Source organism: Enterobacter sichuanensis, from assembly GCF_002939185.1.
Classification (GTDB): Bacteria; Pseudomonadota; Gammaproteobacteria; order Enterobacterales; family Enterobacteriaceae; genus Enterobacter; species Enterobacter sichuanensis.
The window spans coordinates 1-88,391 of sequence record NZ_POVL01000014.1; the positions used below are offsets into that span (position 1 = coordinate 1).

Below are 88,391 nucleotides of genomic sequence, written 5' to 3' on the forward strand. Positions count from 1 at the left end.
AGGGTGAGGGCATCAGCCCGCACTTCACCTTACGCCTTCACCCGCTTAATATAATCCCCGAACGCCGTCAGCTGGCCAGAGAGATGGTCACGCGTGCTCTGATCCACCACTTCACCCGTCTGCGGGTCGACCTTGTTCTGAATCACTCCGCCCATAAATTCCGGCTTGTTCATCACCATTGCATCCAGGAAAACCAGGATCTGGCGCAGGTGATACTGGCAACGTGCGCCGCCAATAGCCCCCATAGAGCTGGTCTGGATCAGTACCGGTTTGCCTGAAAGCGGCTGTTCCGGCAGACGGGATAACCAGTCAATGGCGTTTTTCAGACCACCCGGAACCGAGTAGTTATACTCCGGGGTGACGATGACCACACCGTCGGCCTGGCGGATCTGCTCTGCCAGCGCTTCCACGCTCTGCGGGAAACCCTCCTCCTGCTGTACGTCTGCATCATAAAGCGGGATATCGCCGATAGACGGCAGGGCGCTTATCTCCATACCTGCGGGTGCCAGCTGCGGCAGCGTGCGGGCAACCATCCCATTAAACGAACCTTTGCGCAGGCTTCCCAGTAACGTAACGACTTTCAACGTATCAGACATGATTACTCCTGTTTCATCATGATGACCCTGAATGGATCAGCTAAGAGTGTATGCTTTTTCTGCCGGTAAACTGGTTAATCGCATCAGGCGTGCGGCGGGCTCGTTGGCGCGCTCGGGCACATCAGGAAGGCTACGCCATCCCTGCTGACTGTCAAATTCCCAGATTTTCATGCGCTCGATGGCGGGGGTAACCGCAATGGACCAAATAAGCACATCCTCTGCGTCACAGAGCGCTTCTACCAGCGCGGCTTTAGTGGCACGCAGGCGTCCGGAGCCGGGCAGCAACTGCAGCAGGCTGGCGTCGTCTGAGGCGCATCCACAGAGCTTGCGAATGCTCTGGCGCAGGGTGATGAGCTGGGTTCTGGCCTCGCTGGGATCATTCTGGTTGCGCACCCAAAGCTGCTCATTACTTGAGAGCGGATAGTCATCGTGCGGGTTGGCACCGTGGAAGCCACGCGTCGCGCGCTGCAGTTCCATATCCAGCCCGCAGTCCCCTTCGGTGGTCAGTGCGACGCCAATGATATTGCCCGTGTAGGCAATGGAAAAACGAGGGAGTTCCGGGTCGGCAAAAACCGGGCGGCCTTCTGGTTGGGTGATGATCTCCGGCAGTTCGCTGGTGCCGTACAGCATGAACAGCAGCTCGGCGAGAAGCGCCCGGGAGGCTAAAAAGCGCGACCTGCGGTGTTCCGGAAGTTTGCCTGCTTCACTGAGGCAGGAAGAAGAGAGTCTGGCCGATACGAGACGTCCTTCAGTAAGTATCCCTCTTGCAAAGTGCGTTGCCATTTTTCGCTCCTTGATAATGGTCGTATTCGGTTAAACGGTTACATGATTATCGCTTAACTTGACTCCTGTTTTAATCAGTAAATGTGCGTATGAGAAGCTTCAGGACCGAACTTTACATTTTCTTAGGCAAAAATTGGATCGCTCGCACCGTACAGCGCCTTAATGGTCTCCCGTAACCAGAGAATTTTCGGATTGTGGCTGTTACGTTTATGCCAGATCAGCGTGAAGGGAACGGTAAGCTTTTCGGCCTGCGCTTCGTCAATGGGAATGGGAAGGGCGATCAGCTTCCGCTGGTGGAGTTGATTGTAGTGGTGGCAGTAGTGGGGAGCCGTAGCGATATAGTTATGACCGGGCTGCGCCGCCATAAACATTGACTGCTCAAAGCCCGGTACGCTCATGGCAATGTTTCTCTCCCGCCCCATCTCTTTTAGCACTTCGTCCAGCGCCCAGGTGTCGCTGCGTTCCCAGAAGATGCTGATATGCGGATAGCGCAGGAAGGTCTCGAGGTTCCACTCATCCTGCAGCGCAGGGTGATCCTCACGCAGATACACGCACGGACGGTCGCTGAACAGGATCTCATAGTCGATAAACCACGGCATCAGCTTCAGCAATTCACGTGAGCGCGGATGCGTTTCACGGCCGGTGAAGCCCAGATCCACTTCTCCACGCGTAATGGCGTCCAGCGAGTCGTAATCCCAGTGGCGCATCTTCACCGTAGCCTGCGGGTAGCGCTGGTTCACCTGCTCCAGCAGGGCGTTAAAGCGGATCAGCATCAACGGCGTTTCGGCGGACAGCACGAACGTCAGCCCGCCCGGGGCGTCATGGTGGAATTTATCGAGGATCTGGTTGCCGATTTGCATCCAGTCGGCCAGATCCTGCTCCAGGCTCACCGTCAGCGGCGTTGGCAGCAGCCCTAACGGCGTTTTGACAAACAGCGGGTCGTCAAACCAGTCACGCAGTTTGGCCAGTGATTTACTCACCGCCGACGGCGTCACGTTCATCCGCTTCGCCGCTTTGGTGACGCTGCGCTCCTGCAGCAAAAGCTGCAGGCAAAGCAACAGGTTAAGATCGAGACTGCTGATGGGCTTCTTCATAATGCGCCGCGGGCTGGATGACCATAAGTAAGATGATGCAGAGCATGCTACAGCCAATCAGAATCCCGATCAGCATATTGAGCGCGTTAAGTCCGATGACCGCCGCCAGCCATATCCACAGGGACGAGCCGCAGACCTGGGCGATACCAAGCACCGAGCTTGCCACGCCTGCCCGCAGCGAGAACGGGCCGAGCGCCTGACTCATCGCCACGCCAAAACCCACCGAGAACCCGGCGCAAATGAGGGTAATGCCCACCAGCATTACCGCATGTGTGCTGGCGGTCGCCAGGATGATGCCTGCGGTGAGGAATAAAACCTGTGAGGTCAGCATCAGCGTGCGCTGACGAAAGACGTTCAGCGCAAACGGCGTCGAAAATGAAACGGCCATACTCACCATCGCGGTTAACGCCATCACCGTTGAATACTCACCGCGATCGAAGCCCATGGTCTCCATCAGCAAAACCGGGGAAACGTTTACATAGGTCAGGATCACCGCCACGCTTAACGTGGTCACGGCCAGACGGCTGAGGAAGAAGCGGTTAAACAGTTTCTCGGCAGGGTGAATCGTCGCGGTATGACCGCTATTCTGCGAGCCCGGATGGGTCTCTTTTAGTACGGCGATCGACAGGATAAACACCAGCGCACCCATCGCCGCCATCGTCCAGAAGAGGCTCTGCCACGGGAATTTCAGCATGATCATATAGCCCACGACCGGGGCCAGCACCGGGATAATGCAGGTAATACCGTTCAGCATCGACAGCACCTTAGCGCGACGCTGGGCGCTTAACGTATCACGCAAAATCGCAAAGGCGACGACGTAGCAACCGCCGGCACCAATGCCCTGGATAAAGCGTCCTGACAGGAACAGCGTGCTGTTCTGTGCCTGCGAACAGAGTATGGAGGCCAGTGCAAAGATGATGGCACCGGTTATCGCGACAGGCTGACGTCCGGCTTTGTCCGCTATTTTCCCGGCAAACACCATCGACGACGCCATCCCCGCGAGATAGGCCGAAAACGCAATATGCAGCTGCGCTTCGCTGGCGCCCAGATCGCGGGCGATGTGCGGTAATCCCACCAGATACATATCAATGCCAGATGGATAAAGCAGAACCAGTGCAAAACTACAAAACAGAAAACGCGCCATAAACCCCCCAAAGGTGAAGGCAAGCAGGATAAGGGGTGAATGGGGTTGAAGCGAGTTGCCATTTGGACAATGGTGATTTCCCTGGAGGAAATCACCATCGATCAGGGTGGGTCATTTACCAATACAGAAGCTCGAGAAGATCCTTCCCAGCAGATCGTCCGACGTAAACTCCCCGGTGATCTCGCTCAGATTCTGCTGCGCCAGGCGCAGCTCTTCCGCCAGCAGTTCACCCGCCCAGGCGCCTATCAGCTGCGCTTTACCCTGAACAAGGTGGTTCGCCGCCTCTTCCAGCGCCTGCAGGTGGCGACGCCGCGCCAGGAAGCCGCCTTCCATGCTGGTGTCAAAGCCCATGCTCTGCTTGAGATGGTTACGCAGGTCGTCCACGCCCTCGCCGGTACGGGCCGACAGGCGAATAAGTGAGTGACCATTTACATCACTGATGCCCAGCGTTTCACCGGTGACGTCTGCTTTGTTACGCACCACGGTGATCGGTAGCTTCGCCGGCAGACGGGCGATAAAGTCCGGCCAGATCTCTGCCGGGTCAACGGCGTCGGTGGTGGTGCCGTCCACCATAAACAGCACGCGGTCGGCCTGCTCGATCTCCTGCCAGGCACGTTCGATACCGATGCGCTCAACTTCGTCGCTGGCATCGCGCAGACCGGCGGTGTCGATGATGTGCAGCGGCATGCCGTCGATGTGGATGTGTTCGCGCAGCACGTCGCGGGTGGTTCCGGCAATGTCGGTCACGATCGCCGCTTCACGGCCCGCCAGGGCGTTCAGCAGGCTCGATTTGCCGGCATTGGGACGCCCGGCGATGACCACCTTCATCCCTTCACGCAGCAGGCTCCCCTGGCGCGCTTCGGCACGCACGGCGTCGAGATCGGCCATCACCTGGTTGAGCTGGGCTTCGATTTTGCCGTCAGAGAGGAAGTCGATCTCCTCATCCGGGAAGTCGATCGCCGCTTCGACGTAGATTCGAAGGTGAGTAAGTGCTTCCACAAGGTGATTCACGCGCGCGGAGAATGCCCCCTGCAGCGAGTTCAGGGCGGAGCGGGCCGCCTGTTCAGAACTGGCGTCGATCAGGTCTGCAATCGCCTCTGCCTGCGCCAGGTCGAGCTTGTCGTTGAGGAAGGCACGTTCGGAGAACTCGCCCGGCTTCGCAATGCGCAGGCCCGGCAGGGTCAGAATACGTTTTAACAACAGGTCGAGGATGACCGGGCCGCCGTGGCCCTGCAGCTCCAGCACGTCTTCGCCGGTGAAGGAGTTTGGGCCGGGGAACCACAGCGCAATGCCCTGGTCCAGGGGCGTGCCGTCGGTGTCTTTAAACGGCAGATAATCAGCGTAGCGCGGCTTTGGCAGCTTACCCAGTACCGCTTCGGCGACCTCGCGCGCCTTCAGGCCGGAGATACGCAGAATGCCTACACCACCGCGTCCCGGTGGGGTTGCCTGGGCGACGATAGTGTCGTTATGGCTCATGGTTGCTCTCGTTCAATACAAATAAAAAAGGCGGTCAATCGACCGCCCTTATTTTAGCGTTAACTTAACGGATCAGGACTTTTTCTTTTCGCGGCTATGCAGGCCACGTTTTTCCAGACCACGGTAAATCAGCTGCTGCTGGATGATGGTCACCAGGTTGCTGACGATATAGTACAGCACCAGACCTGACGGGAACCACAGGAAGAACACGGTGAAGATGACCGGCATAAAGGTCATGATCTTCTGCTGCATCGGGTCGGTCACGGTGGTCGGCGACATCTTCTGAATGAAGAACATCGTCACGCCCATCAGGATCGGCAGGATGTAGTACGGGTCCTGTGCGGACAGGTCATGGATCCACAGCGCGAACGGCGCATGGCGCAGCTCAACGGAGCCCATCAGCATGTAGTACAGCGCAAGGAAGATTGGCATCTGAATCAGCAGCGGGAAGCAGCCACCCAGTGGGTTTACTTTCTCTGCTTTATACAGGGCCATCATTTCCTGGCTCTGACGCTGTTTGTCATCGCCCAGACGCTCACGCATTGCCTGAATCTTCGGCTGCAGCATACGCATCTTCGCCATGGAGGTGTACTGCGCTTTAGTCAGCGGGTACATGATGCCACGAACGATAAAGGTGATAACGATGATGGAGAAGCCCCAGTTACCCAGGAAGCTGTGGATGAACTTCAGCAGCTTAAACAGCGGCTGAGAGATGAACCACAACCAACCGTAGTCAACGGTCAGATCCAGGTGCGGCGCAACAGCGGCCATTTTGTCCTGAATTTCCGGGCCGACCCACAGGGTGCTGGCCATCTTTCCGGTTTGACCCGGCTGAACCAGAACCGGCTGAGATTTGTAGCCGATGGCTGCAAGACCGTTACCCAGGTTCGCGGTGTAGAAGTTGTTGGTACCGTCGTTATTTGGCACCCACGCCGTCGCGAAATACTGCTGCAGCATCGCCACCCAACCGCCTTTAGCGCTGACGTTCAGGTTTTCGTTATCGGCAATAGTGTCGAATTTGTATTTCTCATACTTCGCGTCAGGCGTGGAGTATGCTGCGCCACGGAAAGTATGCAGCGCAAAGTTGCTGCTTCCGGTGTCACGGTGAGACGGCAGATTGATGGACTGCTTCAGCTGGCCGAAGGTCGACAGTTCCAGCGGTTTCGCACTGGCGTTCTGTACGGTATAGCCCACGTTCACCGCATACTCACCGCGTTTCAGGGTGAAGGTTTTGGTGAAGGTGTTGCCCGCGGCGTCGGTGTAGGTCATCGGAATAGCAAGTTCGTTCTGACCATCAGCCAGCACAAAAGCGTCTTTCTCGACGTTATACAGTGGACGCGCACCGTTAGCCGGGTTATCCGGGCCATCACGACCGGTCAGGCCGCTCTGCGCCTGGTAGATAAACTCTGGCGTGGTTTCCAGTAACTGGAACGGTTCGTTAGACTTCAGCTCTTTCGGGTAGGTTAACAGCAGCGCCTGCTCAACATCACCACCACGGGTGTTGATTGTCAGCTCAAGCACATCGGTCTTAACCGTAATCTGTTTCCCCTGGCCACTGGCCGGTACGCCCTGGTCGGCGGCGCTACCCGCTGCGGTGGTCGTTGTCTGCGTGACCTGCTGTTGTGGTTGAGGATTTTTATCCTGCTCCCACGCCTGCCAGATCATGAAAGACACGAACAACAAAGCGATGATAAGAAGATTGCGTTGCGAATCCATCGTTAGTGTTCTCTGGTATCAAAAGGTCCTGGAGGGACGGGATCGTCTCCACCTGGGTGTAAAGGGTGGCATTTTAATACGCGTTTCACCGTCAACCAACTGCCTTTTATCACTCCAAACCTGCGCAATGCCTCAATTCCGTAGCTTGAGCATGTTGGTGTGAAACGGCAGTGCGGCCCGAGTAGCGGACTAATCAGGCGTTGATAGACCCGAATGAGGGCTATCAGGACCCGTGAGCCAGGCGACAGTGGCGGCGCCATAATTTTTCCAACGCTTCCGAGAGAGCACGGTTATCGAGGTCGGCAACCCCTTTTTTAGCCACCACCACGAAATCCATAGAAGGCAGTTCGTGCTGACGTAAACGGAAGCTTTCACGCGTCAGACGTTTAATCCGATTGCGTTCATGCGCACGCTTAACATTTTTTTTGGCGACTGTGAGACCGATGCGGGGATGCCCCAGCGAATTTTGGCGGCCGAGGATGGTGATTTGCGGCGTGCCAGCCCGTTGTGGCTGCTGGAAGACGAAAGTGAAATGAGCGGGAGTTAACAAACGTAACTCCCTGGGAAATGCTAGCTTAACCACTCAGGGGTTAGCTTTATTACTTGGAAACGGTCAGACGAGCGCGGCCTTTAGCACGACGACGTGCCAGAACCTGACGACCATTTTTAGTAGCCATACGAGCACGGAAGCCGTGAGAACGGTTGCGCTTCAGTACAGACGGTTGAAAAGTGCGTTTCATGGCGATTTCTACCTAAACTTGAATAAATTCATGGCTTTTTTCGGATGCCCGAACGAGATTCGAATGACGGACGCCGAAGCCGTGGGTGATTAAAGAGGCCGGATTGTAATAATTGTACACTCCGGAGTCAATTCTCTTTCCTTAAATCCCTGCGTATTTCCGCACGATTTCGCGTGGAAAATGAGCAACGGACGACGCAGGAGATGAGCATCACGCGCCGGGTCGAGGATTATACGGGCTCACCGATAAAGCGCAAGGATCGTCCCGGATCTTCGTTAGATCATTTAAGCAATAAATTGTCTGTGCTCATTAAATTTTCCAATATGCGGCCTAAATCGCGGGGCACTCGCGCCAGGATCGTTTACACTTACCCGGTTCCGGATCTTCCTGTGGATAAATCGGGAAGAATCTGTGAGAAACAGAAGATCTCTGGCTCAGTTTAGGCTATGATCCGCGGTCCCGATCGGGATCCCAGGATCCTGGTCAGGATAAATTGCAGATAGCAATTCGCACGTCCCCCTTTACACAGGGTCATGCCGATGTGCGCCAACAATCATGAATATTCAATAGTTTTCTTTTATTGTTCGAGTGGAGTCCGCCGTGTCACTTTCGCTTTGGCAGCAGTGTCTTGCCCGATTGCAGGATGAGTTACCAGCCACAGAATTCAGTATGTGGATCCGCCCGTTGCAGGCGGAACTGAGCGATAACACGCTGGCTTTGTATGCGCCAAACCGTTTTGTGCTCGATTGGGTAAGGGACAAGTACCTTAACAACATCAATGGACTGCTGAACGATTTCTGCGGGTCAGATGCCCCACAGCTGCGCTTTGAAGTAGGCACAAAGCCGGTTACCCAAACCGTTCGTGAAACCGTCAATGTGGCAGCGCCTGCCCAGGCCGCTCCCGCGCCTGCGCCTCGTGTCGCGCCTGCTCGTCAGGGTTGGGATAACGTCCCGGCACCGGCTGAGCCAACCTACCGCTCTAACGTTAACGTGAAACACACGTTCGATAACTTCGTTGAAGGTAAGTCGAACCAGCTGGCGCGCGCGGCGGCTCGCCAGGTTGCTGATAACCCGGGTGGGGCCTATAACCCGCTGTTTCTTTATGGCGGCACGGGTCTGGGTAAAACCCACCTGCTGCATGCGGTGGGTAATGGCATTATGGCGCGCAAGCCAAATGCCAAAGTGGTGTATATGCACTCCGAGCGCTTCGTTCAGGACATGGTTAAAGCCCTGCAAAACAATGCGATCGAAGAGTTTAAACGCTACTATCGTTCCGTTGACGCGCTGCTGATCGATGACATTCAGTTCTTTGCTAATAAAGAACGATCGCAGGAAGAGTTTTTCCACACCTTCAACGCCCTGCTGGAAGGCAATCAGCAGATCATTTTGACCTCGGATCGTTATCCAAAAGAGATCAACGGTGTTGAAGATCGTCTGAAATCCCGCTTCGGCTGGGGCCTGACCGTGGCGATCGAGCCACCGGAGCTGGAAACCCGCGTTGCGATCCTGATGAAGAAAGCCGATGAAAACGACATTCGCCTGCCGGGTGAAGTGGCGTTCTTCATTGCCAAGCGTCTGCGCTCCAACGTGCGCGAGCTGGAAGGGGCACTGAACCGCGTTATCGCCAATGCCAACTTCACCGGTCGTGCAATCACCATCGATTTTGTGCGTGAAGCGCTGCGCGATTTGCTGGCATTGCAGGAAAAACTGGTCACCATCGACAATATTCAAAAGACGGTGGCTGAGTACTACAAGATCAAAGTGGCTGATTTACTGTCTAAACGTCGTTCCCGCTCGGTGGCGCGTCCGCGTCAGATGGCGATGGCGCTGGCAAAGGAGTTAACCAACCACAGTCTGCCGGAAATCGGGGATGCGTTTGGTGGCCGCGACCATACGACCGTGCTGCATGCGTGTCGCAAGATTGAGCAGTTACGCGAAGAAAGCCACGACATAAAAGAAGATTTTTCCAATCTAATCAGAACATTATCATCGTGACGCTATGAAATTTACCGTTGAACGTGAACATTTATTAAAACCGCTGCAACAGGTGAGTGGCCCATTAGGTGGCCGCCCAACGCTGCCTATTCTCGGAAACCTGCTGCTTCAGGTCGCGGACGGTACGCTGTCGCTGACCGGTACAGATCTGGAAATGGAAATGATCGCACGCGTTACGTTGACGCAGCCGCACGACGCAGGCGCGACCACGGTTCCGGCACGTAAATTCTTTGATATCTGCCGTGGGCTGCCGGAAGGCGCTGAAATCGCTGTGCAGCTTGAAGGCGACCGTATGCTGGTGCGCTCTGGCCGCAGTCGTTTCTCGCTCTCCACGCTGCCCGCTGCGGACTTCCCGAACCTGGACGACTGGCAAAGTGAAGTCGAATTCACCCTGCCGCAGGCGACGATGAAGCGTCTGATTGAAGCCACGCAGTTCTCTATGGCGCATCAGGACGTTCGTTACTACTTAAACGGCATGCTGTTCGAAACCGAAGGTGAAGAGCTGCGTACCGTGGCCACTGACGGCCACCGTCTGGCGGTCTGTTCTATGCCGATTGGTGATGCGCTGCCCAACCATTCGGTGATCGTGCCGCGTAAAGGGGTAATAGAGTTGATGCGTATGCTCGACGGCGGCGATACGCCGCTGCGCGTGCAGATCGGCAGCAACAACATCCGCGCTCACGTGGGTGATTTTGTCTTCACATCGAAGCTGGTTGACGGTCGTTTCCCGGATTATCGCCGCGTATTGCCGAAGAACCCGGACAAAACGCTGGAAGCTGGTTGCGACAGCCTCAAGCAGGCCTTTGCTCGCGCCGCTATTCTTTCCAACGAGAAATTCCGCGGCGTGCGCCTGTACGTCAGTGAAAATCAGATCAAAATCACCGCTAACAACCCGGAGCAGGAAGAGGCAGAAGAGATTCTGGACGTCACCTACGCCGGCGCAGAGATGGAAATCGGCTTTAACGTCAGCTACGTGCTGGACGTGCTGAATGCGCTGAAATGCGAGAACGTGCGCATCCTGCTGACCGATTCCGTATCAAGCGTACAGATTGAAGATGCCGCATCACAGTCGGCTGCCTATGTTGTCATGCCAATGAGACTGTAATGTCGCTCACCCGTCTGTTGATCCGCGACTTTCGCAATATCGAAAGCGCGGATCTCGCTTTATCCCCTGGCTTTAACTTCCTGGTTGGCGCCAACGGCAGTGGCAAAACCAGCGTGCTTGAGGCCATCTATACGCTCGGCCACGGTCGGGCGTTTCGCAGTTTGCAGATTGGTCGCGTCATTCGCCACGAACAGGAGTCTTTTGTTCTGCACGGGCGTTTGCAGGGCGAGGAACGGGAGACCGCCATCGGCCTGACCAAAGACAAGCAGGGCGACAGCAAGGTGCGCATCGACGGTACCGACGGCCACAAGGTGGCGGAGCTGGCGCTGCTGATGCCGATGCAGCTGATTACGCCGGAGGGGTTTACTTTACTCAACGGCGGCCCCAAATACAGAAGAGCGTTCCTCGACTGGGGATGCTTTCACAACGAAGCCGGTTTCTTTAATGCCTGGAGCAACCTGAAGCGCCTGCTTAAGCAGCGTAACGCCGCATTGCGCCAGGTGACGCGCTACGCCCAGCTGCGCCCGTGGGACATGGAACTCATTCCTCTTGCGGAACAAATCAGCCGCTGGCGTGCCGAATACAGCGCAGGTATTGCCGAAGACATGGCCGACACCTGCAAACAGTTTTTACCCGAATTCTCTCTCACCTTCTCCTTCCAGCGCGGCTGGGAGAAAGAGACGGATTATGCCGAGGTGTTAGAGAGAAACTTCGAGCGCGACCGCATGTTGACCTACACCGCGCACGGCCCGCACAAGGCGGATTTCCGCATTCGTGCCGACGGTGCGCCGGTGGAAGACACGCTGTCGCGCGGGCAGCTCAAGCTCCTGATGTGCGCGCTGCGCCTGGCGCAGGGGGAGTTTCTCACCCGTGAGAGCGGGCGACGCTGCCTGTACCTGATAGATGATTTTGCCTCGGAACTTGACGACGCGCGTCGCGGGCTGCTTGCCAGCCGCTTAAAAGCCACGCAGTCGCAGGTTTTCGTCAGCGCCATTAGCGCTGAACACGTTATGGACATGTCGGACGAAAATTCGAAGATGTTTACCGTGGAAAAGGGTAAAATAACGGATTAACCCAAGTTGAAATGAGCGAGAAACGTTGATGTCGAATTCTTATGACTCCTCCAGTATCAAAGTCCTGAAAGGGCTGGATGCGGTGCGTAAGCGCCCGGGTATGTATATCGGCGACACGGATGACGGCACCGGTCTGCACCACATGGTATTCGAGGTGGTAGATAACGCTATCGACGAAGCGCTCGCGGGTCACTGTAAAGACATTATCGTCACTATCCATGCCGATAACTCCGTTTCCGTACAGGATGACGGCCGTGGCATCCCGACCGGTATTCACCCGGAAGAGGGCGTGTCCGCTGCAGAAGTGATCATGACCGTTCTGCACGCCGGCGGTAAGTTCGACGATAACTCCTATAAAGTTTCCGGCGGCCTGCACGGCGTAGGTGTTTCCGTGGTAAACGCCCTGTCGCAGAAACTGGAACTGGTTATCCAGCGCGAAGGCAAAATTCACCGTCAGATCTATCAGCACGGCGTGCCAGAAGCTCCGCTGGCCGTGACCGGCGAGACCGAAAAAACCGGTACGATGGTGCGTTTCTGGCCAAGCCTTGAAACCTTCACCAACGTGACCGAATTCGAGTACGACATTCTGGCGAAACGCCTGCGTGAACTGTCGTTCCTGAACTCCGGCGTCTCAATTCGCCTGCGCGACAAACGCGACAACAAAGAAGACCACTTCCACTACGAAGGCGGTATCAAAGCGTTCGTTGAGTATCTGAACAAGAACAAAACGCCTATTCACCCAAATATCTTCTACTTCTCCACCGAAAAAGACGGTATTGGCGTGGAAGTGGCGCTGCAGTGGAACGACGGTTTCCAGGAAAATATCTACTGCTTCACCAACAACATTCCGCAGCGTGACGGCGGTACCCACCTCGCAGGCTTCCGTGCGGCGATGACCCGTACCCTGAACGCCTACATGGACAAAGAAGGTTACAGCAAAAAAGCGAAAGTCAGCGCTACCGGTGACGATGCCCGTGAAGGCCTGATTGCTGTTGTCTCCGTGAAAGTGCCGGATCCGAAGTTCTCCTCTCAGACCAAAGACAAGCTGGTCTCCTCAGAAGTGAAATCAGCGGTTGAACAGCAGATGAACGAACTGCTGAGCGACTACCTGCAGGAGAACCCGAACGACGCGAAAATCGTTGTCGGTAAAATCATTGATGCAGCACGTGCTCGTGAAGCGGCGCGTAAAGCTCGCGAAATGACGCGTCGTAAAGGCGCGCTGGATCTCGCGGGTCTGCCGGGCAAACTGGCTGACTGTCAGGAACGTGACCCGGCGCTGTCCGAACTGTACCTTGTGGAAGGGGACTCCGCGGGCGGTTCTGCGAAGCAGGGCCGTAACCGTAAGAACCAGGCGATTCTGCCGCTGAAGGGTAAAATCCTTAACGTTGAGAAGGCGCGCTTCGACAAGATGCTCTCTTCTCAGGAAGTGGCGACGCTGATCACCGCGCTGGGCTGCGGCATTGGCCGTGACGAATACAACCCGGACAAGCTGCGCTATCACAGCATCATCATCATGACCGATGCGGACGTCGACGGCTCTCACATCCGTACGCTGCTGTTGACCTTCTTCTACCGCCAGATGCCGGAAATCGTTGAGCGTGGCCACGTCTACATTGCTCAGCCGCCGCTGTACAAGGTGAAAAAAGGCAAGCAGGAACAGTACATCAAAGATGACGATGCGATGGATCAGTACCAAATCGCTATCGCGCTTGATGGTGCGACCCTGCACGCGAACTCCAGCGCACCGGCACTGGCGGGTGAACCGCTGGAGCGTCTGGTGTCTGAGTTCAACGCCACGCAGAAAATGATTGGCCGTATGGAGCGTCGTTATCCGAAAGCGCTGCTGAAGGAGCTGGTCTACCAGCCAACCCTGACCGAAGCCGATCTGAGCAGTGAACAGGCCGTTACCCGCTGGGTGAACACCCTGGTGAGCGAGCTGAACGAGAAAGAGCAGCACGGTAGCCAGTGGAAATTTGATGTTCAGCAGAACGCCGCTCAGCAGTTCGAGCCGATTGTTCGCGTGCGTACCCACGGCGTCGACACAGACTACCCGCTGGAGCACGAGTTCGTGACCGGCCCGGAATACCGTCGCATCTGCACGCTCGGCGAGAAGCTGCGCGGGCTGATCGAAGACGATGCGTTCATTGAGCGTGGCGAGCGCCGTCAGCCGGTAGCCAGCTTCGAGCAGGCGCTGGACTGGCTGGTGAAAGAGTCCCGCCGTGGTCTCTCCATTCAGCGTTATAAAGGTCTGGGCGAAATGAACCCGGATCAGCTGTGGGAAACCACCATGGATCCGGAGAGCCGCCGCATGCTGCGTGTCACCGTGAAAGACGCGATTGCGGCTGATCAGCTGTTCACAACGCTGATGGGCGATGCGGTGGAACCACGTCGTGCCTTCATCGAAGAGAACGCGCTGAAAGCGGCAAATATCGATATTTAATCGTTGTCAGACTGCTTTACTCAGGCCGCGCGTTTAGCGCGGCTTTTTTATGGGCGCAGGCATTTCCTGCGACAGCACTGACGGTAAACGGCTGGCGAGCGTATCGACGGCAATTCTGACTCTCAGCGGCAGATGCGGCGTCTGTTGCCAGACAGCATGCACGTCGAAGCGCACATCCGGTGCCTGCTTTAACAGCGGGACGAGTTTTCCCTGATGAATTTCCCGGCTGGCCATCCAGCAGGGTAACCATGCAATGCCGTGTCCGGCCAGCGCCGCGTCGCAGATCGCCTGCAAATCATCCATATTGAGTGATGAGCGGGGGGTAAAGGTGTGCGAGGTCCCTGCGTTATCCATCAGTTGCCAGGGTAACACTCTGCCTGCCCGCTGATAGTTAATGGCCGCATGGTGGGGTAAATCAGCCACCGTTTCTGGCTGACCTCTTTTCTGCAGATACTCCGGCGCGGCGCACAGCACCATGCGGTGTTCTCCCAGTCTTCTGGCGACCAGAACGCTGCTGTCCTGCAGCGTGCCGTTGCGTACCGCCATGTCAAACCCTTCCTCGACAAGATCCACCACGCGGTCGCTGAATGACATTTCGAGCTCAAGTCCGGGGTGTTCCTGCGCCAGGTTTATCAGCAGCGGGGCGACGCACTGGCGACCAAACAGCACCGGCATAGCAACACGCAGGCGGCCGCTGACCTGCTGTTTTCCTGTTTCCAGCAGCGATTCTGCGCCGCGGATTTCTTCCAGCGCGCGCAGGCAGCGCTCGTAAAAAAGGGCGCCGTTATCAGTCAGGCTCTGGCTGCGGGTCGTGCGGTGAAACAGGCGTACCCCCAGCCGCTCTTCCAGGCGAGCGATGCTTTTTCCGACCGCTGAGCGTGACAAATGCAGACGGATAGCGGCCTGCGCAAAACTTCCCGCCTCAACGGCGGCCACAAAAACAGGAATATCCTTCAGCGTATCGGTCATAGATTGTATCTATTCATTCATCAATTAAGGGAAAATTTATCGCCACTGGCGACCTTTCGTCAACGGTAGACTGTAGTCTTGACACTTATTTGATGGCAGGAGAGAAAAATGACAGAGACAATGCAACGCTGGTCCATGAACGCCCTTGGGCGCGAAAGCCTCAAACTTATTCAGGAGCCTGTTCCCGAGCCAGGCCCGGGTGAAGTGCGCGTAAGGGTGAATGCTGTTGCGCTCAACTATCGCGATAAAATGGTGATTGAAGGCACTATGCCGATCCCGCTTTCCTTCCCGTTTACGCCGGCCTCGGACATGGCGGGGGTGGTGGACAGCACGGGGGAAGGCGTCACCCGTTTCCAGCCTGGCGCTCGCGTTATTTCCACCTTTTTCCCTGAGTGGTTCGATGGTAAGCCGCAGGCGGACGCACGCAATCTGCCCTATAAAACGTCCGGCGGCTACTTCCAGGGCATGCTGGCTGAGTATGTGATTGTGAAGGAAGATGCGCTGGTGGCCGCGCCGGAAACCCTGGATGACGCAGAGGCCAGCACCTTACCGTGCGCCGGGCTTACGGCGTGGTTCGCGCTGATCGAGCGTGGAAACTTGCGCGCCGGGCAAACGGTACTGGTACAGGGCACGGGCGGGGTGGCGATTTTCGCACTGCAAATTGCAAAAGCCCACGGCGCAGAGGTGTTTGTCACGTCGGGAAGTGATGAAAAACTGGCGCGGGCTAAAAAACTGGGGGCCAGCCAGGGCATCAACCGCGTGAAAGGCGACTGGGCTGAAACGACGCTGGCACTCACGCAGGATCGCGGTATTGACCATATTATTGAAACCGTGGGCGGGGAGAACCTGAAGCATTCCCTGCGCGCCGTTGCCGTTCATGGACGGATATCGGTCATTGGTGTGCTGGCGGGGGCGGAGATTTCACTGTCTGCTGGCGAGCTGTTGCTGAAATCCCCGGTCATTCAGGGGATTGGCGTGGGACATCGCCGGGCGCTGGAGGATTTTGTCCGGGCTGTTGATGTCACGAGTCTGAAGCCGGTCATTGAGCACCGCTACCGCTTTGATGAACTTGAACAGGCGCTCGAACATCTCGATCGCGGCGCGTTCGGTAAAATCGTTCTCACCCGCGAGTAAGTCATCATTCCCCCGGGATGCGTAAAAGGGGTATTCCTGTTGCGCAATGTAGCTCTATTTTTGTGTGCTTAATCGCGTTAGCATGAGGCAGCACTCATTTATCCCGGGGAACTCATGGCTATTAAACTCATTGCAATCGATATGGACGGCACGCTGCTGCTGCCAGACCACACTATCTCTCCAGCCGTTAAAAACGCGATCGCCGCGGCACGCGCAAAGGGCGTGAATGTGGTCCTGACCACGGGGCGTCCGTACGCGGGCGTACACAGCTACCTGAAAGAGTTGCACATGAATCAGCCTGGCGACTACTGCATCACCTATAACGGCGCGCTGGTACAAAAAGCCGCGGATGGCAGTACGGTTGCGCAAACTGCGCTGAGCTATGACGACTACCTGTTCCTGGAAAAACTGTCCCGTGAAGTGGGTTCCCACTTCCACGCGCTCGATCGCAATACGCTCTATACCGCCAACCGTGATATCAGCTACTACACGGTACATGAATCCTATGTTGCGACCATTCCGCTGGTGTTCTGCGAAGCCGAGAAGATGGATCCGGCGACCCAGTTCCTGAAAGTGATGATGATCGACGAACCCGAGATCCTGGATAAAGCGATTGCGCGCATTCCGGCCGAGGTGAAAGAGAAGTACACCGTGCTAAAAAGCGCGCCGTACTTCCTCGAAATCCTCGATAAACGCGTCAATAAAGGCACGGGGGTAAAATCGCTGGCCGACGCGCTGGGCATCAAACCTGACGAGATCATGGCGCTGGGCGACCAGGAAAACGACATCGCGATGATTGAATTCGCAGGCATGGGCGTGGCGATGGATAACGCCATTCCGTCGGTGAAAGAGGTTGCTAACTTTGTTACCAAATCCAACCTCGAAGACGGTGTGGCCTACGCGATTGAGAAATTTGTACTGTCCCGGTAACACATTGCCCGCAATCATCAGCCTCGGTTATCAACCGGGGCTTTTTTTGGCCCTGAGTTTATTGAATTGTTCTTTTTGTGATCTGGATTGTAGTACAACATTAATTGATTGTACTACATTACAACCACAGAAAAGGCGAAAGGCTTCACGTTTGTACTGCAAAAGTGAGGCGAAATTCAGCGGTCGCGGTAAAGTAGTGATGGACTTACAGAGCACAAGGACTCTCCATGACGCTGAACAAAACCGATCGCATTGTCATCACGCTGGGCACTCAGATTGTGGGTGGCAAATACGTTCCCGGTTCGCCGCTGCCAGCAGAGGCTGAACTGTGTGAGGAGTTTGAAACCTCGCGCAACATCATCCGGGAAGTGTTCCGCTCGCTGATGGCGAAGCGGTTAATTGAAATGAAACGCTATCGCGGCGCGTTTGTTGCACCGCGTAACCAGTGGAACTACCTCGATACCGATGTCCTGCAGTGGGTGCTGGAAAACGATTACGACCCGCGGCTTATCGGTGCGATGAGTGAAGTACGAAACCTGGTCGAACCCGCCATCGCCCGCTGGGCAGCAGAGCGCGCAACGTCAGGCGATCTGGCGCAGATTGAGTCGGCGCTCAACGACATGATCGCTAATAACCAGAACCGGGAAGCGTTTAACGAGGCGGATATTCGCTATCACGAGGCGGTATTGCAGTCGGTGCATAACCCGGTGTTACAGCAGCTTAGCGTGGCGATCAGCTCGCTACAGCGAGCAGTATTTGAACGTACCTGGATGGGCGATGAGGCCAACATGCCGAAAACGCTTCAGGAACATAAAGCGCTGTTTGATGCGATACGGCATCAGGACGGCGATGCGGCAGAGCAGGCAGCACTCACCATGATTGCCAGCTCGACACGAAGGCTGAAGGAAATCACATGACATCACGCTACATCGCAATTGACTGGGGATCGACCAATCTGCGCGCCTGGCTATACCAGGGCGAGCAGTGCCTGGAGAGCAGGCAATCAGAAGCAGGCGTTACGCGTCTGAACGGGAAATCCCCCGAGGCGGTGTTAGCTGAGGTGACACAAAACTGGCGCGATGGCGCGACGCCGGTGGTGATGGCGGGAATGGTCGGCAGTAACGTGGGCTGGAAGGTTGCGCCTTATTTGCCTGTTCCTGCCCATTTCTCTGCTATTGGCGAGCAGTTAACGTCCGTTGGCGACAATATCTGGATTATTCCCGGTTTGAGCGTCTCGCGTGACGATAACCACAACGTGATGCGCGGCGAAGAGACGCAGCTGCTCGGCGCGCGCACGCTTTCTCCTTCTTTTGTCTATGTGATGCCGGGTACGCACTGCAAATGGGTACAGGCTGACACGGAGCAAATCCACGATTTTCGCACTGTAATGACCGGCGAGTTACACCATTTGCTGCTCAATCATTCTCTGGTGGGCGCTGGCTTACCCGAGCAGAAAACGTCTCCGGAGGCCTTTACCGCCGGTCTTGAGCGCGGCCTCGCTTCGCCTGATGTTCTGCCGTCTCTTTTTGAAATCCGCGCCTCGCACGTGCTGGGAACCCTCCCGCGCGAGCAGGTCAGCGAGTTTCTTTCCGGCCTGCTGATTGGCGCAGAAGTCGCCAGCATGTGTGATTTTGTTGCGCAGGGGCAGGCCATCACGATTGTTGCAGGGTCATCGTTGGCTTCACGCTACGAGCAGGCTTTACGTCGCGCAGGGCACGACGTCTCAACGGTATCCGGTGACACGGCATTTCAGGCAGGAATAAGGAGCATCGCTCATGCAGTGGCAAACTGATCTTCCCCTTATCGCGATTTTGCGCGGTATCACGCCCGATGAGGCATTAGCTCATGTCGGGGCGGTTATCGATGCCGGGTTCGACGCGGTAGAAATCCCGCTCAACTCGCCGGATTGGGAAAAAAGCATCCCGGCAGTGGTGGAAGCGTTTGGTGATAAGGCGCTGATTGGCGCGGGGACCGTGCTAAAACCGGAGCAGGTGGACAGGCTGGCAAAGATGGGCTGCAAGCTTATCGTCACCCCCAACATTCATCCTGAGGTGATTCGTCGCGCAGTGGGTTACGGCATGACCGTCTGCCCGGGATGCGCCACGGCCACAGAAGCCTTTGCCGCTCTCGATGCGGGCGCACAGTCGCTCAAAATTTTCCCGTCGTCGGCCTTTGGCCCGGATTACATCAAAGCGCTGAAAGCGGTCTTACCCGCCAGCGTGCCGGTCTTTGCCGTGGGCGGCGTCACGCCAGAAAACCTGGTGCAGTGGATAAAAGCAGGCTGTGTGGGCGCGGGGCTGGGCAGCGATCTCTATCGCGCCGGGCAGTCCGTAGAACGTACCGCGCAGCAGGCGGCAGCATTTGTGAAAGCGTATCGAGAGGCAGTGCAATGAAAATAACCAAACTTACCACTTACCGTTTACCCCCGCGCTGGATGTTCCTGAAAATCGAAACCGATGAAGGTGTTGTCGGCTGGGGTGAGCCGGTGATCGAAGGCCGTGCACGCACGGTTGAAGCCGCCGTGCACGAGCTGGGAGAGTACCTGATTGGCCAGGATCCTGCGCGCATCAACGACCTGTGGCAGGTAATGTATCGTGCAGGTTTCTACCGTGGTGGCCCGATCCTGATGAGCGCCATCGCCGGTATCGACCAGGCGCTGTGGGATATCAAAGGCAAAGTGCTGAATGCCCCGGTCTGGCAACTGATGGGCGGCCTGGTGCGCGACAAAATCAAAGCCTATAGCTGGGTGGGCGGCGATCGCCCTGCGGAAGTGATCGACGGCATCACGCAGTTGCGCAACATTGGTTTTGACACCTTCAAGCTCAACGGCTGTGAAGAGATGGGCGTGATCGATAACTCACGAGCGGTAGACCGCGCGGTGAATACCGTGGCGCAAATCCGTGAAGCCTTCGGCAACGAGATTGAGTTTGGGCTGGATTTCCACGGACGCGTCAGCGCGCCGATGGCGAAAGTGCTGATTAAAGAGCTGGAGCCGTATCGCCCGCTGTTTATTGAAGAGCCGGTGCTGGCCGAGCAGGCTGAGTACTATCCGAAACTCGCAGAACAGACGCACATTCCCATCGCCGCGGGTGAACGCATGTTCTCGCGCTTCGAGTTTAAACGTGTGCTGGAAGCGGGCGGCATTGCGATCCTGCAGCCGGATCTCTCCCACGCGGGCGGCATCACCGAATGCTACAAAATTGCCGGAATGGCAGAAGCCTACGATGTGGCGCTGGCACCACACTGTCCGCTCGGGCCGATCGCGCTGGCGGCCTGTCTGCACGTAGATTTTGTCTCCCGCAATGCCGTGTTCCAGGAGCAAAGCATGGGCATTCACTATAACAAAGGCGCGGAGCTGCTCGACTTTGTGAAAAACAAAGAAGACTTCAGCATGGAAGGCGGTTTCTTTAAACCGTTAACGAAGCCGGGCCTGGGCGTAGAAATTGACGAAGCCAAAGTTATTGAGCTCAGTAAAAACGCGCCAGACTGGCGTAACCCGCTGTGGCGTCATGAGGACGGCAGTGTAGCGGAGTGGTGATCGCCCTCCCGTAGGCCCGGTAAGCGAAGCGCCACCGGGCAAAAAAACATACATAAAAAACTATAACCCTCTGTAAATTACAGGGCATGGTGAGCGGCTTCGCTGTGCCCAAAATCTGGAGACAGATTGCGATGGATATTCCAGTTACTGCTGCAAAAATCGGGCGTCGCCGCTACCTGACGCTCATCATGATCTTTATTACCGTGGTCATTTGCTATGTCGACCGCGCCAATCTTGCCGTAGCATCGGCTCATATTCAGGAAGAGTTTGGTATCACCAAAGCGGAAATGGGCTACGTCTTCTCGGCGTTTGCCTGGCTTTATACGCTCTGCCAGATCCCCGGCGGCTGGTTCCTGGACCGCGTGGGGTCACGTCTGACTTACTTCATCGCCATTTTAGGCTGGTCCGTGGCGACCCTGTTCCAGGGTTTCGCGACCGGGCTGATGTCGCTGATTGGTCTGCGCGCCATTACCGGTATTTTTGAAGCACCAGCATTCCCGACCAACAACCGCATGGTGACCAGCTGGTTCCCGGAGCATGAGCGTGCTTCTGCCGTGGGCTTCTACACCTCCGGACAGTTTGTTGGCCTGGCGTTCCTGACGCCGCTGCTCATCTGGATCCAGGAGCTGCTTAGCTGGCACTGGGTGTTTATTGTCACCGGCGGGATCGGCATTATCTGGTCGCTAATTTGGTTTAAGGTCTATCAACCTCCGCGGCTGACCAAAAGCATCACTAAAGCCGAGCTGGACTACATCCGCGATGGCGGCGGTCTGGTGGATGGCGATGCGCCCGTGAAAAAAGAGGCGCGCCAGCCGCTCACCAGAGCGGACTGGAAGCTGGTCTTCCATCGTAAGCTTGTGGGGGTGTATCTGGGCCAGTTTGCGGTCACGTCGACGCTGTGGTTCTTTCTCACCTGGTTCCCGAACTACCTGACGCAGGAGAAGGGGATCACCGCGCTGAAGGCGGGCTTTATGACCACCGTACCGTTCCTTGCGGCCTTCTTCGGGGTACTGCTTTCGGGCTGGCTGGCGGACAAACTGGTGAAAAAAGGCTTCTCGCTGGGGGCTGCGCGTAAAACACCGATTATCTGCGGGCTGCTGATCTCAACGTGCATCATGGGCGCCAACTACACTAACGATCCGGTATGGATTATGACCCTGATGGCCGTGGCGTTCTTCGGAAACGGTTTTGCCTCCATTACCTGGTCGCTGGTGTCGTCGCTGGCACCGATGCGTCTGATCGGCCTGACCGGTGGCGTGTTCAACTTCGTTGGCGGGCTGGGCGGGATCACCGTGCCGCTGGTCATCGGTTACCTGGCGCAGGATTACGGTTTTGGCCCGGCGCTGGTCTACATCTCCGCCGTGGCATTGATTGGTGCGCTCTCCTACATCCTGCTGGTAGGCGATGTTAAACGAGTAGGCTAATTCTTCCGGATGTTTTACCCTGATGCGAAAACCGCGCATCAGGGTATCTTCATGAAACAAATCACCTTCGCTTCCCGTAACCACCAGCTCACCAATATCAATACCTGGATGCCGGACAGCCAGTGGCTGGTCTACGACGTACGCCCGTCCGGCGCGTCGTTCACCGGTGAAACCATTGAGCGGGTTAACATCCATTCGGGCGAGGTGGAGGTGATTTATCGCGCCACAGACGGCGCACACGTTGGCGTGGTGACCGTTCATCCCGCACAAGAGAAATATGTCTTTATCCACGGCCCGAAAAACCCGGACGCAGACTGGCACTATGATTTTCACCATCGCCAGGGGGTGATTGCGCATCACGGCCAGGTGAGCAATCTGGATGCGATGGATATCACCGCGCCTTACACCGCAGGCGCGCTGCGTGGCGGCACCCATGTCCATGTCTTTAGCCCGAACGGACAGTTCGTCAGCTTTACCTATAATGACCACGTGTTGCATGAGCGCGATCCAAAGCTTGATTTACGCAACGTCGGCGTGGCTGCGCCTTTCGGTCCGGTGAAGCCGAAGAGTAACCATCCTCGGGAGTATTCGGGCACCTTCTGGAGCGTGCTGGTTAGCCGCACGACGCCCAACCCGCAGCCGGGCAGCGATGAGATCAACCGCGCCTACGAAGAGGGCTGGGTAGGCAACGGCAGGCTGGCGTTTATCGGTGACACCCTCTCTGCGCAGGGCGAAAAAGTGCCTGAGCTGTTTATTGTCGATTTGCCAGAAGACGAACAGGGCTGGAAGCGTGCGGGCGATGTGCCGCTACAGGGCACGCCGGCAATCCTGCCCGCTCCGCCTGCAGGCGTGAAGCAGCGTCGTCTGACCTTTACCCATCAGAACCGGTATCCGGGGCTGGTGAACGTGCCGCGTCACTGGGTGCGCAGCAATCCGCAAGGAACGCAGATTGCGTTCCTGATGCGCGATGATAACGGTATCGTGCAACTGTGGCTGATCTCCTCCGAGGGTGGTGAGCCGCGCCAGTTAACGCATACAGAAAACGGTATCCAGTCGGCATTCAACTGGCATCCTTCGGGCAACCGCCTGGGATTTGTCATGGAAGATCGTATCGCCTGCTGCGACGCACGGACCGGAGAGGTGACGTTTTTGACGTCCGATCACGGCAATCCACCGTCTGCTGATGCGGTGGTGTTTTCGCCAGACGGGCGCTTTATTGCGTGGATGGAGGAGACAGGCGGTTTCCGTCAGCTTTGGTTAACGGAAACCGCACAGAACTAGCGTGGAGGCATTTCCGCGGGCGGGATAACGGCGTTTGTCGCCAGATTTTCCTGCTCGCTTTTTTCTACCCGTGAGCGCACAGAGTCGTCCTTACGAAATATATCCCACGGAAGCAGAAGCGTATCTGCCACAGCCGTAAACGGCATATCGAGGATAACCAGGGATTTGGTGCCCCAGTTGGTATCGTCATCGGAGATCATCGCCGCGCTGGCGCGCGTCCCCGGATATGTTCCTTCTTTACCGCCGGTGTGAGACATCACGCTCGAACACCCGCAAAGTAAAACTACCCCGCTGAACGTCGTCAGCTTTATCAGAACATTTTTCATCATCACTCAGTCATCGTTAATGGCACTGCATAGACCTGCAACTCAGGGTTATAGCGAGCCTTATCCAAAATGGATAGCCCGATAACCCCGCACTGTGGCAGCCATCGCAATTTAACCCTTTGTGCTGTTGTCCCAGTCTAAGCGAGATGCACAAAAGTGCAAAAAAAAGTGCAGTTGTCGTGCTTGAAAAGCCCGGTTGCAGACCCATTTTAAGAATGTGGCCCGATAACGAACACGCCTGATGGGTGTTCGGGGGCGCAAAGGCCTGTCCATGGTGGAAGGCACTATTTTCTCGCTGATTTCAGGAGTTTTATTTATGCGTAACTTCGATCTTTCTCCGCTATACCGTTCTGCAATTGGTTTTGACCGCCTGTTTAACCATTTAGAAAATAACCAAAGCCAGAGCAACGGCTACCCTCCTTACAATGTTGAGCTGGTTGACGAAAACCACTACCGCATCGCCATTGCCGTCGCCGGTTTTGCAGAAAACGAACTGGAGATCACCGCGCAGGACAACCTGCTGGTGGTGAAAGGTGCCCATACGGCTGAGCAGAAAGAGCGTACCTACCTCTACCAGGGCATCGCCGAGCGCAACTTTGAACGCAAGTTCCAGTTAGCCGAGAACATTCACGTGAAAGGCGCGAACCTGGTTAACGGCCTGCTTTTTATCGAACTGGAACGTGTGATTCCGGAAGAGAAAAAACCGCGTCGTATCGAAATTAACTAATTTTGCGGGTCGCACGAGCGGCCCACCCAGACTTGCTTGCCGTAACGGGAGCATATGCGAATCCATCAGGATTTGCAGGAACAACTGCGCACAAAATTAAACTGTGCCGAACTCGCTTCTCAGAAGGAGATTTAGTATGCGTAACTATGATTTATCCCCCTTACTGCGTCAGTGGATTGGTTTTGACAAACTGGCGAATGCCCTGCAAAACACCGCTGAGCAACAGACGTTTCCGCCGTACAACATCGAAAAAAGCGACGATAACCATTATCGCATCACCCTGGCGCTGGCCGGCTTCCGTCAGGAGGATCTGGATATCCAGCTTGAAGGCACGCGCCTGACCGTTAAGGGTACGCCGGAAAAACAAGAGACCGAGACCAAATGGCTGCATCAGGGGCTGGTTAATCAGCCGTTTAGCCTGAGCTTTACTCTGGCAGACCATATGGATGTATCCGGCGCAACGTTTACTAACGGGCTGCTGCATATTGATCTGACCCGTAACGTGCCGGAAGCTATCGCGCCACAGCGTATCGCCATTAGCGACCGACCGGCGTTGAACAGTTAGCACTGTGCGGGCTGATGCCCGATCCTCTCCCAAAGGGAGAGGGAGTAAAGATAAAGCCCTGCCCCGGCAGGGCTTTTTTGTGCGCCATCGCCCATACAACCGCCCCCGGCTCTGAGAGAATCCTTAACATAACTAAGGTTATGCTAAGGAAGGGGATCATGAGTGATATCGCGTTAACCGTCAGCGTGTTGGCCCTGGTCGCCGTCGTTGGGCTATGGATTGGCAACGTCAAAATCCGCGGCGTCGGGTTTGGTATTGGCGGGGTGCTGTTTGGCGGTATTTTTGTCGGGCACTTCGCCGACAAGCTCGGGCTGGTCCTCAGCGCCGAAATGCTCCACTTTATTCAGGAATTTGGCCTGATCCTGTTTGTCTATACCATTGGCATTCAGGTGGGGCCGGGCTTCTTCGCTTCCCTTCGGGTCTCCGGACTACGCCTCAACCTGTTTGCTCTCGCGATTGTGGTGATGGGGGGGCTGGTGACCGCGCTTCTGCATAAACTTTTCGCAATCCCGCTTCCCGTGGTGCTGGGTATTTTCTCCGGGGCGGTGACCAACACGCCTGCGCTCGGTGCGGGGCAGCAAATCCTGCGTGATTTGGGTATCGAACCTGGCATTGTTGACCAGATGGGGATGAGCTATGCCATGGCCTATCCGTTTGGCATTTGCGGCATTCTGCTCTCCATGTGGCTGGTACGCGTCCTGTTTCGCATCAACGTCGATAAAGAGGCGAAAGACCACGAAACCACGCTCACCAACGGCCATATGCCGATCAAAACCATCAATATTCGGGTCGATAACCCCAATCTGAACAATATGGCGATTCAGGACGTGCCGATCCTGAACAGCGCCAACATTATCTGCTCGCGCCTTAAGCGCGACGATATGCTGATGGTGCCCGCGCCGGGCACCATTATTCAGCAGGGGGATCTGCTGCACCTGGTCGGCCAGCCCGGCGATCTCAACAACGCGCGGCTGGTGATCGGTCAGGAAGTGGACACCTCGCTCTCCACCCGCGGCACCGATATGCGCGTGGAGCGCGTGGTGGTAACAAACGAGCATGTTCTCGGCAAGAAAATCCGCGATCTGCAGGTGAAAGAGCGTTACGACGTCGTGATCTCCCGCCTTAACCGCGCGGGTGTGGAACTGGTCGCCAGCCCGGAGGCCAGCCTGCAGTTTGGGGATATCCTTAACCTGGTCGGGCGGCCGTCGTCCATTGACGCCGTCGCGGATATGGTCGGTAACGCTCAGCAAAAACTGCAGCAGGTGCAGATGCTGCCGGTGTTTATTGGTATCGGGTTGGGTGTACTGCTCGGCTCCATTCCGCTGTATGTGCCGGGCTTCCCGGTGGCGCTCAAGCTGGGCCTGGCGGGCGGACCGCTGATTATGGCGCTGATCCTCGGGCGTATTGGCTGCATCGGTAAGCTCTACTGGTTTATGCCGCCGAGCGCCAACCTGGCGCTGCGCGAGTTGGGTATTGTGCTGTTTCTGGCGGTGGTCGGGCTGAAGTCCGGCGGGGATTTTGTCGATACCCTGGTCAGAGGGGAAGGGATGAGCTGGGTCGGCTACGGCATATTCATCACGGCAATCCCGCTGCTGACGGTAGGCATACTGGCGCGTATGTTCGCTAAAATGAACTACCTGACGCTCTGCGGCATGCTTGCGGGCTCGATGACGGACCCACCCGCACTGGCCTTTGCCAATAACCTTCACGCCACCAGCGGCGCGGCGGCGCTCTCCTACGCCACGGTTTATCCGCTGGTAATGTTCCTGCGCATTATCACCCCGCAGCTACTGGCGGTGCTGTTCTGGGGGATGAGCTAACAGGTCGTCCGGGTGGATGCGCCGCAGATGGTAGTCCACTTGGTAATCGCTGGTGTTTCGGAACATGACGGAATAGTTGAGAAACTCGCCGCTGTCGCTGTAGGAAAGGGACGTGATTCGCAGCAGCGGCGTTTGTTCCGGAAGATTCAGATAACCCGCCAGCTGTTTATCCGCCAGCACCGGCGTCAGGCTCTCGTAATTGCCGCTAATGGTGATCCCGCACTCCTTCTCGATGTAATCAAACTTTGACCCTTCAAGATGCGCCAGAGAGAGGTTACGGAACAGCTTCACCGGCATAAAACTGTCCTCCAGCATGAGCGGTTTTCCGTCCACGTAGCGCACCCGCCGGGAAAAGTAGATCCGCTCATCCACCTGAATCCGCAGCTGGCTGGCGATGGCGGGCGGCGCGGGCATCACTTCGAACTGCAACACCTTGCTCTGCACCTCTTTCCCCTGCTGGCGCAACACCTCCACCAGCCCGGTGAGGTTTGTGGTTTCATGGTGAACGTCTTTACGCGCGACAAACGTTCCGCTGCCGTGCCGCCGCTCCACCAGGCCCCAGCTCACCAGCAGATCCAGCGCTTTGCGGATGGTCATTCGCGCCACGCCGAACTCCTGCGCCAGCGCTTTTTCGCCCGGCAACGGGCTGCCGATGTTGTAGTCCGACGAATTCAGCCGCAGCCGCAACCTGTCGGCGATAGATTTGTAGATCACCAGTAGACCTCTCTGCCCTTATCAGGGCGTGGATGGCGTCCTGACATGTCCATATTTACCGCAAAAAGTAGACCTGATTGGTCAAAATAAAACCATGAATGCGATCACGAATCGCAGCGGCACGCCATGTTCGCGCATCAGTAAGTTCTTATGCTCACCTCACGCCAGCAAAAAACCATAAAGGCCTCTCTCCCCTACAGGTTGTTACGTGAGGATTTAAAAATGCTCAGTCAAATACAACGTTTTGGCGGTGCCATGTTTACCCCGGTGTTGCTGTTTCCGTTCGCCGGGATCGTGGTGGGAATCGCCATTATGCTTCGCAATCCGCTGTTTGTCGGCGAAGTCTTAACGGCCCCTGATAACCTTTTCGCGCAGATTGTTCACATCATTGAAGAGGGCGGCTGGGCGGTCTTTCGTAATATGCCGCTGATTTTTGCCGTTGGCCTGCCGATTGGCCTGGCGAAGCAGGCGCAGGGCCGTGCCTGTCTGGCGGTGCTGATTAGCTTCCTCACCTGGAACTACTTCATCAACGCAATGGGCATGACCTGGGGCCACTTTTTTGGCGTCGATTTCACCGCCGAACCGACGGCAGGCAGCGGGCTGGCGATGATTGCCGGGATTAAAACGCTCGATACCAGCATCATCGGTGCCATCGTCATTTCGGGCATCGTTACCGCCATCCACAACCGCTATTTTGACAAGCCGCTGCCGGTGTTTCTGGGAATTTTTCAGGGCAGTTCGTTTGTCGTTATCCTCGCGTTTTTCGTCATGATCCCCTGCGCCTGGCTGACGCTGCTGGGCTGGCCGAAAGTGCAGATGGGCATCGAGTCCCTGCAGGCTTTCCTGCGCTCTGCCGGTGCGCTGGGCGTGTGGGTCTATACCTTCCTGGAACGCATTCTGATCCCAACCGGGCTGCACCACTTCGTCTACGGTCCGTTTATCTTCGGCCCGGCGGCGGTAGAGGGTGGGATTCAGGTCTACTGGGCGCAGCACCTGCAGGAATTCAGCCAGAGCACGCTGCCGCTGAAAACCCTTTTCCCGGAAGGCGGATTCGCGCTGCACGGCAACTCGAAAGTGTTTGGCTCGGTCGGGATTGCGCTGGCGATCTGGTACACCGCCTCACCGGAAAACCGCGTCAAGGTCGCAGGGCTGCTGATCCCGGCCACGCTCACCGCCGTGCTGGTGGGCATTACTGAACCGCTGGAATTCACCTTCCTGTTTATCTCGCCGCTGCTGTTTGCCGTCCACGCCGTGCTGGCGGCCACCATGGCGACGGTGATGTACGTCTTCGGCGTCGTCGGCAACATGGGCGGCGGCCTGCTGGACCAGTTCCTGCCGCAAAACTGGATCCCGATGTTCCACAACCACGCGTCAACGGTGTTCACCCAGATTGGCATTGGCGTCTGCTTCACCGGGATCTACTTCGTGGTCTTCAAAACGCTGATTGCGCGTCTGAACCTGAAAACGCCGGGCCGGGAAGCGAGCGAAATCAAACTCTACAGCAAGGCGGACTATAAGGCGGCGCGCGGGCACACCACCGTCCCGGCAGCGGCCAGCCAGCAGGTCGGACAGGCAGCCGGGTTCCTGCAGGCGCTCGGCGGTGCGGCCAACATCGAAAGCATCAACAACTGTGCTACCCGCCTGCGTATCGCCCTGGTCGATATGGCGAAAACCCAAAGTGATGACGTCTTTAAAGCCCTCGGCGCCCACGGCGTGGTGCGACGCGGCAACGGCATTCAGGTGATTGTCGGTCTGCACGTTCCTCAGGTGCGCGACCAGCTGGAATCGCTGATGAAAACCCCTTTAACGAATGAACAAACCACCCTGACAGAGGCTATATCATGAAAAAATTCTCAGTTGTCATTGCAGGCGGCGGCAGCACCTTTACGCCTGGTATCGTCCTGATGCTGTTAGCCAACCGTGACCGTTTCCCGCTGCGCGCCCTGAAGTTCTATGACAACGACGGCGCACGCCAGGAGACCATCGCCGAAGCGTGCAAAATCATCCTTAAGGAACAGGCGCCGGAGATTGAATTCAGCTACACCACCGATCCGAAAGCGGCGTTTAGTGATGTGGATTTCGTGATGGCGCATATCCGCGTGGGCAAATACCCGATGCGTGAAAAAGATGAAAAAATCCCGCTGCGCCATGGCGTGCTGGGCCAGGAAACCTGCGGACCGGGCGGCATCGCCTACGGCATGCGCTCAATCGGCGGCGTGCTGGAGCTGGTGGATTATATGGAGCAGTACTCTCCGAACGCGTGGATGCTGAACTACTCCAATCCGGCAGCGATTGTCGCGGAAGCGACCCGTCGCCTGCGCCCGAACGCCAAAATTCTTAATATCTGCGATATGCCGATCGGCATCGAAGGGCGCATGGCGCAGATTGTCGGCCTGAAAGACCGCAAAGAGATGCGCGTGCGTTACTACGGCCTGAACCACTTCGGCTGGTGGACGTCGATTGAAGATCTCAACGGTAACGATCTGATGCCGAAACTGCGCGAATACGTCGCTAAAAACGGCTATGTACCGCCGTCTGACGACGCCCATACCGAAGCGAGCTGGAACGATACCTTCGCCAAAGCCAAAGACGTGCAGGCGCTGGATCCGGACACCATGCCGAACACTTACCTGAAGTATTACCTGTTCCCGGACTACGTGGTGGCGCACTCCAGTCCCGAGCGTACCCGCGCCAATGAGGTGATGGATCACCGAGAGAAGCACGTGTTCAGTTCCTGCCGGGCGATTATCGCAGCCGGGAAATCCTCCGCCGGTGAGCTGGAGATTGACGAACATGCGTCCTATATCGTCGATCTGGCGACCGCGATTGCCTTCAATACCCAGGAGCGGATGCTGCTGATTGTGCCGAACAACGGGGCGATCCATAACTTTGATGCCGACGCGATGGTGGAGATACCGTGCCTGGTGGGCCATAACGGGCCGGAGCCGCTCACGGTGGGTGATATTCCGCACTTCCAGAAAGGGCTGATGAGCCAGCAGGTGGCGGTGGAAAAACTGGTGGTGGATGCCTGGGAGCAGCGTTCGTACCAGAAACTCTGGCAGGCGATCACCCTCTCCAAAACCGTACCGAGCGCCTCTGTGGCGAAAGCGATTCTGGATGACCTGATCGAGGCCAATAAGGGGTTCTGGCCGGAGCTGCACTAATCTTCCCGACCGGCATCGCCCGATGCCGGTCTCCTTGTCCTGGTCGATTTACGCTATGCTGAAGCCTGCCTGTAGCACGACAAGGAACCTTCATGAAAATTTCCCGCCTCGGCGAAGCGCCGGACTACCGCTTCTCTCTGGCCAATGAACGCACGTTTTTAGCGTGGATCCGCACCGCACTGGGTTTTCTGGCTGCAGGTGTCGGCCTCGACCAGCTCGCGCCTGATTTCGCCACGCCGTTGATTCGTGAAGTGCTGGCTCTGCTGCTGTGTCTGTTCGCGGGCGTGCTGGCGATTTACGGCTACCTGCGCTGGCTGCGCAATGAGAAGGCGATGCGTCTGAAGCAGGATCTGCCCTATACGCGCGGGCTACTCATCATCAGCGCAATCCTGCTGGCGGTGGCGGGCGTGGTGATGGTGCTGGTGTTTTATGGCGGATAGCCGCAAAGCGCGACGCGAAGCGGACCCCGGCCTGCAGCCGGAGCGGACGTCGCTGGCGTGGCTGCGTACGCTGCTGGGGTATGGCGCGCTGATTGCCCTGGCGATTAAGCACAACTGGCACCGCACCGGGGCGCCGTTCTGGATCTCCGTCGTCGTACTCGCGCTGGTGGCTGTCATTTTATGGCGCTATACCCGCAGCCGTAACCTGATGGACGTGGCGCAGGACGATTTTGTACAGCCGAAGGCGGTGCGGGATAAGTTCCTGATCGCCCTGGCTGTACTGTCGCTGTCACTGCTGTTTGCGGTCACCCATATTCAGCAAATTTTGAACCTGTAGGCCGGGTAAGGCGCAGCCGCCACCCGGCGTCATGGCTTCCCTTGAGCCAGATATTTCGCCATCTCCTCTTCCGGTACCATGCCGCCGCCGGTCGCCCACACCAGGTGAGTGACGTTCGCATCGGAATGCACGCGCAGCGGCCCGGCCATGCCCGCCAGCGCGGACGGCTCCAGCCGAATCCCTTCCTCCTGCGCCAGCCAGCCGAGCATGTCGTACATGCTCTGATCGGAGAGCGTGTAGAACCCGTCGAGCAGGCGTTCCATCGCGCGGCCCACGAAGCCAGAGGCGCGCCCTACCGCCAGCCCGTCGGCGGCCGTCAGGTTATCAATGCCCAGATCCTGCACGGCAATCTCATCGTGCAGGCCGGTGTAGACGCCCAGCAGCATGCATGGAGAGTGCGTGGGCTCCGCGAAGAAGAAGTGGACGTTGTCACCAAAGGCCAGCTTCAGGCCAAACGCCACGCCGCCAGGGCCACCGCCGACGCCGCACGGCAGATAGACATACAGCGGGTGTTCGGCATCCACCACGCGGCCCTGTTCGGCAAACTGTGCCTTCAGACGCTGGCCTGCAACGGCGTAGCCCAGGAACAGGGTGCGGGAGTTTTCATCATCGATAAAGAAGCAGTTCGGATCGCTTTCCGCCGCTTTGCGTCCCTGCTCCACCGCCACGCCGTAATCCTGCTCATATTCCACGACGATGACGCCGTGGCTGCGCAGTTTGGCTTTTTTCCACTCGCGGGCGTCGGCAGACATATGCACCGTCACCTTAAAGCCGATGCGTGCGCTCATGATGCCGATGGACATCCCCAGGTTGCCGGTGGAGCCCACCGCGATGCTGTACTGGCTAAAGAAGTCCTTAAAGCGCGGCTCCAGCAGAATGCTGTAGTCGTCTTCAACGCTCAGCAACCCGGCTTCCAGCGCCAGTTTTTCCGCGTGGGTCAGCACCTCATAGATGCCGCCGCGCGCTTTAATCGAGCCGGAGATCGGCAGATGGCTGTCTTTTTTCAGCAGCAGCGTGCCGGGAATGGCTTTGCCAGATTCTTTCTCCAGACGTGCCTGCATTGCCGGAATGGCGACCAGTTCGGATTCAATTATCCCCTTCGTGGCGGCTGTCTCCGGGAAGGCTTTCGCCAGATACGGTGCGAAGCGGCTGAGACGCGCATGCGCGTCGTCCACGTCGGCTTTGGTCAGCCCGACATAGGGCAGCCCCTCAGCCAGCGAGGTGGTACGCGGGTTAAGCCAGGTGGTTTCTTTCAGGGCAATCAGATCCTCAACCAGAGGAAACTGTGCGGTTAAAGTGGTGATAGTTGCGTTTTCCATAATACGTCTCTTCGCGCTCAGATAATGAAAGAAAGCAGGAATGTGCCGCCAAGTGCAAGCACCGAGGCGATAAACGTCGCCGTCGTATAGTATTTGAAGGTCTCATGCAGGGTCGCGCCGCAGTATTGCTTCACCAGCCAGAAGAGAGAATCGGTAACGATCGTGCAGCCAATGGCGCCAGAACCGATGGCAATGGTAATGATCTCCGGGCTGACGTTGGGGTAGAGCGGCAGCATCGGCGCGACGATAGCCGTCGCCCCCATTATCGCCACCGTGGCGGAGCCGACGGCGGCATGCAGCACCAGCGCCACCAGCCAGGCGAGCAGGATTGGGTGCATGTGCAGGTTCGAGAGAATATGCGCCAGGGAGTCCGCCAGCCCGCTGGTTTTCAGGATGGCGTTGAACGCACCGCCCGCACCGATAATCAGCAAAATATTGGCGATAGAGCCAAACCCGTGCTCCGTATGGGTCAGCATAGCGCCCATGCCCATATGCTGGCGGATCCCCAGCAGGTAGTAGGCAACAAACACGGCGATAAACATCGCGGTGATCGGGTTGCCGATAAATTCCAGCAGGGTATACAGCGTGCTTTCTTTCGCCATATTCAGCTCGGCGACGGTCTTCACCAGCATCAGGGCAATCGGCAGCAGCATGGTGAACAGCGTGGCGCCCAGCGACGGCAGGGTATGCTCATCCCGCACCTTCAGGTCTGAAAATTCCGCCGGAACCGGTTTATATGGCAGACGGTTGCCGAGCAGTTTCAGGAACAGCGGGCCGCCGACCAGAGACGCCATCAGGCCCACCAGCAAACCATAGACAATCACCGTGCCGACGTCCGCCCCCAGCTTATTGGTGACAAACAGCGCAGCCGGATGCGGCGGCACCACGCAGTGCACCGCCATCAGCGCGGTACAGAGTGGAATGGCAAGCTTAAGCAGCGAGGTATTGGTCTTTTTGGCGATGGAAAACGCCAGCGGGATCAGCAGAACCACGCCCACTTCCACGAAAAGCGTAATGCCGCAGATCAGGCCCACCAGCACCATAATCACGTCTGCTGACAGCCAGCGGCAGCGCTGCAAGGTTATCCCGATGCGCTCTGCCGCGCCGGAAACCTCCATCATCTTGCCCAGAATGGTGCCAAGACCAATCACCGCCGCCAGGAAGCCCAGCGTACCGCCAATACCGCTCTCAATGGCGTTTACCATATCCAGCGGGCTCATCCCCATCATTGCGCCGACGAAAAAGCTCGCCAGCAGCAGCGCGAGGAACGGGTGAAACTTCAGTTTTACGATGGTTAAAACAATCAACACAATGCTGATAAGCAGCGTTGTCACAACCCAGACCGGCGATCCCATATCTCACCTCACCCCTATGTCTTTTGCGGGTATTGGACGAAAAAACGGCGTGGGCTGACAAACGATATAAATTGCCGTTCAGGTGAGCCAGATTGAACCAACTGAGTGACTGAACTCTAAAAAGTGCAGTAATTTCGCCGTTGGTTCACATAAATTCACCCTCACACGGTATGCTGAGGGCAGAAATAACGTGTGAGAATTGTGATGATCGATGCGAATGACGCCAGAAACCGGCTGTTAAACGGCTGGCAGCTGTCAAAAATGTACACCTTTGAAGTGGCCGCCCGGCATGAGTCCTTCGCCCTGGCGGCGGCGGAACTCTCGCTCAGTCCCAGCGCGGTGAGCCACCGCATCAACCTGCTGGAAGAGGAGCTGGGCATTCAGCTGTTTGTCCGCTCGCACCGTAAAGTGGAGCTGACGCAGGAGGGAAAACGGGTTTACTGGACCCTTAAATCGTCCCTCGACACCCTGAATCAGGAAATTCTGGACATCAAAAATCAGGCGCTATCCGGTACGCTGACGGTCTACTCCCGCCCGTCAATCGCCCAGTGCTGGCTGGTGCCCATGCTGGGGGATTTTACCCGCCGCTACCCGTCGATATCCCTCACCATCCTGACCGGCAATGATTACGTGAACATGCAGCGAACCGGTATCGATCTGGCGCTCTATTTCGACGATACGCCATCAAACCACCTGTCTCATCACTTTCTGATGGATGAAGCGATTTTGCCCGTCTGTTCGCCGGCGTATGCCCGCGAGCATGAGCTGCTGAAAAATCCCCATAATCTCAGCCATTGTACGTTACTGCACGACCGTCAGGCCTGGAGCAATGATTCCGGCACGGATGAGTGGCTGAGCTGGGCGCAGCATTTCGCGGTGACGATGCCGCCATCATCGGGTATTGGTTTCGATCGCTCGGACCTGGCCATTATCGCGGCCATGAATGACGTGGGGGTGGCGATGGGGAGAAAGCGGCTGGTGCAAAAGCGGCTTGAGCGGGGTGAGCTGATTGCACCGTTTGGTGAAAAGACCCTCAAATGCCATCAGCATTACTACGTCTCAACGCTACCTGGCCGTCAGTGGCCGAAAATTGATGCCTTTATTGGCTGGTTGAGAGAGCGGGTAAGCTGAAGAATTATTACGCTTTGACGCTACACCAAATGTGAAAAAGCGTGCTAAATACAGGTAATGCTTTCGATTTATCCAGGGTAAACCGTGTTAAAGCCTTTTATTGCCTCTGCGTTACTGATCTCTTCCGGCTGGGCGATTGCCGCCGAGCCGCCGCTGACGGCTGCCCGTTATGCGCAACAGCTGGGCGTCGGGATGGATGTGGACTGGGCGCGCACCGAGCGCGGTATTCGCGAGTTTGACCCGCTGGTGGTCCGCGATTTTCGGGCTAAAGGCATTACCCACGTGCGCATCCGCGTCGCGGATGAACCGACAGAGGCCCGACTGATCCACCTGCGTAAGCTGGTAGAGGCCTGCGAGCAGTATGGCGTGATCCCGATCATCGCCTATCAGGCTGATGAATATAAAAACGACCCGAAAGCTGACAACGAGAAAGAGGCGATCAACTGGTGGATTGCCGTGGCGCACTATTTTGGCCAGAGTTTCCCGCTGCTGGGTTTTGATCTTATTTATGAGCCGGCTGACAAGCTTAATCACAGTCTGGCGTCGTTAAACCACGTCTATGAAAAAAGCATCAAAGCGATCCACGACATCGACCCGCAGCGCATGATCTTCATCGCACCGCGCCTGCGCGCCGCGCCGGAGGATTTAACCAGCCTGAAGCTGCCTGCCCATAGCCAGAACTACCTGCTGGCAGAATGGCATATTTTCCCATGGGGACCGCTGAAAAATAACGGTAAATACCCGTGGACGTCCGGCACGGCGGCGGAAAAAGCGGCTATTCACAGTCGCATTACGACGGCGCTGCGTTGGCAGCAAAAAACCGGACACGTCAGCTGGGTGGGGGGCTGGGGCGTGGGGGAGTCAAACCGCTTTACACCGACCGCCTCGCAAATGGCCTTCGCCACCTTTATGGCCTGCGAGCTGCAAAAGGCGAAAATTCCTTACGCGATCAACGCGGATTTCCAGTTTTACGACGGAGAAGAGGGCGCCTGGCGGCCTGCGCCAGAGCCGTTGTTACAGGCCATGATCGCCCCTGTCTGTGAAAAGCCCGGCGAGAAGCCGGGCCATCATGCAGTTAAACCGGCTGCTCGTGATGCGGAACACGCGACGCCAGCGGCAGCCAGCACAGTAAAATCAGCAGCCCCATCAGCGTCATCAGCAAGCCCAAACTAGACTGTCCGGTCTGCGGCATCATCGCCGAGAGCCAGGCCAGCGCGCCGGAACCGATATTCTGCAAACCACCTACCAGCGCGCCCGCCGTACCTGCGAGGAACGGGAACGGCTCCATCGCGCCGCTGGTGGCAAGCGGGAACAGCATGCCTGCACCGAAGAAGAACAGTGCCGCCGGGATCAGCAGCGTCCAGACGGTCATCACACCGAACAGCCCCGGGATCCACATCATCAGGCCTGCCAGCAGGCAGCTGATCACCGACTGCCACATCAGCGTTGAGAAACGCTTGTTCTGACGTCCGGCGAACCATGCCCCGAAGAATGCCGCCGGTATCGGCAGAATAAACAGAATACTGACCACCATACTGCTCAGGCCAAGACCTGCGCCCAACAGCACGCCGGAGCAGGCTTCAAACACCGCAATGCCCGCCAGACCACCGATCAGCATCAGCAGGTAACAGGTAAATGACCCGTTGCCGAACAGCGTTTTATAGCTGGCGATAAGCTTGGTGTGCGGTGCGTCCTGAGGGCGGGTTTCCGGCATCCAGCGCGCCATGCTGAAGGTGACAATCACACAGAGCACCAGCAGGAAGGCGTAGCAGGCGCGCCAGGACCACATGGTGTCCAGCAGGCCACCGATCAGCGGCGCCAGCAGCGGGCTGACCAGAATACCCATATTCAACAGGCTGTTGGCATGGCGGAGCTGGGTACCCTGATACATGTCACGCGGTAAGGTTCGCGCCATCACCCCACCGACGCCGGTACCAACACCCTGCAGGGCGCTGGCGGCAATCAATACGGTCAGGCTGTGGGTGGTGATGGCAATCACCGTCGCGACCATGAAGATGCACATGCCTGTCAGAATGACCGGGCGGCGGCCGATACGGTCGGAGAGCGGCCCGTAGAATAACTGCGACACGCCATAGGTCAGCAGGTAGGCCGCCATCACGCTTTGTACTGCGCCCTCGCGGACGTTTAGTTCCTTTGCCATATCGGCAATCGCCGGAATGTAGATGGTTTGCGCCATCTGACCGACGGCCACCAGTAACACCAGCATCAACAATAAGTTAACGTTCCTTTGTTTTTTCATGTCGCTGAATACTTTTGCCAAAAGAGAAAAATGAAGAATAAGTGACTATGCATTCCCATAAATGCGCGAGGAATCTACCACAGTGAGATGACAAATTGAGCATTACTGTGATGAATGGAGAAACAAAAAAAGGCAGGATTTGTAAACAAGATCGGCAACTAATGTTGCCAGTGATTTACGCGAGGCGCAGCAGGATCGCGCCACCCGCAATACCCAGCGCCGCGGCAATGCGCAGACCCGCAACCTTCTCTTTTAACAGCACAAACGCGATCAGCGCCCCAAAGAGAATGGAGGTTTCACGCAGCGCGGCGACCACTGCCAGCGGGGCTTGCGTCATTGCCCATAGCGCCAGGCCATAAGAGCCCATGGTCCCCACGCCGCCGAGCAGTCCTTTTTTCCAGTGCAGACGGAGATAGCCGGACGCTTCGCGGCGTCGCGCCACCATCGCCCAGCACAGCAGACAGAAGCCGTTCATAAAGAAGGTCCACAGCGTGTAGCCCAGCGCGGTGTCGGATAAACGCACACCGGTACCATCTACCAGCGTATACCCGGCGATAAAACAGGCGTTCAGCAGCGCCAGCCAGATCCCTTTTCGGGACTGCATGCGTCCGTTCATCGCCATGGCCAGGATCGACAGACAGATCACCCCGATGCCGGACCAGGCAAGCCACGAGAGACTATCGCCGAGCACCAGCACGCTTATCAGCGCCACCAGCAGTGGTGCGGTGCCGCGCATCAGCGGATAGGTCTGGCTCATATCCGAAACCTGATAGGTCTTCGCGACCAGAACCGTATACACCACCTGTAAGGCGCAGGAGACGATCAGGAACGGCCAGCTGGTGGCGGAGGGCTGAGGAGAGAAAGGCAGTAATACCAGAGCGATTAGCGTGGCGGAGCCGCTGACGCTGATCGCAGAATAGAGCTTGTCCGTTCCGGCTTTGACAATGGCGTTCCAGCTGGCATGCAGCAGTGCGGCGAAGAGTAAAATGCAGAAAACGGTGATGGTCATGGCGTATCGGATGGTGAATTGTCACTCAACTGTAACATTCACAACCCGATGCTGCCAGCCGCTCAGACCGCGCAGAAAAGACGGTGCGTCACCCGAGGTTCGTCAGACACCAGCCTGAAGCCCGCCTGGTGATAGAAGCCATACGCGCTGTCCGGCGCATGGGTATTGAGAAAATCAAACCAGATGCTGGCATCGGCCATCACCACGCTTAAAAGCTGTTTGCCAATGCCCATCCCGCGGCACTTCTCGCTGACGTAGAGATGACGAATACGCCCGGCGCGTGGCTGCTGGCTGAACGGATCGCGGTTAAGCCCGCACACGCCCACCAGCCTGCCGTTAAGAAACGCCCCCAGCAGCTTTTCACCCGGCGCGTTAAAGCGGTTTTCGCCGCGTCGCCAGTTCTCTTCCAGCCTGCGCAGCATGTTGAAATTCAGTGCGATACTCTCCGCCTTCAGGGCGATGTACCCCGGCTCTTCTGGGGTAACAGGCTCAATTAACAGACGCGACATAGCATTCCCTCGTTATTAAAGAGGGGCGGTTGCCCGCCCCTCTCAGGTGCGACTTGAACCTGAATCACCGAAGGTATTTCAGGACAGCATCAAGCAGTTGCAGTACTGCAACAATGAGTTTGAGGATAAGTATCACCATATCCACTACGCTCATACGCGTCTCCTTTTGGTTAAAAGGAGCACGATGCTGGCGTACCTTTCCGCCGCCTGTTGCCAGCACCTGGATTGACGTAACACAGTGTGCTCACTTCAGGGGTTAAGGCACTGACGGCACCACCCGTTTCAGCCAGGACTTCGTTGCGCCGGTAGAACTGCGGCCCCCTTGCTCACTGCGAACACCTTCAGTATAGATAAATACTGTATGCATGAACAGTATTTTGTGGACAAAATCTGGAAGGCGATCCATACTCAAAAACGTCAAAATCCGTGCCTCAATTGCGCGTTCGTCTTCGATCGCGTATACTTTTTGCGTTGACGTAACACAGTGTGTTCTGCGGCGACCAACCGCAAGACCCTGATAAAAACCTCGCTCCGGCGGGGTTTTTTGTTTTCTGGGCAACCTGGAAAAATGCCTTTTGACTTATTGGCAATGAATGTCATCATTGCCATAATGGCAACGGACGCGGCAGGCATGCAGTATGCATTTAATCTCGATGAAATCTATTTTGGATGCGGTAACCCACTTTCCGCAGCATAAGGAAGAACTCCTCTTTCTGGGTCGCACCATAGAAAAGAGTCATTGCGCAACGCCTGCTGCGCTGAAGAAACTTTTTCCGACGCAGGATAATTTTAAGTATCTGGATAAGCATTATGTTATTGATATTGCAAACAACAATCTCAGAGTAGTGGCTCTCATCTTCTTTGAAAGCCAACAGTTTTATGTGCGCCATGTTTTTACTCATAAGGAATATGACCGTTTTACGGAGAAACATCGCACTAAGGGGAAGAAATGATGATCGTCGCTGATGCAATGAAAGCTACGCATGCCCTTGTTGCGGCCGTTCCTTTACTGGGTGAACAGCCGAGCGAGAAAGATTATAAGGATGCGCTTGAACTGGTTGAGTATCTGCTCATGAACGAGCCCAATAGCCCCTTGCTGGATATTGTGTGCGCCAGAATCAACCGTTTCGAAGCCAACCGGCCAGAGATCGTCGCATTACGCAAGGAGATGGAGTCCGTTCCTGTCGGCATCGCGGTTTTAAGAACCTTGATGGATCAATATAAACTGACAATATCAGATTTTCAGGACGAAATTGGCAGTAAATCAATGGTTTCACGGGTTTTGAATGGCCAGAGACAACTTACTCTGAACCATATTAAAAAGCTGTCGGCCAGATTTGGGGTATCACCTGCGCTGTTTATTGAGTAAACGAAACGTGATCCCTGACGCATTTTTGCGCAGATGAAAATATTTCCATTGTCACGCTGAAAAACCTGTGTTTGTATAAATCCACTCAATGATTCCAAACACAGGTCCCCAATGACTGCATCCATGAACACCGCGACCCTACTAAAAACTGCGCAACCAGCCGCAGTGGTCGTCGTGCGTGTGGTGGTGGTCGTCGGCAATGCGCCGTAGGGACTGGATCAACACACGAATCCAAAACCCCGCCGGCGCAAACCGGGCGGGGTTTTTCGTTTAGGACCCTCCCCGGAACGTCGGCCCAGAAGAAAAGGACTGGAGCATGGCAAGTTCGGGCACAACATCCACCACGACGCGTTTTACTGGCGCGCAGTTAATCGTTCACTTACTGGAACGGCAGGGCATTACCACGGTTGCGGGCATCCCGGGTGGCACGGTGCTGCCGCTGTACGATGCGTTAAGCCAAAGCACGCAGATCCGCCACGTGCTGGCGCGCCACGAGCAGGGCGCAGGCTTTATCGCTCAGGGGATGGCGCGGACCCAGGGCAAACCGGCAGTCTGTATGGCCTGCAGCGGCCCGGGGGCGACTAACCTGGTGACCGCCATCGCCGACGCGCGTCTCGACTCTATTCCGCTGATCTGCATTACCGGCCAGGTGCCTTCTTCAATGATCGGTACCGATGCGTTCCAGGAAGTGGACACCTACGGCATCTCTATCCCCATCACCAAACATAACTATTTAGTTCGCGACATCACCGAGCTTCCTCAGGTTATCAGCGATGCGTTCCGCATTGCGCAGTCCGGCCGCCCGGGCCCGGTGTGGATAGACATTCCTAAGGATGTCCAGACCGCAGAGATTGAGATCGACGTTCTGCCGGAACCGGGCGAGCGTGCCCCCGCGCCGGAATTCAGCGCGGAGAGCGTGCGCGACGCCGCCGCCATGATCAATGCCGCCAAACGTCCGGTGCTCTATCTGGGTGGCGGGGCAATCAACGCCGCGGATGAAATCCGTCAGTTCGCTGAAAAAGCCAATCTGCCCACCACCATGACCCTGATGGCGCTCGGCATGCTGCCAAAAGCGCACCCGCTGTCCCTGGGCATGCTGGGGATGCACGGCGCACGCAGCACCAACTACATCCTGCAGGAGGCGGATTTACTGATTGTTATGGGCGCGCGTTTTGATGACCGGGCGATTGGCAAAACCGAGGAGTTTTGCCCGAATGCCAAAATTATCCACGTGGATATCGACCGCGCTGAGCTCGGCAAAATCAAACAGCCGCACGTGGCGATTCAGGGGGATGTGGCGGAAGTGCTGACGCAGCTGATCCCGCAGACGGACGCAACCGACCGCGCCGACTGGCGTCAGCTGGTGGCCGATTTGCAGCGCGAGTTCCCGGGTGCCATCCCAACAGAAGGCGACCCGCTGAGCCACTACGGGCTGATTAACGCCGTGGCCGCCTGTGTGGACGACAGCGCGATTATTACAACCGACGTTGGCCAGCATCAGATGTGGACCGCGCAGGCTTACCCGCTGAACCGTCCGCGCCAATGGCTGACCTCCGGTGGCCTGGGGACCATGGGCTTCGGCCTGCCGGCGGCAATCGGGGCGGCGCTGGCGAATCCGGACCGCAAGGTCATCTGCTTCTCCGGTGACGGCAGCCTGATGATGAACATTCAGGAGATGGCCACCGCCGCCGAAAACCAGTTAGACGTGAAAATTATCCTGATGAACAACGAGGCGCTGGGGCTGGTACACCAGCAGCAGAGTCTGTTCTACAAGCAGGGCGTGTTTGCCGCGACCTATCCGGGGATGATTAACTTTATGCAGATTGCCGCCGGTTTTGGCCTGCACACCTGCGATCTGAACGCCGAAGAAGATGCCCACGCAGCGCTGCAGGAGGCGATTTCGCGTCCGGGCCCGGCGCTGATCCACGTGCGTATCGACCCTGAACAAAAAGTGTATCCGATGGTGCCGCCAGGTGCGGCAAATACTGAGATGGTGGGGGAATAAGCCATGCAGAAACAACATGAAAACGTCATTCTGGAACTCACCGTCCGCAACCACCCTGGCGTCATGACCCACGTCTGCGGGCTGTTTGCCCGCCGGGCGTTTAACGTGGAAGGCATTCTTTGTCTGCCCATTCAGGGCAGCGAACACAGCCGCATCTGGCTACTGGTTAATGACGACCAACGTCTGGAGCAGATGATGGCGCAGATCGACAAGCTGGAAGACGTCACCAAAGTGGCGCGCAACCAGTCCGATCCCACCATGTTTAACAAAATTGCGGTGTTTTTCGAATAGATCGCTTAAGGTAAGCGTCTTTCGCTCTTGTAGGCCGGATAAGCGCAGCGCCATCCGGCTTTTCAGACCGCAGGAATAGACATGACCACCATCGCTCTCATCGACGACCACCTTATCGTCCGCTCCGGATTTGCCCAGCTTTTAAACCTCGAACCGGATTTTCAGGTCGTGGCCGAGTTTGGCTCCGGTCGTGAAGCGCTGGCTGGCCTGCCGGGGCGCGGGGTGCAGGTGTGTATCTGCGATATCTCGATGCCGGATCTCTCGGGTCTTGAACTGTTAAGCCAGCTGCCGAAAGGGATGGCGACGATCATGCTTTCGGTCCACGACAGCCCGGCGCTGGTGGAGCAGGCCCTTAACGCGGGGGCGCGCGGATTCCTCTCTAAACGCTGCAGCCCGGACGAGCTGATTGCCGCCGTGCGCACCGTCTCCACCGGCGGCTGTTATCTGACGCCGGATATCGCCATCAAGCTGGCGGCCGGACGCCAGGATCCGCTTACCCGGCGCGAACGTCAGGTGGCAGAGAAGCTTGCCCAGGGCATGTCGGTGAAAGAGATTGCCGCCGAGCTGGATCTGTCGCCGAAAACCGTCCACGTTCATCGCGCCAACCTGATGGAAAAACTCAACGTCAGTAACGACGTTGAGCTGGCGCGCCGCATGTTCGACAGCTGGCAATGAGTCCCGTCTTTTCGCGGCTGATCGCCGTCGTTGCCAGCTTCTTTATCTTCTCCGCCGCCTGGTTCTGCCTGTGGAGCATCAGCCTGCATCTGGTGGAACGTCCGGAGCTGGCGGTACTGCTCTTTCCCTTTGGCCTGCGTCTGGGGCTGATGCTGCAATGCCCGCGCGGCTACTGGCCTGTTCTGCTGGGCGCAGAGTGGCTGATGCTGGTCTGGCTGGCGCAGGAAGTCTCCCTCGCGCATCTGCCCTTATTGATGACCGGAAGTCTGCTCACGCTCCTCCCGGTTGCGCTTATCTCCCGCTATCGCCACCAGCGCGACTGGCGCACCCTGCTGCGCCAGGGGGCGGCGCTGATTGCCGCCGCGCTGCTGCAGTCCCTGCCGTGGGCGGGTGATAAGGAGATGCTTAACGCGCTGCTGCTGACCCTGACCGGCGGCTTGACCCTTGCCCCGACCTGCCTCGTCATCTGGCACTACCTCACCAGCACCGTCTGGCAGCCGCTTGGCCCGGCGCTGGTCTCGCAACCGGTGAACTGGCGCGCCCGGCATCTCATCTGGTATCTGCTGCTGTTTGTGGTGAGCCTGTGGCTGCAGCTTGGCCTGCCCGCCGAACTTTCACGCTTTACGCCATTTTGCCTGGCGCTGCCGATCATCGCCCTGGCCTGGCACTACGGCTGGCAGGGGGCGTTGATCGCGACCCTGATGAACGCCATCGCCCTGATTGCCAGCCAGACCTGGCACGATCATCCCGTGGACCTGCTGCTCTCCCTGCTGGCCCAGAGCCTGACCGGATTGCTGCTGGGTGCGGGCATTCAGCGTCTGCGCGAGCTGAACCAGTCCCTGCAGACCGAGCTGGCGCGCAACCGGCGTCTGGCGGAGCGCCTGCTGGAGACGGAAGAGAGCGTGCGGCAGGAGGTTGCCCGCGAGCTGCACGATGATATCGGCCAGACCATCACCGCCATCCGCACCCAGGCGGGCATTGTCCAGCGTCTGGCGGCGGAAAACGCAGGCGTGAAGCAGGGCGGGGCGCATATCGAACAGCTCTCTCTTGGCGTGTACGACTCGGTGCGACGTCTGCTGGGCAGGCTGCGTCCACGCCAGCTCGACGATCTCTCACTGGAGCAGGCGGTACGCTCTCTGATGCGTGAGATGGAGCTGGAAAGCCGCGGCATTGTCAGCCATCTCGACTGGCGCATCAATGAAGCCACCCTGAGCGAAGGCCAGCGCGTGACGCTGTTCCGCGTCTGTCAGGAAGGGCTGAACAATATTGTCAAACACGCCAACGCCAGCGCGGTGACGCTGCAGGGCTGGCAGCAGGATGAGAACATCAGGCTGGTGATTGAAGACGACGGCTGCGGCCTGCCACCGGGCTCCGGGCAGCAGGGCTTTGGCCTGGCGGGCATGCGCGAGCGCGTGAAGGCGCTGGGCGGCACGCTGAGCATCTCCTGCACCCACGGGACGCGCGTCAGCGTCAGCCTGCCGCTAAGGAGCCACCATGTTTAAAACCCCGGCTAACGCCGCGCCGATAGGTAACAAAGCGGAAATCGACGCCCGCTACCGCTACTGGCGTCGCCATATCCTGATCACCATCTGGCTCGGCTACGCGCTGTTCTACTTCACCCGCAAAAGCTTCAACGCCGCCGCACCGGAGATCCTCGCCAGCGGCGTAATGACCCGCACCGATATCGGCCTGCTGGCGACGCTGTTTTACATCACCTACGGCCTGTCGAAGTTCTTCTCCGGCATCGTCAGCGACCGCTCCAACGCTCGCTATTTCATGGGCGTTGGGCTGATTGCCACCGGCGTAGTGAATATCCTGTTTGGCTTCTCCACCTCGCTGTGGGCCTTTGCCCTGCTGTGGGCGCTGAACGCCTTTTTCCAGGGCTGGGGCGCGCCGGTCTGCGCCCGTCTGCTCACAGCCTGGTACTCGCGCAACGAGCGCGGCGGCTGGTGGGCCGTCTGGAACACCGCGCATAACGTCGGCGGGGCGCTGATCCCGATGGTGGTCGGCGCGGCGGCGCTACACTACGGCTGGCGCGCGGGGATGATGATTGCCGGCGGTCTGGCGATTGTCGCCGGGCTGTTCCTCTGCTGGCGGTTGCGCGACAGGCCGCAAACCGTCGGCCTGCCCGCGGTGGGCGACTGGCGGCACGACGAGATGGAAATGGCGCAACAGCAGGAGGGGGCGGGGCTGACGCGCAAAGAGATCCTCACCAAATACGTCTTGTTAAACCCCTATATCTGGCTGCTCTCGCTCTGCTACGTGCTGGTCTACGTGGTGCGTGCAGCCATCAACGACTGGGGCAATCTGTACATGTCCGAGACGCTCGGCGTGGACCTGGTCACCGCCAACTCCGCGGTGACGATGTTCGAACTGGGCGGGTTTATCGGCGCGCTGGTGGCGGGCTGGGGCTCGGATAAGCTATTCAACGGCAACCGCGGCCCGATGAACCTGATTTTCGCGGCCGGGATATTACTTTCCGTCGGCTCGCTGTGGCTGATGCCCTTCGCCAGCTACGTGATGCAGGCGGCGTGCTTCTTCACCACCGGTTTCTTCGTCTTCGGCCCGCAGATGCTGATCGGCATGGCGGCGGCTGAGTGTTCGCACAAAGAGGCGGCGGGCGCGGCGACGGGCTTTGTCGGGCTGTTTGCCTACCTCGGCGCGTCGCTCTCCGGCTGGCCGCTGGCGCGGGTGATCGACGTCTGGCACTGGAGCGGTTTCTTCGCGGTGATCGCTATCGCGGCAGGGATCTCTGCGCTGTTGCTGCTGCCGTTTTTGCACGCGCAGGCTCCGCGCGAGGCGAGCGAAGCGTGATGCGCCTCACTTTTTCGCCCCGAGTGGCGCAAAACTAAGAAATTTTCCCGGTTTTACCTGGACGCTGTCTCAGGCATCTCTCCCGGCTGATTTTTACAATGCCTGCCATTCGCAGGTAAAAATCAGCTCAGGAGCAAACCATGCTGGCCTTCCTCAATCAGGTGCGCAAGCCGACCCTGGATCTGCCGCTCGACGTGCGGCGCAAGATGTGGTTCAAACCGTTCATGCAGTCCTATCTGGTGGTCTTCATCGGCTACCTGACCATGTACCTGATCCGCAAAAACTTTAACATCGCGCAGAACGACATGATCTCGACCTACGGGCTGAGCATGACGCAGCTGGGGATGATCGGTCTGGGCTTCTCCATCACCTACGGCGTGGGGAAAACCGTTGTCTCCTACTACGCGGACGGCAAAAACACCAAGCAGTTCCTGCCGTTTATGCTGATCCTCTCCGCTATCTGTATGCTTGGCTTCAGCGCCAGCATGGGCGCGGGCTCCGTTAGCCTGTTCCTGATGATCGCCTTCTACGCCCTGAGCGGTTTCTTCCAGAGCACCGGCGGGTCGTGCAGCTACTCCACCATCACCAAATGGACCCCGCGCCGTAAGCGTGGCTCGTACCTCGGCATGTGGAACATCTCCCACAACCTCGGCGGGGCAGGTGCGGCTGGCGTGGCGCTGTTCGGCGCAAACTACCTGTTCGACGGCCACGTGATCGGCATGTTTATCTTCCCGTCGATTATCGCCCTGATTGTCGGCTTTATCGGCCTGCGCTTCGGCAGCGACTCCCCGGAATCTTACGGCCTTGGCAAAGCCGAAGAGCTGTTCGGCGAGGAGATCAGCGAAGAGGACAAAGAGACCGAAGAAAACGAGATGACCAAATGGCAGATCTTTGTTGAGTACGTGCTGAAAAACAAAGTGATCTGGCTGCTCTGCTTCTCCAACATCTTCCTGTACGTGGTGCGCATCGGTATTGACCAGTGGTCGACCGTGTATGCCTTCCAGGAGCTGAAGCTTTCTAAAGAGGTGGCGATTCAGGGCTTCACCCTGTTTGAAGTGGGCGCGCTGGTCGGCACGCTGCTCTGGGGCTGGCTCTCGGATCTCGCCAACGGTCGTCGTGCACTGGTGGCCTGCATCGCGCTGGCGCTGATTATTGCTACCCTGGGCGTTTACCAGCATGCCAGCAACCAGTACGTTTACCTGGCGTCCCTGTTCGCGCTAGGCTTCCTGGTGTTTGGTCCACAGCTGCTGATCGGCGTGGCGGCAGTCGGCTTCGTTCCGAAAAAAGCGATCGGTGCCGCCGACGGGATTAAAGGCACCTTCGCCTACCTGATCGGCGACAGCTTCGCCAAGCTGGGTCTGGGGATGATCGCTGACGGCACGCCAATTTTCGGCCTCACCGGCTGGGCGGGCACCTTTGCCGCGCTGGATGCGGCAGCCATCGGCTGTATCGTCCTGATGGCGATGGTCGCGGTGCTGGAGGAACGTAAAATTCGCCGGGAAAATCGCGCGCAGAAATTAAAAATAGCCTGAGTGTGCAGGTAACTTCTTTGCCCGGTGTGTGATGCCGGGCTTTTTTATATTAACGCCCCGGCGTTACTGCCTTATATCCCCTTCTGCAAGGTCTTTTCCGTTCACTATTATGGCGCCGCCCGCTGTTGACGCCCTGCGTTTCCCGCTATGATGAGCGGCTATTCTAAGGAGAACGCATGGTCTGGATAATGCTGGCAACGCTTGCCGTGGTGTTTGTGGTTGGGTTTCGTGTCCTGACCTCTGACTCCCGCCGCGCCATCAAACGCTTAAGCGAACGTCTGGGGATCACCCCAATGCCTGTCGAGTCGATGATCGACCAGTTCGGTAAAACGCCCGGCAATGAGTTTATCCGCTATCTTGAACGCCCTGACGAAGCGCATCTGCAAAACGCGGCACAGGTGCTGCTGATCTGGCAGGTCTGCATCGTCGACGGCAGCGAAGAGAACCTGCACACCTGGCACCGCATGCTGCGTAAAGCCCGTCTGGCCGCGCCAATCACCGATGCACAAATCCGCCTGACGCTCGGCTTTATGCGCGAAATGGAGCCCGACCCGCAAGAGCTGAATGCCTTCCAGCTACGCTATAACCAGCTCTTCCTGCCGGAAGAGGGGGTGTTTTACCTGCACTGATCCCCTGTCAAAACGTCAAAAGTTGTCTAAACGTTAAATCCATCACACTTTTGATGATAAACTGCGCGACTTTTCCGCACGTTTTTATCTTCAGGTGACGCCATGACAGAACATATCCAGCCCTCGACCAAACCGCAGACCAAAGAGGTTACTCGCCCCAACTGGTCGGCGGTTTTTTCCGTGGCGTTCTGCGTCGCCTGCCTGATTACCGTTGAGTTTCTGCCGGTTAGCCTGCTGACGCCGATGGCGCAGGACCTGGGCATTTCTGAAGGCGTGGCGGGGCAGTCCGTTACCGTCACCGCGTTTGTGGCAATGTTCGCCAGCCTGTTTATTACGCAGGTGATTGGCGCGATTGACCGCCGTAAAGTGGTCATTCTGTTCAGCGTCCTGCTGACACTCTCCTGCCTGCTGGTTTCCTTCGCGGAAAGCTTCACCCTGCTGCTGCTGGGGCGCGCCTGTCTTGGGCTGGGGCTTGGTGGCTTCTGGGCGATGTCTGCCTCGCTCACCATGCGTCTGGTGCCGGCGCGCACCGTGCCGAAGGCCTTGTCCGTTATCTTTGGCGCGGTCTCCATCGCGCTGGTGATCGCCGCGCCGCTGGGCAGTTTTCTCGGCGGGATTATCGGCTGGCGTAACGTCTTTAACGCGGCGGCGGTAATGGGGCTGCTCTGCATCATTTGGGTGTGGAAAGCGCTGCCGTCGCTGCCGGGCGAAGCGGCGCACCATAAGCAGAACATGTTCGCGCTGCTGAAGCGCCCTGGCGTGCTGGCGGGGATGACCGCCATCTTTATGGCTTTTGCCGGGCAGTTTGCCTTCTTCACCTATATCCGCCCGGTGTTTATGACCATGGCGGGTTTTGACGTCGATGGCCTGACGCTGGTGCTGCTGAGTTTCGGTATCGCCAGCTTTGTCGGCACCTCGCTGTCGTCCCAGTTCCTGAAACGCTCCCTGAAAGTGGCGCTGGCGGGTGCCCCACTGGTGCTGGCTGTCAGTGCCGTGGTGCTGATTCTGTGGGGTAGCGACAAATGGGTCGCCTCGGCGATTGCGATTATCTGGGGCTTTGCCTTTGCGCTGGTGCCGGTTGGCTGGTCGACGTGGATCACCCGCTCGCTTGCCGATCAGGCGGAGAAAGCCGGGTCGATTCAGGTGGCGGTGATTCAGCTGGCGAACACCTGCGGCGCGGCGGTGGGCGGCGTTGCGCTCGACCATCTTGGGCTGACGTCACCGCTGGTGATTTCCGGCACGCTGATGCTGCTGACGGCGCTGCTGGTGGCGGGGAAGGTAAAGACACGTTGATTGATAAATAATCACCTTGCCGATATACTTGTACCGTAACTTGTACAGGAGGAAGTATGCAGGTTGTGACGTTTACCGAAGCACGAAGCCGACTCAAAGATGTGTTGGACGACGTGAATGACAACGTGGAGACAACCATCATCAGCCGTCGTAACGGGGGTGATGCGGTAGTGATGTCTCTGCAGCACTACAACTCAATGATGGAAACCATCCATCTGATGAGTTCGCCTGCCAACGCCAGCCGACTGATGGAGTCAATCGAGCAGGCAAACACGGGAAAAACCACGCAGAGGGATCTGATAGATGACCAGGCTACTGATTTGGACCGATAACGGCTGGGACGATTACCTGTGGTGGCAGGAGCAGGACAAGAAGACGCTTCGCAGAATCAATAAACTGATTGAGGATGCAAAGCGCCAGCCCTTCGATGGCCTGGGTAAGCCGGAACCCCTTAAAGGCAACCTTTCCGGATACTGGTCCCGGCGGATCAACGACACTGACCGTCTGGTTTACGGGGTGTCGGATAGCGCTCTCACCATTCTGATGTGTCGCTATCACTATTACGCATAAGTCACGCCGATGTCTGAACCCGTCTTCTCGAATCCATCGAAATCAACACCACCGACGACACAATCAGCAGCGTGCCCAGCCAGTCTGGCAGGGTAAACGCCACGCCCAGCAGCATCACCGACAGTAACGCGCTGCTCAGCGGCTCGGCGCAGCTCAGAATGCTCGCCTTCGGCCCGCCGATCATCTGCGCGCCTTTCAGGTACAGGCTGAACGTCAGCGCCGTGCCGATCACCACCAGGTAGAAAAACGCCAGCAGCAGGCTGCCGTCGATCACAAAGGTGGTGCCGCGCCCGGCATAAAATGGCGTCAGCATTAACCCTGCAATCAACATACTCCAGCCGACAATCGGCAGCGTGCCGTAGCGGGCAATCAGCGTTGACGGGTAGGTGGTGTAAAACGCGGCGGCAAACGCCGAGGCAATGCCAAAGAACAAGGCTGCAGGGGAGATGGAGAGCGAAGTGGGATCGCCGTGGGTCACCAGCAGGAAAGTCCCGACAAGCGAGGTCACGATCGCGGACAGGACAAACACGCCGGGGCGCTTTTTGCGTGCCAGCGCGAACCACGCCACGATAATCGTCGGCGACAGAAATTGCAGCACGGTGGCCGTAGCGGCGTTGGATTTTTCAATCGTCAGCAGGAAGGTGAGCTGTACGGTAAGCGCGCCAGCCAGCGAGAAAAACAGCAGACTGAGGGCGTCTTTGCGATGTTTGATGACCGAGAAAATCTTGTCGCCGTGAACGAAGGAGAGGGTTAGCAGGATCACGCCGGTAAACAGCAGGCGAATCATCGTCAGGTAAGGCGAAGAGATCTGGCTTTTCTCCATGATGTACTGCGCGCACACCCCTGAACTGCCCCATAAAACGGCAGCGATCAGGACGTTTAACATCCCTTTACGTGTGGAACCCATGTTCTCCCCTGCTATGTTGGTTTTTTTGTAGCATAACATGGGATCTTGCCGGGTGGCGCTACGCTTACCCGGCCTACAAAACCTTGTAGGCCCGTGCAAGCGCAGCGCCGCCGGGCGAAACAAACGACGCTTTACTAGAACCACGCCTCCCACATTGCGCCGACGTTGAAGTCGTCCAGCGTCTCGTCTTTGGTGCCGTTCACGCGGGCGGTGCGTTCGTTATCCACTTTGCCGCCGGTTACGTAGAAGCGCAGCATCGGACGGAACTCCGGCCCCATGGCGATCGACATGTTCTGGGAGAGGGTCAGCTTCCAGCCCTTGTTATCGCCGCCGTTGTCGTAATCCACATGCTGCCAGCCCGCTTCCAGCCAGGTGGAGTGGACGTCGTTCCACCAGTGCATCGGACGGACAATGGCGTTGTAGTTCTTACGGTTGTCCGTTTTATCACGGCTGTTGTCGTAGTCGTGGAAGGCGAGGATGTACTCCACCTGCGTGGCAGGAGTGAATTTATACAGCCCTTCGAAGCTGGCATAGACCGTGGTCAGATCTTCGGTTTTATTAAACACGCTGTTGTCCGCGTTATCGGAGTAACGGGCAATCACCTTATTCACGCCGCTGTCGTTGGTGTGGCTCAGCACCACGCCGCCCTGCCAGGCGTTCAGCCGTTCGTCGCTCTCCACGGCTTTTGAGTCAAAGCCGTAGTTAGCGTACAGCTCCAGATCCAGCGGACCCACTTTCATGCCGTGGATTTTTGAGGTTGCCGCATAGTTGCCTTTGTCGCCCGTGCCGGAACCGCCGGTACAGGTGATGCGCGACGGGTTCGCTTCATCTTCCAGTACTTCCGGGCTACAGGATTCCACCGCCGCCACGGCGGCCACGTCGAACTGCACGCCGCCGATGTCGAAGTTCTTCACCCCGGCGCCCTGGCCGTCGTGGTTCATCCAGAAGTAATCGTTGATGCCCTGCTGCGGACGCTGGTGGAAGTCACGACCGGCCCAGAAATAGGCGTTCGGGTTGGAGGCCATAATGTTGGTTACACCGGCGTAGGCTTTTTTCAGGTTAACTTCATCGCCCCAGTGGTCGATCATCACGTTGATGTCCCAGATGGCGCCGTTGTCGCCCTTGAAGGCTTTGGAGAGCTGGAATTCGCCGCCGTTGCCTTCGTTACCCAGACGACCAATGGCAGATGCCCCGTTATAGGAGCCGTCTACCGCCACATACTTCTGGTCAGCAGCCTGGAAGTGCGCGCCGTAGCGGGCGTAACCGGTAAATTTAATACCGAACGGAATCGCCATGTCCGGGGATTGCGCCGCGCTTTGCGGCTCGGTGACCACGTCGGCTTTTTTCGCCACGGCGGCATCCATTTTGGCCTGACGTTCGGCCAGGGCTTTATCCACCGCTTTTGCCACGATGGTGTCGATTTGCTCCTGCGTAAATTCCTGGGCGAGGGCAGAAATTGGGCAAAGCGCGGCGATAACCGCCATGGTTAATGGAAGTTTTTTAATCGTATTCATGGTTATCTCAATATAGTTTAATTTTATTCAGACAATAACCATCCCGCTCCGATCTGACAGAGTATGTCGCTATCATCAGAACAAGTGGAATTCTATTTTAGGTGCAGAGGTATTACATTAATTTATTTCGCCATAGATTATCTCTGATATAAATGAATTATTTCTTCAGACAATTCACGCGCTAATAGCGAATTCATTAAATGATCCTGGGCGTGAACCATAATTAAGGTCATCGGCTGACGGGCTTCTCCCGCATCCTGCTCAATAAGTTTGGTCTGCATCTTGTGCGCCTGTCGCGCGTAGCCATCGGCTTCACGCAGCAGGCTTTTGGCTTCGTCAATGTTGCCCTGCCGCGCAGCGTGCAGTGCTTCAAAGCACAGGCTGCGCGACTGACCCGCATTGACGATGATTTCCATAACCGCTTCTTCTAAGGCAATCATCATCTCTCTCTTTAGATATCGAAACTATTATTTAATGAGGTGGCGGCAAACCACTCTCCGCTCTTTTTAAGGGTGCGCTGCTGCGTTTCCAAATCGAGCTGGATAAATCCATAGCGATTTTTATACGCATTGCACCACGACCAGTTATCAATAAAGGTCCACATATGATAACCAAGGCAATTGCACCCTTCGCTAATACCTTTATGCAGCCAGGTTAAATGCCCGGAAATAAAATCAATGCGGTATTGATCGTTTATCTGGCCATTTTCAATAAAGCGCTGCTCATTTTCGACACCCATACCGTTTTCAGAAATAAAACAGCGTGGATTGCCGTAATTGTCGCGCAGGTTGACCAGAATATCGTAAATACCCGGCTCGTAGATTTCCCAGCCACGGTACGGGTTCATCTTGCGGCCTGGCATCTCGTAGTTTTCAAAGAACCACTCCGGCATAAACGGTGCCTGCGGGTTCACCGCGCTGTCACGACACTTCACGCGACGCGGCTGGTAGTAGTTAATGCCGAGCAGGTCGATTTTCCCTTCCGCAATCAGGAGACTGTCTTCCGGTTTACAGGCAGGCAGTTGATTGTGGGTTTTCAGCAACGCCACCAGGTCGGCCGGATACTCCCCGCGCAGAACCGGGTCGAGGAAGCTGCGGTTAAACATCAGGTCGGCCACGTGCGCCGCTTTGACGTCCGCCGGGTTTTGCGAGCGCGGGTACGACGGCGTCAGGTTCAATACGATACCAATCTCCCCGGCATAATGGCCCGCACGGTAGGCCTGAACGGCCTTCGCATGGGCCAGCACGGTGTGATACGCCACGGTGGCCGCCCGGCGGAAATCCACCACGTTGGGGTAATGGAAGTCGTACAGATAACCGCCTTCCACCGGGACGATCGGCTCGTTGAAGGTAAACCAGTGCAGTACGCGGTCGCCAAACAGGTCGAAGCAAATCTGCGCATAGCGGGCGTAAGCCTCCACCACGTCACGGTTTTCCCAGCCGCCGATCTCCTGCATCGCCATCGGCATGTCGAAGTGGAACAGGGTGATAAACGGCGTAATGCCCTGTTCGATCAGCTCATCAATGACCTGATTATAAAATTCGACTGCCTTCGGGTTCACTTCACCGATACCGTCGGGGATCAGGCGCGCCCAGCTTATGGAAGTACGAAAGCTGTTGTGATTCAGCTGCTTTAACAGCTGAATGTCCGTTTTCCAGTGTTGATAAAACGTGGAGGTCTGCTGCGGCCCCACGCCGTTGTGAAAACGGTTCGGCTCGCGGGCGAACCAGTAATCCCATGTGGTTTCACCCTCTCGTGTCCCTTCGGTCTGGAGAGCGGAGCTTGCGCTGCCCCACCAGAAATTATCGGGAAAGGTATATTTCATGACGCGTCCTCTTTGACTTAATGGCTTGCGGTCTCAGCGGCTCCGACGGTTGCCTGAGCCTTCTGCTCTTCGTTTTTCATCAACGTACGCTCGTAAGCGCGCAGGAACGGCAGGTACATCAGCGCTGACATCACCATACAAACGAGACACATCACCACCGGGCTCAGCGCCCAGTTGGCGGCCCATGAGGCGCCAATGGGCGCGGGCGTGGTCCACGGCGTGAGCGACACTACCTGTGCCAGCCAGCCCAGTCTGGTTGCCGCCCAGGCCAGGCAGGCGTTCACCAGTGGAACGCACACGAACGGAATAAACAGCATCGGGTTCATGATGATCGGCGCGCCGAACAGGATCGGCTCGTTGATGTTAAAGAAGCTTGGCACAACGCCCATTTTGCCGATAGTGCGTAAGTGCGTTACGCGGCTACGCAGCAGCAGGAAGGCCAGCGGCAGCGTAGAACCGACGCCGCCAATCAGCAGGTAGTGATCCCAGAAGCCCTGCAGGTAGACGTGCGGCAGCGCCGCGCCGGCCGCCAGTGCCGCCTGGTTGGCCGACAGGTTCGCCATCCAGAACGGGTTCATGATGCCGGTGACAATCAGCGAGCCGTGAATACCGGCAAACCAGAAGATCTGGCACAGCAGCACGGAGAGCAGAATGGCTGGCAGGGAGTCAGACGCAGAGACCAGCGGCTCCAGCAGGTGCATTATCGCCTGCGGAATAATCATCCCGGTCTGCGCCTCAATAAACAGGTTCAGCGGGTGCAGGGTACCGATCACCACCATCACCGGGATCAGGATCTCAAACGACCGCGCCACGCCGGTCGGGACTTCTTTCGGCAGACGAATGGTGACGTTGTTCTGCTTCAGCCACGCATAGACGCGAGTAGCGTAAATCGCGGTGATCAGAGCGGTAAAAATCCCCTGACCGGAAAGATACTGGGTGGAGATCTTACCGTCGGCATACGGCGCGGCGACCAGCAGGAAGGCCATGAAGGCCAGCAGGCCGGACATCACCGGGTCAAGGTTAAACTGACGTCCCAGGCTTGCCCCAATCCCCACCGAGATGAAAAAGGTCATGACGCCCATACTGAGGTTAAACGGCAGCATCAGCTGCTCGCGGTAGGTCTGGGAGAAATCCAGCCAGCCGCGGGCGAAGCTGTTGGTGGTGTCCGCCGAGAACGGCGGGAAGATGAACACCAGCATAAACGAGCCGATGATCATAAACGGCAGCGCGGCGGTAAAGCCGTCGCGGATGGCAATCACATACTTTTGCTGGCCGAGCTTCGCGGCCAGCGGGGTAATTGACTGCTCAATCACCGCGACCATGGATTGATATAACGAACTCATGAGAACACCTTTTAGTGTGCCGCTTCGATGAGCGACAGAGCATAGTCCAGTACCTTATCGCCACGTTGCATGCCGTAGTCCATCATATCGATGGGCTGGACGGGAATGCCTTTGGTGGCTGCCTTGTCTGAGAGTGTCTGTAACATGTATTTCACTTGCGGTCCGAGAAGGACAACCTGGTATTGCGGAAACTGCGTATCAAATTCGGAAACGCCATACGCATCAATTTTTACCGGCAAACCTCGTTCTTTCGCGACATCGACCATTTTGCTGACCAGCAGGCTGGTGGACATCCCGGCAGAGCAGCAGAGCATAATCTTGAACATCGACAACCATCCTCAAAATGTAAATAGATATTGCGCTGATGATTGGATATCATATGGAAACCGGTTTCCATTTATAAAAAGCAGAAGTGTGATACTCATCAAGATCCCTTACTTATGAGGCTAATTAACCCGATATGTGTCACACAATTTGGCTGTTTTGACATCATTTTGAGTGGAAACGGAAAATCGGTTTCCATGGAAAACGGAAACGGATATACTCCCTTCTGGCTATAATGTGAGCCGAAGCGGTCATGGAATTTGCAGGCGCGAGGTAAGCCTGTCAGGGGAAAGAGATGTCGACAATCAATGATGTATCACGTCTTGCCGGGGTGTCTAAAGCCACGGTATCGCGAGTGTTGAGTGGGTCGCGTGGCGTAAAGGAAGCCAGCCGTCAGGCGGTTCTGAAGGCAGTGGATGAACTTAACTACCGGCCTAATGTGATTGCGCAGTCGCTGCTGAGCCAGTCGACAGGGTGCATCGGGGTGATTTGTGCCCAGGAAAACATTAACCAGACCACCGGCTATCTCTACGCGCTGGAAAAACAGCTCAGTCAGCACCAGAAACACCTGCTGCTGCGCTTCGCGCATAGCAAAGCGGAAGTGATGCACGCTCTGGAAGAGCTCTCCTGCGGGCTGTGCGATGACATCCTGGTGATTGGCGCGCGTTTCCCGCTGGACGTCGACAGGGACAACGTTATCCTGGTTGACTGTATGGAGTCTGATAATTCCAACAGTATCCAGTTCGATCACGCCTTTGCCGCCGAAACCGCCTGTAACTATCTGACCAGCCAGGGACGACGCCAGATTGCCCTCATCCACCCGCACGGCAGCGGTTTTGCTGACCAGGTTCTGCTTGGCTACAAGCATGCGCTGGAGAAAAATTTCCTGCCCTTTAATCGCAACCTTGTGTTTATGGACGCCACCTCCTCGTCCGTTGCGCTTCAGGAGCTGCTCAATAACGCCAGCACGCTCAATTTCAACGCATTGCTGGTCGCGGACGAGCAGGAAGCCCAGCGGGTGATCCCGCAGCTGCAGGCGTTTAATAAATCCGTGCCGGAGGACATTATGGTCTTCAGCCTGGCCGGTTCGTTGCACCTGCCGGGTATTCCGGTGATCCCGGCCATTGAATATTCAATGGATGCCATGGCGGCGCGTATCGTGAGCTGGCTGACGGAAAAAACGCAGATGCTGGGGTCGTACGTGCTGCGCGGGGATCTCATCATTCCGGACGTGCGGAAGCGTTAAACGTATGATGTAGGCCGGGTAAGCGCAGCGCCACCCGGCAAGCAGCATTCAATAATCTTCCATACAATCCACCTGGCCAATCGCCGCCCAGTAGGCATCCAGGTTGTCGCGCTTGACGGCGGTGATGGCATTCTTGATCAGCAGTTGATTGGCCTCAGACGACAAAATCATCTCCTGCCAGGCTTTATCGCTCTGTTTTTTCTGGGGTGTACAGGCTTTTTTCACATCTTTGAGGACCTGCTGCTTGATTTGAGCCTCCCGCGCCGGATCGTCCTTTTCCTGCGCATGGACAAACGCGGCGAACAGCAGACAAACCAGCAGGCAGACCAGGTGCGCAGCTTTCATCGAAACCCCCTTGAAAAGACGCATGCTTCCCATGAAATATATCGTTACATTCAGTGTAGCGACGCCAGCCGAAAGTATGAATTTTCTCCGTAAAGTATCTGTGCGATAGTCAAACAGCACACAAAAACAGGGAGAACGCCATGCAACTGAGCATTACCAATACGGTTACGCAGCAGGAAAAAGAAGAGTTATTCGTGGGGCTTCGTGCCTACAACGCGCAATTTTTGGATATGGCAACCTTTAGCGGCGATATTGGCGTTTACGTGCGTGACGAAAAAGGTGTCATGCTGGGCGGGTTAATCGGCGTGCGCAAAGGCGACTGGCTGAATATTGATTACCTCTGGGTAAGCGACACCGTCCGGGGAACCGGTGTGGGCAGCCAGCTCATCAAAGCGGCTGAAGAGGAAGCCAGACGCAAAGGCTGCAAGCACGCGCTGGTGGATACGGCCAGCTTCCAGGCGCGTCCGTTTTATGAAAAACAGGGGTATCAGCTGCAGATGTCTTTGCAGGACTATCCTTATCCGGGCATGCAGCGTCATTACCTGGCGAAAGCGCTTTAAGTCATTAGGCATCGAGATTCATCGCCCGGTGGCGCTACGATTACCGGGCCTACACTTCCCCGTCATATAGGCCGGGTAAGCACAGCGCCACCCGGCGATACCCGTTTATAACGTATCCTTCTTACTGATTCTTTTTCGGTTTTTATTTCAGCGTCTCGTTGTCGATATAGTCACTGCACCATTTATCAAAAGGAACTGTCTTGTGAAACGTCGATTGGGTGCTCTGGTTCTCGCAGGTTTGCTGCTGGCAGGATGCGATCAAAGTGGCAGCGATGCCAAACACATTAAAGTCGGCGTCATCAATGGCGCTGAACAGGACGTGGCGGAAGTCGCCAAAAAAGTGGCTAAAGAGAAATATGGCCTGGATGTTGAGCTGGTGGGCTTCAGCGGTTCGCTGCTGCCCAACGACGCCACCAACCAGGGGGAACTGGATGCCAACGTATTCCAGCATCGCCCGTTCCTTGAAGAGGATAATAAGGCGCATAACTACAAGCTGGTGGCCGTGGCGAACACCTTTGTCTTCCCGATGGCGGGTTACTCCCGCAAAATCAAATCCGTGTCTGATCTGAAAGACGGCGCGACCATCGCTATTCCAAACGATCCGACCAACCTGGGGCGCGCGCTGCTGCTGCTGCAAAAAGAGAAGCTCATTACCCTGAAGCCAGACACCGGTCTGCTGCCGACGGCGCTGGATATTACCGCGAACCCCAAAAACCTGAAGATTATGGAGCTGGAAGGGGCGCAGCTGCCGCGCGTGCTGGATGACCCGAAAGTGGATGTCGCGATTATCAGCACCACCTATATTCAGCAAACCGGGCTGTCGCCGGTGCATGACAGCGTCTTTATTGAAGATAAAAACTCGCCGTACGTGAATATTGTGGTGACGCGCGAAGACAACAAAGACGCGGAGAACGTGAAGGAATTTATCCAGTCTTATCAGTCGCCTGAAGTGGCTAAAGCCGCTGAAACCATCTTTAACGGTGGGGCGGTACCGGGCTGGTAAGGGAGCGGACAGAAAACGCGGCGCCTTAAATTGGCCCGATTTCATCGAACATCGCCCTTTAGCCCACAGTGTTCAGCGTGGCCACGGGCTATTCTCTTTTCACACTAACCGGAGAATAGCCCATGAACATCACCCACATTCGCAACGCCACGCAGCTGATTACCTACGCCGGTAAACGCCTTTTAATCGACCCGATGCTGGCCCCGAAGGGCGCATACCCGGGTTTTCCCGGCACGGCACGCGCCGATCTCCGCAACCCGATGGTCGAGCTTCCCGTTGACGTCAACACGCTGCTGGATGCCGATGCGGTGATCGTTACCCATACCCATGACGATCACTGGGATCGCACTGCGGCGGAACTGATCGCCAAAGACAAACCGATCTACGTGCAAAACGACAGTGACGCCGCGCTGCTGCGCAGCCAGGGGTTTAGCAACCTGACGGTGATGACCGATGCGACCCGTTTCGGCGATATTCAGATTGCGAAAACCCACGGCGGCCAGCACGGTACTGACCGCGCTTACGCCGTACCGGAGCTGGCGGCGCGGCTGGGCGAGGCCTGCGGCGTGGTGCTGCGTCATCCTGCTGAGAAGACGCTCTGTCTGGCAGGGGATACCGTCTGGCGTGAAGAGGTGGCAGCCGATCTGCAAAAGCACCAGCCGGATGTGGTGGTCCTTAACGCTGGCTATGCTCACGTTATTGGTTTTGGGCCGATTATTATGGGCCAGCAAGACGTGCTCAACGTCCATTTCCTGCTGCCGCAGGCCCACATTGTGGCGAGCCACATGGAGGCCATCAACCACTGCCTGTTGACCCGCAGCGCGCTGCGTGAGTACGTTGAAGCCAACCAGGTGAGTGACGCAGTGAGCATTCCCCAGGACGGTGAAACCATTATATTCTGAGTGTTTTAAAGGGAAGGGAGAAACTGATGTCGCTCATCAACGTCGCCATTGTCGCGGTAGACGGGTTCAGCCCGTTCCATTACTCCGTTCCCTGCATTCTGTTTGGTGACTCGGTCTCCGGCGAAAAGCGCTTTAACGTGACGATTTGCGCCGAAACGCCCGGTTTCCTCACATCAAAAGACGGATTTGCCCTCAATGCTACGCAGGACTACTCCGCCATCGGACAGGCCGATATTGTCGTCGTTCCCTACTGGCAGCATGTCCTTGAACGCCCGCCTCAGACGCTGCTCGACAGCCTGATACAAGCAAGAGATCACGGCGCGGAGATTGTCGGGCTGTGTCTGGGGTCGTTTGTGCTGGCTTATGCGGGGATCCTCGACGGCAAACGTGCGGCCACCCACTGGGAGTTCGAACGCCAGTTTCAGTCGCTCTTCCCGAACGTCCGGCTGGATATCAATGCCCTCTACGTGGATGACGGCAATATCATCACTTCCGCAGGCACTGCCGCCGCGCTGGACTGCTGCCTGTATATCATTCGTCAGCGCTTTGGCAGCGTGGTTGCTAACCAGATCGCCCGCCGGATGATTGTTCCGCCCCACCGTGATGGCGGACAGGCGCAATTCATTGCCCAGCCGGTGCCGAAAGATACCCGGGACGGGCGGATTAACGGCCTGATCGACTATCTTCAGCAGCACATCACCGAACCGCATAGCCTGGATTCGCTGGCGGAAGTGGTTTCCATGAGCCGCCGCACCCTGACCCGTCATTTTGTTAAGGCCACGGGGATGAGCGTCGCCGACTGGCTTACCGCCGAGCGCCTGCGGCGCAGCCAGATCTTGCTTGAAGCGGGAAATATGCCGATTGAAAACGTGGCCGAGCTGGTGGGATTTAATTCCGCTGTCACCTGGCGACAACAGTTTAAGGCGCGTTTTGGGGTCAGTCCGGCGGAGTGGCGAAAGACCTTTCGTGTTCACTCGTCTTTATAATTCTGTCTCGATGGAATAAAAAGGTGTGGGCGGCATCTTCTGGCTGACGGTTACGAGCGATCCTAACGAGAGTGCTTTAAACACCGTAATCTATTGTTTTCTACTTTGGCGCCAGTGTCTTTTTAGCGTGATCCTGTTATTTGCTGTTTAATGCTGATGTATCCGACGGGCTTCAAGATTTATCATTGTTTCAGCCCATGCACGGGTGTTCTGACCAGGGAAAAGTGCAATATCCATTTTAATTTTCTCATCTGATAACCAACGTTTACAGATTATCCTGCCAGCAGAAACTGGCGACAATAAATTGGATAATGTATCTCGAGCTCAGAATTCGCCAAAGGCATACCCGGCGGAAATCATCTTCGTCGTTGATGGCGACCTTGAAAGTGGTGACTGGAGAAAAGGAATGCAAGGAACAAAGCATTACCCCAGCCTCTCCACTCTCGTCTCTCCCTCCACCATCGACAGCTGATACAGCGAAAACGATCGATGTTTCTCAATCAAATGCGCCAGCTCCGGCGAGTGGCTGGTGAGCCAGATCTGCGAGTAGCGGCTGGCCTCGGCGATTAAGCTCGCCAGCGCGGGCAGCATCTGAGGATGCAGGCTGTTTTCCGGCTCGTTCAACGCGATAAACGCCGGTGGGCGCGGGCTTAACAGCGCCACCGCCAGGCACAGGAAGCGGAGCGTACCGTCAGAGAACTCTGCGGGCTCCAGCGGTCTGCTCAGCCCTTCGCGCTGCATCATCATCCGGAAGCGTCCGCCGGTGTTGTCGCTGTAAAACACGCAGCCGGGGAAGGCCTGGTCGAGAATGCGCATCAGCAGCAGTTCGTCGCCAATCTCGACAATGGTCTGAAACGCCGCTGCCAGGTTGGCGCCGTCGCTGGCCAGCACCGGGGAGCGGAAACCAACCTGCGGGGCACGCATCGCCGAGCCGGAGGAGACGGAAAACTCATGGTAAAAGCGCCAGTTACGCAGGGACTCGCGCATCTGCGACACTTCCGGGTAAAGATGCGGTTCACCGAGCTGGCCGAACACCGATTCATTCTCATAGAGCGTGCCGCTGTGAGTCACTTTCTCATGATGCACGTTATTCAGAAACACCGCCTGATTCCTGCGCTTCATCAGCTGCGACGAGGGGCGTCGGTGCTGGCCACTCAGCCAGAGAGATTCTGCTTTGATCACCGGATCGAGCTGAAACTGCGAGGGATAGGGCAGCTTCTCCACAAACCCGACCTGCAGCTCGTATTCATAGGTCTCTGTTTCTACCGCCAGATTCATCCGCCGCAGCTGATCGCTGCGGGTTTTGCCTGCCCAGAACACCTTCAGGATGCCGCCCTCGTTTGCCAGCGCCTGGGAAAACTGCCCCTGCGCGGCGCTGTGCATCAGATGTATCGCCTTGTAGATATTCGATTTCCCGGTGCCGTTCGGCCCAAAGACGATGTTGAGCTGCTCTAGCTCCAGCGACATATCGCGGATGGAGCGGTAGTTTTGGATGTGCAGGGTGTTAATCACAGGCAGGCCCCTTTTGCAGAATAAGCCTGTATATAATCACAGTCTTTGAGATGAAATGCAAAAAAGAGACGACAGTGAGGATGTCGTCTAAACGGGCTACTGCTGCGGGCCTCTACGGGTCAATGGGGCCTTCGCGTCTTTATTTACTTAACGGCCAGACGCAGACCCAAATCATCAGGATAGGGATCAAAGTAGTTTTGCGTCATCAGATACCGGTCAGGATATTCGGCAAGGTAGTGCTTCAGCAGCGTGATCGGCGCGAGGATAGGTAACTGTCCGTTGCGATAGTGCAGGATCACATCGCGCAGTTCGCCGCGCTGGCGGCTGTTCAGCTGGTTACGGAAATAGCCCTGAATATGCATCAGTACGTTAGTGTGATTCTTCCGCGAGGCGGGTTTTTTCAGGATAGTCATCAGCTTCTCCCGGTACGCCACGAAGAACGCGTCCAGGTCTTCCCACTCGTGCAGCGAGGCGACGAACGGGCCGATTTCACGGTAACCCGCCTGGTGGTGCGCCAGCAGCTGGAGCTTGTAGCGGCTGTGGAAGTCCAGCAGCGCGCGGCGCGTCAGGCCATTTTTTCGCAGTGTGTTCAGCTCGTGCAACGCAAAAACACGCTCGACGAAGTTCTCCCGCAGCACCGGATCGTGCAGGCGTCCATCCTCCTCCACGGGCAGCCACGGCCAGGTTTCAAGGAGGGCAGCGGTGAACAGCCCAACCCCCTCCTTGCGGCCCCGGTTGCCGTTTTCATCATACAGCCGCACGCGCTCCATGCCGCAGCTGGGGGATTTCGCACAGACGATAAAGCCGGAGAGATCGCCAATTTTCGGCAAAAAGTCTGCCGTAAAGTCCGCCATTTTCTGCGTAACGTCTTCATGAGGCGCATGGCTGAAGCGCATCTGCTTTTCACCGTTCGTCGTCACGATCAGGCGCAGCGCCGGGCGAGGCGTCGGCAGGCCGATGGCCATTTCCGGGCAGACGGGCCTGAAATTCACCCACTGGGCCAGCTCATCCATGACGAAGCCCATACGCTTATGTCCGCCGTCAAAGCGAACGGCGGATCCGGTCAAACATCCGCTAATACCGAGCACAGGTTTCGTTGTCATGGTGTGGTCCTCCCGTTCATATAACTAAAACTTACACAACATGACTAATTTGTCCAAGTATTCGCGGGGCTATTTTTTTTTATCTTTTAAAATCAAGAGGTGTTTGCTGCCATTGCAGGACTGGCTCAGCAGCAGCGGGAAAATCGTCAGAGGATAATCACTTCAAGGGAAACCTGCTGCTGCCACTGTTCCACCTGTTTTTTCCGTGCCGCGGTGAGCTTGCCGCTGGTGACCAGCAGCCATTTGCGCTCCGGGAAAATTTCCGGTGCCAGCGCGTCAGGAGGCGAGGGCAGAATGTCGATCCGGTGGCCCTGCCCGGTGCGCGTCAGGGCTTCGAGCCAGATCTCGCAGGCGTCGTTCAGGTGCCAGCCGCTGAGCAGAATATTATCCCCTGGCGCTTTCTTATCGCCCTCGAGGCAAAACGAGGTGTAGGCGATGATGATGCCGTCAAGGATCGCGCGCAGGGTCATGGCGGCGGCGACGTTAGCTGAGACCTGGCTGCGCAGCGGGCGCAGCACGTTCGTGACCAGCTCGGGTCTTGGGTACTCGCGTCCGGCGTCGTAGATCATCTGGCGCAGGGACTCGATTTTGCCGTCCTGCAGACGTTGCAGCATGTTCTGTTGCAGGGTTTGCCAGTTGTTGGTCCGCCCCGGCGTCGGGCGTTCCAGCAGCGGTTTGACCTGGCCAATCGGGACACCTTTTTTAACCCAGTCGAGGATTTTAAGCGCCTGCTGGACGTCCTCATCGCTGTACTGGCGGTGGCCGCCTTCCGTGCGCTGTGGCTTGAGTAAACCGTAGCGACGCTGCCACGCCCGCAGGGTAGTGGCGGTGATGCCGCTGAGTCTGGCGAATTCGCCGATGGAGTAAGCCATGTCCGTGTCCAGAGTGGAGGAATACTTTCAATATACTACGAATTTTCCCGAACGGGATGAAGCGCCGAAACGGTGCACTACACTTAACATCCAACCGTGCAAATGAAAGGAATTCTCATGAAGCTATGGCCTGTTGTGACCGGTGTTGCCATTGCCCTGACGCTGGTCGCCTGTACATCCCCTACGCCGCCGAAGGGCGTGCAGCCGATTTCCGGTTTTGACGCCAGCCGCTATCTCGGTAAATGGTACGAAGTCGCCCGCCTGGAAAACCGTTTTGAACGCGGGATGGAGCAGGTGACCGCCACCTACGGCAAGCGCAGCGATGGCGGCATTAGCGTGCTTAACCGCGGTTACGACCCAGTGAAGAACAAGTGGAATGAGAGCGAAGGGAAGGCGTACTTTACCGGCGAACCGACCACGGCTGCGCTGAAGGTGTCGTTCTTCGGACCGTTCTACGGCGGCTATAACGTGATCAAGCTGGACGACAAGTACCAGTACGCCCTGGTGAGCGGTCCGAACCGCGATTACCTGTGGATTTTGTCGCGCACGCCCACGATCCCGGATGCGGTGAAACAAGATTATCTGAACACTGCCCGCAGCTTGGGCTTCCGGGTTGACCAACTGGTGTGGGTGAAGCAGTAAAGATCGTGCTTTCTTCGTAGGGTATTACTGGCTCGCCTGGATAGACTTCCGTTAAAAGCCCTACGGAGGGAAGAGGACATGAACTGGCAGCCTTTTCACGGCAATGCACCGGAAAACATGACCATTTTCAGTGCGTCATTTCCCGACGTCAGCGATCGGTGGCCGATGAAAGACGATGCTGTCCGTGAGATTGCCATCCTTGACCGGGCGCTGAAAGCTGAACCTGCGCTACGTCCCCCTCGGGTTGAATACGAAGAGGGGGGAGAGGCGGTGCTTGTCCCGCAGAACCGCTATTCCGAACAGGCCTTTCGCAACCGCCCGGCGCTGACCGCGTGGCGCACCCGGCTGGTGCCCTCCGCGCTGGCGCTGTTTGTGGTGCAAAACCCGCTGGAAGACCGCCTGCCAGACGGAACCAAAATGGACAGCGACAGCCGCCAGTGGTTTATTCACGCTAACGATGCGGTAGGCGTGCGTTCCCGCGCCCGGGTGCTGGCCGCGCTGGTGGATAAATACATTCATAACGAGAGTGAGAACAACTGGGTCAGCCTGGCGAGCGGGGCTGCAATCCCGGTGCTGGAGGCGCTGCGCGAAGCAAAGCTCGACGGCCAGCAGGTGTATCTCACGCTGGTGGACAAAGACCCCGTGGCGCTCAGCTGGGCAGAAACCATGGCGGCCCAGGAGGGCATTGTGGTAGGCGAACAGCTGACCCTGCTTCGGCGCAACCTGCTTCATACGCTGGTGCGTAATGAGGACTTACTGCTGGAGCTGGGTGAGCATCAGGCTGAACTGGTCGATGCGCTGGGGATTTTCGAATACTTCAACGATACCGATGCGGTAATTTTCCTCCAGCGCGCGCTGCGGCTGGTAAAGCCCGGCGGGGCGGTGATTGTATCGAACATGCTGACCAGCAGCCCGCAGATTGACTTTGTGCTGCGCGGTATCGGCTGGGAGGATATTCACCCGCGGTCGTTACAGCAGCTGCAGGATATCCACATTGCGGCGGGCGTCCCGGTTGAAAACGTCACCGTGGTGGTGCCGAAGGATGGGGTGTATGCGGTGATGGAGGTGAGGGTTTAGCGCGATCGGTTCCCTTGAGGAGAGGGGGAACAGGCCGCACAGAGTGACTTGAATGAGTTTGGTTTTCCAGACATGATCTCCCCATGAAAATAGAAACCGCACACCCCTCACACTTCGAACGTCTGGTCGCCATCTGGGAATCCTCCGTTCGCGCCACCCACCACTTTTTGCAGGAAAGCGATATTGCGGCGCTGCGCCCGCTACTGCTCAACGCCTATCTGCCAAATCTCACCGTCGTGATGGCTCGCGATGACGCAGGCGTAATTCATGGCTTTTTAGGCGTGGATGAAAATCGTATTGAAATGCTGTTTGTTGACGATGCGAGCCGGGGAAAAGGCGTCGGGAAATTACTGCTGAAATATGCCATCGCAGAGTTTGGCGTGAATGAAGTGGATGTGAATGAGCAAAACCCGCAGGGCGTTGAATTTTATCGCCATATGGGGTTTAAGCAGGTCGGACGCTCGGAAGTGGACGGGCAGGGGAATCCGTTTCCGCTGTTGCATATGCGGTTGGGTGAATGAATGCTAAATTAACGCAGATATCACGCTTGTTAGATATGAAATGCAACGCGTTTTCCTGTGGGAAGTTCAACGTCGATACGGAGTTTCCCACCCATTGCCTCAATGTAGCGCTTAAGCGTGGCAATTTTTAATTCATTTCCCCGTTGCTCTAGCTGTGTCACTGCGGGCTGGCTCACCCCCATCAGGTCGGCAACATTTTTTTGCGAAAGCCTGAGCTCTTCACGTAAAAGTTGCAGACCCGTTTCGAGGATCATTTCCTCTGCCATCTCTTTAATACGTTGTTGGCTTTCCGGTGAACGTGACGCAATCACTTCATTTAAGGTTTTCACTTGGCTGCCCCCAGGCTTGTCAGATGTAGAGAAAATTCGGCATCTGCAATGCGAATCATTTTTTCATAAAAGGCTTTGTCGTTACTCTTATCATCCGCGCAAAGCACAATGGCTTGACGGACAGGATCAAATGCGAAGAAAGCACGTATCGGCCGACCAGCATATTGAATACGTAATTCTTTCATATGTTTATACCTTGAACCTTTAACCGTATCTGCATAGGGACGAGGAAGATGTGGCCCATAGTTTTGCAGATTTAGCAGATCTGCCAGCACCTTATCCTGTAATCCTTCTTCCTGTGCAAGCAACCATTGCTCGAATACCTTTCCGAACAGAACCGTCCACATGCTTCGTCCATGATAAGCTGTAGCTTATAAAAATAATATAAGCTGTAGTTAATAAATGCAATGGCTGTCATCAATAGCCAGGCTGTTAGTGGCAGGAGTATGACAAAGAAGGGATATCAAACGGATCGCGCAATTAAGAAATTGCGAGGCGCTTTCCAGGAAGTTGATTCTGAATCGCGGCAAGGCCTTTCTCTATCTGCATGAGTTTTTCCTTCGTCCGTTTGTACTCATCCATGCAAGAGAAAAAGAAACCAAATTTGATCGCACCGGAAGCACGATAAAGGACATCCAGTTTGAGGATGAGTTTTAGACTTATGGGGGATTAACCACCAAAAATATTTATTATAAGAACAAGGCAATAAATGATAAGTTAGGGATATATATTAAGAGCTTATCATTGCCCATCATAATAAATGTTACAGTTAAGTTTTTAAAAAATGAGAAAGATATTTCTAACCAAATCTGCTTTTAAATTTTTGTGAACTAACTCGACGTTGCTTTTTCCATTACAGTTCACTTCAATTTTTTAAATAAGTCAGACGATAACACTTCATATTTTAATAAATAAGTGATCATGTTCAAATAAGATGGCTGAAATGAAAGAATCTATTTACAAGTGAAGTTATTTATTACTGAGGCGGATGACAATTTTGGCGGAAGATCACAGGAGTCGAACCTGCCCGGGAACGCTGGCGTCCCCAACTGGATTTGAAGTCCAGCCACCTCACCGGAGATGACGATCTTCCGCGCCTGCATTGCTACATGGAGGCGGGGCGCATTATAGCTACTTTCAGGCATTTACCACATACCCCGACACACTTTTTTCACCTCTCTTTTGACCTGAATACCCCCATTTCAGTTAATTCTTAAGAAAATCCTCATGTTAGCCCTGGGTGTCCCCAACATTTACCCCGATCACAAAAAACAAGAAACGTAATTTGCTAACCAGAAAACGCAATACTCCCCCCTGAAACAATGGTTTAAAACCTCTGTAACCGGTCTCAGTGCCCGTGTCGCCACACGGCTGGCGCCTGACGGCCAGCAAAGGATTACAGAACCAGGAGGACGAAAGTATGAAAATCAGTGATGGAAACTGGCTTATTCAACCGGGGCTGAACGTGACATATCCGGTGCAGGTGTTCGACGTGGAGCGGCAGGGCAATGACCTGGTGGTCTACGTGGCGCCGCGCGACGTGCGGGAACGCGCCTGGCAGCTTGATACGTTGATGTTCACCGTCCGGCTTTTCGCACCGCAGGAAGGGATTGTCGGGGTGCGCATAGAGCACTTCCAGGGGAGGCAGGATAAAGGCCCGCACTACCCGCTCAACGTGCTGAACGAAGTGAAGGTTGAGATTGAAAACAATGCCGAGTTTGCTGAGCTGAAGAGCGGCAACATCAGCGTGCGCGTCACCAAAGGCGAGTTCTGGGCGCTGGATTTCCTGCGCAACGGTCAGCGTATTACCGGCAGTCAGCTGAAAAACAACGGCTACGTGCAGGACACCCATACCGACCGCAATTACGTGTTTGAACGGCTGGATCTGGGCGTGGGGGAAACGGTCTACGGTCTCGGTGAGCGCTTTACCGCCCTGGTGCGCAACGGTCAGCGGGTCGATACCTGGAACTGCGACGGCGGCACCAGCACCGAGCAGTCCTACAAAAATATCCCGTTCTACCTGACCAATCGCGGCTACGGTGTGCTGGTCAACCATCCGGAAAACGTCTCTTTCGAAATTGGCTCGGAGAAAGTCTCCAAAGTGCAGTTCAGCGTTGAAGGGGAATACCTGGAGTATTTCGTGATCGACGGCCCGACGCCGAAAGAGGTGCTGAACCGCTATACCCGCTTCACCGGGCGTCCGGCGCTGCCGCCGGCGTGGTCGTTCGGCCTGTGGCTGACCACTTCGTTTACCACCAACTACGACGAAGCCACGGTAAATAGCTTTATCGACGGCATGGCCGAGCGCGACCTGCCCCTGCACGTCTTCCACTTCGACTGCTTCTGGATGAAGGCCTTCCAGTGGTGCGACTTCGAATGGGACCCGGTGACCTTCCCGGACCCGCAAGGGATGATTCGCCGCCTGAAGGAGAAAGGACTGAAGGTCTGCGTGTGGATCAACCCCTATATCGGCCAGAAGTCACCGGTCTTCCAGGAACTGAAAGAGAAAGGTTACCTGCTCAAGCGCCCGGACGGCAGCGTGTGGCAATGGGACAAATGGCAGCCAGGACTGGCGATTTATGACTTTACCAACCCGGACGCGTGCCGGTGGTATGCCGACAAGCTGAAAGGCCTGGTGGATATCGGCGTCGATTGCTTCAAGACCGACTTTGGCGAGCGTATCCCGACGGACGTGCAGTGGTTTGACGGATCCGATCCGCAGAAAATGCACAACCACTACGCCTTCATCTATAACGAGCTGGTGTGGAATGTGCTGAAAGAGACGGTGGGTGAGGAAGAGGCGGTACTGTTTGCCCGCTCCGCGTCCGTCGGCGCGCAGCAGTTCCCGGTTCACTGGGGCGGCGATTGCTATGCCAACTACGAATCGATGGCGGAAAGCCTGCGCGGGGGGCTGTCGATCGGTCTCTCCGGTTTCGGATTCTGGAGCCACGATATCGGCGGGTTCGAAAACACCGCCCCGGCGCACGTCTACAAGCGCTGGTGTGCGTTTGGCCTCTTCTCCAGCCACAGCCGCCTGCACGGCAGCAAATCCTACCGCGTGCCGTGGGCGTACGATGACGAGTCTTGCGACGTGGTACGCCACTTCACCGAGGTGAAATGCCAGCTTATGCCTTATCTGTATCGTCAGGCGGCGCTGGCCCGCGAGTTCGGCACGCCGATGCTGCGGGCGATGATGCTGGAGTTCCCGGACGATCCGGCGTGTGATTACCTCGACCGTCAGTACATGCTGGGGGATGCGATGATGGTCGCGCCCGTCTTCTCTGAGACGGGTGACGTGCAGTTCTACCTGCCGCAAGGACGGTGGACGCACCTGTGGCATAACGATGAAATCGAGGGCAGCCGCTGGCATAAACAGCAGCATGGCTTCATGAGCCTGCCGGTTTACGTGCGCGACAATACCCTGCTGGCGCTGGGCAACAATAAGCAGAAGCCGGACTATGCGTGGAATGAGGGGACAGCTTTCCAGCTGTTTAACCTGGGCGATGGCATCACGGCAGTGAGCGAGGTACCTGCGACGGACGGTTCAGTGGCGTTTACGCTGAAGGCATCACGTCAGGGCGACACCGTGACCTTTACCGGTGCGGGTGACGCGCGAAACTGGTCGGTCTGCTTGCGCAACGTGCCGGAGGTGAGCGGCGTGAAAGGCGGTTCACCGGCGGGAAGCGAGTGGGGCGTGGTGGTGAAAGCCCAGGGGGATGAGGTGGTGGTTTACTTCTGAGCCGTAAAAATGCCCGGTGGCGCTTCGCTTACCGGGCCTACGGGATCGAGTAGGCCGGGTAAGGCATAGCCGCCACCCGGCTTGTTTATTGCACCGGTGTTGAAACTACACCACCCGTCATGGTCTGCTGCACCTGCTGTTTATCCATATTCACCGCATTCAGCTTGCCGTTGACCGTCGGCTTTAAGGGCGCACTGGCCTGCACGCTGCCGCTGGCGGTGAGCTGAACATTGCCGTCGCCCGCAATCGGCAGCGCCGGCCAGCCCCACTGCTGCAGGATGTTGAGCGGCACGCCGCGTCCGTTCAGGCTCACGGTCGTCTGTCGCTGGGGAAGTTGTGAAACCGTCGCGGTCGCCTCAAGTATCCCTTTCTCGGTAAACGCGCTCAGGTCAGTAATATTCACCGTGGCGGCGTTAGCGTTTAGCGCCAGCGACGGACGACGTACGTCCACACGGTTAAAGGTGGCCGCCGCGCCGTTGAGGGTTACGCTGCCGCCCCAGACGCCCCACTGGCGATCTTTTACCAGCTGCAGGTTTGCGCCATAGCCATCCAGAGAGGTGATCTGCCACGGAAAGGCAGGATCGATGTCGATTACCAGGTTGCGGCTCAGGCCGAATTTTTGCAGCGTGACGCTGTTCAGCCATTCCGGCAGTGGCGCCATCCACAGCGTTTTCCAGTTCTGCGGCAGAGTGTACTCCAGCCCGGCGATGGCGACGTCGTTCAGCACCAGCGCTTTGCCGTCGCGCAGCCAGTTACCGGAGGTTCGCACCATGCCGCCTTCCCAGCGGGAGGTGAACTGGCGTAGCGCCACGCCCTGCGGGGAGAATTCCGCATTGAGGATCGGGTCGAAGAGATGCAGAGAGCCGTAGATGAACTCGCTGGCGTTCATGGACAGGCGGCCTTCCTGGCTCTGCCAGTCGCCTTTGCTCAGCGTCAGGTTGCGCAGGCTTAAATCCAGGTCCGTTACCGCCCAGTCCGGGCCCTGCAGCCGGGCATCGGTAACATCCAGACGACCAATCTGCAGAGAAGGGATGGTGGTCAGCGGGGCGAAGAACGCCATCAGCGTTTTATCGCTCTGCAGACGGATCTCGTTCAGACGCAGGGTGTCGATAATCCAGCTGCCGTCGGCGTTGCGCAGGGCGGAGCCGGTGAGTGAGCCGCGGGCCATATCGGCACCAATGGTGCTGAGCACCACTTCTTTGCCGTTAAGCTGGCCCTCGATCAACACGTTGGTGGCCGGCACGCCGTTAAGGGTCAGCGAGCCGGCGCTCATCTGGATCTGCGCGCTTTTACCCAGCACGTTGCCCGCTTCCGGCTGCCACGGGCTGACGCCCCCCGTCACCTTCTGCGCGCTCAGGTCCCATTCGGTATTGGGGCTGTTAAAAGCCATATTGTTCAGTTGCAGACGGTCCGCCTGGAAGGGCAGCGGTGCGGTTTGCGGGGAGAGATTCAGCGTACCGTCGAACAGGGTGATGGTGTCCATATGCAACGGATCGGTGAGCTGGCGGCTGCTCAGGCCAATATCGACTTTTTTGGCAACCAGGGTGGCGGGTTTACCGTCCCGACCAAAGGTGACGTTTTCCAGAATGATGTGAGAAGGCGATGAAAAGCGGTGGTTCATCTTGTCGAAACTGAGTTCGTAGTCGGTATTCACCGTCACCCAGCTGCTGACCTGAGTCGCGCCCCAGCGGGTCTGGAGCAGAATATAGAGCGCCAGCAGCACAATGAGCAGGGCTACCAGAAGATAGACGAGCAGCTTTCCAATAAATTTCATGGTCTTCCATCCCGCAAAACGCACATAGAGGAGTTATGCACGATTTATGAGCAATCCTCAAGGCGGGAATGGTGTAAAGAGATGTCACGGCAGGCATTGACAGCCTGCCGTGAGGACGATCAGTTTTTCTCAGGCGGGAAAACGAGGTTCAGCACGATAGCGGTGATACCGCCCGCAGCAATGCCGGAAGAGAGCAGGTTTTTCACCCAGTCAGGGGCAAACTGCAGGATCAGCGGCTGCTGAGAAACGCCCAGACCGACGGCCAGCGACAGGGCAATAATCATGATCGCGCGACGGTTCAGTGGCTCACGGGAGACGATGCGCACGCCGGAAGCCGCGATAGTCCCGAACATCACCAGCGTCGCGCCACCCAGCACCGGCTCAGGGATGTGCTGCACAAAGCCACTGACTGCCGGGAACAGGCCGAGAACGATCAGCATCAGCGCCACCACGAAGCCGACGTAGCGGCTGGCCACGCCGGTCAGCTGGATCACGCCATTGTTCTGGCCGAAGCAGGAGTTCGGGAAAGTGTTGAACACCGCGGAGACAAACGAGTTCAGGCCGTTCGCCAGCACGCCGCCCTTCAGACGTTTCATATACAGCGGGCCGGAAACTGGCTGTTCGGAGACATCGGAGGTGGCGGTGATATCGCCGATGGTCTCCAGAGAGGTAATCATAAAGACCAGCATCAGTGGCAGGAGCAGACCCCAGTCGATGCCCAGGCCGTAGTAGAGCGGTGTCGGGACGGTGATCAGCGCGCTGTTGGCTGGCGCGGTGTTCTCCGGCAGCATGCCCAGCGCCCACGCCAGCAGATAGCCCGCCGCCATGGCGATTACCAGCGAGGCGACGCGCAGGTAAGGGTTACGCTGACGGTTAAGCAGAATAATGATGGCCAGTACGACGCCCGCCAGCAGCAGGTTTTTTGGTGCGCCAAAGGTGTGGTCGCTCATTGCGGCATAACCGCCGCCAATGGAGGTGAGGCCCACCTGAATCAGTGACAGGCCGATAATCATTACCACCACGCCGGAAACCAGCGGCGTGATGACGCGACGCGCCAGATGCAGCACGCGGGAGATCACCATCTCCGTGCAGCTTGCCAGCATCAGGGTGCCAAACAGCGCCGCCATCATGGTCGGGACATCCGCACCGCCGGTTTTCAGGGCTGTACCTCCCATGATCAGCGGCGCCACAAAGTTAAAGCTGGTGCCCTGAATCGACAGTAATCCCGACCCCACCGGACCCCACGCTTTAATCTGAATAATCGAGGCCACGCCGGAGGCGAAGAGAGACATGCTGATGATGTGCTGCGTATCCTGCGCCGGTAAGCCGAGCGCCTGACAAATCAGCAGCGCCGGGGTGATCACCGCAACAAACATCGCCAGAAGATGCTGGCAGGCAGCGAAAAGCGTCTGCGGCAGCGGCGGGCGGTCTTCAAGGCGGTAAATCAGTTCGCTATTTTGCTTCTGCGCAATCGGTTGCGCATCAGGCGACTCTATGGTGTTAACGGACATCGGCGGCAATCCCACGGTGGAAAAGCGGGCATTTTATCTGACCACCTGGTAAAAGCAAACGATTGCCAGCAAAAAAAGACAAGAAAATCTGCCGCTGTGAGCAGGTTTTCTACATCCGAGAAGGAAAAAAAATTACACTTTTTGCGCCGGGAGCTCATGAAGAGCGCAAACCGGCCCAGGATAACGCCGCGTGTGTATGGAACACGCGCAAAACAGGAGCCTTCTATGATTCATCTTGATACGTTGTCGACCCTTGTTGCCGCAACGCTGGTCTTGCTGCTTGGTCGTAAGCTGGTACATAGCGTTTCCCTTCTGAAGAAATACACCATCCCTGAACCTGTCGCCGGCGGCCTGCTGGTGGCGCTGGCCCTGCTGGTGCTGAAAAAAAGCATGGGCTGGGAAATCGATTTTGATATGTCCCTGAAAGATCCGCTGATGCTGGCCTTTTTTGCCACCATCGGCCTCAATGCCAACCTGGCGAGCCTGCGGGCGGGCGGTAAAGTGCTCGGCGTATTTTTGATTGTGGTGGTCGGGCTGCTGCTGATGCAAAACGCCATCGGTATCGGGATGGCGACGCTGCTGGGGCTGGATCCGCTGATGGGGCTGCTGGCAGGGTCAATTACGCTGTCTGGCGGCCACGGCACCGGGGCGGCGTGGAGTAAATTGTTTATCGAGCGCTATGGCTTTGAAAATGCGACGGAAGTGGCGATGGCCTGTGCCACCTTTGGCCTGGTGCTGGGGGGCCTGATTGGCGGCCCGGTGGCGCGTTATCTGGTGAAGCACTCCACCACGCCGGACGGCAGACCGGACGATGAGCTGGTCCCGACCGCCTTTGAGAAGCCGGACGTCGGGCGCAGCATTACCTCACTGGTGTTGATTGAAACCATCGCGATGATTGCCATCTGCCTGACCGTGGGCAAAGTGGTTGCGCAAGGGCTGGCGGGCTCCGCGTTTGAGCTGCCGACGTTTGTCTGCGTGCTGTTTATCGGGGTGATCCTCAGCAACGGTCTGGCGCTGATGGGCTTCTACCGCGTGTTTGAACGGGCGGTCTCGGTGCTCGGCAACGTCTGCCTGTCGCTGTTCCTGGCGATGGCGCTGATGAGCCTCAAGCTGTGGGAGCTGGCCTCGTTGGCGCTGCCGATGGTGGCCATTCTGGCGGTGCAGGCCCTGTTTATGGCGCTCTATGCCATGTTCGTCACCTGGCGCATGATGGGTAAAAACTACGATGCGGCGGTGCTGGCGGCGGGTCACTGCGGGTTTGGGCTCGGGGCAACGCCAACGGCAATCGCCAACATGCAGGCGATCACCGAGCGATTCGGGCCATCGCACATGGCGTTTCTGGTGGTCCCGATGGTCGGGGCATTCTTTATTGATATCGTCAACGCGCTGGTGATTAAGCTGTACCTGATGTTGCCGATGTTCGCCTGAAGTCAGGCGTTGGAGTAGCGTTCGGTTTCCGGCATCCAGCGTTCAATTAACGCTGCCGCCTGTTCGGGGTAGCGTTCATGAATATGGCGGGCGAGGCGCTGAACTTCTGGGATCATGGCCTGATCGCGCAGCAGGTCCGCGACTTTGAACTCCGCGTTCCCCGTCTGGCGGGTGCCCAGCAGTTCACCCGGGCCACGGATCTCCAGGTCTTTTTGCGCAATCACAAAACCGTCGTTGCTGTCGCGCAACACCTGCAACCGCATCTGGGCGGTTTTCGAGAGCGGGGCTTTGTAGAGCAGGACGCAGTGGGACGCCACCGCGCCGCGGCCAACGCGCCCGCGGAGCTGGTGGAGCTGGGCAAGGCCCAGACGCTCCGGGTTCTCGATGATCATCAGGCTGGAGTTTGGCACGTCCACGCCCACTTCAATGACCGTTGTTGCAACCAGTAAATGCAGTTCCCCCTGCTTAAACGACTGCATCACCGCCTGTTTTTCAGCAGGCTTCATTCGCCCGTGAACCAGACCCACGTTCAGTTCCGGCAGCGCCAGCTTTAACTCTTCCCACGTGGCTTCTGCAGCCTGCGCTTCCAGCAGTTCAGACTCTTCAATCAGCGTACACACCCAGTAGGCCTGACGTCCTTCATGCGTACAGGCATTGCGCACGCGGTCGATGATATCGCTGCGACGCGTATCAGGAATGGCGACCGTCGTCACCGGCGTACGACCCGGCGGCAGTTCGTCGATGGTGGAGGTATCCAGATCGGCGTAAGCCGTCATCGCCAGGGTGCGCGGAATGGGCGTGGCGGTCATGATCAGCTGATGCGGGTGGAAACCCTGCTGCAGCCCTTTTTCCCACAGGGCCAGACGCTGATGCACGCCAAAGCGGTGCTGTTCATCGATAATCACCAGCGCAAGGCCGTTAAACTGCACCTGCTCCTGGAAGATGGCGTGGGTGCCAACAATCATGTGTACCTGACCGCTGGCAATCGCCTCCTGTTGCGCAAGGCGCGCTTTGCCTTTTTGCTTCCCGGCAAGCCAGCCCACTTCAATGCCCAGCGGCGCAAACCAGGCGCGGAAATTGTTCGCGTGCTGTTCGGCCAGCAGTTCGGTCGGTGCCATCAGCGCCACCTGTTTGCCATGGGCAATCGCGCGCAGGGCGGCCAGAGCGGCAACCAGCGTTTTACCGGATCCCACATCACCCTGCACCAGGCGCATCATCGGTACGTCGAGCGCCATATCGCGTTCAATCTCGGCGGTGACGCGCGCCTGTGCGCCGGTGGGTTTAAACGGCAGCGAGGCCAGCAGCTTATCCTTGAGCTCATCACGCGGGCTTAACGGCTGAGCATGGAAACGCTGCGCGCCGGCGCGAAGCGCCAGCATGCTCAGGTTATGGGCCAGTAATTCCTCAAGGATAAGACGCTGTTGGGCAGGGTGTTTGCCGCTTTCTAAATCGCTGAGCTGCAGCGTTGGCGGCGGACGGTGCAGGGTACGCAGCGCCTCGGGCAAACTCATCATCCCCTGCGCCAGCTCGGGTGGCAGCAACTCGGTAATGGCGCAGGTATCCAGCAGCTCCAGCGCCTGATCGGTCAGCTTACGCAGCGTCGCCTGCTTGATGCCTTCGGTCGTCGGGTAAACCGGGGTGAGCGTCTCCTGCATCTCCGGCGTGCTGAGATCGCCCTGAACGCGGTACTCCGGGTGGATCATCTCTGCGCCGTATTTCCCGCGTTTGGCTTCGCCATAGGCCAGCACCCTGCGGCCCGTTGCCAGGCTGTTCTTCATTGCCGCGCTGAAGTTGAAAAATCGCATGGTGAGAATGCCGGTGCCGTCGCTTATCTGGCAGGTCATCATCCGGCGTCCGCCGAAGGTGATGTTGCAGTTCAGGATTTCGCCTTCAACGGTGGCATAAATGGCGGGCAGCAGATCGCCAATTTTGTACAGCTGGGTGCGGTCTTCATAACGCAGGGGAAGGTGGAGCAGGAGATCCTGCACCGTGTGCAGGCCGATTTTAGCCAGCTTATTGCTTTGCGCCGCGCCCACGCCCGTCAGGCTGTTGAGCGGGATGGCATCCAGCAGGCGGCCTTTCATCGGTTACCCTGCGTACTGCATGGTGGCCCACCACCCGGCATCGGCTTCGATCTCGCCCTGCGCGTTGACGTGGGGGTAAGGCAATTTTTTCTGCTTCGCAACGCGAGCCAGCACCGGATAACCACCTTCAAACAGCAGGCGCTGCTGTTCATCTTCCGGCAGCATGCTGTTGCTGCGCTCGTACATCCCGGCGTTCTGACGCTGGCGCTGCGCCTCATACAGAATGAGCGCGGAGGCCACGGAGACGTTCAGGGACTGCACCATGCCGATCATCGGAATGATGATGTCCCGATCTGCCAGATCCAGCGCTTCCTGGGTGATCCCGGTTTTCTCCTGGCCCATCAGAATACAGGTCGGGCGGGTGTAGTCGATCTCACGGAAATCCACGGCTTTAGCGGACAGGTTGGTGGCAAGGATCTGCATACCGCGCCCTTTCAGGTGCGAGACGGCATCGCCAATCGTCTGGTGAGATTTGACGGACACCCAACTGTTGCTGCCTGCCGCCGCAGAAACCATGGTTCGCATCCGGTGACCTGGCCAGACGGCATGCACTTCATGCACGCCGACGGCATCTGCGGTACGGACGATAGCAGAGACGTTATGCGGTTTATGGACCTGCTCCATGCAGACCGTCAGGTCAGGCTGACGCCTGGCGAGCATTTCGCATATCCGCGCGTAACGTTGTGAATTCATGCCACTAGTTTCGGTTACGGGTGACTTTAATCACGTCCGGCATGACGCGGATCTTGCGCATAATATTCGCCAGATGCACGCGGTCGCGGGCGGTCAGACGAATAAAGGCGCTGTACACGCGGCCATCTTTTTCTTCCGTGTTCAGGCTTTGAATATTGGAAGAGGCCGTGTTGATCGCTGCCGTCAGGTTCGCCAGGGCACCCTGGTGGTTGAACATATCCACCTTAATTTCGGTGATAAATTCCTGCGCGGTCTCTTTATCCCACTCGACCGCCATAAACTTCTCGGCTTCTTTTTGATAGCCGCGGATGTTACGACAGGATTCATGGTGGATAACCAGCCCTTTACCGGGGCTGACGTGCGCAATAATCGGGTCGCCAGGGATGGGACGGCAACATTTTGCGAAGGTGATAAGCACGCCGTCCGCGCCTTTAATCGGCAGGTGTCCGTGGCTTTGAGTTGTTGCAGGCACGGCTGTCGTGTCGCCTTGCTGCAGGTTCTTCGCCACCACTACGCTCATGGCGTTGCCGAGGCCGATTTCTGCCAGCAGATCGTCAAGGGAGGCGAGCTTCATGCGCTCCAGCTCACGCTGGATGTTCTCCTGCGGGATTTCGGCCAGCTTGCGGCTGCCGCCCAACGCGTGGTTGAGAAGACGACGCCCGAGGCTTACGGAATCATCACGCTTGAGGTTTTTCAGCAGCTGGCGAATTTTGGCGCGCGCTTTGGAGCTCACGACAAAGTTCAGCCAGGCCGCGTTCGGACGTGCACCCGGCGCGGTAATGATTTCCACCGTCTGGCCGCTGGCGAGCGGCTGAGACAGCGGATAAGGTTGTCTGTCGACGCGCGCGCCCACGCAGGCATGACCGATATCGGTGTGCACGGCATACGCGAAGTCGACCGGCGTCGCGCCCGCAGGCAGTTCGACAATGCGACCTTCTGGGGTGAAAACGTAAATCTCATCCGGGAAGAGATCGGATTTCACGCTCTCGATAAATTCAAACGAGCTGCCCGCACTCTGCTGCAGCTCCAGCAGGCTCTGCATCCAGCGCTGGGCGCGGATTTGTGCGGTCGTGCTGCTCTCGCCACCGTGCTCTTTATAGGCCCAGTGTGCGGCTACACCCATCTCCGCCATCTGGTCCATGTCTTCTGTGCGAATTTGCACTTCAACCGGTACGCCGTGTGGCCCGATCATCGAGGTGTGCAAAGATTGATAGCCGTTCGCTTTTGGAATGGCGATGTAATCTTTCATACGACCCGGACGCGGTTTATACAGGCTGTGCATCTGCCCCAGCACGCGATAGCAGGTGTCGGCGTCGTGGACGATCACGCGGAACGCGTAGATATCCATGATCGAGTGAAAACGCTGCTCTTTGAGCACCATTTTGCAGTAGATGGAGTAAAGATGTTTTTCGCGACCGCTGACCCGGCACGGGATCCCCGCTTCCTGCAAGCGCCCGTCAATTTCAGAGAGGATCTTCTGAATCATCTCTTTACGGTTACCGCGAGCGGCTTTTACCACCTCTTTAATCACGCGATAGCGGTTCGGGTACAATGCTTCAAAACCCAGCTCTTCCAGCTCGGTTTTAATGTGATGAATACCTAAACGGTGCGCCAGCGGGCTGTAGATTTCGAGGGTTTCACGGGCAATGCGGCGACGTTTGTCCGGGCGAAGTGAGCCCAGCGTGCGCATGTTGTGGGTACGGTCAGCGAGTTTGATGAGAATGACGCGGATATCCTGCACCATCGCCATAATCATCTTGCGGAAGTTTTCGGCTTGCGCCTCTTTCTTGTCGCGGAAATTCAGCTTATCAAGCTTAGAGACCCCTTCCACCAGTTCGGCAACGCTTTTGCCAAACAGCTGCTCCATGTCCTGGTAAGTGGCTGGGGTATCTTCTATCACGTCGTGCAGCAGCGCGGCCATCAGCGTTTCGTAGTCGAGTTTCATCTCGGCCAGAATACAGGCCACCGCTACCGGGTGCGTGATGTAGGGTTCACCGCTTGAACGTGTCTGGCCCTCGTGAGCGTCACGTGCAACGAGATACGCCTGCTGAAGACGCTTAATCTGGTCTTCAGGCAGGTAGGTTTGAATCAGTTGATTCAGGCTTTCAAACAGATACAAGGGCGACCCGCAGGTTTAATTAACGACGACCTTCAGCAATAGCGGTTACGGCCTGCAGTTCTGCGGCTTCCTGCTCTTGCTGCTCCTGGCGCTCACGCACGTCGAGGATCTGGTTGTTAATCAGACCTTCTTCGATTTCGCGAAGTGCAATAACGGTGGTTTTATCGTTTTCTTCCGGTACCAGCGGATCTTTACCGCCTACCTGCATCTGACGAGCGCGACGCGCGGCGACCAGCACCAGGTCAAAACGGTTACCAATTTTCTCTACAGCGTCCTGAACAGTTACGCGTGCCATACTTAAAATGCTCCACAGGTGAAGAAATGACTGGGCATGATACTGAAAGTGGGTTCAGTCTGCCAACAGTTTGGTGATTAATGCGTCATGTCGCTGCTTCTGGCGGCTCATACGCAGACGTTCTGCGCGAAGGATGGTTTTGAGATCGCTCAGTGCGGCATCAAAATCATCATTCACAATAAGGTAATCATATTCCGCGTAATGGCTCATTTCTGCAACAGCCTGTTCCATACGCTTTGCGATCACCTCTTCGCTGTCCTGACCGCGGCCACGCAGGCGGCGATCCAGCTCATCTTTCGATGGCGGTAAAATAAAGATACTGCGCGAGTCAGGCATTTTCTTGCGAATCTGCTGCGCGCCCTGCCAGTCGATATCCAGGAACACATTCACGCCCGTGGCCAGAACCTGCTCAATGGTTTCACGCGAGGTGCCGTAGTAATTACCGAACACTTCAGCATGTTCAAGAAACGCGTCTCTGCCGATCATCGCTCTGAACTCGTCGTGATCCACAAAGAAATAGTGTTCACCGTGCACTTCACCCGGACGCGGTTTACGCGTGGTGTGAGAAACAGAAACCTGTGTGTCGTACAACGGTTGGGTTTTTAACAGTGCCTGAATAAGGCTGGATTTACCCGCGCCACTAGGGGCAGAAACAATATAAAGCGTGCCTTGAGCCATGAGAGTCTTTTGTATGTGTTAGCGAAGAAGTCCTACATACGGGCTTATTATACACGTCACCGCCCTGTGACGTAGCCTTTGTCACACTTTTTCCCCTGGATTATTGAATTTTGCGTGCCGTTTTCAGGTTTTATCTGTGGTTTTCAGCAACAAAAAGAAAGACTGGATAGCGCCTCGCACAGTGAAACAAGGTGGTTAGCATTGTTTTAGCCATCGCGGTATACCTCCTGCAACGTAAAGGAGGGATAGCGATGTGGCGATGGATAAGCGGGTTAATGCTATTGTGGTGTGGCTATGGCGCGGCGGTGTGCCCGGTGTGGCCGCAGGCAAAAGCTGAAAAAGAGATCGCGTCGTTAAGCGCGCAAATCAAACGCTGGGATGACGCTTACTGGAAGCAGGGCGTGAGCGAGGTTAATGACGAGGTTTATGACCAGCTTAACGCCCGCTTAACCCAGTGGCAGCGCTGTTTTGGCAACGATATTTCTGCAAACACCTTGCCTGCGCTGACGGGAAGCGTGACACATCCTGTTGCGCATACGGGGGTTCGTAAAGTTGCCAGCAAAGACGCGCTGGCTCAGTGGATGCACAGCCGAACCTCTCTCTGGATGCAGCCAAAAGTCGACGGCGTGGCAGTGACGTTGGTCTATCGCAACGGAATGCTCGCTCAGGCCATCAGCCGTGGCAATGGTCTGAAAGGTGAGGACTGGACGGCTCAAGTGCGTTTGATCCCGTCCGTGCCTAAGCACGTATCCGGCGAGCTGGCAAACAGCGTCTTACAGGGGGAGCTTTTCTGGTTGCGTGAGGGCCATGTTCAACGGCAGATGGGCGGAATGAATGCCCGTGCAAAGGTAGCGGGCGCGATGATGCGACAAAAGGACAATGCGCCTCTGAACCAGATTGGCGTTTTTATCTGGGCCTGGCCGGACGGGCCGCAGATGATGCAGAACGCGCTGACAGCGCTGTCGCAGGCAGGATTTACCCTGACGGCGAGCTACACGGTGCCCGTACAGACGGTTGAAGCTGTTGAAAAGCAGCGTCTGGCCTGGCAAAACGCGGCATTACCCTTTGCCACGGACGGCATTGTGGTGCGGTCTTCGGATGTTCCCCCTGGCGATAGCTGGCTACCCGGTGAAGGCAGCTGGGTTGTGGCATGGAAGTATTCCCCTGCCGCCCAGGTAGCGGAAGTGAAAGATATTCGTTTTACCGTTGGGCGAACGGGCAAAATTTCCGTAGTGGCAACGCTGGAAGCGGTGCAACTGGATGATAAGCAGGTGCAGCGGGTGAGTCTGGGATCGGTCGCGCGCTGGCAAAGGCTGGATATTGCTCCCGGCGATCAAATACAGGTGAGCCTTGCCGGGCAGGGGATCCCCAGGTTTGATAAGGTTGTCTGGCGTGGGACGGACCGACAAAAGCCGGAACCGCCCGCCACGCGCTTTCATTCCCTGAGCTGCTTTTATGCTTCGCCTGAATGTATGGAGCAGTTCTTTGCCAGGCTGACATGGCTTAGTTCAAAGCAAATATTAAACATTGAAGGGTTAGGCGAGTCAGGCTGGCGCACGCTCTGGCAGGCGCATCAGTTTGAACATCTCTTTTCATGGCTGTTATTAACTCAGGCGCAACTGCAGGCTACACCAGGGTTTTCCTCAGCGCGCGGGCTGGCGCTCTGGCATCAGTTTAATCTGGTGCGTGAGCAGCCGTTTATCCGCTGGCTCATGGCGTTAGGTGTTCCGTTGACGCAGGCTTCGCTGAAGGCAATGGGGGACGTAACGTGGCAAAAGCTGAGCGGACGTAACGCAAAGGACTGGCAAACCTTGCCGGGAACGGGCGAGGAGAAGGCGAGAAAAATTGTCGCATTCATTCACGACCCTGGCGTTGCTGGCCTGGCTTCGTGGCTCGGCCAGCAGGGCGTACCAGGATTTTAGAGCGAGCTTGCTTTAGCTTTGCGCCAGGGGGTATGTCTGTCTGGCGAACTGAAGGTATCGCGAAGCTGATCGTAGTCATAGATGTGGCGGCCGCCATCTATCACCGGAATCAGTGTGGGAGCCTGATAGCACGCTTCAAGCACTGAGCTGCACTGATCAACACCCGTTGTGATGCCAAGCCACGTTAACATCAACTCATAATTGCTTGCTGTTGGCCACAGTTCATGGACCCATCCCACTGCTCTTTTTTGGGCATTCAGGGCTTGCTGGCTGTACCAGATAAACTGGGGGACCTGGTAAGCCTCTTTGCTTGGGTTGCGTGAGCCATGCATATAGAGGGAATTGAGCTGCGGGTTTTTTTCCAGCCCATGGTCTGAAAAATAGAGCAGAGAGGACGCGCTTCCCTGCAGACGTTTAACCACTTCGCCAATGAAAGCGTCGGTGAACAGAATCGCGTTATTGTAGCAATCTTCATATTTGTTGCCGGTATGCAGAATATTTGCGGATGCGGGATACCGATCGCAGGCCATTTCATGGCTACCGTTAATATGCAGGAAAATTAATTTTTTGCCGGGGGTTTTAAGCGCCTCATCCAGAGCAGGTAAAAGCTCGGTGTCATAACGCGTGTCAATCCACTGGGCTTTCTGGCTGACAGAGGCAATCGCCACAATGTAATTGTTGCTTTTGCCAGTATTACCCTGGGCGCTAATCCATTCGGTGTGATAGCCCGTTTTTTTAGCAACGCTAACGATATTGTCAGCAAGCTTATCGGCGGTGAAGTGGTCCGGATCCGCTTTACTTAATATCATCGGCACGGAAAGAACCGTGGCTGACGCAGGGGCAATAGCATTGCTAAAAATGAGGGCGTCCTTCGCCAGCCCGGCTTCCACAGGCGTGGTATCCTGGTTAAATCCGTAGAGCTGCATATTGCTGCGACGCGCGGATTCACCCACGATAACAACGTAGTTTTCGATGCCCGTGTCCTGATACTGCAAGGCAGGATAATTGACGCTGTGCTGACTAATTTTCTGCGCCAGCGCGTTATCACGATGGGCAATAATAAACTCTGCACCCGTGTAAAACGGCGTATTGGTTAAAATTCGGGAGCTTAGCGGATAATAAACTTCAAGGTCGTGGCGTTTTTTTAGCCAGTTTGCCGTTGAGTACCAGCCTAAATAAACGGCAAGCAGAACGAAGCCGATAACTTTCACCCGGTAAGAAGCATGCTCGCTAGCGGATTTGATTGTATACCAGGTGACAATAAAGTAAGCCGCCACGGCGGGTAAACAGTTCAGGAATAAACCCGACATGCTTTTCACTTCGGCGACGTGAGTACCGAGAATGCTCATCGCAAATACGGTATTAAATTCGCTCTGGTAGACGCTCCATGTACTGTAGGCAATCGCAAAATTCAACGTGAGCAGGGTAGTTAAAACGAATGCGACGATCTTACCGGGAAGCGAGCGATAGACAGCAGCGGCGCAAACCAGTAACAACGCATTACAAATCGCGATGCGCACTGCGAACCGGGCAGGTTGCGTTAAAAATACTGGCCATAATTGAATCAGCACGGAAACGAGCAGCAAAATCAAAAAATGGCTGCTGAGTTTTTTATTAATAATCAGTGCTGACGTTTTGGCAAAAGACATTGTTTAACGCAAATCATTGGGGCAAAGGTGCGATAGTTTATCGCGTTTACCCCGGTAATATGAGATGACAAAAAGTGCTTTTTACTACTTTGTTGTGGTTTTGTTGAGAATTCAATGGGGGTCCTGCGTGTAATGAAAAACAGGCAATCCCAGCTTTAAGCGCAGCGCCAGCAAGCGGGCCGTAAAGCCAAATAATAACGTGGCAATGACCACAACATCATGGCTCGAAACATAATGTTGTAAAGCGATATACAGAACGGCAGAGGCAAAGGATATTCCGGCGTAAAGCTCTTTCTGAAAAACCAGCGGAATACGCTTGCAGAACATATCGCGCAGTACGCCGCCAAATACACCCGTTACGACCGCGGCGATAGTGGCAATGACCGGGCTTTCACCCATATCCAGCGCGATTTGCGCCCCGATAATGGAGAAAACCACCAGACCCAAAGCATCAAGGACTAAAAACAGACGGCGAAGATGGGGCATAACCGGCGCAACGATGGTGGTCAGCACGGCGGCAATCGCGACAATAACAATGTATTCAGGGTTTTTTACCCAGCCAAGCGGATAATGTCCCAGCAGGATATCGCGTACCGATCCGCCTCCCAGGGCTGTGGCGGTAGCAATAATGATCACCCCAAACGTATCCATACGACGGCGACCAGCGGCAAGTGCCCCAGTCATGGCTTCAGCCGTGATCCCAACGAGATAAAGAATATGTAGCAGCATGTCTTCCCCCAGCATGTAGGGCGGCAGAGTAGCGTTTTGTGCAGCAGGTCACTATTTAGTTTTTTTTGTGTGAGCAAGCAAGGCCTACTTATTCTAATCCTAAAGCAGGCTTTTTTGCCGTTTTCTGGGCGTTATTTTGTGTGTTTACAGATTACTTTTTCTCATGAGTCAGGGGCGTTGAGTGAAAATCTGACGAAACATTGGCACAAGCGCTTTATTGCCCGTCTCGCTGAGATGGTTATCGTCGAAATAGTGCGGTTCAAGGTTTTTACTTCCCATACACCGCCCAGCGCTGCACAGATAAGGCGTAGGGTCCAGTACCCTCACGCCGCAGGTTTTTGCTGCCTGAGATTGCGCATGCAGTATTGCGCTGTTTCGACTTTGATACTCCGCCAGAGGAATGGAGATATCCTGCGCTTTTTTAGACGTCATTAAGCGATGGGAGAGCGTACGAGGCACGTTTACATCCATTTCGGGAACAGGATTGACCAGCACCACCGGATGTTCGCGATTAAGCGTACAGGCCATCTTTACGATGGAGTCCGCATACTGCTGTAAATAGTCTTTATCGTCCAGGGAGCCTGTGTTGAATTTCACCTGCTTTTTCTCAGCATAGTGAGTCAGGCGGTTAACAATGACAACCGGGACGTTGGCCGGGTAGGCTTTTAATTTTTCACTCAGCGAACGGTTAAATTTGCCACAGCGTTTACTTTCAAGCAGCGTGGCATCTGCCAGCGTAGGGCAACCGGAATAGGTTATGCCGACCACAGAACCACGATCCGCGGCGGCTGCAGCGAGGGCAGTGGCCGCGGCTTCGGCGTGGCTGTCGCCAATAATGATGGCTGCCGGTGTTCCGGTACCGTAAAAACTCATGTGCGTTTTTGGGTCGGCGGCATAGTTTTTATTGTTCGCTTCGGCGGCTATTCGATCGACCTGCGCATCAGGACGGCTGGCAATCATGTCGTTTTTAACCAGATAGCTATATCCCCAGGCTGCCCCGACACTGCTAAAAAGAATTATCCAGAATGCGGCAATGCTTCGCTGGTTTAAAAAGCGTTTGGCGGGTTGCTCAATCAATACCCATGAGATCCATCCGAGTAAAAAAGAGAGGGCAATGGCACCGACCACCCAGAGTCCGTTGTGCTGCTGCCCGGCATAAATGAGATATACCGCAACAGGCCAGTGCCACAAATAGACTGAATAAGAACTTAAACCCACCCAGCGAAGATTGCGGTCTGCAAGGCTAATCAGTGAACTGTCGTTGCTGTAGATGACCAGCATGGTACCGAGGATGGGCAGCAGGGTTAGTCCGCCAGGCCAGGCGTTTTCAGCGCTAATACAAAAAACAGAAGCCGCGATGAGCGTATATCCCAGCAGCGTCGTTATTGTGCGCAATGCACTGGGGAGGATTAAACGGTTTGCCCCATACCAGACGAGGCCGCCGCAGAGCATTTCCCAGGCGCGATAGGGCATCAGATAAAACCGGGTAGCGTCATTCACTGTGGCACTCATGCTGAACCAAAATGCGCCCAGCGTGAGTACCAGCAGGCATAAGCCGGTATTAACCCATTTTCTGAACGGATATAACGCCATAATGATAAAGGGTAATACCAGATAAAACTGCCATTCAACCGAGAGTGACCATGTATGCAGGAACCAGTTTTCATGCGAGTCGGTGGCAAAATAATCCCCGGACTCTTTTTTTAACTTTATATTGGATATAAAAATAACAATATAGCCAATATAATTTCCGAGTTTTCGGTATTCATTTGTCGGAAGCCAGAATAAGGTCGCCAGCGCCATGATAATACACAGCATAAGCAATGCAGGGATGATGCGTTTAGAACGCGCAGCGTAAAATTCTATAAGATTAAACGAACGCTTTTCGAGGCCGGTGGATATAATTTTTGTCATCAGAAAACCAGAGATCACAAAGAAGATATCCACGCCAACAAACCCGCCCGGGAGCAGAGCAGGCGCGAAGTGGTAAAGCACCACGGAAAGAATGGCAACGCCACGCAGCAGGTTGATATCCTGGCGGAATTCGCGGTCAACGGCGAGGCTTTTGCTTTCCTCTAATGTTAAGTTGATGTTTGCCATTCACTTTTCCGATCGCTATTTTATCTTTTAATTAAAACGCCGGAGAGTGTATCAAAACTGATCAGTAATTTCTTATGTTCTGATGCCAAACGAAAAAGGCCACTGCATCCAGCGGCCTTTTAAACAGAGATGAGGAAGGTTACTCGATATTGAATCTGTTTATTGAGTAGGTGGGCTTAAGTCGCATGGTTACTGAATTTCATGTAATGCGTTTTTTCATTAGGTACACCCTTGTGTACACGGATTTTTAAAGTGCTCTGGTTTTTGAGCATCAACTGAGACCTATGTTTTATAGGTTTGGTATGAAGCCCTCTATCCTCAACGTAGTGATCACACCCCGGATGAGAAATGAGTTCGAAAACTTAGG

At 56.4% G+C, this 88,391-nt stretch carries 85 protein-coding genes, 1 tRNA gene and 1 other annotated feature; of the genes, 45 read left to right on the forward strand and 41 right to left on the reverse strand.

Annotated elements, in window-relative coordinates; genetic code table 11:
• Positions 1-29: 29 nt before the first annotated feature.
• The 9 genes from C5687_RS08395 to rpmH form a co-directional block, all read right to left on the reverse strand.
• Positions 30-596, reverse strand: coding sequence for an NADPH-dependent FMN reductase (locus C5687_RS08395; protein WP_014833835.1), 567 nt, complete (start codon positions 594-596; stop codon positions 30-32).
• 36 nt (positions 597-632) lie between these two features.
• A complete protein-coding gene (locus C5687_RS08400; protein ID WP_025756965.1) occupies positions 633-1,379 on the reverse strand; it encodes a 4'-phosphopantetheinyl transferase family protein in 747 nt (248 codons plus the stop codon).
• Positions 1,380-1,501: 122 nt separating this feature from the next.
• Positions 1,502-2,473 (reverse strand): HTH-type transcriptional regulator YidZ, encoded by a 972-nt coding sequence (gene yidZ, locus C5687_RS08405; protein WP_059386264.1) that lies wholly within the window; start codon positions 2,471-2,473, stop codon positions 1,502-1,504.
• Entirely contained in the window at positions 2,442-3,617 is a 1,176-nt protein-coding gene (locus C5687_RS08410; RefSeq protein ID WP_104556733.1) for an MFS transporter, read from the reverse strand. The genes yidZ and C5687_RS08410 overlap by 32 nt, the downstream gene beginning before the upstream one ends.
• A gap of 111 nt (positions 3,618-3,728) precedes the next feature.
• Entirely contained in the window at positions 3,729-5,093 is a 1,365-nt protein-coding gene (gene mnmE, locus C5687_RS08415; protein ID WP_021242672.1) for a tRNA uridine-5-carboxymethylaminomethyl(34) synthesis GTPase MnmE, read from the reverse strand.
• A 72-nt stretch (positions 5,094-5,165) separates the two neighbouring features.
• A complete protein-coding gene (yidC, locus tag C5687_RS08420; protein ID WP_025756968.1) occupies positions 5,166-6,809 on the reverse strand; it encodes a membrane protein insertase YidC in 1,644 nt (547 codons plus the stop codon).
• A 2-nt stretch (positions 6,810-6,811) separates the two neighbouring features.
• Complete coding sequence (gene yidD, locus C5687_RS08425; RefSeq protein ID WP_001307474.1) at positions 6,812-7,069, reverse strand: membrane protein insertion efficiency factor YidD; 258 nt, start codon at positions 7,067-7,069, stop codon at positions 6,812-6,814.
• Positions 7,033-7,392 carry a ribonuclease P protein component gene (rnpA, locus tag C5687_RS08430; protein ID WP_024907873.1) on the reverse strand — a complete coding sequence of 120 codons (360 nt, stop codon included), beginning with the start codon at positions 7,390-7,392 and terminating at the stop codon, positions 7,033-7,035. Before rnpA ends, yidD begins: the two co-directional genes overlap by 37 nt.
• A gap of 16 nt (positions 7,393-7,408) precedes the next feature.
• Positions 7,409-7,549 (reverse strand): 50S ribosomal protein L34, encoded by a 141-nt coding sequence (gene rpmH / locus C5687_RS08435; RefSeq protein WP_000831330.1) that lies wholly within the window; start codon positions 7,547-7,549, stop codon positions 7,409-7,411.
• Positions 7,550-8,149: 600 nt separating this feature from the next.
• On the opposite strand from rpmH, the gene dnaA reads away from it, so the two are divergent.
• The 4 genes from dnaA to gyrB are packed head-to-tail and all read left to right on the forward strand — an operon-like array spanning position 8,150 to position 14,162.
• Positions 8,150-9,544 (forward strand): chromosomal replication initiator protein DnaA, encoded by a 1,395-nt coding sequence (gene dnaA, locus C5687_RS08445; protein WP_010426558.1) that lies wholly within the window; start codon positions 8,150-8,152, stop codon positions 9,542-9,544.
• 4 nt (positions 9,545-9,548) lie between these two features.
• On the forward strand, positions 9,549-10,649 hold the full coding sequence (gene dnaN / locus C5687_RS08450; protein ID WP_014830028.1) for a DNA polymerase III subunit beta: 1,101 nt from the start codon (positions 9,549-9,551) through the stop codon (positions 10,647-10,649).
• Positions 10,649-11,722, forward strand: coding sequence for a DNA replication/repair protein RecF (recF, locus tag C5687_RS08455; protein WP_013094779.1), 1,074 nt, complete (start codon positions 10,649-10,651; stop codon positions 11,720-11,722). The genes dnaN and recF overlap by 1 nt, the downstream gene beginning before the upstream one ends.
• Before the next feature lie 28 nt (positions 11,723-11,750).
• Positions 11,751-14,162 carry a DNA topoisomerase (ATP-hydrolyzing) subunit B gene (gene gyrB / locus C5687_RS08460; protein ID WP_047957396.1) on the forward strand — a complete coding sequence of 804 codons (2,412 nt, stop codon included), beginning with the start codon at positions 11,751-11,753 and terminating at the stop codon, positions 14,160-14,162.
• Positions 14,163-14,195: 33 nt separating this feature from the next.
• Here the strand turns inward: gyrB and C5687_RS08465 are convergent, their stop codons facing one another.
• Complete coding sequence (locus C5687_RS08465) at positions 14,196-15,131, reverse strand: LysR family transcriptional regulator (RefSeq protein ID WP_104556734.1); 936 nt, start codon at positions 15,129-15,131, stop codon at positions 14,196-14,198.
• Positions 15,132-15,239: 108 nt separating this feature from the next.
• Here C5687_RS08465 and C5687_RS08470 point away from each other — a divergent pair, with 108 nt between their 5' ends.
• The 8 genes from C5687_RS08470 to C5687_RS08505 all read left to right on the forward strand — a co-directional run bounded on the left by C5687_RS08470 (position 15,240) and on the right by C5687_RS08505 (position 23,438).
• Entirely contained in the window at positions 15,240-16,265 is a 1,026-nt protein-coding gene (locus tag C5687_RS08470) for a zinc-dependent alcohol dehydrogenase family protein (RefSeq protein ID WP_104556735.1), read from the forward strand.
• A gap of 114 nt (positions 16,266-16,379) precedes the next feature.
• Positions 16,380-17,195 carry a sugar-phosphatase gene (yidA, locus tag C5687_RS08475; RefSeq protein WP_045285338.1) on the forward strand — a complete coding sequence of 272 codons (816 nt, stop codon included), beginning with the start codon at positions 16,380-16,382 and terminating at the stop codon, positions 17,193-17,195.
• 227 nt (positions 17,196-17,422) lie between these two features.
• A complete protein-coding gene (gene dgoR, locus C5687_RS08480) occupies positions 17,423-18,112 on the forward strand; it encodes a D-galactonate utilization transcriptional regulator DgoR (protein WP_003861109.1) in 690 nt (229 codons plus the stop codon).
• Positions 18,109-18,987, forward strand: a complete 879-nt coding sequence (locus C5687_RS08485) for a 2-dehydro-3-deoxygalactonokinase (RefSeq protein WP_104556736.1) — start codon at positions 18,109-18,111, stop codon at positions 18,985-18,987. The genes dgoR and C5687_RS08485 overlap by 4 nt, the downstream gene beginning before the upstream one ends.
• The gene (locus C5687_RS08490) at positions 18,971-19,588 is read left to right on the forward strand and encodes a 2-dehydro-3-deoxy-6-phosphogalactonate aldolase (RefSeq protein WP_047957399.1); all 618 of its coding nucleotides are present in this window, start codon (positions 18,971-18,973) and stop codon (positions 19,586-19,588) included. The genes C5687_RS08485 and C5687_RS08490 overlap by 17 nt, the downstream gene beginning before the upstream one ends.
• Positions 19,585-20,733 carry a galactonate dehydratase gene (dgoD, locus tag C5687_RS08495; protein ID WP_047957400.1) on the forward strand — a complete coding sequence of 383 codons (1,149 nt, stop codon included), beginning with the start codon at positions 19,585-19,587 and terminating at the stop codon, positions 20,731-20,733. Before C5687_RS08490 ends, dgoD begins: the two co-directional genes overlap by 4 nt.
• 86 nt (positions 20,734-20,819) lie before the next feature.
• On the forward strand, positions 20,820-22,157 hold the full coding sequence (locus C5687_RS08500; protein WP_162299942.1) for an MFS transporter: 1,338 nt from the start codon (positions 20,820-20,822) through the stop codon (positions 22,155-22,157).
• Positions 22,158-22,208: 51 nt separating this feature from the next.
• Positions 22,209-23,438 (forward strand): YidR family protein, encoded by a 1,230-nt coding sequence (locus C5687_RS08505; RefSeq protein WP_202911289.1) that lies wholly within the window; start codon positions 22,209-22,211, stop codon positions 23,436-23,438.
• Here the strand turns inward: C5687_RS08505 and C5687_RS08510 are convergent.
• On the reverse strand, positions 23,435-23,767 hold the full coding sequence (locus tag C5687_RS08510) for a YceK/YidQ family lipoprotein (protein WP_025756979.1): 333 nt from the start codon (positions 23,765-23,767) through the stop codon (positions 23,435-23,437). The two genes, C5687_RS08505 and C5687_RS08510, sit on opposite strands and share 4 nt — an antisense overlap.
• A 248-nt stretch (positions 23,768-24,015) precedes the next feature.
• Positions 24,016-24,087 (forward strand) — a sequence feature (ROSE (Repression Of Heat Shock gene Expression) occurs in the 5'-region of heat shock genes and acts as an RNA thermometer to modulate expression.).
• On the opposite strand from C5687_RS08510, the gene ibpA reads away from it, so the two are divergent.
• The 3 genes from ibpA to C5687_RS08525 all read left to right on the forward strand — a co-directional run bounded on the left by ibpA (position 24,081) and on the right by C5687_RS08525 (position 26,876).
• Positions 24,081-24,491, forward strand: coding sequence for a small heat shock chaperone IbpA (ibpA, locus tag C5687_RS08515; protein WP_104556738.1), 411 nt, complete (start codon positions 24,081-24,083; stop codon positions 24,489-24,491). It overlaps the preceding feature by 7 nt.
• Before the next feature lie 136 nt (positions 24,492-24,627).
• A complete protein-coding gene (gene ibpB / locus C5687_RS08520) occupies positions 24,628-25,056 on the forward strand; it encodes a small heat shock chaperone IbpB (RefSeq protein ID WP_008500161.1) in 429 nt (142 codons plus the stop codon).
• A 158-nt stretch (positions 25,057-25,214) separates the two neighbouring features.
• Complete coding sequence (locus tag C5687_RS08525) at positions 25,215-26,876, forward strand: putative transporter (RefSeq protein WP_047957403.1); 1,662 nt, start codon at positions 25,215-25,217, stop codon at positions 26,874-26,876.
• Here the strand turns inward: C5687_RS08525 and C5687_RS08530 are convergent.
• A complete protein-coding gene (locus C5687_RS08530) occupies positions 26,844-27,590 on the reverse strand; it encodes a GntR family transcriptional regulator (RefSeq protein WP_025756982.1) in 747 nt (248 codons plus the stop codon). The genes C5687_RS08525 and C5687_RS08530 overlap by 33 nt on opposite strands.
• 222 nt (positions 27,591-27,812) lie before the next feature.
• Between C5687_RS08530 and C5687_RS08535 the strand changes: the two genes are divergently transcribed.
• From C5687_RS08535 to C5687_RS08550, 4 genes are all read left to right on the forward strand, one after another.
• Positions 27,813-29,435 (forward strand): alpha-glucoside-specific PTS transporter subunit IIBC, encoded by a 1,623-nt coding sequence (locus C5687_RS08535; RefSeq protein ID WP_104556739.1) that lies wholly within the window; start codon positions 27,813-27,815, stop codon positions 29,433-29,435.
• Entirely contained in the window at positions 29,432-30,754 is a 1,323-nt protein-coding gene (locus C5687_RS08540) for a 6-phospho-alpha-glucosidase (RefSeq protein WP_025756984.1), read from the forward strand. The genes C5687_RS08535 and C5687_RS08540 overlap by 4 nt, the downstream gene beginning before the upstream one ends.
• A 92-nt stretch (positions 30,755-30,846) precedes the next feature.
• Positions 30,847-31,194, forward strand: a complete 348-nt coding sequence (locus C5687_RS08545) for a YidH family protein (RefSeq protein WP_024907384.1) — start codon at positions 30,847-30,849, stop codon at positions 31,192-31,194.
• A complete protein-coding gene (locus tag C5687_RS08550) occupies positions 31,184-31,531 on the forward strand; it encodes a DUF202 domain-containing protein (RefSeq protein ID WP_047957405.1) in 348 nt (115 codons plus the stop codon). Before C5687_RS08545 ends, C5687_RS08550 begins: the two co-directional genes overlap by 11 nt.
• 29 nt (positions 31,532-31,560) lie before the next feature.
• Here C5687_RS08550 and dsdA read toward each other — a convergent pair whose 3' ends face one another.
• Both dsdA and dsdX read right to left on the reverse strand, forming a co-directional pair.
• Positions 31,561-32,850: a D-serine ammonia-lyase gene (dsdA, locus tag C5687_RS08555; protein WP_104556740.1), complete on the reverse strand. Its 1,290-nt coding sequence runs from the start codon at positions 32,848-32,850 to the stop codon at positions 31,561-31,563.
• 17 nt (positions 32,851-32,867) lie between these two features.
• A complete protein-coding gene (dsdX, locus tag C5687_RS08560) occupies positions 32,868-34,205 on the reverse strand; it encodes a D-serine transporter DsdX (protein ID WP_104556741.1) in 1,338 nt (445 codons plus the stop codon).
• 204 nt (positions 34,206-34,409) lie between these two features.
• On the opposite strand from dsdX, the gene dsdC reads away from it, so the two are divergent.
• Entirely contained in the window at positions 34,410-35,336 is a 927-nt protein-coding gene (gene dsdC, locus C5687_RS08565) for a DNA-binding transcriptional regulator DsdC (RefSeq protein WP_047957407.1), read from the forward strand.
• An 84-nt stretch (positions 35,337-35,420) separates the two neighbouring features.
• The gene (locus tag C5687_RS08570; protein WP_095441462.1) at positions 35,421-36,509 is read left to right on the forward strand and encodes a cellulase family glycosylhydrolase; all 1,089 of its coding nucleotides are present in this window, start codon (positions 35,421-35,423) and stop codon (positions 36,507-36,509) included.
• Here C5687_RS08570 and emrD read toward each other — a convergent pair.
• The 4 genes from emrD to tisB form a co-directional block, all read right to left on the reverse strand.
• Positions 36,412-37,596, reverse strand: a complete 1,185-nt coding sequence (gene emrD / locus C5687_RS08575) for a multidrug efflux MFS transporter EmrD (RefSeq protein ID WP_095441481.1) — start codon at positions 37,594-37,596, stop codon at positions 36,412-36,414. The two genes, C5687_RS08570 and emrD, sit on opposite strands and share 98 nt — an antisense overlap.
• Positions 37,597-37,771: 175 nt before the next feature.
• The gene (locus tag C5687_RS08580; RefSeq protein ID WP_095441461.1) at positions 37,772-38,605 is read right to left on the reverse strand and encodes an EamA family transporter; all 834 of its coding nucleotides are present in this window, start codon (positions 38,603-38,605) and stop codon (positions 37,772-37,774) included.
• Positions 38,606-38,667: 62 nt separating this feature from the next.
• A complete protein-coding gene (locus C5687_RS08585; RefSeq protein WP_047957410.1) occupies positions 38,668-39,114 on the reverse strand; it encodes a GNAT family N-acetyltransferase in 447 nt (148 codons plus the stop codon).
• 64 nt (positions 39,115-39,178) lie between these two features.
• Positions 39,179-39,268 (reverse strand): type I toxin-antitoxin system toxin TisB, encoded by a 90-nt coding sequence (gene tisB, locus C5687_RS08590; protein ID WP_020684667.1) that lies wholly within the window; start codon positions 39,266-39,268, stop codon positions 39,179-39,181.
• A 484-nt stretch (positions 39,269-39,752) separates the two neighbouring features.
• Here tisB and C5687_RS08600 point away from each other — a divergent pair, with 484 nt between their 5' ends.
• The 13 genes from C5687_RS08600 (at position 39,753) to C5687_RS08660 (ending at position 50,292) form a co-directional block, all read left to right on the forward strand.
• A complete protein-coding gene (locus C5687_RS08600) occupies positions 39,753-40,067 on the forward strand; it encodes a type II toxin-antitoxin system HigB family toxin (RefSeq protein ID WP_104556743.1) in 315 nt (104 codons plus the stop codon).
• Positions 40,064-40,483, forward strand: coding sequence for a helix-turn-helix domain-containing protein (locus C5687_RS08605; protein ID WP_146086272.1), 420 nt, complete (start codon positions 40,064-40,066; stop codon positions 40,481-40,483). The genes C5687_RS08600 and C5687_RS08605 overlap by 4 nt, the downstream gene beginning before the upstream one ends.
• A 111-nt stretch (positions 40,484-40,594) precedes the next feature.
• Positions 40,595-40,693 carry an ilvB operon leader peptide IvbL gene (ivbL, locus tag C5687_RS08610; protein ID WP_071830013.1) on the forward strand — a complete coding sequence of 33 codons (99 nt, stop codon included), beginning with the start codon at positions 40,595-40,597 and terminating at the stop codon, positions 40,691-40,693.
• A 106-nt stretch (positions 40,694-40,799) separates the two neighbouring features.
• Positions 40,800-42,488, forward strand: coding sequence for an acetolactate synthase large subunit (gene ilvB, locus C5687_RS08615; RefSeq protein ID WP_104556744.1), 1,689 nt, complete (start codon positions 40,800-40,802; stop codon positions 42,486-42,488).
• Positions 42,489-42,491: 3 nt separating this feature from the next.
• Positions 42,492-42,779 (forward strand): acetolactate synthase small subunit, encoded by a 288-nt coding sequence (ilvN, locus tag C5687_RS08620; protein ID WP_006808802.1) that lies wholly within the window; start codon positions 42,492-42,494, stop codon positions 42,777-42,779.
• Between the two features lie 81 nt (positions 42,780-42,860).
• Entirely contained in the window at positions 42,861-43,454 is a 594-nt protein-coding gene (uhpA, locus tag C5687_RS08625; protein WP_022646555.1) for a response regulator transcription factor UhpA, read from the forward strand.
• On the forward strand, positions 43,451-44,956 hold the full coding sequence (gene uhpB / locus C5687_RS08630) for a signal transduction histidine-protein kinase/phosphatase UhpB (protein ID WP_104556745.1): 1,506 nt from the start codon (positions 43,451-43,453) through the stop codon (positions 44,954-44,956). The genes uhpA and uhpB overlap by 4 nt, the downstream gene beginning before the upstream one ends.
• Positions 44,949-46,268: an MFS transporter gene (gene uhpC / locus C5687_RS08635; protein WP_104556746.1), complete on the forward strand. Its 1,320-nt coding sequence runs from the start codon at positions 44,949-44,951 to the stop codon at positions 46,266-46,268. The genes uhpB and uhpC overlap by 8 nt, the downstream gene beginning before the upstream one ends.
• Positions 46,269-46,408: 140 nt before the next feature.
• On the forward strand, positions 46,409-47,800 hold the full coding sequence (gene uhpT, locus C5687_RS08640; protein WP_025757000.1) for a hexose-6-phosphate:phosphate antiporter: 1,392 nt from the start codon (positions 46,409-46,411) through the stop codon (positions 47,798-47,800).
• A 176-nt stretch (positions 47,801-47,976) separates the two neighbouring features.
• Entirely contained in the window at positions 47,977-48,429 is a 453-nt protein-coding gene (locus C5687_RS08645) for a DUF1198 domain-containing protein (protein WP_047957414.1), read from the forward strand.
• A gap of 102 nt (positions 48,430-48,531) precedes the next feature.
• Entirely contained in the window at positions 48,532-49,722 is a 1,191-nt protein-coding gene (nepI, locus tag C5687_RS08650; protein ID WP_104556747.1) for a purine ribonucleoside efflux pump NepI, read from the forward strand.
• A gap of 56 nt (positions 49,723-49,778) precedes the next feature.
• Complete coding sequence (locus tag C5687_RS08655; RefSeq protein ID WP_047957416.1) at positions 49,779-50,054, forward strand: type II toxin-antitoxin system Phd/YefM family antitoxin; 276 nt, start codon at positions 49,779-49,781, stop codon at positions 50,052-50,054.
• The gene (locus tag C5687_RS08660; protein WP_025757004.1) at positions 50,026-50,292 is read left to right on the forward strand and encodes a Txe/YoeB family addiction module toxin; all 267 of its coding nucleotides are present in this window, start codon (positions 50,026-50,028) and stop codon (positions 50,290-50,292) included. The genes C5687_RS08655 and C5687_RS08660 overlap by 29 nt, the downstream gene beginning before the upstream one ends.
• 1 nt (position 50,293) lies before the next feature.
• Here C5687_RS08660 and C5687_RS08665 read toward each other — a convergent pair whose 3' ends face one another.
• The 6 genes from C5687_RS08665 to C5687_RS08690 form a co-directional block, all read right to left on the reverse strand.
• The gene (locus tag C5687_RS08665) at positions 50,294-51,199 is read right to left on the reverse strand and encodes an EamA family transporter (protein ID WP_059386239.1); all 906 of its coding nucleotides are present in this window, start codon (positions 51,197-51,199) and stop codon (positions 50,294-50,296) included.
• A 134-nt stretch (positions 51,200-51,333) separates the two neighbouring features.
• Positions 51,334-52,713: a carbohydrate porin gene (locus tag C5687_RS08670; RefSeq protein WP_104556748.1), complete on the reverse strand. Its 1,380-nt coding sequence runs from the start codon at positions 52,711-52,713 to the stop codon at positions 51,334-51,336.
• 137 nt (positions 52,714-52,850) lie between these two features.
• On the reverse strand, positions 52,851-53,153 hold the full coding sequence (locus C5687_RS08675; protein WP_008500136.1) for a PTS lactose/cellobiose transporter subunit IIA: 303 nt from the start codon (positions 53,151-53,153) through the stop codon (positions 52,851-52,853).
• Between the two features lie 11 nt (positions 53,154-53,164).
• On the reverse strand, positions 53,165-54,538 hold the full coding sequence (locus C5687_RS08680; RefSeq protein WP_094918655.1) for a glycoside hydrolase family 1 protein: 1,374 nt from the start codon (positions 54,536-54,538) through the stop codon (positions 53,165-53,167).
• Positions 54,539-54,555: 17 nt separating this feature from the next.
• Complete coding sequence (locus C5687_RS08685; protein WP_045286460.1) at positions 54,556-55,881, reverse strand: PTS sugar transporter subunit IIC; 1,326 nt, start codon at positions 55,879-55,881, stop codon at positions 54,556-54,558.
• Between the two features lie 11 nt (positions 55,882-55,892).
• Complete coding sequence (locus C5687_RS08690; protein WP_014830072.1) at positions 55,893-56,207, reverse strand: PTS sugar transporter subunit IIB; 315 nt, start codon at positions 56,205-56,207, stop codon at positions 55,893-55,895.
• Positions 56,208-56,500: 293 nt separating this feature from the next.
• On the opposite strand from C5687_RS08690, the gene C5687_RS08695 reads away from it, so the two are divergent.
• The gene (locus C5687_RS08695) at positions 56,501-57,451 is read left to right on the forward strand and encodes a LacI family DNA-binding transcriptional regulator (RefSeq protein ID WP_025757008.1); all 951 of its coding nucleotides are present in this window, start codon (positions 56,501-56,503) and stop codon (positions 57,449-57,451) included.
• Between the two features lie 48 nt (positions 57,452-57,499).
• Here C5687_RS08695 and C5687_RS08700 read toward each other — a convergent pair whose 3' ends face one another.
• Entirely contained in the window at positions 57,500-57,796 is a 297-nt protein-coding gene (locus C5687_RS08700; protein ID WP_047957420.1) for a YicS family protein, read from the reverse strand.
• A 140-nt stretch (positions 57,797-57,936) separates the two neighbouring features.
• Between C5687_RS08700 and C5687_RS08705 the strand changes: the two genes are divergently transcribed.
• The 4 genes from C5687_RS08705 (at position 57,937) to C5687_RS08720 (ending at position 61,247) form a co-directional block, all read left to right on the forward strand.
• Positions 57,937-58,356 (forward strand): GNAT family N-acetyltransferase, encoded by a 420-nt coding sequence (locus C5687_RS08705; RefSeq protein ID WP_047957421.1) that lies wholly within the window; start codon positions 57,937-57,939, stop codon positions 58,354-58,356.
• 184 nt (positions 58,357-58,540) lie between these two features.
• On the forward strand, positions 58,541-59,359 hold the full coding sequence (nlpA, locus tag C5687_RS08710; RefSeq protein ID WP_176472241.1) for a lipoprotein NlpA: 819 nt from the start codon (positions 58,541-58,543) through the stop codon (positions 59,357-59,359).
• Between the two features lie 122 nt (positions 59,360-59,481).
• Positions 59,482-60,261, forward strand: a complete 780-nt coding sequence (locus C5687_RS08715) for an MBL fold metallo-hydrolase (RefSeq protein ID WP_104556749.1) — start codon at positions 59,482-59,484, stop codon at positions 60,259-60,261.
• A 26-nt stretch (positions 60,262-60,287) separates the two neighbouring features.
• On the forward strand, positions 60,288-61,247 hold the full coding sequence (locus tag C5687_RS08720) for a GlxA family transcriptional regulator (protein ID WP_094918660.1): 960 nt from the start codon (positions 60,288-60,290) through the stop codon (positions 61,245-61,247).
• Positions 61,248-61,670: 423 nt separating this feature from the next.
• Here the strand turns inward: C5687_RS08720 and C5687_RS08725 are convergent, their stop codons facing one another.
• The 3 genes from C5687_RS08725 to C5687_RS08735 form a co-directional block, all read right to left on the reverse strand.
• Entirely contained in the window at positions 61,671-62,759 is a 1,089-nt protein-coding gene (locus C5687_RS08725) for an AAA family ATPase (protein ID WP_104556750.1), read from the reverse strand.
• Between the two features lie 143 nt (positions 62,760-62,902).
• Positions 62,903-63,862, reverse strand: a complete 960-nt coding sequence (locus C5687_RS08730) for a YbgA family protein (RefSeq protein ID WP_095452053.1) — start codon at positions 63,860-63,862, stop codon at positions 62,903-62,905.
• A gap of 146 nt (positions 63,863-64,008) precedes the next feature.
• Positions 64,009-64,734: a MerR family transcriptional regulator gene (locus tag C5687_RS08735; protein ID WP_047957430.1), complete on the reverse strand. Its 726-nt coding sequence runs from the start codon at positions 64,732-64,734 to the stop codon at positions 64,009-64,011.
• Between the two features lie 117 nt (positions 64,735-64,851).
• Here C5687_RS08735 and C5687_RS08740 point away from each other — a divergent pair, with 117 nt between their 5' ends.
• The 3 genes from C5687_RS08740 (at position 64,852) to C5687_RS08750 (ending at position 66,974) form a co-directional block, all read left to right on the forward strand.
• Positions 64,852-65,376, forward strand: coding sequence for a lipocalin family protein (locus C5687_RS08740; protein ID WP_104556751.1), 525 nt, complete (start codon positions 64,852-64,854; stop codon positions 65,374-65,376).
• Between the two features lie 78 nt (positions 65,377-65,454).
• Entirely contained in the window at positions 65,455-66,453 is a 999-nt protein-coding gene (locus C5687_RS08745; protein WP_104556752.1) for a class I SAM-dependent methyltransferase, read from the forward strand.
• Positions 66,454-66,536: 83 nt separating this feature from the next.
• Positions 66,537-66,974 carry an acetyltransferase gene (locus tag C5687_RS08750; RefSeq protein ID WP_059386620.1) on the forward strand — a complete coding sequence of 146 codons (438 nt, stop codon included), beginning with the start codon at positions 66,537-66,539 and terminating at the stop codon, positions 66,972-66,974.
• Between the two features lie 29 nt (positions 66,975-67,003).
• Here the strand turns inward: C5687_RS08750 and C5687_RS08755 are convergent, their stop codons facing one another.
• The 3 genes from C5687_RS08755 to C5687_RS08765 all read right to left on the reverse strand — a co-directional run bounded on the left by C5687_RS08755 (position 67,004) and on the right by C5687_RS08765 (position 68,396).
• Complete coding sequence (locus C5687_RS08755) at positions 67,004-67,303, reverse strand: helix-turn-helix domain-containing protein (protein WP_025757021.1); 300 nt, start codon at positions 67,301-67,303, stop codon at positions 67,004-67,006.
• Positions 67,300-67,650, reverse strand: a complete 351-nt coding sequence (locus C5687_RS08760; RefSeq protein ID WP_047957433.1) for a type II toxin-antitoxin system RelE/ParE family toxin — start codon at positions 67,648-67,650, stop codon at positions 67,300-67,302. Before C5687_RS08760 ends, C5687_RS08755 begins: the two co-directional genes overlap by 4 nt.
• A gap of 651 nt (positions 67,651-68,301) precedes the next feature.
• Positions 68,302-68,396, reverse strand: a tRNA-Sec gene (locus C5687_RS08765).
• Between the two features lie 327 nt (positions 68,397-68,723).
• Between C5687_RS08765 and yicI the strand changes: the two genes are divergently transcribed.
• Positions 68,724-71,042: an alpha-xylosidase gene (yicI, locus tag C5687_RS08770; protein ID WP_104556753.1), complete on the forward strand. Its 2,319-nt coding sequence runs from the start codon at positions 68,724-68,726 to the stop codon at positions 71,040-71,042.
• A gap of 85 nt (positions 71,043-71,127) precedes the next feature.
• Here yicI and C5687_RS08775 read toward each other — a convergent pair whose 3' ends face one another.
• Together C5687_RS08775 and xanP are read right to left on the reverse strand one after the other, a co-directional pair.
• Complete coding sequence (locus tag C5687_RS08775; RefSeq protein ID WP_104556754.1) at positions 71,128-72,816, reverse strand: AsmA family protein; 1,689 nt, start codon at positions 72,814-72,816, stop codon at positions 71,128-71,130.
• Between the two features lie 119 nt (positions 72,817-72,935).
• Complete coding sequence (gene xanP / locus C5687_RS08780; RefSeq protein ID WP_008502668.1) at positions 72,936-74,327, reverse strand: xanthine/proton symporter XanP; 1,392 nt, start codon at positions 74,325-74,327, stop codon at positions 72,936-72,938.
• A gap of 225 nt (positions 74,328-74,552) precedes the next feature.
• Here xanP and gltS point away from each other — a divergent pair, with 225 nt between their 5' ends.
• Positions 74,553-75,755 (forward strand): sodium/glutamate symporter, encoded by a 1,203-nt coding sequence (gene gltS, locus C5687_RS08785; protein ID WP_025757025.1) that lies wholly within the window; start codon positions 74,553-74,555, stop codon positions 75,753-75,755.
• A gap of 2 nt (positions 75,756-75,757) precedes the next feature.
• On the opposite strand, the gene recG is transcribed toward gltS, so the two are convergent.
• The 5 genes from recG to gmk are packed head-to-tail and all read right to left on the reverse strand — an operon-like array spanning position 75,758 to position 81,624.
• Positions 75,758-77,839: an ATP-dependent DNA helicase RecG gene (gene recG, locus C5687_RS08790; protein WP_047957436.1), complete on the reverse strand. Its 2,082-nt coding sequence runs from the start codon at positions 77,837-77,839 to the stop codon at positions 75,758-75,760.
• Positions 77,840-77,842: 3 nt separating this feature from the next.
• Complete coding sequence (gene trmH, locus C5687_RS24870; RefSeq protein ID WP_047957437.1) at positions 77,843-78,532, reverse strand: tRNA (guanosine(18)-2'-O)-methyltransferase TrmH; 690 nt, start codon at positions 78,530-78,532, stop codon at positions 77,843-77,845.
• Between the two features lie 4 nt (positions 78,533-78,536).
• Positions 78,537-80,651, reverse strand: coding sequence for a bifunctional GTP diphosphokinase/guanosine-3',5'-bis pyrophosphate 3'-pyrophosphohydrolase (gene spoT / locus C5687_RS08795; protein ID WP_025757028.1), 2,115 nt, complete (start codon positions 80,649-80,651; stop codon positions 78,537-78,539).
• A 19-nt stretch (positions 80,652-80,670) separates the two neighbouring features.
• On the reverse strand, positions 80,671-80,946 hold the full coding sequence (rpoZ, locus tag C5687_RS08800; protein WP_000135058.1) for a DNA-directed RNA polymerase subunit omega: 276 nt from the start codon (positions 80,944-80,946) through the stop codon (positions 80,671-80,673).
• A 54-nt stretch (positions 80,947-81,000) separates the two neighbouring features.
• Positions 81,001-81,624: a guanylate kinase gene (gene gmk / locus C5687_RS08805; RefSeq protein ID WP_025757029.1), complete on the reverse strand. Its 624-nt coding sequence runs from the start codon at positions 81,622-81,624 to the stop codon at positions 81,001-81,003.
• Positions 81,625-81,875: 251 nt separating this feature from the next.
• Between gmk and ligB the strand changes: the two genes are divergently transcribed.
• A complete protein-coding gene (ligB, locus tag C5687_RS08810; protein WP_104556755.1) occupies positions 81,876-83,546 on the forward strand; it encodes an NAD-dependent DNA ligase LigB in 1,671 nt (556 codons plus the stop codon).
• On the opposite strand, the gene C5687_RS08815 is transcribed toward ligB, so the two are convergent.
• The 3 genes from C5687_RS08815 to C5687_RS08825 form a co-directional block, all read right to left on the reverse strand.
• The gene (locus tag C5687_RS08815) at positions 83,543-85,195 is read right to left on the reverse strand and encodes a phosphoethanolamine transferase (RefSeq protein ID WP_047957439.1); all 1,653 of its coding nucleotides are present in this window, start codon (positions 85,193-85,195) and stop codon (positions 83,543-83,545) included. The two genes, ligB and C5687_RS08815, sit on opposite strands and share 4 nt — an antisense overlap.
• 111 nt (positions 85,196-85,306) lie before the next feature.
• Entirely contained in the window at positions 85,307-85,924 is a 618-nt protein-coding gene (locus tag C5687_RS08820; RefSeq protein WP_094918672.1) for a trimeric intracellular cation channel family protein, read from the reverse strand.
• Positions 85,925-86,092: 168 nt separating this feature from the next.
• A complete protein-coding gene (locus C5687_RS08825) occupies positions 86,093-87,922 on the reverse strand; it encodes an acyltransferase family protein (protein WP_238380458.1) in 1,830 nt (609 codons plus the stop codon).
• Positions 87,923-88,391: the final 469 nt, after the last annotated feature.

Bases quoted from the DNA above. Each gene is read 5' to 3' on its own strand.
- mnmE (WP_021242672.1), bottom strand. From the start codon at position 5,093: ATGAGCCATAACGACACTATCGTCGCCCAGGCAACCCCACCGGGACGC.
- C5687_RS08585 (WP_047957410.1), bottom strand. From the start codon at position 39,114: ATGTCGCGTCTGTTAATTGAGCCTGTTACCCCAGAAGAGCCGGGGTAC.
- C5687_RS08645 (WP_047957414.1), top strand. From the start codon at position 47,977: ATGGTCTGGATAATGCTGGCAACGCTTGCCGTGGTGTTTGTGGTTGGG.
- C5687_RS08695 (WP_025757008.1), top strand. From the start codon at position 56,501: ATGTCGACAATCAATGATGTATCACGTCTTGCCGGGGTGTCTAAAGCC.
- C5687_RS08735 (WP_047957430.1), bottom strand. From the start codon at position 64,734: ATGGCTTACTCCATCGGCGAATTCGCCAGACTCAGCGGCATCACCGCC.
- C5687_RS08705 (WP_047957421.1), top strand. From the start codon at position 57,937: ATGCAACTGAGCATTACCAATACGGTTACGCAGCAGGAAAAAGAAGAG.
- tisB (WP_020684667.1), bottom strand. From the start codon at position 39,268: ATGAGCGTAGTGGATATGGTGATACTTATCCTCAAACTCATTGTTGCA.
- recF (WP_013094779.1), top strand. From the start codon at position 10,649: ATGTCGCTCACCCGTCTGTTGATCCGCGACTTTCGCAATATCGAAAGC.
- C5687_RS08680 (WP_094918655.1), bottom strand. From the start codon at position 54,538: ATGAAATATACCTTTCCCGATAATTTCTGGTGGGGCAGCGCAAGCTCC.
- yicI (WP_104556753.1), top strand. From the start codon at position 68,724: ATGAAAATCAGTGATGGAAACTGGCTTATTCAACCGGGGCTGAACGTG.
- yidA (WP_045285338.1), top strand. From the start codon at position 16,380: ATGGCTATTAAACTCATTGCAATCGATATGGACGGCACGCTGCTGCTG.
- ivbL (WP_071830013.1), top strand. From the start codon at position 40,595: ATGACTGCATCCATGAACACCGCGACCCTACTAAAAACTGCGCAACCA.
- uhpT (WP_025757000.1), top strand. From the start codon at position 46,409: ATGCTGGCCTTCCTCAATCAGGTGCGCAAGCCGACCCTGGATCTGCCG.
- ibpB (WP_008500161.1), top strand. From the start codon at position 24,628: ATGCGTAACTATGATTTATCCCCCTTACTGCGTCAGTGGATTGGTTTT.
- C5687_RS08490 (WP_047957399.1), top strand. From the start codon at position 18,971: ATGCAGTGGCAAACTGATCTTCCCCTTATCGCGATTTTGCGCGGTATC.
- C5687_RS08775 (WP_104556754.1), bottom strand. From the start codon at position 72,816: ATGAAATTTATTGGAAAGCTGCTCGTCTATCTTCTGGTAGCCCTGCTC.
- yidZ (WP_059386264.1), bottom strand. From the start codon at position 2,473: ATGAAGAAGCCCATCAGCAGTCTCGATCTTAACCTGTTGCTTTGCCTG.
- C5687_RS08545 (WP_024907384.1), top strand. From the start codon at position 30,847: ATGAAAATTTCCCGCCTCGGCGAAGCGCCGGACTACCGCTTCTCTCTG.
- C5687_RS08505 (WP_202911289.1), top strand. From the start codon at position 22,209: ATGAAACAAATCACCTTCGCTTCCCGTAACCACCAGCTCACCAATATC.
- C5687_RS08665 (WP_059386239.1), bottom strand. From the start codon at position 51,199: ATGGGTTCCACACGTAAAGGGATGTTAAACGTCCTGATCGCTGCCGTT.
- C5687_RS08675 (WP_008500136.1), bottom strand. From the start codon at position 53,153: ATGATTGCCTTAGAAGAAGCGGTTATGGAAATCATCGTCAATGCGGGT.
- C5687_RS08730 (WP_095452053.1), bottom strand. From the start codon at position 63,862: ATGACAACGAAACCTGTGCTCGGTATTAGCGGATGTTTGACCGGATCC.
- gltS (WP_025757025.1), top strand. From the start codon at position 74,553: ATGATTCATCTTGATACGTTGTCGACCCTTGTTGCCGCAACGCTGGTC.
- C5687_RS08690 (WP_014830072.1), bottom strand. From the start codon at position 56,207: ATGTTCAAGATTATGCTCTGCTGCTCTGCCGGGATGTCCACCAGCCTG.
- C5687_RS08700 (WP_047957420.1), bottom strand. From the start codon at position 57,796: ATGAAAGCTGCGCACCTGGTCTGCCTGCTGGTTTGTCTGCTGTTCGCC.
- nepI (WP_104556747.1), top strand. From the start codon at position 48,532: ATGACAGAACATATCCAGCCCTCGACCAAACCGCAGACCAAAGAGGTT.
- C5687_RS08395 (WP_014833835.1), bottom strand. From the start codon at position 596: ATGTCTGATACGTTGAAAGTCGTTACGTTACTGGGAAGCCTGCGCAAA.
- C5687_RS08410 (WP_104556733.1), bottom strand. From the start codon at position 3,617: ATGGCGCGTTTTCTGTTTTGTAGTTTTGCACTGGTTCTGCTTTATCCA.
- dnaN (WP_014830028.1), top strand. From the start codon at position 9,549: ATGAAATTTACCGTTGAACGTGAACATTTATTAAAACCGCTGCAACAG.
- uhpB (WP_104556745.1), top strand. From the start codon at position 43,451: ATGAGTCCCGTCTTTTCGCGGCTGATCGCCGTCGTTGCCAGCTTCTTT.
- ligB (WP_104556755.1), top strand. From the start codon at position 81,876: ATGTGGCGATGGATAAGCGGGTTAATGCTATTGTGGTGTGGCTATGGC.
- rpoZ (WP_000135058.1), bottom strand. From the start codon at position 80,946: ATGGCACGCGTAACTGTTCAGGACGCTGTAGAGAAAATTGGTAACCGT.
- C5687_RS08760 (WP_047957433.1), bottom strand. From the start codon at position 67,650: ATGTGGACGGTTCTGTTCGGAAAGGTATTCGAGCAATGGTTGCTTGCA.
- dsdX (WP_104556741.1), bottom strand. From the start codon at position 34,205: ATGGGATCGCCGGTCTGGGTTGTGACAACGCTGCTTATCAGCATTGTG.
- dsdC (WP_047957407.1), top strand. From the start codon at position 34,410: ATGATCGATGCGAATGACGCCAGAAACCGGCTGTTAAACGGCTGGCAG.
- C5687_RS08660 (WP_025757004.1), top strand. From the start codon at position 50,026: ATGACCAGGCTACTGATTTGGACCGATAACGGCTGGGACGATTACCTG.
- C5687_RS08550 (WP_047957405.1), top strand. From the start codon at position 31,184: ATGGCGGATAGCCGCAAAGCGCGACGCGAAGCGGACCCCGGCCTGCAG.
- C5687_RS08740 (WP_104556751.1), top strand. From the start codon at position 64,852: ATGAAGCTATGGCCTGTTGTGACCGGTGTTGCCATTGCCCTGACGCTG.
- ilvN (WP_006808802.1), top strand. From the start codon at position 42,492: ATGCAGAAACAACATGAAAACGTCATTCTGGAACTCACCGTCCGCAAC.
- C5687_RS08720 (WP_094918660.1), top strand. From the start codon at position 60,288: ATGTCGCTCATCAACGTCGCCATTGTCGCGGTAGACGGGTTCAGCCCG.
- C5687_RS08525 (WP_047957403.1), top strand. From the start codon at position 25,215: ATGAGTGATATCGCGTTAACCGTCAGCGTGTTGGCCCTGGTCGCCGTC.
- C5687_RS08715 (WP_104556749.1), top strand. From the start codon at position 59,482: ATGAACATCACCCACATTCGCAACGCCACGCAGCTGATTACCTACGCC.
- gmk (WP_025757029.1), bottom strand. From the start codon at position 81,624: ATGGCTCAAGGCACGCTTTATATTGTTTCTGCCCCTAGTGGCGCGGGT.
- yidC (WP_025756968.1), bottom strand. From the start codon at position 6,809: ATGGATTCGCAACGCAATCTTCTTATCATCGCTTTGTTGTTCGTGTCT.
- C5687_RS08655 (WP_047957416.1), top strand. From the start codon at position 49,779: ATGCAGGTTGTGACGTTTACCGAAGCACGAAGCCGACTCAAAGATGTG.
- C5687_RS08510 (WP_025756979.1), bottom strand. From the start codon at position 23,767: ATGATGAAAAATGTTCTGATAAAGCTGACGACGTTCAGCGGGGTAGTT.
- rpmH (WP_000831330.1), bottom strand. From the start codon at position 7,549: ATGAAACGCACTTTTCAACCGTCTGTACTGAAGCGCAACCGTTCTCAC.
- emrD (WP_095441481.1), bottom strand. From the start codon at position 37,596: ATGAAAAAACAAAGGAACGTTAACTTATTGTTGATGCTGGTGTTACTG.
- uhpA (WP_022646555.1), top strand. From the start codon at position 42,861: ATGACCACCATCGCTCTCATCGACGACCACCTTATCGTCCGCTCCGGA.
- C5687_RS08685 (WP_045286460.1), bottom strand. From the start codon at position 55,881: ATGAGTTCGTTATATCAATCCATGGTCGCGGTGATTGAGCAGTCAATT.
- C5687_RS08535 (WP_104556739.1), top strand. From the start codon at position 27,813: ATGCTCAGTCAAATACAACGTTTTGGCGGTGCCATGTTTACCCCGGTG.
- C5687_RS08750 (WP_059386620.1), top strand. From the start codon at position 66,537: ATGAAAATAGAAACCGCACACCCCTCACACTTCGAACGTCTGGTCGCC.
- C5687_RS08600 (WP_104556743.1), top strand. From the start codon at position 39,753: ATGCATTTAATCTCGATGAAATCTATTTTGGATGCGGTAACCCACTTT.
- recG (WP_047957436.1), bottom strand. From the start codon at position 77,839: ATGAAAGGCCGCCTGCTGGATGCCATCCCGCTCAACAGCCTGACGGGC.
- C5687_RS08470 (WP_104556735.1), top strand. From the start codon at position 15,240: ATGACAGAGACAATGCAACGCTGGTCCATGAACGCCCTTGGGCGCGAA.
- C5687_RS08820 (WP_094918672.1), bottom strand. From the start codon at position 85,924: ATGCTGCTACATATTCTTTATCTCGTTGGGATCACGGCTGAAGCCATG.
- C5687_RS08540 (WP_025756984.1), top strand. From the start codon at position 29,432: ATGAAAAAATTCTCAGTTGTCATTGCAGGCGGCGGCAGCACCTTTACG.
- xanP (WP_008502668.1), bottom strand. From the start codon at position 74,327: ATGTCCGTTAACACCATAGAGTCGCCTGATGCGCAACCGATTGCGCAG.
- C5687_RS08815 (WP_047957439.1), bottom strand. From the start codon at position 85,195: ATGTCTTTTGCCAAAACGTCAGCACTGATTATTAATAAAAAACTCAGC.
- ilvB (WP_104556744.1), top strand. From the start codon at position 40,800: ATGGCAAGTTCGGGCACAACATCCACCACGACGCGTTTTACTGGCGCG.
- C5687_RS08500 (WP_162299942.1), top strand. From the start codon at position 20,820: ATGGTGAGCGGCTTCGCTGTGCCCAAAATCTGGAGACAGATTGCGATG.
- uhpC (WP_104556746.1), top strand. From the start codon at position 44,949: ATGTTTAAAACCCCGGCTAACGCCGCGCCGATAGGTAACAAAGCGGAA.
- C5687_RS08485 (WP_104556736.1), top strand. From the start codon at position 18,109: ATGACATCACGCTACATCGCAATTGACTGGGGATCGACCAATCTGCGC.
- dgoD (WP_047957400.1), top strand. From the start codon at position 19,585: ATGAAAATAACCAAACTTACCACTTACCGTTTACCCCCGCGCTGGATG.
- gyrB (WP_047957396.1), top strand. From the start codon at position 11,751: ATGTCGAATTCTTATGACTCCTCCAGTATCAAAGTCCTGAAAGGGCTG.
- C5687_RS08605 (WP_146086272.1), top strand. From the start codon at position 40,064: ATGATGATCGTCGCTGATGCAATGAAAGCTACGCATGCCCTTGTTGCG.
- C5687_RS08465 (WP_104556734.1), bottom strand. From the start codon at position 15,131: ATGACCGATACGCTGAAGGATATTCCTGTTTTTGTGGCCGCCGTTGAG.
- C5687_RS08580 (WP_095441461.1), bottom strand. From the start codon at position 38,605: ATGACCATCACCGTTTTCTGCATTTTACTCTTCGCCGCACTGCTGCAT.
- ibpA (WP_104556738.1), top strand. From the start codon at position 24,081: ATGCGTAACTTCGATCTTTCTCCGCTATACCGTTCTGCAATTGGTTTT.
- dgoR (WP_003861109.1), top strand. From the start codon at position 17,423: ATGACGCTGAACAAAACCGATCGCATTGTCATCACGCTGGGCACTCAG.
- yidD (WP_001307474.1), bottom strand. From the start codon at position 7,069: ATGGCGCCGCCACTGTCGCCTGGCTCACGGGTCCTGATAGCCCTCATT.
- trmH (WP_047957437.1), bottom strand. From the start codon at position 78,532: ATGAATTCACAACGTTACGCGCGGATATGCGAAATGCTCGCCAGGCGT.
- C5687_RS08670 (WP_104556748.1), bottom strand. From the start codon at position 52,713: ATGAATACGATTAAAAAACTTCCATTAACCATGGCGGTTATCGCCGCG.
- C5687_RS08400 (WP_025756965.1), bottom strand. From the start codon at position 1,379: ATGGCAACGCACTTTGCAAGAGGGATACTTACTGAAGGACGTCTCGTA.
- C5687_RS08745 (WP_104556752.1), top strand. From the start codon at position 65,455: ATGAACTGGCAGCCTTTTCACGGCAATGCACCGGAAAACATGACCATT.
- dsdA (WP_104556740.1), bottom strand. From the start codon at position 32,850: ATGGAAAACGCAACTATCACCACTTTAACCGCACAGTTTCCTCTGGTT.